Here is a 114,075-nt window from a genome sequence, read left to right as displayed (position 1 = left end):
GTGGTCGCGGGTGACCGTCCTGCCGTGGTTGAAGAAGTGCGTTTCCCACTGAACATCAGTGGTGGGAAGAAGATCACCGGACCCGGTGAATTCCAGCGCAACTACGAAAAGATCATCACCCCGGCGGTGGTCAAGGCGGTGTCCGCGCAGGAGTTCGGTAAGGTCTTCGTCAACCAGCAGGGCGTGATGATCGGCGATGGCCAGGTGTGGTTGAACGGCGAGTGCCTGGACAAGGCCTGCACGCGCACGGAAGTGAAAGTCATCACCATCCAATGAAAGCAGACGGCCCCGCATGCGGGGCCGTTGCAGTTCGGTAGTGCCGGCCGCTGGCCGGCAATCCGGCCAATCAGGCCTTCGGCGTGAGCTTCAGCAGCCGCGCCTTGCTGCCGTCTTCCAGCAGCCACAGCGCGCCATCCGGGCCCTGTTCCACTTCACGGATGCGCTCGCCCATGTTGAAGCGCTCGGCTTCGCGTGCGTTGTCGCCGTCGAAGGCAACGCGCACCAGCGAAGTGGATGACAGGCCGCCGATGAAGGCGCTGCCCTTCCACTGCGGGAACAGGTTGCCGCTGTAGAACATCAGGCCGGCCGGCGAAATCACCGGGTTCCAGGTCACCTTCGGAGCAGCGAATTCCGGGCGGGTGTCGTGGTCGGGAATCGGGCGGCCATCGTAGTGGTCGCCGTTGGACACGATCGGGTAGCCGTAGTTGGCACCGCGCACGATCAGGTTCAGCTCATCGCCGCCGGCCGGCCCCATTTCCTGTGCCCACAACTTGCCGTTGGCATCGAAGGCGATGCCCAGCACATTGCGGTGGCCCAGCGACCATACCTGCGCGGCTACGCCACCCTGCGAGGCGAACGGATTGTCGGCCGGCAAGCTGCCGTCGTCGTTGAGGCGGATGATCTTGCCCAGGTTGCCGCTCATGTCCTGCGCCGGGTCGAACTTCTGCCGTTCGCTGGAACTGATCCACAGCTTGCCGTCCGGGCCAAAGGCCAGGCGATGGCCGTAGTGGCCTTCGCCACTGACCTTCGGTGTCTGCCGCCAGATCACCTTCAGGTCTTTCAGCTGGCCGCCGCCGCTGGCGTCGAGGGCGAGGGTGGCACGGGCCACGGCCGCGCCGCGTGTATCCAGCGTGCCTTCTTCGGCATAGCTGACGTAGACCACATGGTTGCGGGCGAAATCCGGATGCAGGATCACATCACCGAAACCACCCTGACCGCCGTACGCGACCTTGGGGATACCGGTGATCTCATGTTTCTTGCCGCTGGCCAGGTCCAAGTGCTGCAGCTTGCCGCGCTTTTCGGTCACCAGCAGGCTGCCATCGGGCAGGAAGGTCATCGCCCATGGCTGGTCGAAACGGCTGACCTCGGTGGCGGTGAAGGGGCGTTGGTCGTTGGCGGTCGCGGCGGTTGCCGGTGCCTTCTGACCTGTCGCATCAGGACCGGCGGCATTGCAGGCGGTGGTGGCGAGGATCGGCAGCAGGCCGAGTGCGAGCAGCAGGGGCGTGCGGGTCATGGGTATCTCCAGCGGAAGGGGATGCGGATGGCCAGGCTCTCCTTTGTATACCACCGGCGGGGTGACGGTCGTGGCCCGAAGGTCCTGCTACCCCCTGTGCGGCATGGCGCGGATCGTCTAGGGTGTTCTCGCCCGGGCAAAGCATGCCCGCCTGTCTGCCAAGGATCTGCAATGAACGCACCCCTCATCCATCGACCCTCGCCCGCCTTCATCGCCGCCTCGTGGGTGGCCCTGCTGCTGGGCGCGGTGGCCTACCTGGTAGGCCTGTTCAATGCCGAAATGCCGCTGAACGAAAAGGGCTATTACCTGACCCTGCTGCTGTTCGGCCTGTTCGCGGCGGTATCGCTGCAGAAGAGTGTGCGCGACCGCGTCGAGAGCATTCCGGTGAGCGGCCTGTACTACGCACTGTGCTGGTTCGCGCTGCTGTCGGCACTGTTGCTGCTGCTGGTCGGTCTGTGGAACGCCACCCTGGTGCTGAGCGAAAAGGGTTTCTATGGCATGGCATTCGCGCTGTCGCTGTTTGGCGCGGTGGCGGTGCAGAAGAACACCCGCGACCTGATTGCCGCCAATGCCGCTGAGCCCAAGCGCGCCTCGCCGATTCCGCCGCTGCCGGAACAGGACTGACGGACGGTGGTAGAGCCGAGCCCACGCTCGGCTGCAGTGTATCGGCAGCCGAGCGGGCTCGACTCTGGATACCCAGCCGAGCATGGGCTCGGCTCTACAGGGCATGGTTATCCGCGGCTGTTCCGGCGCGGATCCAGATTCACTGCCTCTTCCCAGCCGCGACGCACGGCGCTGCGCGCCTGCGCCCATTCCAGCCGGCTCTTGCCGCGCTCCTTCGCCCATCGCGACTCCAGCTCGCCTTCGATCTCTTCGTAAGCGCGGATCATGTCCTGCGCGCGTGCGGTGTGGCCGATCTGGTACGCCGGCTCGTAATCGTCGAAGAACAGCTGGTTGTCGTAGTACGGTTCGCTGGTATAGCGATCGCGCCAGTAGTCCGAAACCGCCTGGCGGGGTGTGCCTTCTTCCGGTACGCGGCCGGGGATCTGGTAATCAGTGCTCATGGGCAGGAGGCTCCGTGGTGGACGAAGCCTGATCGTGCCTATCGGCCGGTTAACGCATCGGGCCGGCAGCGTGATCGGCAGGTCAATCGGCGCTGGCGTCCTTGCGCGGCAGCTTGTAGATGACCGCGCCAACAGCGAAGGCGACCAGCGCCGCGGCGATGTTCTGCCAGCTGGCACTGGCGAACAGGGCCACGCACAGCAGCAGGGCCAGCACCGGAATCAACGGGCCACCGGGCAGCTTCAACGCACCGGGGCGGTCCGCATAGCGCTTGGCCAATACCAGCACCGCTGCCGCGGTACCGATGTAGGCGAACAGGCGCGTGGTCATCGACAACAGCGCCAGCTGCACGAACGAGCCGGACAGCGCCAGGCCGAGGGCGATCAGGCCCTGGCAGAAGATCGCTGCGGCCGGGGTACGGAAGCGTGGGTGCACCTGCGCCAGCACTTTCGGGCCGTAGCCATCGCGGGCCAGGGCGAACAGGAAGCGCGGGCCCATCATCATCGTGTTGCTGTTGGTGCCGAGGATGGAGATGGTCGCGCCCACGGTGAGGATCAGCGCCAGCGCCTCGCCACCGAAGCTGGAGGCGGCATCGGCCAGCGGCGTGGCTGACGCGGCCAGGCCGGGCAGCGTACCTTGCGCCACGATCTGCACCGCCGCATAGATCACGGTGACGGTGACGATCATGGTGATCAGTGCGAACGGAATGTCGCGGCGTGGGTTGCGGTATTCGCCGGCCGCGGCCGGGATGTTCTCGAACCCGGCATAGGCATACAACAGCAACAGCGCTGCCTCGCCCATGCGCTGCAGGTCGTGCGGGTCCGGGCGCTGGCCGGAGAAAGCGAGCTGCGGGTCGATGTAGAACGCGCCGATGGCCACGAACAGCAGCAGCGGCAGCATCTTGCCGATCACCAGCACGATGCCGGTACGGGCGGCCGAACGCACGCCGATGATGTTCACCCCGGTCAGGAAAGCGAGCGAGACCACGATGATCGCGATGCGGCCCATGCCGGCGCCTGCCCATGGCCAGAACCGCGCCACGGCGTCGGCCAGCGCATTGCTGAGCGCTGCGGCAGAGCTGATGCGGGTCAGCCAGATCATCCAGCCGATCTCGAAGCCGGCAAAGCGGCCGAAGGCTTCGCGCGCGTACAGATAACTGCCACCGGGTTCATCGAAATAGCTGGCTGCCTGTGCGTAGCAGAGCACCAGCAGGGCGACGACGATACCGGCGGCCACCACGCCCCACAGGCTGAAGGGGCCGAGCAGGGCGACCGTGGCCGCCGGCAGCAGGTAGATGCCGCTGCCGACCACATCGTTGATCGACAGGCCGACGATCTGCCAGCGGCTGACCGCGCGTTGCAGTTGGGGTTCGTCGGCGGCGCTCAACGTGCGGCTCCTTCAAGCGCGGGCAGTTTCCACTGCGCCTGCAGGCGCTGGTATTCAGCCCGCGGCAGCAGCACGAAACGCGGCGTGTCCTGCGGGCGCAGCCAGTCCAGCAATGCCTGCATGCGCGCCTGTGGCATCGCGGTACAGCCAGCGGTGGCCTCGCCGGGCTGGCGCCACAGATGAGCGAAGATGCAGCTGCCCTTGCCGGGCTGGTTGTCCGGGTTGTGCGCGATCACGAAGCCTTCCTGGTAACGCACGTCGCCCTTGTTGTGCAGGTCCAGCCGCATCGGTTCGGTGGAGCCGGTGATGGCGGCACTGCCGACCTTCTTTGCATCGACGATGCGGTTGTAGAACGGCGACGCCGGTACGTCCATGCAGTAGCTGCTCTCGAACATTGGCTGGTAAATCATCGCCGTTCCGGGCCGGGTGACGGCATAACCGAACGCGCTGCCCAGCGCGAACACGCCGGCCGGACTGCGACCGTCGCCTTCCTGTTTCTGCGGGCCATCGGCCTGGGCAGGATGCAGGCCCAGGCCCCAGGCACTGCCGGTGCGACCCAGCGCCACCGGGAACGACTGGCCGTGCTTGCGCCAGTGCTTGCCGTCGCGCACGAAGGCCTGCAGCTGGCCCTGCGTACTGTCCCAGGTATCGCTGGTGACGACGATCAATTGGCGAGCGTCGTCCAGCGGAGCAGCATGGACAGTGACGGCCGCTACGAGCAGCAGCGCGGCGGATGCAAAGCGGGCCAGCAGCAGATTCATTGGGCGCTCCGGTCAGGAATCCAGCAGGTGATCGATCCGTTCCAGGTTCACCGCCAGCTGCTGCTGGCGATCCGGATTGGCGTGGCAGAGCAGCACGAACAGGAAATCGAGCAGGGCGTGCATGGCGCTACGGTACAGCAGCTGCGCCACCTGCGGCGCGCGGTCGTGGGCGCACACCACCAGCGCCGCATCGGCATGCGCGCGCAGCGGGTTGGCGGTGTGGCGGGTGATCGACACCACCTTGCCGCCCATGTCCTGGAACTGGCGCGAGAGCTGTGACAGCTGTGGCAGGTTGCCGAACTCGGAAAACATCAACAGCACATCACCCGGACGCGCCGCCGACAGGTTGGCCAGCATCAGGATCGGATCGGTATGCGGCACCACCAGCAGGCCGAGCAAAGACAGCCGCATGGCGAATTCGCGTGCGTACAGGCCGTCGTCACCGAGGCCGTGGACGAACAGCTTCGGCGCGCCGTCGAGCAGCTGCACGATGCGTTCGATCTCCTCGCGCGGGTTGGCCTGGCGGGTTTCTTCCTCGGCCTGCGCCTTGCTGCGGCGCAGGGCATCGCCCAGGCGCAGGTAGTCATCGCTGATGTCCGGTGCGGCCGGTGCCTGCTGCGGGTCGGCACCGGCGCGGGCGACGTCCTCGCCGATGGAGTACTTCAGGTCCGGGTAGCCCTTGAAGCCGAGCTTCTGGCTGAACTTGACCACGCTGGACTGGCTGATGCCCAGGGCACTGGCCAGCTGCTGCGAAGAGTAATCGCGCAGCAGGTGCGCGTTGTCGAGGATGAAGTCGGCGATGCGGCGTTCGATGGCCGACATCTGCCCGCGCTCGGTGCGGATTTTCAGCAGGGGCGGCATGCGGGGCGTCCGGACATGTGTAGGCGCGTTGCGGTTGGCTGCGTAGAGCGTTTCATGCGATGGGTCGGGCGGGTGGGATTCGCAGGGGACGCCGTGAATCCGTCCATGGAGGCTTGGCCGCGCCATCCTTGGCGCGGACACCCCTGCAAATCCCACCCGCCCGACCCCGGACAGATCGCGCGCGTGCCAGCCGCGAAAGGGATACGGTGAAGGGCAGAATCAAAAGCGAAGGCAAAAGCATCCACGCGAGGCGTGGATCTACCCGGAGCTGCTGTTGAGTCCGCCTTCAAGCGAGCTGAGCACCGCAGGTCCGGCGAGGGCGAAGAGGCGCGGGTGTCTGAGCGCAGCGAGTTCCGCGCCGTCCCTCGGCGGACCGAGGAGCGCAGGGCACTGGCGTGCGCAGCACGTCGGCTCGCGGCCGGCGGAGCGTTTCTTTTGGTTACTTTTCTTTTCGCGAAAAGAAAAGTAACGCCCGACCAAAAGTCAGTTGTACGCCAGGCCAGCGGCAAGGCAGAAATCAACCCAGCATCTCCAGCCCCCGCACTTCGGTGATGCCCAGCCCCGGCACATCGCTGATGCTGATTTCCGACTCGTTGAAACGCACGCCGCCGCTGACCGGATCGAACTGCCCCAGCGATGGGCCATCCAGGTCGACCTTGGTGATCACATCGCTCTTGGCTACCGCCAGATGTACTGCCGCGGCCACGCTGATGCTCGACTCGATCATGCAGCCGATCATGCACGGCACGCCGTAGATGCCGGCGATGTCGGCAATGCGGATCGCGTTGGACAGGCCGCCGGTCTTCATCAGCTTGATGTTGATGATGTCGGCGGCGCGCTGCTGGATCAGGTCCATGACCTGGCTGGGGCTGAACACGCTCTCGTCGGCCATCACCGGGGTGTTGACCCGGTCGGTCACGTACTTCAGGCCACTGATGTCGGCGGCCTTGACCGGTTGCTCCAGCAGCTCCAGCACCACGCCGGCTTCTTCCAGCGTACGCATCGCATGCACGGCCTGCTTGGCGGTCCAGCCCTGGTTGGCGTCCAGGCGCAGCAGTGCACGGCCTTCAACGGCGGCATGGATTGCCTTGACCCGCTCAATGTCCACGCCGATGTCCTTGCCGACCTTGATCTTCAGCGACTCGAAGCCGCGTTCGATCGCCGACAGCGAATCGGCCACCATCTTGTCGATGTAGTCCACGCTGATGGTGATGTCGGTGGTGATCACCGGGTCGCCGCCACCCAGCATCTGGTACAGCGGCGCGCCATGCAGCTGCGCCCACAGATCGTAGAGCGCGATTTCCACCGCCGCCTTGGCGCTGGTGTTGCGCTCCATCGCGGTCTGCACCAGCGTGCACAGGCGGTTGAGGTTGACCACCTCCTGGCCGATCAGGCGCGGGGCGATGAAGTGGCGGATCGCTTCGATGATCGAGCCGTGCGTGTCACCGGTGATCACCGCGGTGGCCGGCGCCTCGCCGTAGCCGGTGTGGCCAGTGTCGGTGCGGATCAGCACCACCACGTCTTCCACGGTCTCCACGGTACGCAACGCGGTCTTGAACGGTGTTTTCAGCGGCACGCGCAGCATGCCCAGTTCGATGGCAGTGATCTTCATTCAGGGATTCTTGGCACGCAGGCGTTGGATGTTGGTGATGCGGTCGATGTAGCGGACGCTGTCGCTGGCCATCATCGGCTCCAGCGGCGTGACCGATACGCCATTGAGATGGGCCTGCACACGCTTGCCGTCGGCGCCGAACCAGCTGCCGCCCGCGGTATCGTGGATCACCCAGGTGCGACCGTCGATGTGGCCGATGGCCATCATCACGTGGCCGGGGATGTAGACCAGATCGCCCACCTGCAGATCGGTGACGGCGCGGTCGCGCACGGCCTTGCTGTCCTTGCTGGTGAACGGCAGGCGGTCCAGCGCGGGGCTGATCGCCTGTGCGCTGGTATTGCGCGGCAACAGTACGCCGAAGCTGCGATAGATCTCCGACACGAATCCGCTGCAGTCGCGGGTGTCGTAGTCGTGGCCCCAGCCGTAGCGCTCGCCGAGGAACTTGAACGATTGCTGCAGCAGCAGGCGCGGAGTCAGCGGCAGGTAGTCGGCGGCGGTGTCCTGCGAGCGTGGCAGCAGCGCCGGCACCAGGCGCAGGCGGCCATCTGCCTCGCGCACCGGCAGCTGCACCACCCACGAAGCGTGTGCCTGTTGCCCGTTCACCGGTTCGGCGGCGGGCCAGTCGGCCAGCACCGGCAGGCGCATGCCCATGTCCAGCTGCAGGCGCGATACGCGCGGTTCTTCGGGGGTGTAGGCGGTGTGCGCAGTGGCAGCGGTGACGATGCGGTACGGGCCCTTCGCGCCGTAGCCGAGGACCGTGGCTTTGTCACCGCTGGCCACGGCATCGGCTTCGATCCACGCGCTGTAGCGCTCGCTGTGCACGAACAGCCAGCGGTCATCGGCACTGCGATGGACCACGGCAACCTTGTCACCAGGGAACAGTGCCGACTCCTGGAAGCGGTCGATGTCGGTGTCGCCGATCGTGCTGAAAACACGCTGGCGGGTGGGGAAGGTGCGCAGCGCGGCGCGCTTCACCACCAGCCCGTACGACGGTGCGACCTGCGCAGGAACCGCGTCGAGGCCGAGGTTGGCTTCAATTGCGGTGCGCAGGCCGGGGGCGATGGCCTGGCCCTTCTCGTCATACAGCGCCCGCTTGGGCCAGCTTGAAAGCGCGCCGATGCTGTCGCGCACCTGCGTGGCGCTGAGCTGTGCGGGCAGCGTGGCGATGTCCTGGATGTGGTTGTCCTGGGTGCGCATCCGCGCGTTCTGCGCATTGATCTGCGCGCGATCCAGGATCGGTGCGTCGGCGTTGTCCAGCCGTGCGGCCCAGTAATCCGGGGTGAGGTAGGCCTCATGCAGGCCGATCACGTACGGCAGCGGTGCGCCGGGGTCGGGTGCAGACGTGGCCGCCTGGGTGAATGGGGGTAGGGCCAGCAGGCCCAGGGCCAGCGCCAGGGTCAACCTGCGCGGCCAGTGCCGACGCGGTTCGCGGGAAGCCAGGATCATGCGCTGCACACCCTCCTCGAATGCCTGTTGGAATATTTATTCCTTTTGGCGACGAAAGCAAGAATAAATTATTGACCGGTCCCCCGGCCCGTGTTACACAGCCGTTACCACCCGCGCTTGGGAAGTGTCGCTGTGGATCCTGCCGTTCGCAAACCGTCTCTGCCTGCCGCTGCCGGCCTTGGTGCCGCGCTGCTGCTGTGGGCGTGGTCGGCACCGGCCGCGGATCAGCGCAGTGCCGTCGATCGTGAACAGGAAACGCGGTTGATCGATCTGGTCGACAGCGGTCGCTTCAGGGATGTCGATGCGACGTTCGCCGCAGACGGAGTGCCCGCACCCGCCGACTTCCAGTACGAGCGCATGCGCCGCATCAAGATGGATTTCAGCCTCGACGAAGCCGCAGCCAAGGCCGCCGTGCGTCGCTGGATTCCCAACCTGACCGACGAGGAGTTCGCGCGCTGGGACCAGCAGGGGTTGATCGAGCACTACGATATCGACGGCACGCGCTGGTACTTCAAGCGCGCACCGTCGAACTTGTTCCTGCTCAGCGACGAGGCGCGTGCGCGTCGTCGGGCAGATGCGCCTATGCCACCGCCCGGCCCGAATGAAGTGCTCAATGCGCATCATGCACGCGTGGTTGCTGTCTCCGAACAGAGCGGCACGACATCTGTGCTGCCGCAGCGCATCGAATTCACCCAGTCGCTCACGGTCAAGGCCGACACCGTGCCGGCCGGCGAAACCGTACGTGCATGGATTCCGTACCCGCGCGAGATTCCCGGCCAGCAGGAGCGCGTGCAGTGGATTGCCAGTTCGCCGGGCAAGGCGCGCATCGCCCCGGCCAGCATCCAGCAGCGCACCGCCTATCTGGAAGCCAAGGCCGTCGCTGGCAAGCCGACGCACTTTGAAATCCGCTATGCGGTGACGATCTTCGCGCGCCACACGGCAATCGACGCGACCAAGGTGCAGTCGACGCCGAATGATCCTGCATTGAAGCCCTATCTGGCCGAGCAGCTGCCGCACGTGCGCTTCACCCCGGCGTTGAAGCTGTTCTCCGACCAGGTGCTGCAGGGCGAGACACGCCCATATGAAGTGGTACGCAGGCTGTTCGCGGCGGTCGACCGCATTCCGTGGGCAGGGGCGCGTGAGTACTCGACGATCAGCAACATCAGCGACTACGCGCTGCGTGCCGGCCACGCCGATTGCGGGCAGCAGACCCTGCTGCTGATCGCCCTGCTGCGCATGAACGGCATTCCCGCGCGCTGGCAGTCGGGCATGGTGTATTCCGACGATGGCAGCGGCTACAACAACCTGCACGACTGGGGACAGGTCTACCTGGCGCCGTATGGCTGGCTGCCGATGGATGTGACCACCGGTGCGCTGGCCAGCGACACGCCCGCGCTGCGTGATTTCTACCTCGGTGGCCTCGATGGCTACCGCATCGCGTTCAACGACGATTTCGGCCAGGCCTTCGTGCCGGCCAAAAAGCACTACCGCTCGGAAACGGTCGACTCGCAGCGCGGCGAGGCCGAGTGGTCAGGCGGCAACCTGTACTTCGACCAATGGAGCTACGACTTCCAGTGGCGGGTACTGCCAGCCGGGCAACGCTAGCGCGACACACCACCCCACCACCATTCAATTCTTGCAGGAGAGAGCAGGGGATGAAGGCTTACAACATCAAGCGGGCGGCCTTGTGCGTCGCCCTCGGGACGTGTCTGGGCATCATGCTGCCCACCACGGCCATGGCCCAGAACGTGTCGGGTGCCGTTGCCGGCCGCGCGACCGCGGGCGACCAGATCACCGTCGTCAATGCCGGCACCGGTCTGACCCGGACGGTCACCGTCGGTGCCGATGGCAGCTACCGCCTCGGCCAGCTGCCGGTGGGTGACTACCGGCTGCAGCTCAGCCGCGATGGCCAGACACTGGGCGAACAGGTGGCGGTCAGCGTCGCTGTCGGCGGCACCACCACAGTCAACCTGGCCAGTGGCGGCGGTGTCACCAACCTCGATGCGCTGCAGGTGGTCGGTACCCGCGTGATCAACCGGGTGGACGTCTATTCCACCGAGACCTCATTCAACATCAACCGGCAGGAGATTTCCCGGCTGCCGGTGGCACAGGATCTGTCCGCTGTCGCGCTGATGGCACCGGGTGTGGTCGGCGGTAACTCCTCGTTCGGCGGCCTGTCCTTTGCGGGTTCCTCGGTGGCCGAGAACGCAGTCTTCATCAACGGCCTCAACGTCACCGACATGTACACGCGCCGCGGCTTCAGCACGGCACCGTTCGCGTTCTTCAATGAATTCCAGGTCAAGACCGGCGGCTACTCGGTCGAGTTCGGTCGTTCCACCGGCGGCGTGATCAATGCGGTCACACGCTCGGGCAGCAACGAGTTCAAGGGCGGCGTGGAAGTCACTGCCGAGCCCAGCGCGGGGCGCTCAAGCGGCGGCGACCATTTCCATCGCGACGGTACCCCGCATTCCTACGGCAGCCGCGACAACAATTCGTTCCTGAAGACCAACGTCTGGGGCTCTGGGCCGATCATCAAGGACAAGCTGTTCCTGTTCGCCATGTACGAGGACCGCAACGACCGCGGCCACAACACCTCGTCCGATGGCAGCACCTGGTTCAAGAACAAGTCCGGCAATGGGTTCTGGGGCACCAAGCTGGACTGGAACATCAATGACAACCACAGCCTGGCGCTGCTGGCATTTTCCGATGAAGGCGATGTCACCAATGCGTCCTACGCCTATGCCTGGGATGACAATCGTCTCGGCGACTGGGGCGGTGATTCGATCACCGAGACTGGCGGCAAGAACTGGTCAGCGACCTACACCGGTCACTTCGGACAGAACTTCACCGCCCGCGCGATGGTCGGCCAGAACAACCAGCGCGCGTTCACCAACTCGTCGCTGGACCAGGCCTGCAGCCCGGTGTTCACCGACAGCACCTATGGCACCCGCCTGTCCAAGCTGCAGGGCCTGCGCGCCGGCTGCCATCCGACCGGGACTGCCGTGGCCGAACGTGATGACACACGCGACGTGGCGCGCCTGGACTTCGAATGGCAGCTGGGAGACCACCTGCTGCGCTTCGGCGTTGACCGCGAGCTGATGACCACCGACCAGACCACCCGCTATCCCGGGCCGACCGCCTTGAGCTACACCGCCTACGTGGCGCGTCCCGGGGATGAAGTGTGGGACGGCGCCAATGGCTACGTGCCGGCCGGTGTCACCGAGATGCTGCGTGCGCGCAACCGGCAATCCGGCGGCAAGTTCGAGACCGAAGCCAATGCCTTCTACCTGGAGGACATCTGGAACATCACCCCGAACCTGATGCTGAACCTTGGCGTGCGCTGGGACCGCTTCGAAAACCGCACCGCCGCCGGCAAGGCGTTCATCAAGATGGACGATCTGATCGCGCCGCGCGTAGGCTTCTCGTGGGACATGAAGGGCGACGGCAGCACCAAGGTGTTCGGCAACGCGGGCCGTTACTACCTGCCGGTGACCAACAATATCAACGTCAACTTCGCCGGCGGCCTGACCGACGAGTACAGCTACTACGTGCTTGAGGGCTGGGAACGGAAGACCTCGCCCACCGGTTCGGCGTACATGGCGCCGGTCATCGGCCAGCAGGTCGGGCCGACCGACACCCGCATGAACACCGGTGGTGCCGACCTGCGGCAGAGCGTGGACAAGGATCTGAAGGCGGTCTACCAGGACGAGTACATCCTTGGTTTCCAGAACATGATCAACCAGGCCTGGTCGTGGGGCGTCAACGCGACCTACCGGCGCATGACCCGCGCACTGGATGACATCCGCATCAATTACACCCCGTGCGGACCGACGCCGAGCACGTTGTGGCCGATCGCAAACCCGGGCGAGAGCCTGACGATCTGGGGCGACAAGAGCATCGGCTGCGCCAACGAAGGCTGGATCACCATCGATACCGCCAACAGCGGCTATCGCAAGGGTGGCAGCGGCGAGGTGATCGGTTATTCCAAGCCGAAGCGGACCTACAAGGCGCTGGAATTCCAGATCGACCGCGCGTGGGACGAGAAGTGGATGCTCAACGCGTCCTACCTCTGGTCCAAGAGCGAGGGCAATTTCGAAGGGCCGGTGAACTCCGATACCAACTATGGCGACACCGGCATGGTCCAGTTCTGGGATCACCCGGCCACCAACGAACGTTACGGCGTGCTGTTCAACGACTTCCGTCACCAGTTCAAGCTGCGTGCTGCGTATGCACTGAACAAGCAGTGGTCGTTCGGTACCACGTTGCAGGTGCAGTCTGGCGGCCCGATCACTGCCTATGGCGTGATGTGGCCGAACGATTCGATTGCCGGCGGCAGCACGTCCAGTGAAGGCAGTGGCGGTGGCACCGGCTGGCTGTGCGTGGCCAACTGTTCCGGCCCGTATGACAAACGCCAGTTCGAATACAGCCCGCGTGGTGCTTTCGGTCGCCTGCCGTGGACCTGGACCATGGGGGCGAACGTGACCTGGCGCCTGCCGGTGGAGGGCATCGACCTGAGTGCCCGACTCTCGGTGTACAACATCTTCAACAACCAGAAGACCATCAACGTGCACCAGCGCTACGAAGCGCAGCCTGGCCAGTACCGCGAGAACACCTTCGCCACCGGTACCCGTTGGCAGGCCCCGCGCTACACCCAGCTGGTGGTGACCTGGAACTTCTGATCGACGAGGATGCGCAGTGCCGGGCGTTGCCCGGCGCTGCCGATGGAGACCGGACGTGTATCGCCTGCTGACCTTCGCCGCGCTGCTTGCCGCCGCCCCTGCACAGGCGGTGGACAGCGCACGCCTGGATGCCGACATCGCTTTCGTGGACCAGCACGAGCACCTGCCGGGGCTGGCGATGGCGGTGGTCGAGGATGGCCAGGTGGTCTATCGCCACACCGAAGGGGTGCGCGGTGACGGCGGCCGCATCGACGACGACACGCTGTTCAAGATCGCCTCCAACAGCAAGGCGATGACCGCCGCGCTGCTGGCCACGCTGGTGGAACAGGGAAAGCTGCATTGGGATGATCCGGTGCAGCGTCACCTGCCGGCGTTCCGCATGCATGACCCGTGGGTGGGCGAACACCTGCAGGTACGCGATCTGCTGATCCACAACAGTGGCCTCGGCCTGGGTGCCGGTGACCTGATGCTGTGGCCTGAGCCCAATGCCTTCACCCGCAGCGATGTCATCGCCGGGCTGGCACACCTGAAGCCGGTCACCAGCTTCCGCAGCGGTTACGCCTACGACAACCTGATGTATGTCGTTGCCGGTGAGGTGGCTGCGGCCGCCGGTGGCAAGCCCTATGACCAGCTGATGCGCGAGCGGGTGTTTGAACCGCTGGGCATGACCCGTTGCCAGGTGGGCGCATGGTCGGTGAAGCAGGTCGGCAATGTCGCCCAACCGCATGTGCGGCGCGATGGCCGCAACGTGGTGGCCGGTGGTGATGGAGCGCTCAGCCCCGACCTGACGTCGATGGCGGCTGGTGGCATCCGTTGTTCGCTGCGCGACATGACGCGCTGGATGCAGGTGCTGCTGGACCCGTCGCTGGCACCGGCGTGGTTGGGCGCCGAGCAACGCCGCATGCTGTGGACACTGCACATGCCGATGCCGTTGGGCGAACGCCAACGCGACTGGGACAACGCCCGTTTCTACGGTTATGGGCTGGGCTGGCGGGTGTCTGACATGGATGGGCACTGGAAGGTCGCGCACACCGGTACGCTGTCGGGCATGTATTCCTCGCTGGCGCTGCTGCCGGATCGCAAGTTCGGTGTGGTGATGCTGATCAACGGCGAGGCCGAAGACGCGCGTACCGCGCTGATGCAGTCGACGCTGAAACGGTTCACCGCGCCGGAAGACGCGCAACATGTGGGGTACTACCTGGCCGAGCTGGCCGCCGAACGGGCCGTGCGCGCCGCCACGGGGAGTCGTGCGCCCTCCACCCGGGCTGCGCAACCGGCTGCTGCCACCGATCTGGCGCAATGGCAGGGACGCTACCTCGATCCCTGGCTGGGCCCTGCCTCGCTGTGTCCCACCGCCAACGGCCTGCGCTTCAGCGTGGACAAGTCGCCCGCGCTGCAGGCAACGGTGCAGCAGTTAGAGGGGCGCTGGCTGCTGCGGTGGGATACGCTGGAACCCTCGGCGCAGGCGTGGCTGAATCCCGGCGCAGACACGCCGACGCTGGAGCTGCGCGCCATCGATCCGGAGATCGACTTCAGCTATGACTTCCAGGACCTGCATTTCACTCGTACTGGCGATTGCCCTGGCCCCGGCGGCCCACGCCGCTGAGTCACCACGCATCTCGCCCGCCACCGACGCCACTGCGGCGGGACTGGTGGAGATCCGCATGCTGTCGCCGCGCATCGAGATGGACATCCGCTATGCCGGTGCCAACAACTTCACCGCTGCGCCCGTGCCCGGCTATGAGGCGCCTGCATGCTATCTGCTGGCGCCAGTGGCAAAGGCGTTGGCCGATGTGGAGGGCGACCTGCGCGCGCAGGGCTTTGCGTTGCGCCTCTACGATTGCTACCGCCCGGTGCGCGCGGTGCAGGCGTTCATGGCCTGGGTGAGTGATCCGCAGGAACAGTCGCGCAAGGCGCTGCAGTATCCGGATCTGGGTAAGCCGCAGCTGCTGAGCGACGGCTACATCGCCGAGCGTTCCGGCCACAGCCGCGGTGCCACCGTGGATCTTGGCCTGCTGGATTGTCGCAGCGGGCGCTGCACGCCGATGGACATGGGCACCGACTTCGATTTCTTCGGCCCACGCGCGCATACGCAGACGCCGGGCTTGAGTGATGCACAGAACGCCAACCGCCAGCAGCTGGTGCAGGCGATGGCGCGGCGTGGTTTCGCCAACTATGCGCAGGAGTGGTGGCACTACACGATGCAACCCGAGCCGGATGCCGGTACTGCCTACGACGTGCCAGTGCGGTAGGGGTGTCGGCAGGGCTGCGCCCTGCACCTGCCGAAGCCTCAAGCCAGAGCAACGGCAACGGCAACAGCGGGCATTCCGTGGGATGGCGGGGTGGGTCCGGTTGCGGGGGACGCCGTGAATCCATCCATGGAGGCTTGGGCGCGCCATCCATGGCGCTTACACCCCCGCAACCGGACCCACCCCGCCTTCGACAGGTCTCCGCGATCTGTCGGAATGGCATGGCCTGCGCTTGGTGGGTGTCGACCACGCTGCTGTTGGTGGGTGTCGACCTTGGTCGACACGTAGATCCACGCCATGCGTGGATGCTCTTCGATCAATTGTCGAGATATTCGATTTCGATGGAGATTCATCCACGCATGGCGTGGATCTACCCGATCGCGGGAATCTGTCGAAGGTGGGGCGGTGTCGGATTGCGGGGTGTCAGCCGCATGGATGCGGCTGCCAAGCCCCCAGGGATGGGTTTACGGCGTCCCCGCACTCCGACACCGCCCCGCCACCCCACGGAATGCCTGCTGTTGCCGTTGCTTCGGCATCTGCAGGTGCAGGGCGCAGCCCTGCCGATACCCCTTACACTGGCCGCCTTCTCCTGCGTCCCCGCCCGATGAACCTTCCCCTGCATTTCGGCCTGCTCGGTACGCTTGAAGCGGGCCTCATCGCCCTGCTGGTCGGCCTGTTGGTGTACTTCCTGTGGCACCACCTGTGCCGGTTGCTGCACTGGACCGTGGGCCATGCGATCGGCTGGTCGTGCGTCATCGCGGTGATCATCTCCGCCGGCATCGACGCCTGGAAGCTGTTCTACATGGGCATCGTGCGGCTGGAGTCGCCACTGTATGCGCGCCTGTTCCTGTCCACCATCCACGATCCGAACGAACTGGGCAGCCGCGTGGTGCTGGAAATCGCCGGTGCGCTCTCCGGTGTTGCATTGGGATGGGTGTTGTTCAGTTCGCGGTCATCGGAAAAAACCGTCGACTGACGCAGGTTTTTCGTTCGTTGCCGGTTAAATCCGGTAGCGCTGAATGCTCGTCTTACTCCCTGCTCACTTCGCACTAACCACCGCGCTAAAGCATGCGTCCGGGTGAGTGGTTAACCATGCGTGTTCGCGGCGATCGCCGCGCAAAATCGATTCAGAAACGCGGTGGCAGGGTAGGTGCCGTGCGGAGACAACGACCGCGCACTACCACCCCTCAGGAGACACCCCAGATGACTATTCGCAACCGCAAGCCCCTGATCGCCCTGATCGTCGCCGCCGGCAGCGTGTTGGCCATCCCGGCGATGGCGCAGTCGGCCAAGCAGCAGGCCGCGCATGCACAGAACGAAGCGGCGCAGGCCCAGCAGGCGGCGGCACAGGCAGGCCAGGCGGCCGACCAGGCGACCGATGCGGCCGCGGCAGCATCGGCGCAGGCCAACGGCGGTGGCCAGACCTGGGCCAGCATCGATACCGATGGCAACGGCACCATCAGCAAGAGCGAAGCGCAGGTGAATGCGGGCCTTGCGCAGGTGTTCGACCAGGCTGATGCCAACAAGGACGGCCAGCTGAGTGCCGACGAGTACAAGGCCTACGTGGCCGCCCAGCAGGCGGGTGCCGGCGCAGGTGGCACGGCCGCGGGCCAGGGCCGCTGATCCACGGTTGAATTCGGGACAACCGGTGCATGGGCAACCCGGGTGGCTTCGGCCACCCGGGTTTTTTTCGTCATCTCCGCGCCTGTATCCTAGGGCGATGAACACCTCCACGCCTGCGCCTTCGCGCGCCATCGGCCTGGTCGGTTTTGACGGTGACGACACGCTGTGGAAGAGCGAGGACTACTACCGCAAGGCCGAGCAGGATTACCTGGACCTGCTGTCGCGCTACATCGACGTCCATGACACCCAGACCGCCCGCCACCTGCTGGAAGTGCAGCAGCGCCACCTCGGCGTGTTCGGCTACGGGGTGAAGAGCATGACGCTGTCGATGATCGAAGCGGCCATCGAGATCACCTCGCAGCGCATCGAGTCCAAGGACATCCAGCGCATCCTCGACATCGGCCACGACACCCTGCGCCATCCGGTCGAACTGATCGACGGCGTACGCGAGTCGGTGGCGGCCATCGCCGCGCAGTACCCGGTGGTGCTGATCACCAAGGGCGACCTGTTCCACCAGGAAGCCAAGATCAAGGTGGCGGCGCTGTCCGACCTGTTCCCGCGCATCGAGATCGTGTCCGAGAAGGACCCGGAAACCTATGCACGCGTACTGGCCGAATTCGACCTGCCGATGCAGCAGTTCGTGATGGTCGGCAATTCGCTGCGCTCGGATATCGAACCGGTGATCACCCTGGGCGGCTGGGGCATCCATACCCCGTACGCGGTGACCTGGGCGCATGAGACCCAGCACGGCGTGGCCGACGACGAACCGCGCATGGTCAACGCCGATACCGCCTGGGACTGGCCGGCCGCGCTGGCGACGATCGAGGCCAAGGCCGCCGCCGTGGCCTGACACGGCGCGCCCGCTGCGGCAGAATCGGGTCATGAAACTGCCACTGCGCGCGCTGCTGTTGTCCCTGCTGCTGGCGCCGGCCATCGTGCTGGCCCAGCACGATGGCCGAACGTTCGGCGACCTACGAGGTGGATACCGGCGACGCCTGGGTCGACACCCAGCTGGCCGACATCAACCATTACGCCGAGCGCTACCCCGATGCCTTCCTCGACGAGGTATCGCGCTACGCCGGTGTACCGCGCGGCTACATCGCCGCGTTGGCCACCACCCACCAGTGGCAGGCCGGCGACATCTACTTCGCCTGTTTCTGGGCCAAGGCCAGTGGCCAGACCTGCCGCGACAGCGTGCGCGCCTTCAGCCAGGACCCCGAGGGCGGCTGGGAGGCGGTGGTGAAGCGGATGCCGGCCAAGCCGCAGAACCTGCACTACCGCGCCGTGCGCCACGCCATCGTGGCCAGCTACGAGCACTGGGACCGGCCGATCACCCTCGATGCCACGCTGAAGCGCCAGCTGGGCAGGTAGCGCCGGGCCGTGCCCGGCGAGCGCGCAGCGCGGCCCTGGGGTCCGCCGGGCATGGCCCGGCGCTACCGATGTTCTTCATGCTGCTCTGCGTATCGCCGCGGCCGCGCACTCCGGCGACAATACGGGTTCTCGCCGTTCCCCGTTCCCGTAATCGAGTGACTGATGAGCGCCTCTTTCGTTTCGCCTGATGTGATCCGCCGCCTGTTCGCCCAGGCCATGTCCCGCATGTACCGCACCGAAGTGCCGCTGTACGGCACGCTGGTGGAACTGGTGGAGCGGATCAACTCGCAGGTCCTGGCGCAGGACCCGGCGCTGGCCGCGCAGCTGCTGCGCAACGACGAGCGTGCCCGCCTGGATGAAGAACGCCATGGCGCGATCCGCGTCGGCACCCCGCAGGAACTGGCGACCCTGCGCCGGCTGTTCGCGGTGATGGGCATGTACCCGGTGGGCTACTACGATCTGTCGGTGGCCGGCGTGCCGGTGCATTCCACGGCCTTCCGCCCGCTGACCGCCGCTGCGCTGGCGTTGAACCCGTTCCGCGTGTTCACCTCGCTGCTGCGCCTCGAACTGATCGAAGACGAGGTGCTGCGTGCGCAGTCGGCTGAGATCCTCGCCCGCCGCCGCATCTTCACCGACGACGCGCTGGCACTGATCGAGCAGGCCGAGCGCGAGGGTGGCCTGACCCAGGCCGATGCCGAGCGCTTCGTCGAACAGTCACTGGAAACCTTCCGCTGGCATGGTGACGCCACCGTGGATCTTCCGACCTACCACGCCCTGCACAAGGCGCACCGGCTGGTGGCCGACGTGGTCAGCTTCCGTGGCCCGCACATCAATCACCTGACCCCGCGCACGCTGGACATCGACGCTGCACAGGCGGCAATGATCGAGCACGGCATGGCTGCCAAGGCGGTGATCGAGGGCCCGCCGCGCCGCGCCTGCCCGATCCTGCTGCGGCAGACCAGCTTCAAGGCATTGGAAGAGGCCGTGCACTTCCCGGACAACGAGGGCGGCGACGCCGGCACCCATACCGCGCGCTTCGGCGAGATCGAGCAGCGCGGCCTGGCACTGACCGCGAAGGGCCGCGCGCTGTACGACCAGCTGCTGACGCAGGCACGCGATGCCGGCGGCGCGGGCAGCACCGGTGGTGACTACGGCCAGCGCCTGCAGGCGGTGTTCGCCAGCTTCCCGGATGACCATGACACCCTGCGCCAGGAAGGCCTGGGCTACTACCGCTACCAGCTGACCGACGCGGGCCGCGCCGCACCGGAACGCGTGGCCGACCTGCCGGCCGAAGTGCTGGTTGCAGCGGGCCTGGCCACGGCCGATCCGATCGTCTACGAGGACTTCCTGCCGGTCAGCGCCGCAGGCATCTTCCAGTCGAACCTGGGCGGTGGCGAGCAGCGCGCCTACACCGCACATGCCAATCGCGAAGCCTTCGAACAGGCGCTGGGCGCGGCGGTGAACGATGAGTTCGAGATCTACGAGCGCATCCAGGCCGAATCGCTGGCGGCGCTGCGCAGCTGATACGCCACATCCGCCGGGCATGGCCCGGCGCTACCAGGGTGTGATGCGGGGTAGCGCCGGGCCATGCCCGGCGAACCGGCAATACTCAAGCCTTCATCGTGCCCGTATCCAGCCATCGCTGGTGCCACGACAGGGCCTCCGGCAGCAGGTGCGGGGTGTGCTTGCCGTAGCTCTCGCGGCTGGCGCGGTCGAAGTAGTCCTGCAGCTGCGCGCGGAAATCCGGGTGCGCGCAGTTGTCGATCAGCACCTGCGCGCGCTTGCGCGGGGTCAGCCCACGCAGATCGGCCAGGCCCTGTTCGGTCACGATCACCGACACGTCGTGCTCGGTGTGGTCGACGTGGCTGGCCATCGGCACGATCGCCGAAATGGTGCCGTTCTTCGCCGTCGACGGGCTCAGGAACGCGGACAGGAAACCATTGCGCGCGAAGTCGCCCGAACCGCCGATGCCGTTCATGATCCGCGTGCCCATCACGTGCGTCGAATTGACGTTGCCGTAGAGGTCCACTTCGATCATGCCGTTCATGCCGATGCAGCCCAGGCGGCGCACCAGTTCCGGATGGTTGGAGATCTCCTGCGTGCGCATGATGATGCGCTCGCGGTAGAAATCGATGTTTTCCTTGAACGTCTCGTTGGCCTGCGGGCTCAGCGCGAAACCGGTGCATGAGGCATAGCTCAGCACGCCGTCGCGCAGCAGGTCGAGCATGCCGTCCTGGATCACTTCGGTGAACGCAGCCAGGTCGCGGAAACCGCTCTTGGCCAGGCCGGCCAGCACCGCGTTGGGGATGTTGCCCACGCCCGACTGCAGCGGCAGCAGGTTGGCCGGCAGGCGGCCGCGCTTCACTTCGTGCTGCAGGAACTCGATCAGGTGCGCGGCGATCTGCTCGCTGGTCGCATCGATCGGGCTGAACGGGCTGTTGCGGTCCGGGCCGTTGGTGCGCACCACTGCCACGATCTTGTCCGGGTCGCAGCGCAGCGCGGTCTCGCCGATGCGGTCGTTGGCATTGACCAGCGGAATCGGCTTGCGGTGCGGCGGCAGCGCGGTGCCGTAGTAGATGTCATGCATGCCATCGACGCCGGCCGGCTGCCACTCGTTGACCTCGATGATCACCTTCTTGGCCAGGTCCAGCCAGGTCTTGTTGTTGCCCAGCGAGGTGGACGGCACCAGCGAACCATCCTCGCGGATGGCCGAGACTTCGATCACGGCGGTATCGATCTCGCCGTAGAAGCCGAACCAGACGTGCTGGGCAACGTGGCTGAGGTGGATGTCGATGTAATCCAGCTTGCCCTCGTTGATGCGGTTGCGCGCATCCGGGTCGCTCTGGAACGGCATGCGCATGGCGATGCCATCGGCCTTGGCCAGCGCGCCATCGAGCTCCGGCGCAGTGGAGGCACCGGTCATCAGGCTGATCTGGAAGGGCAGGCCCTGGGCATGCACCGATTCGATGCGGCGGGCCAGTTCAACGGGAACGGCCTTGGGGTAACCGGAGCCGGTAAAGCCGCTCATGGCCACGGTTTCACCGGGCTGGATCAGCGCGGCTGCGGCCTCGGCGGAGACCACGCGGTCACGAAGACGCGCGTTGGCGATGCGATCAACAGTCATGACGACAGCGTTTCTGGGGGAAATCCCGATTATCGGCCATCCCCTGCCGTACGGGGGGTTCTACCTTCGTGGAATGGTGTTTCCGGCAAGGCCTCTCCCATACCCGTCAGTTTTGTTTTGCAGTGCAGCGTGCAAAGTACTTTCGTACACCGCACGATGGCCCTGCATCCCGACGTGGGGGAGGGAGCAGAGCCCGCTGGCAGTTCGCTGCAAGCGGGCTTTTTTATTGCCTGTCGCTAAAGCTGAATGCGCGGTGCCGGGGTCGGATCCTTTTGCCAAGGGCAAAAGGCTCTGACCCCACAGGCCACGGCAACGGGTCACAGCCCTTCGCCGTTGGCAAAGGGATCCGACCCCGCGAGAATCACGGTATGACCCTCGCCCCCGCCGAATTGCCCGCCCCCCTGCAGCCCCTCGTCGACCGCGCACTGGCGCGCCTGGCCCAGGCAGTGCCCGATCCCATCCCGGCCGAGCTGCAGCCGATGCTGGTGCAACTGGCGGTCAGCAGTGACTTCGCCATGGACACGCTGGTGCGCCAGCCCGGCCTGTTGGCGCAGCTGTCCGCGCCGGGCTGCCCGCCGCTGCCGGCGCCGGTGCTCGACCCACTGCAGCCCAGCGACTGGCCGGCACAACTGCGGCGCTGGCGCACGGCGATGTCGACCCGCTTGATCTGGCGCGACCTGGCCGGGCTGGATGACGTACCGCAGACCCTGGCGGGCGCCACCGCGTTGGCCGAGGACTGCCTGCGCTTGGCGCTGGACGCCCTGCAGCAGGAGTTCGCCCAGCGCCACGGGGTGATTGCCGATGACAACGGCCGACCGCAGCAGCTGGTGGTGTTCGGGCTGGGCAAGCTGGGCGGTGGCGAGCTCAACTTCAGTTCCGATGTCGATCTGGTCTACGCCTACGTGCAGGGCGGTGAATCCGACGGTCCGCGCGCGCTGGCGGCCGAGGAGTACTTTGCCCGCCTCGGTCAGCGCTTGGCCAAGCTGCTGGATGAAACCACCGTCGATGGCTTCAGCCATCGCGTCGACCTGCGCCTGCGCCCGTTCGGCAGCGCCGGCCGCGTGGCGCTGTCATTCGCGGCGATGGATCAGTACTTCCAGCGCGAAGGCCGCGACTGGGAGCGCTATGCCTGGTTGAAAGCGCGCGCGGTGGCGGGCGATATCGCCGCTGGCGAGGCGTGGCTGCAGACCCTGCGTCCGTTCGTGTACCGCCGCTACCTGGACTTCACCGCGCTCGATGGCCTGCGCGAAATGAAAGCGGCGATCACCGCCGAAGTTGCGCGCCGCGAGATGCACGACGACATCAAGCGTGGCGCCGGCGGCATCCGCGAAATCGAATTCCTGTGCCAGGCGCTGCAGCTCATTCGCGGTGGCCGCGAGCCGGTGCTGCGTGAGCGGCGGTTGCTGGTCGCGCTGGAGGCGCTGGTCGCTGCCGGGCAGATCGCCCGCGACGATGGCGCCGCGTTGCGCGAGGCCTACCTGTTCCTGCGCCGGCTGGAAAACCGCCTGCAGATGCTGCGCGATGCGCAGACCCATGTGCTGCCATCTGATGTACTGGATCGCGAACGCATTGCCGTCGGCCTCGGCTATGCCGATTGGGATGCGCTGCGCGCCGCATTGACCGTGCAGCAGCAGCGCGTCAGCACCGAGTTCGGTGCGCTGCTGGCACCACGCAAGGGCCAGGCCGCGCCGGATGCGCTGGCCAACTACTGGCGCAGCCTGCCCGAGGGCAGCAACGCACCGCTGCTGGCCGAGGCCGGTTTCCTCGATGCCAATGGCGCCGACCAGTCATTGCGTGATTTCGCCCAGGGCACGGGCGTGAAGTCGCTGTCCGATGCAGCGCGTGCGCGGCTGGACCGCGTGCTGCCTGCACTGCTGCACGCTGCCACCCGCTCACCGCAGCCCGATGCCGCACTCAAGCGCGTGCTCGGCCTGCTGCAGGCAGTGCTGCGTCGTACCAGTTACCTGGCGCTGCTGGACGAACAGCCGAGCGCGCTCGCGCGCCTGGTCGACGTGCTGGCACGCAGTGCATTGCTGGCCGAACGCCTGGCCGCGTATCCGCTGCTGCTGGACGAACTGCTGGACGTGCGCGTGTCCGGGCCGATGCCCGATGCGGCCGGCATGCTGGCCGAATGCCAGCAGGTGCTGACGGTTGAAGATCCCGAATCGGCGCTGCGTTGGCTCAACGAAACGCGCCTCGCCCTCAGTTTCCGCATGGCCATGGCCACGCTGGACGGGCGCCAGGGCGCGGTCGACAGCACCCGTCAACTGGCCGAACTGGCGCAGGCGGTGGTGGTCACCGTGCTGGCGATGGCCGAGGCCGATATGCAGGCCGCGCATGGTGTGATTGCCGGTGGTCGCTTCGCGATCATCGGGTACGGCAGTCTGGGCGGCCTGGAGCTGGGCTTCGGTTCGGATCTGGACCTGGTGTTCCTGCACGACCATCCCGCCGGCGTGGAGGCCAGCGATGGCGCGCGCCCGCTGGAGCCGGGCCGCTGGTATGCGCGCCTCGCCCAGAAGGTGATGGCGCTGCTGGCTGCGGTCACCGCCGCCGGGCGGTTGTACGACATCGACGTGCGCCTGCGCCCGGACGGTGGCAAGGGCTCGTTGGTGTCTTCCCTGGCCAGCTACACCGAGTACCAGCGTGATCGCGCATGGACCTGGGAGCACCAGGCGCTGGTACGCGCACGCGGCGTGGCCGGCGATGCCAGCCTGCTGCAGGATTTCGAACAGGTACGTGCGCAGACGCTGGGCCGCGAACGTGATCGTGCAACGCTGTATGCCGATGTGGTGAAGATGCGCGGGCGCATGCGCACCGAACTGGACCGCAGCGATGCCGCACGGCTCGACCTGAAGCAGGGCTCGGGCGGTGTGGTCGACCTGGAGTTCCTGCTGCAGAGCGGCGTGCTGGCACGTAGTGCGCAGACACCTGCGTTGCTGCAGCCGCGTGCCACGCCGGCATTGATCGACGCGTTGGCAGCGGCGGGATTCCTGCCCGAAGCCACCGCACAGACGCTGCATGGCGCGCACGCCACGCTGCTGGAGGTAGGGCTGGCCTGCACGCTGGATCGCAGGCCGCGGTTGGCGCCGACGACGCCGGCCATCGAAGAGGCGTGTGCGGCGATCAGCGCCGCATGCATCGCCGCGGACCTGCCGTTCGCCTGAGTGCCTGAAATGGCTGTAGCGGCTTTGGGTGGGTGCCGACCGTTGGTCGGCACAATCTCTCAGCTGCGATGAACCCTGAAGAAGCGTGCCGACCAACGGTCGGCACCCACCGGGTTCTGGGAATGTGCCAAACAAGGATGGCAGCCACCGGGGTCTGGGAGTGTGCCAACCAAGGTTGGCAACTACCCGGGCAACGGCGGTCAGCCCGCTGTGCGCAGCGGCGCCATCTTCCACAACAACGCGCGGAACGGGGCCAGCAGGCATACGCCGATCGCCAGCTTCACCGCCAGGTCGCCCGCGGCCCAGCTCACCCACGGCAGGGTGGAACCGGCGAAGGCGATCGACCAGAAGATGGTGGTATCCACCGTCGCGCTGCAGGTGGTGGCCACCATCGGCGCGCGCCACCAGCTGCCACGGCGCAGGCGGTCGAACACGGTGATGTCCAGCAGCTGGGCGACGATGAAGGCCGAGCACGAGGCGATCGCAATGCGCGGCGTCGCCACCCACACCGACAGCAGTACCGCCACCGCGAAACCAATCCACGCCACGCGGCGGGCCGGGCCCGGGCCGAAGCGGCGGTTGATCAGGTTGCTGACCAGAAACGCCACCGGGTAGCTGAAAGCACCCCAGGTCAGCCAGTCATTGATCGGGTACTGCACCAGCACGTTGGACAGCAGCACCACCGCGCCCATGGCCAGTACCGCCAGCACCAGGGCGCGGGCGGTCAACGGGGCAAAAACAGGCGCAGGACGCACGGACATGGCGAGCCAGGGGAAAAAGGGGATCGCCCATTATCCGCCCGGCCCGCCGCAAAGCCAAAAACGGCCGTTCAGCTTTACAGCTGTTCGCTCAGCGCGTCGCCGGCGGCATAGGCCGTGGGCACATAGGCCAGAGCCTTGCCGTCGCTGTTCTTCACCGTCCAGCCGGCACCGGCATCGGTCGGGTCGAAGCGCACCTGCTGGCCGACCACGAAGCCGGCCACCGGGTCTTCGCCCTCAATCGCCGGCCACTGCAGGGTAGCGGTCTGGTCGGCCTTGTCCGGTACCTGCAGATGCACCTGGCGCTCGCCAGCGGCGGTGGTCGCCACCTGCTTCACTTCCATCGGCGGCAGCGGCACCGCCGGGGTGCGCTCGGCGACCTTGCCATTGCGCTCGCTGGCCTTGAACGGCGCCTTGGACAGCGCGGCCAGGCCCATCGAGGTGGCCAGCGGAACCGACACCACGATCAACGAAGTGACCAGCACGCTGGCCTGGCCACTGTTGAGGTGCGGGGCGGCACCGGCGTGCACGGTCGGCACCGTCAGGGCAGACAACAGCAGGGCGGCGGCGGGGGCGCGCAGGGAACGAAGCATGGTGACCTCCTGGTCGGGAAGAGAAGCAGCGGCTCAGCGCTGCGTATCGAAAAGATCGCGTGGGCCGGTGGCCTCGGGCAGGTATTCCAGCGGCCGGCCCTGGTTGTCTCGCACCTGCCAGCCGTCGCCCGATCCGGTGGGTTGGAAGTTCACCGTCTGCCCGACGTTGAACTGCACGGCCGGGTCGCCGGGGCGCTTGGGCCACTGCATCGAAGCAGTGTTCTGTGGATTGTTGGCATCGCGCAGCAGTACTTCGCGGCGACCATCGACGGTGGTGGAAATGGCGCTGACCTGCATCTGCGGCAGCTTCACCGCGCCCTGGCCCGCAGGCACGCCGGTATCTTCGGCTTCTTTGGCCGCCGCCGCTTGCGCAGCTGCCACCATCGGTGCGGACATCTCCAGGCTCGGCCCTTCGGGCACGCTGTTCTGGATGATCACGATGCGGCGCTCGGCGTGTGCCGGCGCTGCGGACAACAGGCTGCCGCACAGAAGCACGGCCAACGCGGAAAACTGCAGGTTGCGCATCATCTTCTCCTTGCCAGGTCAGGGCGCAGCGGCGGCGGTGCCGTCGACCGTCGCATGCGCAATGGTCAGTTCCTGCTGCAGCTGGCTGCGCTGGTGCAGGAAGTCGAATACCGATTCCACCGTCACCACCGAGTAGTTGCCGGAAATGCGTTCGCTGGCCGGATGGTCGGTGGTGGTGGCGTTGGCCACGAACAAGCGCGCACCCACGCGCTTGCCCAGGCCGATATGCAACACGCTGGGCTGGAACTTCTGCGCGCGCAGCCATTGCTGCGCCTGTTCGCGCTTGACGATGACCGGGCCACCTTCAGCCTGCGCCATTGCCGCGGCCAGCACTTCCAGGATCCACTGGTTGGAATTCTGGAAGTCGGTGGCGAACGGATAGGCCACGACGTTGTACTTCGATTCGTGCAGCGCCTTGGGCTGGATCGCCGGTGCTGCCAGCATCCGCTTCAGTGCCAGCTGCAACGCCGGCGGCGGCACGCCGATGCGCAGATCGGTATGGGTGCCGCTCTCGCCGACGAAATTGCCCAGGCCCTCGCGGTACAGCTGCGAGCTGTCGGTCTTGCAGCGGTTGAGCAGGTGCATCGCACGCCAGCGGCCGTCGTCTTCGCGCAGCAGGAAGGCCAGGTGGCTGTGGCGCAGGCCGTAGCGGCTCAGGTCCTGGCCACCACGCGCGGCGATCACCACGTCAACGTCGGGCAGCGCATCCAGGCGCTCGGCCGTGGTCCACGCCACATCGAACATCGCCGCCTGTGCGGCCACGCTGGGGTAGCGCTCCAGGCAGGTGCCGCTGTCGGCCCATGCCGGCGCGGTGGCCAGCAGGCCCATCAACAGCAGCAGGCCGCAGCGCAGGCGATGCAGACGTTCCATGTATACCGCTCCAGACGCGGGCAGGCCCGCGCGCCGATCATACCCGCATCGCTGGAATCAGCGCTCCACGCCCTTGCGACGCAATTCCTTGTCGCAGGTATCGCTGATCGGCGCGATCGGCAACGGCGGGCGCTCGTTGCGCGGATTGCGCAGGGCCGGCTGCTCGCGGTAGGCATCCAGCTGCTGCTGGCAGGCGTGCGACAGCGGGTCCAGTTCGGTGGGGGTGGTAGAGCAGGCCGCCAGCAGGGCCAGCGGCAGCAGAAGCAGGGTACGCATGGGGACATCCAGTCCGAGGGGGGAGGCTGGACTCTAACTGCGCTGACGGATCGAAATGTTCAAAAAGCGCTGGACGGCATCACCCCAACGCCAGCCGCGCTTTGACCTCGGCGGCAATCCGCGCGGTCTCGCGCAGCGGTTCGATGCGGTCGTACTGCCAATCCAACCAGCGCGGCTGCAAGCGCCCGCGTTCGCGCAACTGCTGCTGGAAGCGCGCCAACCGTCCCTGCGCCGTATCTGCCAGGGCCACCATCACCGGCATGCGCGTGGCGCTGGCCTCGGACAGCAGGTTCACCGAATCGGGCGACACCACCACCCGGTTGGCCCAGCCAAGCAGACCGGCGTACGGGTTCACACCATCGCCGCCATCACCCCAGATCACATGCGGCAGGTCGGCGAACTTCGCGCGCAGGATCTCGGCCAGCGCCGGCGGCGTGCGCCGCGAAGTGGTCGCCAGCAGGCTGCCACCCTCGCTGCGGATCTGTTCGGCCAGCGCCTGGAACACGTGCACCATCGCCGTCTCATCCCAGGGTGCCAGCGGCGTCGGGCCGCCCACCAGCAGCGCGGTGCGCGGGCCGGGCAGGGTGCTGAAGCTGGCGAACGCGGCGCGGCCCAAGGCCAGCCAATCATCGTCCACCGGGTTCAGGCTGCCGACCAGGGTCAGCACGTTGCTGCCGCGCAGGGCGTCATGCTCGGGCACCACCACCACGTCCCAGTGGCGGGAACCGATACGCGGGTCGAGGATCTGCACCACCTGGCTGCCGCGCGCACGCAGCACGCGCAGCGCTCCGGCGGCCTGGCGGCCACAGCCGATCGCCAGCGCAGGCGCCTCGGCAGCGAGGGACGCGAGCGCCTCGCCGTAGCCATTCACATCACCAGGCAAGCGCCGCGGCGACAGCCAGCGCCAAGGGGCGCGGGGTTGCAGTACCAGGGGACGGTGGCTGCCCAGGCGCAGCGCCGTCGCCAGCGCGACCGCCTGGCGGACATTACCGGCACGGCCATCGGTGACCGTCCATGGCGTGCTCGATCGTTTCACCATTGGCATTAATTCGTTTCAATCCTGCTGGGTGTTGCAACAGTCGCGACACTCTACACTGCGGATCGACGTTTCGCCCCGCGCCGCCCGCGGGCACTGACCTTAGCCGCCCTGGAGATCCACCGATGTCCCACGCGCTCGACGCTGCTGCACTGGACCAGTTGTTCCGCACCGCCCGTACCCAGAACGCGTTCCTCGACAAGCCTGTCGAAGACGCGCAGCTGCACGCCCTGTACGACCTGCTGAAGTGGGCGCCCACCGCCGCCAACGGCAGCCCGGCCCGCTTCGTGTTCGTGAAGTCGGCCGAAGCCAAGGCCAAGCTGGCACCGGCGCTGTCCGAAGGCAACCACAACAAGACCGTGGCCGCCCCGGTCACCGTCATCGTCGCCTTCGACCAGGACTTCCACGAGAAGCTGCCGTACCTGTTCCCGCACACCGATGCCAAGGCCTGGTTCGACGGCCCGCGCGAAGGCCGCCACGAAGGCGCGTTCCGCAACGGCAGCCTGCAGGGCGGTTACCTGATCCTGGCCGCGCGCGCGCTGGGCCTGGATGCCGGCCCGATGTCCGGCTTCGACAACGCCAAGGTCGATGAAGCCTTCTTCGCCGGCACCAGCATCAAGTCGAATTTCCTGGTCAACCTGGGGTACGGTGACGATTCGGGCCTGTTCCCCCGTCTGCCGCGTCTGTCGTTCGACGAAGCGGCGCGCATCGCGTAAGTCGCTGTATCGGTTTCGGGCCCGCCCGCCGTGGCGGGCCATTGCTGCACTGTGTTCCCACCCTACGATCCGGAGAGTTCCTGAGATGAGCGCCACCCGTAAACTGCTGCTGCCGCTGGCCCTGACCTTGGCCATCGCCGCCTGCTCCAAGCCGGCCGACACCGCCGCCCCGGCCGCTGATGCTGCTGCCCCGGCCGCCACCGAACAGGCTGCCACCACCCCGGCCGCCGATGCCGCTGCTGCTGCCCCGGCAGCTGCCGCCATCACCATCGCCTCGGGCACCTACAAGCTCGACCCGACCCACACCGACGTGCTGGCGCAGTGGAGCCACTTCGGCTTCTCCAACCCGAGCGCGCACTTCGGCAACGCCGAAGGCACCCTGGTGTACGACGCCACCGACGTCACCAAGTCCACCGTGGAAGTGAAGCTGCCGCTGAGCGGCCTGAACAGCTTCACCGCCAAGTTCGACGAGCACCTGAAGAGCGCCGACTTCTTCGACGCTGGCAAGTTCCCGGCCGCCAGCTTCAAGAGCACCAAGGTCGAATCGGCCGGCACCAACAAGCTGACCGTCACCGGCGACCTGACCATCAAGGACATCACCAAGCCGGTGACCCTGGATGTGACCGTCAACGGCGGCGGCGAGCACCCGATGGCCAAGGTTCCGGCCGCCGGCTTCGATGCCACCACCACGATCAAGCGCAGCGATTTCGGCGTCGGCGCCTACGCCCCGAACGTCAGCGATGAAGTGAAGATCCGCATCACCACCGAAGCCACCGGCGAGAAGCCGGCTGCTTGATGCAACATCCCGCTCACTCGTCGTGAGAAGGCAGAAGGCCCGCTGAAAAGCGGGCCTTCTTTTTTGGGCGCTGGTAGAGCCGGCCGCTGGCCGGCTGCGGACCTGGATTCGGTGGGTGCGGACCGTTGGTCCGCACAATCTCTCCGAAGCAGGATTTCTCAGCGCAGCGTACCCAGCCACGCGGTCGACGCTTCGCTCGGGCTCTGCTTGGCCTTCACCGTCAACCCGCTCGCGCGCACGAACGTCTGCGCGGCCTGTGCCACCACCTGGCGGGCGATCAGCGCCGCCTGCCTGGTAGACGCCTGCTGCTTGCGCAGCTGCACGATATGCACCGACGGGCGACCGACCGGCGCGTACTTCTGGTCGCGGCGCAGGATGTCGGCTACCTGTGCCACTTCGTGTTCGGCCTGCAGGTAGCGGTGCTGTGCCTCGACCAGCTCACGCAGCGGTACGCGCGCCGCAGCCGGGTCGGCGAAGGCGGACAGCGCTGCGTCGCAGGCGCTGTCGTCGGCCAGGCGGGTACGCAGCGTGTCCACGCCGCTCAGGGTCAGTTTGCCCACGTGGGGCCTCGTTGGTGCAGGAAAGGAGCGCGATTGTCGCATGGGGTCGCGGTTACCATGGCGGCCGCACTGAACCACGGAAGGCAACACCATGCAGGAAGCGCAGTACTGGCTTGGCGAATTCTGGACCGGCCTGAGCGTGCTCGATCTGATCGGCGGCAGCGTGCTGGGCACCCTGTTGGGGCTGGCGCTGGGCATCTTCGCCTGGCGCTGGCTGCATCGACGCGATTGGCTGCGGCGGCAGCGGCGTTGGCACCACGGGCTGCTGGCCTCGTATGTGGTGCTGCTGCCGTTGCTGGTCGCGTTCTTCGGCCTGCAGCTGGGCTTTACTGCCGGCGCACACCGCGCGCTGTTCAAGCAGCTCGACCACTTCCAGCCGCACCTGCAGACAATGGTGGAAGGCTGGAGCAGTGGCTTCACCGCCTCGCTGGAAGACGAGCGCATGCGTGCCGCGCTGCAGAGCCAGGGCACGGTGGGCGATGTGGCAGATTCGCTGGCTGCGATCTACCTGAGCGAGCATCCATTGCCCGGTGTGGATCGCCTGGGTGACGGGCCGATGGCACGTGGCGTGGGCTGGGTGATCGGCAAGGTACGCGCCGGGCTGCTGCGCGCGATGGTGGAAGACACGCTGATCGACAAGGCCGGCACAGTTGGCCTGGAGCCGAAGATGGTGCGCGAGGCGCTGACCATGCGTATCGACGAGCTGCTGCATACGCGCGGCGTGCTGCGGCTGGTGAAGGCGCAGATCAACGGCATGATGCCGGGCGTGTACCTGGGGTTGCTGCTGCCGCTGGCGATCATCGCGCTGCTGCTGGCGCTGGAGATCTGGGCCGCGCATCGGTTCGGGTGGGTGCGGCAGGTGGCGCCCAGCGCTCCTGTAGAGCCGAGCCCATGCTCGGCTCATCGCGCGTAGCGCGAGGGCGGATAGAACAGCAGCCGAGCATGGGCTCGGCTCTACATAGTCAAAGACGTGCGGACCAACGGTCCGCACCTACCGTTCTGCGGTCAATCGCCGTCCTGTTCGTCCGGGTGCGCCTTCCAGTAACCGGTCGAGCGGATCCAGTCGCGCGGCACGCCCAGGTGCCCTTCAATGAACTTGCGCATCATCCGCGCGCGGCGCGATTCGGTGGCGATCCAGTAGAACGCATCGCCGTCCGGGGCCTCGAAATCGGTCAGCATGTCTTCCAGCAGCGTGCTGCTGGCCGCCGGGAAGCCATTGCGCTCCAGCCAGTGGATGCGCACGTTCTCGTACTGCGGCAGGTCCTGGCGCTCGTCCTCGTCGGCCACTTCGATATACGCCTGCACCTGCGCACCTTCGGGCAGCACGTCCAGCCAGCGGGCGATGGCCGGCAGCGCGGTCTCATCGCCAATCAGCACATAAGCGTCGTAGCTGTCGGCCACCACGAACGAACCGCGCGGGCCGCCGATCACCAGCGTGTCGCCGGCCTGTGCGCGCTCGGCCCACGGCCCGGCAATGCCCTGGTCGTGCAGCACGAAGTCGATGGCCAGCTCGCCGGTTTCGTGGTCCCACCAGCGCGGGGTGTAGTCCCGTGCCGGCGAAGGATGCTTGCCGTCCGGGTAGCTGCGGCCCTCGGCGGTCAGCACCGGCAGCACCATCTCGCCGCTGGCGTTGGGGAAGAACAGCTTGATGTGGTCGTCGGCGCCGGGCGAATCGAAGCCGGCCAGGTCGTCGCCGCCCAGCACGATGCGGCGCATGTGCGGGGTGACAGTCTCGGTGCGCAGCACCGTCAGTTCACGGAAGCGCACATCCAGGCGCAGGCGCGAGTTGTGATGTTCGGTCATGGGGGTACCTGTCGGAAGGTCGCGCGGGGGCGCGCGGCATGGGGGAAGACCTGGCTGGATTCAGTCTGGCTGGGTCGTAGAAAAGGGAGAGGACACGTTGCCGCCCTGGCCATTGATCAGCGCCGACGCGCGCGACAGCAGCGCCGCCACCTGCTCGGCTTCGCCGTCGGCCCAGCGCCCGTGGTGGTGCACCAGTGCCAGCTTGAATTCGCGCAGCGCAGCGGCCAGCGGCGCCGGCAGCGAAGCCTTGGTGATCTCCCGGGCGCGGTCGAACGCGCGGCGCTGCGCCAATCGCACCTGGGTGCGCTGCACCTTCAGCTCGAACTCGCCAGCGGTGGTGATGCGGAACACACGGCGGCCGTCCACCTCTTCCGATGCCACCCAGCCGGCCTGCTCGAAGCTGGCCAGCAGCGGGTACATGGTGCCGGCACTGGGGGTGTAGGCCTGCATGAACATGGTGCTGATGTGCTGCATCAACTCGTAGCCATGGCGCGGCTGCTCGCCGATCAGCGCCAGCACCAGCAGGCGCAGGTCGCCACGGCTGAGCACGCGCGGCTGGCCGTTGCGGCGGGGTACCGCGGTATCGTCGGTGCGGCTTTTGGGGGAGGGGGAGCGACCCATTTCGATATATCGGTAACGTGTGCCCCAAACGATATATCGATAAGCTGGACCCGACAAGTACGGTTTCGGCCACAACGCTTGCCAGATCGGGCCATGCAGCCAGCTACTGCAAGGGCTGAAGGGGAGGGTTGCGTGCGGCGCAAGCCACCGTTGCGCGGCCTGACATCCGTATCGGGCCACGCAACGGCGCTGCGGGTTTCCGCCCCGGGCGGGGCGCAGCAGACGAGCGGCGAACCGCGGGAAGGGGCCTGCTCGCCGCCAACCGTGCGCAGCGGCCACTTCCGCGTCGAGAGGCGCGCGCGACACGTTGTCGCGGGTTCAGCGGCAGCCCGTCAGACAACGCCGACACGGCGCCGGGCTTGCCCCACAACGGTCATCCGCAGCAGTAACACTGCGTCCTGCGCATGGGCGAAGCAGGCCGCAGGCGACAGCTGGCGCAGCCCTTGCAGGCAGCCACAGCGGCCTGCAGCAGTGCTTTGTCCCGCCGGTGGACGTCCCGGGACATGCCATGCAGACAGGGGTGGCCTGCCTCCATACGCCGGCGTAGCCAAGTGACGAAAGCCCTTGGTGCGCTACACTTTGCGGTCTAGAAATCTATCAACAGTCGCGCGCGTGCGTGCGGTAATGGGAGCGCTAATGAACTGGTTGAACGAGGTGCTGAACAACGACCCGAATCCTGTGGAAACCCAGGAGTGGATCGAGTCGTTGAAGGCCGTTATTGATGTCGAGGGCCCGGAGCGCGCGCATCAGCTGCTGGAAGGCATGGTGGAACTGACCCGTCGTTCGGGTGCCTATCTGCCGTTCTCTCCCACTACCGAATACGTCAACACCATCGAGCCGCAGCTGGAGGCCAAGAGCCCGGGCAACGCCGAACTGGAATGGCGCATCCGTTCGATCATCCGCTGGAACGCGATGGCCACCGTGGTGCGCGCCAACCGCAAGCCGGGTGACCTGGGCGGCCACATCGCTTCGTTCGCTTCCGGCGCAACGCTGTACGACGTGGGCTTCAACCACTTCTGGCGCGCTCCCAGCGAGAACCACCCGGGCGACCTGCTGTTCATCCAGGGCCACAGCGCCCCGGGCATCTACGCGCGTTCCTTCCTGGAAGGCCGCATCAGCGAAGAGCAGCTGGACAAGTTCCGCATGGAAGTGGACGGCGGCGGCCTGTCGTCGTACCCGCACCCGTGGCTGATGCCGGAATACTGGCAGACCCCGACCGTGTCGATGGGCCTGGGCCCGCTGGCCGCCATCTACCAGGCGCAGTTCATGCGCTACCTGGAAAACCGTGGCCTGATCGAGAAGTCCGACCGCAAGGTGTGGTGCTTCATCGGCGACGGCGAGAGCGACGAGCCGGAAACCCTCGGTGCCATCGCGCTGGCCGGCCGTGAAGGCCTGGACAACCTGATCTTCGTGGTGAACTGCAACCTGCAGCGCCTGGACGGCCCGGTACGCGGTAACGGCAAGATCATCCAGGAGCTGGAAGGCGTGTTCCGTGGCGGCGGCTGGAATGTCATCAAGCTGCTGTGGGGCGGTTACTGGGATGCCCTGCTGGCCAAGGACACCAATGGCGTCCTGAAGAAGCTGATGATGGAAACCGTCGACGGCGAATACCAGAACTGCAAGGCCTTCGGCGGCGCGTATACCCGCGAGCATTTCTTCGGCAAGTACCCGGAAACCGCTGCGATGGTGGCCGGTCTGTCCGACGACGACATCTGGCGCCTGAACCGTGGTGGCCACGACCCGCACAAGGTGTACGCCGCCTACCACCAGGCCGTGAACACCAAGGGCATGCCGACCGTGATCCTGGCCAAGACGGTCAAGGGTTACGGCATGGGCAGCGCCGGTGAGGCACTGAACCCGACCCACCAGACCAAGAAGCTGGACGACGAAGCGGTGCGCCACTTCCGCGACCGCTTCAACATTCCGGTGACCGACGCGCAGCTGGCCGACGGCCAGGTGCCGTTCTACCACCCGGGCCCGGATTCGCCGGAAGTGCAGTACCTGCAGGAACGCCGTGCGTCGCTGGGTGGTTACCTGCCGCAGCGCCGCCGCAAGGCCGAAAAGAGCTTCAACGCACCGAAGCTGGAAAGCTACGAGCGCCTGCTGAAGAGCAGCGGCGAGCGCAGCTACTCCACCACCATGGCCTTCGTGCAGAGCCTGAACATCACCCTGCGTGACAAGGAACTGGGCCCGCACATCGTGCCGATCGTGGCCGACGAAGCCCGTACCTTCGGCATGGAAGGCCTGTTCCGCCAGATCGGCATCTACGCGCCGTTCGGCCAGAAGTACAAGCCGGTCGACGCCGACCAGCTGATGTTCTACCGCGAAGACCAGAGTGGCCAGGTGCTGCAGCAGGGCATCAGCGAGCCGGGTGCGATCAGCTCGTGGATGGCCGCCGGTACCAGCTACTCGGTCAGCAACGTGCCGATGCTGCCGTTCTACATCTACTACTCGATGTTCGGCTTCCAGCGCGTGGGCGACATCGCCTGGCAGGCCGCCGACATGCGTACCCGCGGCTTCCTGCTGGGTGGTACCGCCGGCCGCACCACGCTGAACGGTGAAGGCCTGCAGCACGAAGATGGCTTCAGCCATCTGGTGGCCGGTGGCATTCCGAACGTGCGCAGCTACGACCCGACCTTCGGCTTCGAAGTGACGGTGATCCTGCAGCACGGCACCAAGGCGATGATGGAAGATCAGATTGACGAGTACTACTACGTCACCCTGATGAATGAGAACTACACCCACCCGGAAATGCCGGAAGGTGCGGCCGAAGGCATCGTCAAGGGCATGTACCTGCTGACCGACGCCGGCAAGCCGAAGAAGGGCGAGCTGCGCGTGCAGCTGCTGGGCTCGGGCACCATCCTGCGCGAAGCCATTGCCGCGGCCGAACTGCTGGACAAGGACTTCGGCGTGACCGCCGACATCTGGAGCTGCCCGAGCTTCAACGAACTGCGTCGCGATGGTTTCGACGTGGAACGTGCCAACCGCCTGCATCCGGAAGGTGAGCAGCGCAAGGCCTACGTGACCGAGCTGCTGGAAGGCCGCCAGGGCCCGGCGATTGCCGCCACCGACTATGTGCGTGCGTATGCGGACCAGATCCGTGCGTTCGTGCCGATGTCGTACACGGTGCTGGGTACGGATGGTTTCGGCCGCTCGGATACGCGTGCGAACCTGCGTAGGTTCTTCGAAGTTGACCGGTACTACATCGCGCATGCCGCGATTGCGGCGCTGGCGAAGGACGGGAAGATGACCGCGAAGGATGTGGCCCGGGCGATCAAGCAGTACAAGATTGATCCGGAGAAGAGTAATCCGGTTGGGGTTTGATTTGGTCAATTAATTGACTAGAAGGGGCGAGCCAATAGGCTCGCCCTTTTTCTTTGTCCCGATTATGCGTGGGGCGGCTTCAGTAGCGTGACTCCATCAAAACAACCAGCTGACGTGTCGACTTTTTGACTTGGCTAAGTCGTACAAGAATGGTCGGAATAAGGAGGGGAGCTCTTCTAAGTGTCGCCATCAGCACTAGTTGCATCGAGGAGTTGTCCACCATCATCACCGGTTCCCCGTCAGCCCACACCTCAAAGTACCCCTCGCCCTCATCCCTCGGACTCACCACCAGCCCTTGGCTATCGCGTGCCTCGGCAAACGCCTTGCCCTCCTTCTGAATAAGCCTGAACTCAGCATCCGACAATCTGCGGTAGACCTTCACCTCCAGCGTCGCCTGGGGAAGGCAGTGGTCCGAGATCGCCGGGGCCATCAACATGAGCGCGGTGGTGACAACAAAGGGCGGCGCCCTAATGTGGCGCGCTACGGCAGCACCGCCGCATCACGCCAGGCTCTCCGCGTAGGTACTATCCCCGCACCTGCAACCGCTCAGCCACCTGCGCAGTCAACGCCACACACGCCATCTTCAACCCTTCCATCACCCGATCCCCCAGGTACTCCTCAGGCGCGCCGTTCTGCCGGGTCCGCTCCGCAGCCAGCATCAGCTCCGCCACCACGCGCAGCCCGGCCAGCGCGCAATCCGCATCCGCCAACTCAAGGCAGCGTCCAGGCAGTTGATGCCGCTCCGGCCAAGGCTGGCCGTCTGCAGCCGCACCGGTTCCGATGCGGCGCAGGGTGGCAACGAAGGTGTTGGGATCGACGGACGGTTCGCGCTCGACTTCGGTGTTGGCCGGGTCGTGCTGCGCGTGCAGGGAACGGAATTCCGATGCGTTCATGGCAATGCTCCGTACAGGACAGATAGCAGCGCCACCGATAAAGGCGGCGGACGATGCGTGGCTCGAAAACCGGTGAATACCCAAGCCGGCGGGTCCGAAGACCCCCACGCACCGCCCGCCATGGAACGCGAACGGATTGCCAGCCGGCGCCATCCGAAGATGACGCCGACTGGCAAGCGCAAAGCACTGGGTATTCAGACGGGTTTTCGAGTCCCGCGCCACCCTTTTCCGGTGGCATGCCAAGAGATACCCGCGCAGCTGCCAAATGCCAAGAAACTGCAGAACTGACGATTGCCAGTCCTGACGCTTTCGGGATTGTCGCACACGGTGTTAAGCCGGCAAGCGATTGCGCCGCAACGGTCTTGAAGGGCTTGGCGCTATTGACCCCAAGCGCAGGATGCCCACAGCCAAGCCCACGGCGTAGGACCAATTACGACAGATTGGACCAGCGGTTCAGCCGCGCGGCGCCTCGGCCGTGGGTACGAAGGTCATACGGACCCGAACCCGCGCATGCCACGCGACACCCTCAACCACAACCGGATCGAAGCGCCACTGGTCCACTGCGGTAAAGGCCGCACGATCAATCTCCCGCAGTCCGCTGGAGCGCGCCACCATCACGTTGGAAACGTGGCCCAACTCATCCAGTTGAGCAACCAACAGCACCTCCATGGGAACCTGCAGCAAGGTATCGGGCGGCGCGGCCGGGGCCGTTGAGTACACAACGGCAGGCGCCTGCTGCAGCTCGAAGGTGGGGTTGTCACCGCGCTCTACGAACACCTCGGTGGAAACCTGCGGGTCTGCCGCCATGGCCATGGCAGGTGTGGCGCCCAGCAGCATCAGAACGAGGTTCAGTGCCAGGGCGGTGTTCAAACGGGGCATACGTGGTTTCCATTCCGGTGCGCTGCCAGCATAGCGGCCATGCCCTGGCATCGCTTGCCTTGAATGCCGGCGTGCGGGACTGCTGCGTGGTTCACACAGGCACGCCCGGCCGTGGCCACAGCGCATCGTCGCGCTTCAGGTCGTAGTCGCTGCCGAAGGCGAGTGCTGCTTCGCGTGGTGGGAGGTCTGCGTAGCAGTGCAGCAGGTACTCATCCATGCCGGCATCGCTATGGTCGATGGCGAACAGGTGGAGGAGCTCTTTGTCGAAGGCTTCCAGCCACGTGCGGTCGATCCTGGTCATGGTCATCCTCCAGTGGGGGGGAGTGTGGCTGCGATGGGTCTCACACGGCGGGACGCGCCGTCGGCGCTCCGCAGAATTTCATTGTGGTCCGATTGCGCACCAATGCATGCCAGAGTACAAGAGGTCGAAAGTTGCCCATCGCAACATCCATAGGAAAGGAGATCCATGGCTGCCATCGAAAACAATGACGCGCTGTTCGATTCTCAGTTGATCATCGGTCCAAGCATTCTTGCGGGCAGCACGCTGTTGCGTCATCTGCAGGCTGCGGGCGAGTTCGATATCAACTCTCCACCCAACTGGCTGTACCTGCCCATCGAGCAGGAATTCGCAGACAAGCTGGGATGCTCGCGCTATGTCTCGGAGCCGGTTGACGCCTACACACAGGGCATGCTGAAGCAGCTTTCTGCAATCGAGACCTCGCCGGACGGGCAGGGTGCGCTTGGAGGTGACCTGGGTTCCACCGTTCGGGCAGTGGAGGCCATCAGGACGCTGCAGGACACGGTGAGGGTGGCGTTGGTCAATGGGGATCTGATGCTGGCCTAGCGGAGCCGAGGCTGGCTGGCGTCAGGTCTTGGAACTGCGGTGCGTCGGGAATGTGCGACAGCCAGGTCAAGCTGGGGCAAAGGTACGGCGGGCGTGGTGCCAGTTTTCACGTAAATGAAAGTCACTCCCTTCCCTCTAATTCAGGTTAGTTCTAGGCTAGCAATCAGGACTTTGGAAGGAATTCAGATCATGGAGTCAATTGAGCCAATGGAGCCAAACCAGCCCAGGCGTGGAGAGTTCTTTCTCTTGATGCCAGATACCACGCGAGGGGGAAAGGGACACGGGGTAGTGTTCGACAATGTGAAAAAGCTCCGCACGCCGCCACGCCTGATCCTGCGTCCTGAAGGTGGAGGATTTCCACCTTTGGCAGAGAAGCCGCTGCTGGTTCATTCGCCTAAGAAGGGAGGGCTACCCGAAGATCTTGAAGGAGGGATGAGCGGTTACTGGCTCGTCTCGGAGCGCTTGCGCAACGCGTTCGTCTCTGTCGATCCGAACGGATTCGAGTTTGCGGAGAGCGAATACCGCCTCGCCAATGGATCTGAAGGGCCGCGCTACTTCCTCTGCGATGTGACTCGAGTGATCGATGCGGTCGATGAAGCTGCGTCAAAGCTCCGCGTCGTTCGCGACTACGGCTATCCCGGAGGCAAGTTTTACGACCTCAGGGGTGGGAGTTCCCTGGCGTTCCGAAAGGATGCCGTCAACCACGCGCACATATTCCGAACGCCGTACTCGGGGAACCTGGTTTTCTGTGACAGCGCTTTGCGTAATGCGGTTCTGGCCGCCGGCATCGGCGGGAGGGGCGAGTCGCGAGGATTATCGTTTACGGACGCAGCTGATATCTGAGTCCGCTGATTGAACTCAAGGAAGAGGTCGCTCTATGCCGCGCAACAGTCCGATTCTCCAGAAGCACCATGTGCTTGAGCAACAAACCTTCAATAACAACGATTTTCTGCAGGCATTGGTGGACGCAGAGCTCGTTGAGAAGGACGTGTTCGAGAACCTGCTCTACATGCCGGCAGACAAGAGGCTCGCTGCTGCCATGGGTGTTTCCCCTCATGGCGGGGGGCCGATCAAGGACTATCAAAACGGAATCACCTTTTCTCTGGAGCTGATCGAGGCATCACCAGACGGCCAAGCTGCGCTTCGCGGTGACGTGGCTGCGATGCAGCGCGTGGCAGCTCAGGTCAACGGCCTTCGCGACACAATGACGATTGGCCTAGTCAATGGTGATCTTTACACGAACGCCCCTCTTGGCATGGATTCGGATGCCATCAGGCCACGAACGCAGGCATTCTTCGGGAGTGTCGATCACTACGCGCAGGTCCACTCCGTGCAGTACGGTGCGTTGACTGGCATGAGTCCAGACGAGCGAATGCATCTTCTAGTGACCAGAACTGAATCACGCATTGTGGCCTTGCTGGAAGTCCACGATCAGTTCGGCACCAAGCTGACTAAAGGAGGTGATCTTGAGCTTCAGAAGAACAGCTTGTCTGCGGCGATCTCCGATGCGCAACAATCTGGTCGGATTGCCATGTCGGAGCCCGGCATCCTGAAAGTGGAGCGTGTGCTAGGTGAAGAGGCTGCCTATCGCATTCGTGCGCCTCGCTTGCAGCAAGGCGGTATCACCATGGACCTCCTCCTCGGGGAAGCCTCCTCCAGCCAACTGATCCGCTCCGGCGGCCTGCTCGCCTCTGGCGCCGACGCCGTCATCACCGCCCGCCGCACCTCGCAGCTGCTGGAAGAAGGCAACGGCACCGCCGCCCAGTCCGAGCTCACCCACGCCCTGGCGCGCAACGGCGGTGGCTGGATCGGCGGCATGGCCACCGCATCGGTGATCGGCACCTCCAGTTTCGTCCCTGCGGCCATCGTCGCGGGCGATGCGCTGCTGATGAGCAAGGCGTTTGACAAGGGCGCCGATCTGCTCGACAACCGCGCCATCTATCGGCAGACCGACAGGGCCGACGTTCCGTGGCAGTTCAATGGCCTCAACTGGCAGCGCCAGGCGTTCATGGACAGCACGGGCGATGGCGTGGGTAATCCCGCTGAGCGCAGCGTGGGCGCCAGCTACGAGAAGGCCCGCGAACTGGGCGCGTATGCCAATGTAAAAGCGGTGGAGCTGGCGCTGGGTAAGGCACCGCCGCCGCAGGACCCCTTCAGCATTCCGGCACGGGAGGGCGAGGGCCGTCTGGACAATCCCAACTGGCATCGTGATGCGCAGACCGAGCAGTGGACGCGACAGGTCAAGGTGGGCGTATCCGGCGTAAACGACCGGGGTGTCTACGAGACGCAGACCGCCAGCCCCGAGCGCGCCAACGAGTTGAATCGCGAGGCGGTGCAACGTATCGAGAACAACATCGCCAACGGCAAGGCCGCCATCGCCGCCAGCTACCTGGAGACGCGCGCCGCCACCCGCGCCAGCGACTTCGTACCGCTGGTGCCCGAAGTGGTGGAACAGGCCCGCGCCAGGAGCGACGCCGTTCTTGGCTCGGACAACCAGCGCTACCAACGCGATGAGGCGGGGCAATGGACACGCGCCGGGCAAACAGCGCAAGGCAATATGGCGCTGGAGCTGGAACTGACCCGCACGATCCAGCAACCATCGCTCGAGCGGTTCAACGAGACCATCGCTGCGTTGGAGGCGCGGCCGCTGCCTTCTGCTGCGGAGATGAACCAGAACGAGCTGCGGCACAGCTACTACTCTGCGGGCATCGCGCTTACCCCCGTGTGGGAGCAGGCGATCGAACTGGCCACCACGCGCACTCGCGAGCAGCACGGCATCACTGGCCCGACGATGCAGGAGCTTGGGCCGTCCGTTGCAGGTAACGCAGGCGAATCAAGGCCGATCACCCATTACCAGGTGGGGCAGGATGGGGTGGCGCGGGCGGTGGCGACCACCACGACAGTAGAACTGCAGGCGGCGTGGAGCGAGGTTCGTGCACGCGCTGCCGAACAGGCGCCCGTGCCGGAATCGCCTGAGTTGCGTATCGCGGCGCTATCCCCCCGCGAGCGGGAGGCTTACCAGCAGGCCCTGCAGGAGGCCAATCGTCAAGGCGCGGCGACGGTGGATGCCGGGCAGGTAGCACGCACGGCCGCACAGCATGTTCAGAGCGACGCACCTGCGCCCTCCGATGCCCGCGATGCTGTGGCCGATGCGCAACGCGAGGAGGCCCTGCATCGCCCGCCCATAGCGACGGAGCCGGTGGCTGCAACGCCATCGACGGTGGTAGTGCCGGCATCAATCCCTGAACCTGAAACACCTGAGCGCACGCAGCACGCCGAGCAGCGTGAACAGCCGCCGCGACGCGAGCCAGAGGTACAGACGCCGCCGCCCGAGCCGGAGCCCCGCGTGGCGGACGTTCCACTGCCGGCGCAGACCGCCACTTCCGCGGTGACGCCAGCGGTGGCCGCTGAGCCCGTCAAGCAGGAAATGCCAGGGCAGGGGGCTTCGCACGAGGCAGTAGTGGACGCCACCCCGACCCGTGCGGCAGAGCCGCTCACCGCTACGCACGTTTCCGAACAGGCTGTCGAAATCCCAGACGTTTCGTCGCTCAACAGCGCAGTACAGCCATTGGAGCCGAGGCCCGAGCCAGTGCCGGAACAGGCGCCACTGGTCGCGGAGCACTCATCGCCCGCCCAGCCGGTCGAACTGAGGACGCCGGAGCCTGAAGCGCAAATACAGTCGCCTGCCGCTGCGCACGCCACCCCTCAGGCGGAGTCCGAGCGGCCGGACCTGGTGCTGCAGGAGAGCAAACTCGAATCATCCATCGAGCCGGTGGCAGAACCCGCGCGGTACCAGGCCGACGTCTCGGTGCCGGATGTCGATGACGCGCTGCCCCCGCGTGACCCGCGGAGCGACCCGACCCTGCCGGGCCATCCGGATCACGCGCTTTACCAGCAGATACGCGAGGGCGTGGAAGCGCTGGATGCCCGCCACGGGCGTAGCTTCGACGAAGTGAGCGAACGGGTGACCGCCAGCCTGTTGGTGCTGGCCAAGGACAACGACCTGGAGCGTGTGGATCATGTGCTGGTGAGCAACGCCACCAGGGAGCATCCGGCTGGGCACACGCTGTTCGTGGTGCAGGGAGAGCCAAGTGATCCGGCGCATCATCGCGCTGCCATGCCTACCGAACTGGCGGCGCAGACATCGGTGGAAGACTCGATGCAGCAGTTCGATGCGGTCAGTCGCGAGGCGCAGCAGCGTGCTATTGCCAACCAGATGGAGCAGCAGTTGGAGGATCAGCGCGTACAACATGAGATCCAGATTCGTGCGGCCAGCGGAGGGGGATGATCACTGATCATCTTCCTGCGGGCAGGAAAGGTTGAGCCTGGGGCATCTCATGTGCTGGGAATCAACGTCCGTGCATCCTGAGTATCACACTCACACTCACCCTCACCCGCACCGCCACGGCTGAACATTCGCGCTCGGTGGGCGCCAAGCGCCACTGTCCGAGTGCATCCAGCGCCACGCAATCCAGTTCCCACACACGCGTTGACGTCGCAACCATCGCGTGCCTGCTATCTCCAGAGCTTGCCCGCGCAATGTTCTTCGGAAGGTCATCCGCATCCCCCCCCGGGTTGTGTGAAGCCAGTTCAGGTCCTGCCGGTCAGTGCGGTGTATAAACTGCCGACAAGTGAGTGCCCGAATGTGAGGAATGGATGCGACACCTACTGAGGCCATGGATGGTGCTGCTGCCACTGCTGATGGGTGGCTGTGGCACCCAAGCCCCCCAGATGTACGGCGATGGTTTCCCCGTCGCCAAGCCGATGGATCTGGTCCACGCGGGTGCGACGGTAGAGGCGCGTTTTGAGCTGCCGCCGCCCTGGGAGAAAGACCCCAAACCTCGCACCTTCCTCATCGGCTTCCGTACCGGCGGGCCGCCCAAGCGCCCGGACATGAAACCGGGGGATGTCGACTTCCTTGAACACGCCCGGATTCCCCTGAAGGTGCAGTTGTGGAAGTTGGATGGCGGCACCGAGACGCCCATCACGCTGCAGGAGTTGAATCGTGATCTGCCCGCCGTCGGGCAGGGCAGCCGATATCAGCCGGCCAAGGGCGATGTGTTCGAATACAGGAATGCCGTCGGTGCGGATTCGAACAGTCTGGTCAATGTAGGAAAGTACGACATGTCACTGGCCTACCGGGAATACGAGGTGGCCCGTGCCGATTCAGGGGATCTGACGGCGGGGAAGTACCGGCTGAAGGTGACCAACCTTCAGGACAACCCGGAAGTTGCACATCTCAACATCGAGCTTCTCGTCGCCAACTACAACGTGAAATAGAGCCGGTGCCAGCCAAGGCCTCGCGCGTGGCGATCACCCCATACTCGCCGCCCGTCCCCTCACTTCCTGCTGCATGCGCTCTTCCTGTGACTGCTGCTCAAGCTCACGGCTCATGGCGCGCTGCTGGGCATCCTGGCTCACGCTCTCGTACTGCTGCAGAGATTGCTCGACTGGAGTCTGAGCGGCCTGCGCCGTCGGCATCGAGGCCCGTGCATGCGAGGGATCATTCAACTCACCCTGCACCAGAAATACCGTGTGTCCGGCAGGGTTCTGCATGGTCGCGTTGCTCAGCAGCACGTGGTCTACGCGCGACAGATCGTTGTCTTTGGCCAGCACCAACAGGCTGGCGCTCATCCGCTCGCTGATCGCGTCGAAGCTGCGCCCGTGTTTGGCATCCAGTGCCGCAACACCGTCACGTATCTGCTCGTAGAGTGGGTGGTCAGGGTGACCCGGCGACAGCGGGCCGCCTGCGGTCTGGGAACCCTCCACGGCCTTGCGGGCGTGGTCGTGCACCGCATGGGCGGGGTGTTCCTGCTCTTGCACCACGGCGGGGATAGTCGGTTGTTCGCGTTGCTGTCCCTCTGCCTGCGGCAGGGGAGGGGATGGCGACCGATGGACCGATTGCATCCTCGCCATGTCCTCCACGGTGGTGGTGGAGGTCAGCACCATGCGGTTCCCCGCTGCAGTGCCGAAGGAGGCGATGGCGCTGTCCGGGCTGGGCGAGTGCGTGCGTGGGTCGGGCATCAGCTCCAGCGTGATGTCGGCCTGTTTTCCAACGGCGGCAAGATTCTGTTCAACTGCGGCGGTGGTGGTGGCAAGCTGCTCCTCGGTGCGCGGAATGCCATGTTTCGCGTACAGCGATTCCACCTGCCCGCGCACACCCTCAGGCGCGATGTGCACGGTGGCCTTGATCTGCTCGGCCATCCTGCCTATGTCCGCAATGCCGGCGTTCTGGCTCTGCCAGGTGATCTCCAGCTCGTCGCTGAGGTTGCGGTTGGCCTGGCTGCTGTAGACCACGCCTTCGTGCAGCCATTGGCCATCCGCCTGGCGACTGTAGCTACGACCGTCACTTGCGCGCAGGGTATTGGCGCTATCCTGCGCATCGCGGATTGCCTGCGGAACGGATGGGTTCTGGGCGTCGCCGAAATCGCTCCAGCGGCCCTGCTCGTGGGCCACCATGTAGCGCGCGGCCACCGCCGCCTTGGTGTTGGCCGCGTTCTGCGCGATGACTGTGCGCGACTGCTCATCCAAGACGGGTTCGCGTTCCGGCGGAACAGGCTCGCGTCGCGTGATAGGCGTGCGCCCATCTACGACCTCCTTTATCTCCAGCTCCCATTGCCGCGATACGGTGTCGCGTACGAACTCCCTTCCGGTCTCGAAGGCGCTGGGTGGCGGCTCTTTCAAGCCGCTGGCACTCAGTCGATAGGGATCCCGTGGCGGCGGCAGGTTGGCCAGGCCCAGTTCGTAGGAGGCGCGGGCGGCCTGCCTGTTCAATTGGCGCTCCAGCGTGCCAGTGGCCACATAGTCGGCGCTGAAGGTGACATCGGCGCCCTGCGCCGTTTGTACTGGCCGTACTTCCACGCCAGTCCCCAGATCAGCGCTCTGAACTTGCTGTTGCTTGGCGCTGCGCAGCCAGCGGCCATCCGGGTCTGCCGGGTTGCGCGCCCAGGTGCGCTGCAATGGATCCTGCTGGATATAGACCCGCTCGATGTCCTTCTGTTCGGCCCACTTCTCACCCAGATGGGCGCCCAGCACACCGCCACCGATGCCAGCGACGACAGCGCCCGGGCCCGTCCACGAGCCGGATACGAGGCCAATGCCTGCACCTGCTGCGAAGCCGCCCAGCGCGCCACCCAGGTTGCGGCCGACGAAATGCGCCGAGGTGGAATCTGCACCTGCGGTGTTGCCTTGCGAGTTCAGCTCCACCCATTTATGGCCGGAGGTGGCGAAGTCGTGCGCCATCAAGGCGACGCCGGCAACGCCCAAGGCCTTCATGCCGGGGTTTACGCCGTGGGGTACAGCTTCGGCTGCTGTTGCCGCACCCGGAGGCCCGCGTGGCGCGCCCGGTTGCAGCGTTGAATGCGGAGTTGGCTCAGGCAGATCGGCGAACAGACGAGGCCCGGTAGACAGCGCCGAGCGAGCAGCGACCCAATCCGCGCGGGTGGTCGACATCTCGCTGAGATTGAGTGAACTGAAGTCGTGCAGCGGTTTTTCGAAAAGCGTCTTGCTGACGGCGTCATAGCCGTCGATGGGCTTGAGGTGCAGGCGCACCTGGGCCACATCGACCGCATGACCGGTGTTCGTGGTGGCGTGCTGTGCGAGGGTGCGCTCGAGGGTTTGGTACTCGGCGGCAGATTGGCTCACGAAGGTGAGTGGGTCGGCACCGAAGGCGCTTACGGGATAGCCATTGATGCGAACGTGGGGGTGTTCCAAGGCAGTGGTGAGTTCGAAGTTGCTGAACCCTCGTTCTGGGGGCGCGCCGTCCACGAAGGCGACAAGCGGCTTGCCCGTAGAGATGGCGTTCTCGAAGAACCGGGGACTGCCGGCGTTCCACATCATGTCCTGTAACGCACCAATGCCGGTGCCCATCGGCTTGAAGCCTCGTGCATCCATGAATGCCTGAAACTTGCCCGCAATCGCGTGGAAATCGGGATGGTCTGCGGGTTTATTGACCACCTCTTCAATGTACTTTCCCCACGGACTATCCCCGATGATGCCGGTGCGTCCTTGCAAACTCTTTCCGTAGTCCGTCGCGTTGAAATAGTTGCCCTTGTTCAACCTGTCCGTTCCAGAGAACGCCACATAGTCAACGCCGGGCGGCAGTGCGGCAGGAAAGTTGCGCATCCTAGAGTTTACGAATTCTTCGTAGCTCGTTAGTCGATCGGGGCCTGATCCCGGGGACTTCAGGTACTCGACCACCTCTGCCTTCTGCTGGTCTGTGAGTCGTGCACCACTGCTCCCATCTGTGGCGGGCTTCAGCGTCGTCAGCACGAATTTTTCAAAAGGGAACTGTGGCATATCACCCGGCCTCAGCCCGCTTCTGCGGAACAAGCAGGCTGGCCAAGAGTACTACTCCATCGCGCAGCTTCAGGCTGTCATCAAGTGTCGCGATGCCGAGTTGGTTCAATGAATCAATCCGAGCTACGGCGATGTAGCGAATGCTCTCAAAGATGCTGGGTTGATTGGAAAAAACATTAACCAGCCCCTGTGCAACAGCGCGGATGAATGCCGACACATCCTCCTTGTTTCCTATTTCTTCCTTGAAATCGATGATCGAATTCAGTATTTCACTGGCACTAAGATCTAAGGTGTAAATTCGCTCGCGGCTGTTTCCGTGAACCGCTAGCGCTTCAGTGCCGAAGATGCCAAGCGAAGCAATCCGCTCTCCGTCATGACGGAACGTATATTGGTACTCAATGACTTCGCTCCCGTCGGACAGGGTGGCAGGCAGGACTCTTGGGAAGGAAATTCTTACTGCGCTAGATGCGTCGAATGCTGAGTTGGAATCCGGCCTGAACTCAATGGGCATTTTCTTTTCCTGAAGCTGGCATTGATGATGGATGTGCCGTGCCTTCACTCTGCTGGCTTCCGCCTATAGGCGTAAGACGGCAGAGTAGGAGATCACGTCGTTCGCCGTAACCCGATTCCGGCCAGAACAGCGCAGGGTCTGGAACTGGCGTCGCGTCTGTGGCGGAGATCAGTACCCGTAAGGATCTTTCTTGGCCAATCGCGACAGATCGGCTTCTGCTGGCGGTCCCGTCCGGTGGGTAAATCCTTCGCCAGTTGCGGCGCGGAGATTGACAAGGATGTGTTCATCAGCAATTCCATTGCTCTGTATTTCATGACTATACGACCCACTACCGCCACACTCCACATTCCAGCTCCCATGGGCTAGCGGAATGTTCGCTGGTTCACACATTCAGCGAGCCAATCCCGTCACCCAGGCCGCCTCCACCTGCCCGCGAACCCACCTATGCCATCATCCAGCCAGGACCGCAGTACCCAACAAGGCTGAGCAGGCATGGAGCAAGCAACTCGCTACACGGTAACCCTCTTTCTGGCCGCGCCCGGCACCCCGCTGAACAGCGGCGGCAGCTCACCGCGCGGCCACATGTATTTCCAGACCACCGCAGGCGAGGAAGCGCACAGCTACGGCTTCGCACCGCCGCACCTGCCGCCCGGTGAGAACCCTGCCGGTGTGCAGTACGCCGAGGTCGTGCACGACGACGCCGACGAGCACCGCGACCCGTACTACAGCCGCACCCTGGAAATCAGCGAGGAGCACTACGGGTGCCTGCGCGATTTCGCCGAGGAACCGGCCGAGTTCGAGTTCGATGTCGATCGACCCGCCACCATCAACCGCTGCAGCGATTTCGTCTGGGCCGCACTGCACTACGCCGGCTTGCATTCACAGCCGGCGCCGCTGGACGGAGGCAGTGACCTGGGCGAGTTCGCGGTGCTGTTCAACCTGCCGGAAATCCAGTGCATCGCTGCGCCGTACCCGACCAGTGAGTTGAATGGCGAACAGCACCACCCGATGCCCGAGCGCGAGGCCGAGCTGCACCGCGAAGGCGGTCGCCCGAGCCACGAGCCGCCGCCCAGCCCGATGGAAGTGGCGGGCACGCTGCTGGATCCCTCGCACCCGGACCACCGGCTGTTCGCGCAATTGATCCAGAAGGTGGCCGAACTGGACGCCAGCCACGGCCGTACCTTCGACGACACCAGCCAGCGCATCAGCGCCAGCCTGCTTGTGCTGGCCAAGCAGAACAACCTGTCCCGCGTGGACCACGTGCTGCTCAGCCGGCCGACGAAGAGCAGCCATGAGGCCGAGAGCATCTTCATCGTGCAGGGTGACCGCGATGACCCTGGGCATCGACGCGCGAGCATCGCTACCGAGGTTGCGGCACAGACCGATGTGGCCGATTCGCTGCGGTTGAAGGAGCAGTAATCCGCGCGTCCGCCATGCATCCGCAGGCGGACGCCACGGGCCCCACCTGCTACCATTCCCCCGCTACCCAGCCAGCCCCACCCCGCGCAGACAGATGCAGGGCCGGGCCGTCGAAGAACGGCCCCGCGAGCCAGGACACCCTCCGTGCCCATTGAAGGACGCTCGCATGATCCGCAATTCCCTTTTCCGTTCGGCCGCGCTGGCCGTTGCCGTGTCGCTGAGCCTTGGCGCTCCGACCGCCTTCGCCGCTGACGCCGCCACCGCCACCAGCCCCGCCACTGCCGTGCAGCGCCAGGCCGTCGCCCAGGGCCTGTACGAGCTAGCCTACAGCCCCAAGCAGAACGCGGTGTTCGTTGCCTCGTCCGGCGGCTTCGGCGATGACGCCGGCCCGGCCCAGGTGCTGCGCCTGAACCCCACTACGCTCGCCGTGGAAACCCGCATCCCGCTGGAGCGCAAGGCGTTCGGCGTGGTGCTGGATGACGCCCACAACCGCCTGTACGTGGGCAACACCGTGGACCTGTCGGTGACCGTGGTCGATACTGCGCAGAACAAGGCCGTCGGCACCGTGCAGCTGATGGAGAAGAAGATCGGCAAGGACGGCAAGGCCGCCTACACCCACGACCTGCGCGAGCTGGTGGTCGACAGCGCCGCCAACCGCCTGTACGTGACCGGCCACAGCAGCCAGCCCGATGTGAGCAGCGTGCTGTTCGTGATCGATACCACCACGCTGAAGGTGATCAACACCATTCCGGGCCTGGGCAATGCCAAGGCGCCGGGCCTGGCGTTGGATGCCGCCAACAAGCGCGTGTACACCAGCAACCTGCTGGCCGATCTGGTGGTGGTCGGCACCGACTCCAACAAGGTGGAGGCCCAGCACAAGATCGCCGCCGAGCAGCCGATGAACATCGCGCTGGATCCGGCAGGCAAGCGACTGTTCGTGACCGACCAGGGCTCGGAAATGCTGCGTGGTTACCAGGCCAAGAGCAGCGGGCTGGTCAGCAAGCATCCTGGCCAGCGCGTGCTGGTGCTCGACCGCAGCAACGGCAAGGAACTGGCCAGCATCCCGACCGACGCCGGCCCGCTGGGCATCCTGTTGGATGCACCGCGCAAGCGTCTGTACGTGACCAACCGCGAAGCCGGTACGGTGACCGCGTACAACAGCGACAGTTACCAGAAGGTGGCCACCTACGCCGTGCCGACGCACCCGAACAGCCTGGCGCTGGATGCGAAGAACAACGTGCTGTACGTCAGCATCAAGAACGGTGAAAAGGATGCCAAGGGCTCGGAAGAGAGCGTGGCGCGGATTCAGCTGTGATGCGATGACGCTGGGCCACGCCCGGCGTCCTGGCGCGTGAAGAAGGCAGGGTGCAGACCCTGCCTTTTTCTTTGCCCGGTTGCAGTGCCCACCGCCAACCCGCTAGGGTTGAAGCCCATGGCAGGGAGCCAAAGGGTCTGAATCATGCTGGGTATCCACCGCTGGCTGCGCGTCGGCCTGTTGATCATCTTGAGCTCCGTGCTCGGCGCCTGTCCCAGCCGCATCCCGGAGCCGCCGGAACCGCTGGAACTGACGCAACCGATTACGGTGGATCAGCCGGGCCAAGAGGTGCGGTTCGAGTTCGAAGCGAATGCGCGCAATTTCGATCCAGGCCGCACCTATGCGCTGGAGTTGGAGTTGCAACGGTACGGACCGGTCACGAACGAAGAGCCTGACGTAGGCAGATTGAAGGTCCCATTCGAGGTAACCCTGCAGCAATGGGGCGCCGATGTCTGGAAAGATGTTCCCACCTACGACAGCTACCAGGCCGGCGTGCTGAATGCAGGCAAGTCACTTCCCGAGTGGCATGCATCCAGCGAATGGCGCTACACATCCCCCCACATGGGTAGCGCGGGCCACTACCTGCTGAGCGTGGTCGCTCTGCCGCTGCAGTCCAACAACCGCTATCGCGTACAGGTTCGTACCGTACAGACCACGCCGGAATTGCAGCACTACTCGGCTCGGGTGCGGGTACATGCAGCGCGACCTGTAGGCAAATAGCTATCCTCAAGTTGTAGAGCCGACCCCTTGTCCGAATTGCGCTGCCCGTAGACGTTCATGCGCGCTACCGCCTACAGGGTTCGTACCGTGCAGGTGAAGCCGGAGGTTCAGCAGTACACAGCGCGTGTGCGTGTGCATGTTGCTCGTCTGCCTGGTAATTAACCAACAGCAGACGCAGCAGTCCCAGCCGCGAGCGGGCTGATATCGGCCGATGCCACAGAGGCGTCGAAGACTTCGACGCCTGGCGGTTCTCACCCCAGACGATGCGCAGGATTCTGCTGCTGATCCTGTACCTGTGCATCCAGCGTCTGCTGCTCAGCCTGCACCGGCGGCTGCCCACCCAACCCCAGTTTCTGAAGCGACTCCTCGGCCGGCGTCTGCGCGGCCACGGCAGTCGGCAGCATCGCCCGCAGATGCGCCGGGTTGGCCGGGTCGCCCTGCACCACGAAGATGTTGTGGCCGGCCGGGTGATTGGCCGTGGCGTTGCTCACCACCACGTGGTCGGCGCGTTCCAGGCCCTGTTCACGGGCCTTGACGGCCAGGCTGGCCGCCACGTTCTCGCTGGTGGCATCGAACTCGCGGCCGTGCTTCTCGTCCAGTGCGGCCACGTTCTGGCGGATCTGCTGGTGAAGGGAATCGTCAGGGGTCATTGGGGGCTCCATGTGGCCGCTACCGTGTGGCCGGATGTGGCCAGTGTAAATCGGTCGCAGGCTGCGCCGGTAACCGCTTTGTTGCTAGCCTGTGGCCCGGCGACGCAGGGGATGGCGTCCGGTGCAATGGCAGCGGGGGAGAGCATGGTGCACGGGGAGACAATCCGGATACGGGGACAGGCGGCCGCGCGGTTGCTGCTGGGCGTGGGGCTGTGGGCCTGCGCCGGTAGTGCGGTGGCTGACACGCCGGTAGCAGCGGACGATCCCGCCTGTCCATCGCAGGACTTCACGCGTTTCCTGCAACGCTTTGCCGATCCGGCCGATGACCGGGTGCGCCTGCGCTACACCTCGGACCCGCTTGAGTACGAGGTGCCCATGCACACCGTGCGCGACGACCACGAGGGGCTGGCGCCCACGCACGTCGTGCTGGAACAGGGCGCCGCGCGATTGAAACGTTTCAGTTACCGCTACCTCGCTGCGTTCGATCTGTTCGTGCCTTCGCCGGTCAGCCGTGATCCGGTTGCGCTGGAGCGCATGCGCGCGGGCACCTACAACGCGCCCACGCAGATCGAGCCGATCGATGACAACGGGCAGCGCGTGACCTTCGGTAGCGACACCGAGCGAGACACCTACACCTTTGCGCGACGTTACGGCTGCTGGATGCTGACGCGCGCCATCAACCTGCGTGACTGAGCGGACGCTGCGCGGCTGACGATCATTTGTCCGCTGGGCGGTGGTCGTAGCTGATCACGCGCTCGGCCTGCCATTGACCGTTCACCCGTCGCCAGATCTGGATGAAACGGGCCTGGCCGGTCCAGCGTTCAACGCCATCGGTGCCACGCTCATGGAAGCGGTGGTCGCCGATTTCCAGGGCGCGATCATCCTGCAGCGGAAAGACCTGCAGCGAGCTCTCCACCAGCTCGCGCCGCAGGTGCCAGCCGCCCTTGCGCGCGTTGTCGCACAGGTTGGCCACGCTGCGGCGGAAGTCGGCGCGACTGCTGGCGGACTTGCCATCCTTGTCATGGAAGAACTCCATGTCCTCGGTGGTCATCGCGGCGGCTTTGTCGGCGTCGCAGCTGTCGAACGCTGCGGCGAACAGTTGCGTGTCGGCTGCGCGGATCTGCTCGCGCAGGGTGTCGCTGGCGGGGGAGGTGCCGGCGACTGCGGCGGCGAGCAGGGGCAGGGCGAGCAGCATGGCATGGCTCCGTTGAGGACCGGCGCAGACTGGCACGGGGGCCGTCTCACCGTAAGCGGGCGCTGACGAAACGGGGCCAGGGCCCGACCAATGCCGCACTGGCGGGTGTGAACCTGTGCGGCCCGGCACCCGTGTACGCGATGTCATGGCCTGAGCCAATTCCATCACGGGCGTCTCCGTCGCGAGTGCCTAGGCTGGGTTCCTCATTCCCCCCGGAGCTCCCATGCCTACCTCCTCCGTCCGCCTGCACATTGAAGACACCGGCGGCACCGGCCGGCCGGTGATCCTGATCCACGGCTGGCCGTTGTCGGCCGAAGCATGGAAAGCCCAGGTGCCCTTGCTGCGTGATGCGGGTTACCGCGTGATCAGCTACGACCGCCGCGGCTTCGGTCGCTCCGAAAAGCCTGCCGATGGCTACGAGTACGACACCTTGGCCGCTGATCTGGCCGGCCTGATCGACGAGCGTGACCTGCGCGACGTGACCCTGGTCGGCTTCTCGATGGGCGGTGGCGAGGTGGCGCGCTACATCGCCAACCATGGTGAGGATCGCCTGCACAGCGTGGTGTTCGCTTCGGCTGTGCCGCCGTACCTGCTGAAGGGCGCGGACAACCCGGACGGGCCGCTGACCCAGGAAAAGGCCGATGAGATGCGCCAGGGACTGGAGAAAGACCGCGAAGCGTTCTTCGATGGCTTCACGCGTGACTTCTTCAGTGCCGACCGCAAGCTGATGGTCACCGAGGACGAGCGCCAGGCCGCCATCGCACTCGCCCATCAGTCCGACCAGAACGCCGCGCTGGGGTGCATGAAGGCGTTCGCCACCACCGATTTCCGTGCGGACCTGAAGAAGGTGACGGTACCGACGCTGGTGCTGCACGGTGACAGCGATGCCACGGTGCCGTTCGAAGGTTCGGGCAAGCGCACACACGCGGCCATCGCCGGCAGCGAGGTGGTGGTGCTGAAGCATGCGCCGCATGGCTGCAACACCAGCCACGCTGATGATTTCAATCTGGCCCTGCTGGAATTCCTGAAGAAGTAACACCGACTACGGCATCATCCGCACATGCCTACTGCCCGCACGCCGCCCTGGAAGAAGCCCAACCCGAAGGGCCAGAAGACGCAGCCTCTGACGGAGGCGCAGAAGGCGGCGGCGCGGCAGCGGGCAGAGGAGAACGGGCGTCGTTACCCGAACCTGGTGGACAACATGTGGGCGGCGAAACTGCCGCGTGGTTGACGCGCCACCTGACGCGCCGCAGTAACAGATACAGCCCCACCATCGGCAACACTCCCGCGTGCACCGCATATGCAGCGGACATGATCGCGCGTCATCCGCGATGGTGTCGCATCTGCCAGCCGACAGCGGCCGTTGGCTTGGCTAGCATGCGCGTCACTCGCTGGGGATACACCGATGACTGCCTTCACTGCCCGCCTCGGGCGCTTCTTCGGCGCTGGCCTGATGTTGTTGCTGCTGCAGGTGGTGGCGCTGCTGTCGGTCGGCTTGGCCGCAGGTTACTTCCATCACCGCGTGGACCTGCTGCTGGAGCCACTGTCGCTGGCTTGCGGTGGCACCGATCCGGGCGCGCGCCTGCACGTGGCCGAGCATCTGCTGGCGCGTGCCGGTGCGCTGGATGATTGGCAGCCACTGTGCTGGTTGCCGATGGCAGCGCTGGTGCTTGCTCTGCTGGGTACGCTCCTGGTCTGCGTGCACTGGCTGCGCCACGTTGATGCGCCGCTACGCCGCAGTGCATGGGGCCTGCTTGCCCTGCACGCGGCGGCGCTGCTGCTGGCCAGCGCGATGCTGCGGCTGTATGAGCATGTGTGGGAAGGCATCACCACAGCACTGCCGGCTGCGTGCATGACAGATCTGGCACCGGATGGACATGAGCTGCCGTCCTCGATGCGGCAATGGTTGCTGCAGCTCTTCGCCAGGGCAGACCTTGTGCCGCCGCACGCGCCTGACGCGCTGGCCATCATCCTGTGTGGGTTGTTGCTGGCAGCGATGGTGGTTGGTCTGTGGCTATGGCGCATTACTTCGCAAGCGAACCGGTTTTAACGCCTGCGCGGACCGCTGACTGGCACCAACCTCGGCATTTACGGCACTCTATGCGGATGAACATGGAAACTTCATCCAAGCACACCAGCAAGTTCCTCAGCCTGGTGCTGCGCCATGAACCCGAAAAAATCGGGTTGATCCTGGACGGCCAAGGCTGGGCCAACGTCGATGAGCTCCTGCAGAAGCTGGCTGCACATGGGCAGACGCTCGATCATGCCGGACTGCAGCACATCGTGGCGACCTGCAACAAGCAACGCTTTGCACTGAGCGATGATGGCCAGCGCATCCGCGCGAACCAGGGGCATTCGGTCACGGTCGATCTTGGACTGGTGCCGGTTGAGCCGCCGCAGTGGCTGTACCACGGCACGGTGCCGCGCTTCGTGGGCTCGATCCGCGAGCAGGGCCTGCGTGCGGGCGAGCGCCAGCACGTGCATCTGTCACTGGACCGGGAGACGGCCCACCAGGTTGGCGCTCGCCGCGGTGCACCGGTCATTCTCAGCGTGCACGCCGGGCGCATGCATGCTGAAGGGCATGTCTTCTACCGCTCCGCCAATGGCGTGTGGTTGACCGGCCACGTGCCGCCGAAGTACATCGCCGACTGACTCGGCCCGGCGCCGCAACGCCGCGCCCACACTCGGCTGCAAGGCGCAATCGCGCTACAGTCGCTGCATCCTCATCCCATGGATGTACCGATGCGTCTGTTCCTGCGTGCGTTGCCGTTGCTGTTGTTGTCTCTCACCGTCCACGCTGCCGAGGTCGATCGGCGCATTGCGGTGACCATTGACGATCTGCCGTGGGCGCGCCTGGATGAGATCGTGCCGGCCGATCTGCAGGCGCGTCATGCCGCACTGATGGCGCAGCTGCGCCAGGCTGACGTGCCAGTGATCGGCTTCGTCAACGAAAACAAGCTGGAAGTGGATGGCAAGGTTCAGCCGGCGCGCGTGCAGATGCTGCGCGACTGGCTGGATGCCGGCTACGAGCTGGGCAACCACACCTGGTCGCACATGGACCTCAATGCCAAGGGCGTGCCGGCATTCCAGCAGGATTTCCTGCGCGGCGAGCAGGTGTTGCGACCGCTGCTGGCCGAGCGCGGGCAGGCGCCACAGTGGATGCGTCATCCGTATCTGCGTGCGGGGCGTACGGCGGAAGATCGCGCGGCGATGGACGTGTTCTTCAAGCAGCACGGCTACCGCGTGGCGCCGGTGACGGTCGACAACGGTGAGTGGGTGTGGGCCTTCGCTTACGCCAACGTGATGAACGAGCAGCCCGACTCACCTGAGCGCGAGGCAACGCTGGCGAGCCTGCGCAAGGGCTATGTGCCGTACATGCTGAACAAGGTGGATTACTACGAGAAGCAGTCGCTGGCGCTGCTGGGGTATGCGGTGCCACAGGTGTGGCTGATGCATGCCAACGAACTCAACGCGGCGACCTTTGCCGAGCTGGTGGCGGCCACCAAGCGTCGTGGCTATCGCTTCGTGTCGCTGCAGGAGGCCGTGCGCGATCCCGCCTATGCGCGCGGTGCCGAGGGCTACAGCGGCCGCTATGGGCCTAGCTGGCTGCACCGCTGGGCGATGGCCGAGAACAAGCCCAAGGAGTTCTACGCCGGCGAGCCGGAAGTGCCGAAGTGGGTGATGAAGCTGGCCAAGGTGGATGGCGAGTGAGGCTCAGCGCTTGATGGCCAGCACGCCGTCCAGCGCCAGCTCGGCCTTGAACCCTGCCTTTTCCAGGCGCTTGGCCACTTCGCGGGGCACGTCGCGGCCGCTGGTCAGTTTGTTCGGCGCGCCGGTGTAATGGAACAAGCGACCGCCCTTGCGGATGACGCGGGCGAGGTGGTCGTAGAACACCTGCGAGTACAGTTCGCCGGCGATGCCGAAGCGCGGCGGGTCATGCAGGATCGCATCGACGCTGTTGCTGGTCACCTGTTCGATCTGCTGCGACACGTCGCCGTGGCTGAAGTGCAGGCGACCGCTAGCGGCAGCTGAATCCGGATCGGGCGACCACGGGTTGAGCGTGCGCAGCCACATCACATCGGCGTTCTTTTCGAACGAGCGGATCTGGCCGACGCCGGCCTCCAATGCACAGGCGGCGAAGTAGCCCAGGCCACCGCAGGTATCGAGGATGATCTTGCCTGCGGGGGCGACCAGCTCGACCTTGCGGCGCGCGTCCTCGAACGGCGACAGCTTGGAGGTCGGCAGCATCTTGATGCCGTCGATCTCGAAAGTCGGTGCGCCCCACTCGGTCGGCACCAGCTTGATCAGCGAGCCGCTGAAGCGGGAGATGGCGGAGAACTCCTCGCCATCCCAGTAGTACAGCGTGCGGTCCTTCAGCTTGCCCGGCCACGGGTAGTGCTGGCCACGGAAGGTGAAACCCTCGGCACCCAGCTGCGCTGCCTCTTCGTTGCGCCCCAGGTCGAGCGAGCCCTGCCATTCGGTGGTGCCCTTGTCATGGGCACGGCGCAGGGTGTCAGCGCTGTCGCGGGTCAGCAGGGGGCCGGAGTAATGGGGCACGGTGGGTAGCGCAGGGTGGCTCGGGGGAGGGCATGGTACCGCAGCTGTTGCAGAGCGGAAGGCGGCGGCAGGAACCGCTGCCACATCGCCTGCGACGGCCCGGAGCGCGCCCTTCCATACGCCCGCCATGGCAGGAACTGCACGCTATCCGCACTTCACCGCATACACCGGCCCCGCCCCGATCAACAGCAGCGCCATGTAGTCGCTGTCGCGTGCCCGGGCCTTCAACGTGGCGCCGTCCTTGACATGGAAGATGCCGAAGCCGCCGGCCATGCGGATCAGCGCGCTGTCGATCTGGTCGGCGTCGTCGCGGAAGTACTGCTGGATGTCGCTGCGGCTGGCCTTGTACAGCGCGTTGGGTTCGCGCTGCCATTGGCCGTCACGCTCGAAGGACACGAAGTACTGGCTTCCTTCCTTTTCGATGCGGAACTCGGCGGACTTGCGCGGACTGGTGGCGAAGCAGCCGAGCATCGGGTCGGAGGAGAACGGCAGCTGTGTGTCGCCGGAACAGGCCACCAGCAGCAGGAGGGCACCGGGCAGCAGCAGGCGGAGCGCGCGCATGGGATGTCCCGACGGGGCAGGTGCGGCCAGTGTAGGCAGTACGCGGTGGCGCCCGGTACAGATTTTCGGCAAGAACCGCGACCCGCTGGCGTCACGCGCTGCGATGGATCTCCACTGTCACGTGCACCAGCTCTTCATGGATCGCCAAGGCCTGGCGCACGGTGTCAGGGTCGAGCGCGGCATCACTGGTGACCACGCTGGCGGCGACGGCGTACTTGCCGCGCCCTACCTGCCACACGTGCAGGTCGGCCAGGCGTGCCGGCCACGGGCCCTGCTCGATCACCTCGCGCACCTCGGCCACCACCGGCGCGTCCATCTGCGCGTCGAGCAGGATGCGACCGCTGTCGCGCAGCAGACCGATCGCCCACACGGTGACCAGCACCGCACCGACCAGGCCCATCACCGGGTCCAGCCAGGTCAGGCCGAGCAGTTTGCCGCCCAGCAGGGCGACGATGGCCAGCACCGAGGTGGCTGCGTCGGCCAGCACGTGCACGTAGGCCGAACGCAGGTTGAGGTCGTGACCGTGCGAATGGTCGTGATCGTGGTCATGCCCATGATGATCGCCATGGTCGTGCCCGTGTCCGTGGCCATGATGGTGATGCGCATGACCGGGGCTGTCGTGCAGCCACCACGCGCACAGCAGGTTCACGCCCAGGCCGACCGCGGCGATGGCGATGGCCTCGTTGTAATGGATGGGCGCAGGCACCCACAGCTGTTGCAGCGATTGCACGGCCATCAGCGCGGCAACACCAAGCAGGGCGATGGCGCTGGTGTAGCCGGCCAGGATCTCGATCTTCCAGGTGCCGAAGGCAAAGCGCGGATCGTGCGCGTAGCGGCGTGCACAGCGGTAGGCGAACACCGAGAGGCCCAGCGCCAGTGCGTGCGAGCTCATGTGCCAGCCATCGGCGAGCACGGCCATGGAATTGAACCACCAGCCTCCGACGATCTCGACCAGCATCATGCTGACGGTGAGCCACATCGCGCGACGGGTATTGCGTTCGGCCAGCGGGTTGCCGTCGTCGAAGCGGTGTTCGTGGCGGCGGGCAGCGGCGAGGGCGTCCAGGTGCATGGCGGCAGTGATGGATGGATACCCCCATAGGGTATATGATCCGCTCATGGCGCATGTACACCGGAATCGAAAGCAGCTGCTGACCCGGATCCGTCGCATCGGCGGCCAGGTGGCGGCGTTGGAGCAGGCGTTGAACACGCCCGAGAGCGAGGCAGGCGACTGCGCCGACGTGCTGGTGCAGGTGGCCGCCGTGCGTGGCGCTGCCCACAGCCTGTTGATGGAACTGCTGCACGAGCACCTGCAGGAACACGTGGTGGGCGCGGAAGACCCGGCCCAGCGGGCGGCCGAAGCCGAGGTGCTGGTGGAGCTGCTGCGCCGCTACGGCAAATAGCCGGGCAATGCCGGCCGTTGGCCGGCAACCTCATGAACTGCGGACGTAGCCTGCAGTTGCCGGCCAGCGGCCGGCACTACCCCTGCGGTGTCATCGGTGCCGGTGCCGCGCGTTCCAGATGTGGGTGGCGGCCAGCAGCAGGCTGCCGGTGACCGTCAGCGGGGTCTCCCACGCGTGCGAGGGCAGCGCCAGGGCGCCCGCCATCAACAGGGCCAGGCCGATACCGGCGCTCAGCCACGCCAGCGCAGGCAGGGGATGTCGGCGTTCGGCCCGCCACAGGGCGAAGCCGGTCATCGGCAGCGCGATGGCCACGAAGACCAGGTGCACCCATTCCGCTTCGGCCCAGACGCCGAACAGCGGCAGCGCGGCCGCCAGCAGGGGCAGTGCCAGGCAGTGCAGCAGGCACAGGCTGGACAGGGCGACGGCACCGGCATCAAGCAGGGCGGCGGAGGGCGACTTCATGTGGGGAGGTTCCTTGCGCGACAATTGTTATACAGTAACATTTCCTTTCTGCAGCCAACCCAGCCCCAGATGAACGCTATTTCCCGCGCCGACCGTCGCCTTCCGGTCACCGTGCTCTCCGGCTTCCTCGGTGCCGGCAAGACCACCCTGCTCAACCAGATCCTGCGCAACCGCGATGGCCTGCGGGTGGCGGTGATCGTCAACGACATGAGCGAGGTCAACATCGATGCGCAGCTGGTGCGCGATGGCGGCGCGGAGCTGCGTCGCACCGAAGAGACGCTGGTGGAGTTCAGCAACGGCTGCATCTGCTGCACGCTGCGCGATGATCTGCTGCAGGAGGTCCGGCGCCTGGCTGACAGCGGCCGCTACGACTACCTGCTGATCGAATCGACCGGGATCGGCGAGCCGATGCCGGTGGCGGCCACCTTCGCGGTGCGCGATGAGCATGGCTTCAGCCTGAGCGATATCGCGCGGCTGGACACGATGGTGACGGTGGTGGACGGCAGTGCCTTCCTGGCCGATTTCGGTTCGACGCTGCGCTTGGCCGAGCGTGGCCAGCAGGCGGGGCCGGACGATGATCGCGGCGTGGTCGACCTGCTGTGCGAGCAGGTGGAGTTCGCCGACGTGATCGTGGTCAGCAAGGTGGACCAGGTGGAAGAGGAGCTGCTGCAGGACACGCTGGCGGTGCTGCGCGGCTTGAACCGCGACGCGAAGCTGCTGCTGTCCAGCTTCGGCGACGTACCGCTTGCGGAGCTGCTGGATACCGGCCGCTTCGATTTCGAGCGCGCGCAGCAGGCTCCGGGCTGGGTGAAGGAGCTGCGCGGCGAGCACACGCCGGAAACCGAAGAGTACGGCATTGCCAGCTTCGTCTACCGCTCGCGACGGCCGTTCCACCCGGCACGCTTCGCACGCACGTTGCAGCACGGCATGCCCGGGGTGATCCGCAGCAAAGGCTGGTTCTGGCTGGCCAACCGCATGGACTGGGTGGGTGAGTTGAACAGTGTGGGCGCGGCCACGCGCACCCAGGCGGCGGGCTTCTGGTATGCGGCGCGCGAGCGTGTGCGCGCTGGCCAGGAGGACACCACGCCGCTGCTGCCGCCGACGCCACTGCCCTACAGCGATCTGGGCTGGGCCCGGCAGCAGGCCGACTGCTGGAGCGCGCCGTTGCCCGATGCACAGGAATTCCCGGACGCGGCAGCGCACTCGGCGATGGCACGCCTGTGGCACCCGCTGTGGGGTGACCGCCGGCAGGAGCTGGTGGTGATCGGCGTGCACATGGACGAGCGCGCGGTGCGCTCGGCACTGGATGCATGCCTGCTCAACGACGACGAACTGCAGGCCGGCCCCTTGCTGTGGCAGCAGATGCCGCAGACGTTCCCGGTGTGGAAGCGCGGATGAGTAGATCCACGCCATGCGTGGATGAACGCTCGGCTGGCAGTAGATCCACGCCATGCGTGGATGCCAGCCGGCGGGAGCCGAGCATGGGCTCCGCTCTACAACGCATCGCTTCCAATGGACGTGGACGCATTGCCAGCCAGTAGATCCACGCCATGCGTGGATGCCAGCCGGCAGGAGCCGAGCATGGGCTCGGCTCTACAACGCATCGCGCCACTGCCAACCTGCATCACCGACCTGCACCACCTGCGTTGGCCGCAACGCCTGCAGCAGGTGGGTGTCATGGCTGACCATCAACAATGCCCCCGGCCATGCCGCCAGCAGCTCTTCCAGCGCCTGCAGCGCGGCCAGGTCCAGCGCGTTGCCCGGCTCGTCCAGCAACAGCAGCTGCGGGGCATGATCGGCATACAGCACGCTGGCCAGCGCACCTTTCACCCGCTCGCCATCGCTGAGGCTGCTGGCCGGGCGCTGGATGCGCTGTGCATCCAGGCCCAGCAACGCCAACCGCGTGCGCAGCTCAGCCGGATCGGCCGTGGGATGGGCGGCCTGCACCGCGTCGAGAATGCTCTCTTGGCTGCGCAGATTCAGCAGCTGCTGGTCGAGCAGGGCCAAGGGCGCGTGCCGATGTACCTGTCCACTGTCTGCGGGCAGCTCGCCGGCCAGCACGCGCAACAGCGTCGACTTGCCGCTGCCGTTGTCGCCGACTACGGCAATGCGCTGGCCCCGACGGATCTCCAGCTGCAGTGGCGCACGACAGCCGTGCGGCAATACCAGGTCGTGCGCCTGCAGCAAGCGGGCGTGGCCACGCTCGCCCTCGCTACTGAACAACGCCAGTTCCGGCGCGACGTGCACCGCTGCGGCGGCAGCGCGCACCTGCGCAGCGCTGGCCTGCAGGCGATCGTTCTGGATCTGCTGCGCACGCCCGTGGCTGGCTTCGGCGCGCTGCTTCTGCCGACCGAGCAGGATCGGTGCCTGGTTGGCCTCGCGCGCCTCGCGGTTGCTGCGTGCCTGGCGCTGCTGCTGGCGCTCATGCTGCTCGCGCGCGCTGCGTTGCTGCTGCCGGTGCTGGGCGCGGACGTGGTCAAGCTGGGCGGCGGCGGCCTCGCGTTCGGCGGCACGCGTGTCGGCATAGTGCTGCCATGGCCCGCCATAACGATGCAGGCCGTGCGCATCCAGTTCGACGATCTGTGTCATCTGCGAGAGAAGGGCGCGGTCGTGGCTGATCGCCAGCAGGCCGCCCTGCCATTGCTGCAGTTGTGCATACAGCTGGCGGCGATGACGGGCGTCGAGGTGATTGCTCGGCTCGTCGAGGATCAGCCAGTCCGCGCCGCTGGCCCACGCGCCGGACAGCGCGACCTGCATCGCCTGGCCACCACTGAGTCGCGCGGCGGGCTGCGCGGGATCAAGGTCGGCCGGCAGCTGCATTGCCTGCCACTGCTGCTGCAGGCGTCCGCGCAGGTTCCAGCGCTCGCCGATGCGGGTGAAGTCGGCTGCATCGACGCTGCCCGCTTCGATGCGCGCCAGTGCCGCCAGTTCGGCGCCTACACCGGCCAGTTCGCCGACCGTGCCACGTGGCGGATAGCCGGGTGTGGGCAACAGGAATACCTGGCCACTGCGGTGCACGTGGCCCTCGTCGGGCGACAGCTGACCGGCGAGCAGGCGCGCGAGCACGCTCTTGCCGACGCCGTTGGCGCCGACCAGACCGGTGGCCACCGGCTCGAAGGAAAAGGACAGATTGGAAAACAGCGGTCGGCCATTGGCCAACCGATACGACACGCGATCGAGCGTGAGGGAATGCGAAGTCATGCGACCTCCATGGATGCCTGGTTCTCCCCTGCGCGCAGGGGCGGGAAGAGTCGGGCCGTCTAGTGCGAAGACGGCGGCATCACTGGCGCATTGGTCGCGAGCCTCTATGAGGAATGAGCGGGCAGTATAGCGCCGTCAGCTGAATGGCCGCGGCCGCTGCGCCGCCTTACGGCACCGTATCCAGCCGCGCGCCGACGAATTCGATGAACACCCGCAGCTTCGGCAGTACGTGGCGGCCCGACGGCCACAGCAGGTGGAACGTGCCGCAGGAATGCACGTGCTCATCAAGCACGGTGACCAGCCGGCCGTCAGCAAGTGCATCGCGTACCGAATGCACCGGCACGAACGCCAGGCCACCGTCGCGCAGTGCCAGTGCCACCCGCGCCTCGATGGTGTTGGCGACCAGGTGCACCGGCAGTTCCTGTGCCGTGTCGCCCTCGGGCCAGAGGATCGGCCACGGTTCGAGTTTGCCGCTGCTGGGGAAGCGGTAGTGCAGCAGGCGGTGCTGCAGCAGGTCCGCCGGCATCTGCGGCGTGCCATGCCGTTGCAGGTAGGCCGGCGATGCGACGACGCGGCGTGGGAACACACCGAGGCGGCGCGCGGTGAGACGTGAGTCGCTGGGCTCGCCGACACGCAGCACGGCATCGAATCCCTCTTCGATGACGTCGACCAGGCGATCGGAGAAATCCAGCTCCAGGCGGATGTCGGGATAGGCGGCCATGAACTCCGCCATCAACGGCAGGGTGAGGTCGCCTACCAGCGGCAGGCTGATGCGCAGGGTGCCGCTGGGGGTTGCATGCTGCTGGGCCAGTTCGGTGCGTGCGGCGTCGCGCTCGTCGAGGATGCGCCGGCAGCGCGCCAGGAACAGCTGGCCCTCGGCGGTGAGGGTGATGCTGCGCGTGCTGCGGTGGAACAGGCGTACACCGAGCGCCTGTTCCAGCCGGGCCACGCACTTGCCGGCGGCCGAGGCGGAGATGCCTTGTACGCGGCCGGTTTCGACGAAGCTGCGGGTGTCCGCGGCGTGGACGAAGGTCTGCAGGTTGGCCAGGTTGTCGAGGACGGACATGGGGAAGATCGCTGCGAAAGAGGGCAGGGTAGGCGGCGGTCGGCATGCGCGGTGACGCAGCCGGTGCAACAGCGCGGTGCGGGTGCTTGGCGGGTCGGTGCGGCCCAGTGGTTCCGGGCATGATGCCAATTGCGGACCTTGCGGTCCATGATGCGCGGAGCCCGGCCCCGCTTTTTGCGGTCGCCGAAGCTGCCTACCGTGGCGGGCCTCTCCCCACGGATCACCCCGATGACACTCGCCCTTCCTGTTGATACTGCACCGGCACTGCCCGCGGTGAGCGCGCTGCTGCAGGCCGTGCATCCGCAGCGCCTGGTCGGTGCGGTGGTGCTGGTGCGCGAGCACGGCGTGCTTCGCCATGCCAGCGCCAGTGGCTTGGCCGATCGTGAATCGAATACACCGATGCGCCGCGACCAGCTGTTCCGGCTGGCTTCTGTGAGCAAGCCGCTGCTGACCACGGTGATCCTGCGCCTGGTGGCCGAGGGCGTGCTCGACCTGGACGCGCCGGTGCAGCGCTGGTTGCCGGCGTTCCGCCCGGCACTGGCCGATGGCAGCCAGCCATCGATAAGCCTGCGCCAGTTGCTCAGCCACAGCAGCGGGCTGGGCTACCGCTTTCTGGAAGCCGATGCCGAGGGCCCTTACGCGCAGGCGGGCGTAAGCGATGGCATGGACGCGAGCGCGGTGACGCTGCAGCAGAACGTGCAGCGCATTGCGCAGGTGCCGTTGCTGTTCGCGCCGGGCAGCCAGTGGCTGTACTCGTTGGGCGTGGATGTGGCGGGCGCAGTGGCTGAAGCAGCCAGCGGTGAGACCTTGCAGATGTTGTTCGACCGGCTGTTGGCGCAGCCGCTGGGCCTGCGCGACACCGCGTTCGCCACCGGCGAGGGCAGCCGTCTGGCGACGCCGTATGTCAGTGACGTACCGCAGCCGCATCGCTTGCAGGAGGGCGAGGTGGTGGCGGCGTTCGAGGGCTCGGTAGGCATCGAATACAGCCTGGCACGGGCGACCGATCCACACCGTTATCCGTCGGCCGGTGCAGGGCTGGTGGGTACCGCTGACGAGGTGATGGCCGTGCTGGAGGCGCTGCGCGATTCGTGTGTTTCACAGCTGCTGCCGGACAGCTTGATGGCACAGATGGGAACGCCTCAGCTGGGCGAACTGGGACCTGTCGATCCACCCGGTTGGGGCTTCGGCCTGGGCTTTGCCGTGCTGCGTGATGCAACGGCCAGCGGCACACCACAGACCGTGGGCACATGGCGCTGGGGCGGTGCCTACGGCCATAGCTGGTTCGTCGATCCGGCGCGCGGCCTGAGCGTGGTCGCGCTGACCAATACACTGTACGAAGGCATGCATGGCGCGTTCGTGGATGAACTGCGCGATGCGGTGTACGCCGATCTGGAGACGGCGCGATGAGCGGCCACGCGATCGATGCCGGGGCACCGGCCGGTGAGGCAACGCGTCTGCCGTGGCGTGGTCTGCTGGCCTTGGCCGGTGGTGGTTTCATCACCCTGCTGACCGAAACGCTGCCGGCCGGTGTGCTGCGGCCGATGGGCGAGAGCCTCGGTGTCAGCGATGCGGCAGCAGGACAGCTGGTGAGCGTGTACGCACTGGGCTCGCTGCTGGCTGCGTTGCCGATGACCGCGCTGACACAGCGGCTGCCGCGTCGTCCGCTGCTGCTGGCGGCGATTGCCGGCTTCATGGTGGTCAACACCGTGACCGCGCTCAGCCACGACTACGTGCTGACCCTGGTGGCGCGCTTCCTGGCTGGTGTGGGCGCGGGCCTGCTGTGGTCGCTGGTGGCCGGCTACGCCGCGCGCATGGTGGTGCCGGAACTGCAGGGCAGGGCGATCGCGGTGGCGATGATCGGCTCGCCGCTGGCGTTGTCGCTGGGGGTGCCGGCCGGCACGTTGCTGGGCCAGCAGATCGGCTGGCGCTGGGCGTTCGCGTTGATGAGCGTGCTGGCGGTGCTGCTGCTCGGCTACGCGCGATGGGCGCTGCCCGCATTGCCGGCGGCCGGCGCAGGCCGGCGCATGTCGCTGGGTTCGGTCTGGCGCATGCCCGGCATCCGCAGCACGCTGCTGGTGATGGTGCTGTACGTGCTGGCGCACAACGTGCTGTACACCTACATCGAGCCGTTGGCGGTGCAGGCCGGCGCGGGCGGTTGGCTGGACCGGCTGCTGCTGGCGTTCGGCATCGCCGCGATCGTGGGTATCGCCATTGCCGGCTGGGGCGTGGACCGCCATCTGCGCGCGCTGGTATGGGCCAGCGTGATCGGCTTCGTGATGGCGGTGGTTTCGCTGCTGCTGTGGCCGGGCGTGCCGGGTGTGCTGCTGCTGGTGACGATCCTGTGGGGCGTCGCATTCGGTGCCGTGCCAACCCTGTTCCAGACCGCACTGGCCCGCCGCGCCGGCGCCGCGGCCGACCTCGCGCAATCGATGCTGGTGACCGGCTGGAACCTTGCCATCGCCGCCGGTGGCGTCGGCGGCGGCCTGATGCTGCAGGCCAGCGGCGCACAGCACCTGGCCTGGTTGCCGTTGCTGCTGCTGGCGGTGTGTGCAGCCTGGCTGTGGGCTCGTCCGAAGGCCTGGGCATAGGCGTTGATCATCGGTGACGGAGTTGCCGGGGTTGCCGGCCAGCGGCCGGCACTACAGAGAGCAGAACGTGCGAGCGCAGCGACCCGCTGTTGTTTTCGCTTTTTTTCTCTTGCGTGGTGAGGCGCTGACGAAATGTGTCCGTGGCCGGGTGGGGTGGGTACGCGGGGGTGTCCGCGGCATGGATGCCGCGGCCAAGCCTCCATGGACGGATTCACGGCGTCCCCCGCGTATCCACCCCGCCCGACCAACCCACGAACCGCTCTTAGCGACCCACCACGAGGGGCTGCGCCGTTCGCCGACTACTCCTCCCCCGCCTGCTCGCGCTCGAACGGCACGCTACGCGGATTCTGCATGTGCTCCCGCGCCGCGCCGTACTGCTGCTGGCGCTTGCGGTGGAAGGCGATGAACTCATCGCGCGGCAACGGCCGCGAGAACAACCACCCTTGGCCGAACTGCACGTGCTGGCTGTGCAGGTAGGCCAGCTGCGCTTCGGTTTCCACGCCTTCAGCCACCACCCACAGGCCCAGCTCGCGGGCCATGCCGATGATGTGCGGCGTGACCGGGCTGGTCGCGCTTTCGGTGCCGATCGCATCGATGAAGGACTTGTCGATCTTCAGTGCATCCAACGGCAGCTGCTGCAGGTACTGCAGGCTGGAATAGCCGACACCGAAATCATCGATGGCCACGCTGTGACCCGCGCGTCGCGCCGCCGCCAGCATGGTGCGCGCACGGTCGATGTCGAGGAAGCCATGTTCGGTGGCCTCCAGCCAGATCTGCTGCGGCAGGATGCCGCTGCCGGCCATGCGCTGCGAGATCACCTTCAGCGCCCGCCCGCTGCTGATGTCCTCGGCCGCCAGGTTGATCGCGATGTGTGCACTGCGATCCTCGGCCAACAGTTCACGCATGTCGGCAACCACGTTCTCGATCACCAGATCGGTGATGGCGGCGATCATCCCGGCCTCTTCGGCCAAGGGAATGAACAGGTCCGGACGCACCTGCGTGCCGTCGGGTCGCTGCCAGCGCACCAGTGCCTCGGCGCCGACGCAGATGCCGGTATCCAGTTCGATGATCGGCTGGTAGTGCAGGTAGAGTTCGCGGCGGCGGATGGCGATGCGCAGTTCGCCGCGCATCGACAGCCGTCGTCGCGACAGCCAGATCACCAGGCCGGCACCGGCGGCGGCCATCAGCAGTCCCAATGGCACGAACAACCACGCCTGCTGCCGGAACGTGGCCGCCAGCGCGGTGCGCGGGGCGGTGGCGATCGCCAGCCATTCACCGCTGCGCGCGCTGGCATACAGGGTGCTGCGGTCCAGGCCCTCGCCGGGCTCGCGCAGCAACTGCTGCAACAGGGTCGGGTCCATGCCGTCCTGCTGGGTCAGCAGCCGTCCATCCGGGCTTGCCAGGGCCAGCCGCACGTCTGGATCGACAATGACATCGACGAAGCGACGGGGGTCGACCAGCACGTCGTACGACCCGTACATGATGGACAGCATCGGCCGCCGGCCCGCCGCCTCGGGGCGCACGTCCACGGTGATGCCGACGCCATCGCTGGTGACGTGGTCCGGCGTGGGCTGGTCCACATCCCGCAGGAATGAGCCCCACGACGTGCAGCGCAGCTTGCCGCCCTCGAAGTAGCCCATCTGGTCGGACGACGGCGTGGTCATCACCAGGGTCTGCATGCGCTGGATGTGTTCGGCCCCGCAGGGCGGCAGCACCGTGGCCTCGGCCGACTTCAATGCCGCCAGCGCTTCCTGGTAGGACACTTCGGTACGGCGCAGGCTGCGCTCGGCGATGGCATGCAGACGCTGTTGCTCGACGCTGACGGCGCGATCCCAGGTGGCATAGACCATGACCGCGATCGGCACTGCAGCGGCCAGCACGGCCAGTACGGTGCCGCCGATGATGACCCGCAGTCGGCTCATGACCGGGGCTCCAGAGAGGTGTGCAGGGCTGGGCACATGGGCGGGGCCGGTCCTTGGGCGATGGCGGTATATGAACACGGCGCCGGGCTGGGCGGAATGGGACAAATGCGGTAACGGGTCACATTGTGGTGAAGGCGACACTTGTTGACGGTCCTGGTCCGTCCGGCGCTGGCGTTGTGGAAGCCGGAGGACTACCGTCGGACGCTTCACCCGCCTCTTCCCGCGCCCATGACCGAGCCCGCCACGCCCCCCGAGAACCTGCGCCGCAGCCTGTCCAACCGTCACCTGCAACTGATCGCCATCGGCGGTGCCATCGGCACCGGCCTGTTCATGGGCTCGGGCAAGACCATCAGCCTGGCCGGCCCGTCCATCGTGTTCGTCTACCTGATCATCGGCGCGATGCTGTTCTTCGTGATGCGGGCGATGGGCGAGCTGCTGCTCTCGAACCTGCAGTACAAATCCTTTATCGATTTCTCCACCGATCTGCTCGGGCCGTGGGCCGGGTTCTTCTGCGGATGGACGTACTGGTTCTGCTGGATCGTCACCGCCATCGCCGATGTGATTGCCATCGCCGCCTATGCGCAGTTCTGGTTCCCCGGGCTGGACGCGTGGATACCCGCTCTGGCCTGCGTGATGCTGTTGCTGGCGCTGAACCTGGTGACAGTGAAGCTGTTCGGCGAAATGGAATTCTGGTTCGCGCTGATCAAGATCGTGGCCATCTGCGCGCTGATCATCACCGGCGCCGGGCTGGTGGCGTGGGGCTTCACCTCGCCCAGCGGGCACACTGCAGCGCTGTCGAACCTGTGGAATGACGGTGGCATGTTCCCGATGGGCCTGGTCGGTTTCTTCGCCGGTTTCCAGATCGCGGTGTTCGCCTTCGTCGGCATCGAACTGGTGGGCACCACCGCTGCGGAAACGGCCGATCCGGAGCGCAACCTGCCCAAGGCGATCAACTCGATCCCGGTGCGCATCATCATCTTCTACGTGCTGGCGCTGATCGCGATCATGGCGGTCACCCCATGGCGCCAGGTGGTGCCGGACAAGAGCCCGTTCGTGCAGCTGTTCGTGCTGGCCGGCATTCCCGCCGCGGCCAGCCTGATCAACTTCGTGGTGCTGACTTCGGCAACATCGTCGGCCAACAGCGGCATCTTCTCCACCAGCCGCATGCTGTTCGGCCTGGCCGAGGAAGGCCATGCACCGCGCGGCCTGTCCAAGCTCTCGCGCGCAGCCGTGCCGGCACGGGGCCTGCTGTTCTCCTGCCTGTGCCTGCTGGGCGGCACCCTGCTGATCTACCTGATCCCCAACCTGGTGACCGCCTTCACCCTGGTGACGACCCTGGCGACGGTGCTGTTCATCTTCGTCTGGTCGCTGATCCTGGTGGCCTACATGGTCTACCGCCGTCGCTACCCCGAACGCCACGCGGCCTCGATCTTCAAGATGCCCGGTGGCGTGGCGATGTGCTGGGCCTGTCTGGTCTTCTTCGCCGCCGTACTGGTACTGCTGAGCCTGCAGGCCGACACCCGCCAGGCCCTGGTGGCTAGCCCCGCATGGTTCGTGCTGCTGGGCGCAGGTTACTGGCTGCGGCGGAAGATGGCGCGGTAATCAGGAAGACCCTCGCCAACAGATCTCACAGCCTCGGTGAGTCCCATCCACGCATGGCGTGGATCCATGTGTCGACCAAGGTCGACACCCACCAACAGCCGCGGGGTCGACACCCACCAAGAGCAGCACAGAACACCGTTCCCAGGTCGCGGGGAATTGTCGAAGGCGGGGTGGGTCCGGTTGCGGGGGTGTCCGCGGCATGGATGCCGCGGCCAAGCCCCCACGGATGGGTTCACGGCGTCCCCCGCAACCGGACCCACCCCGCCATCCCACGGATAGCCCGCCGTTGCTGTTGAGGTTGCCGTTGCCGTTGCATCTGCGGGTGCCGGGCGCCGCCCGGCCGAAAACCCCCATTCACTCATTGTTAGCGGCCGCCGCCGGATCATCCGGCCGCCATGTCCCTCCGTCCCGCCCTCGTCGCGCTGTTGCTGCTGTCTGGCCTGTGGCCAGGGCTGGCCGCTGCGCGCACGGTCTACCGCTGCGTCCAGGGCAACACGGTCAGCCTGGCCACCGCACCGGAGCCCGGCTCGCGCTGCACGCCGAAGGAGATCGACGACAGCGCCGTGCAGACCCCCAACCTGTGGGGCAACATGGGCGTGTTCAGTGGCGTGCTGTACGAGCGCGAGCAGGACGGCAAGCTTGTCTATTCCACCCGCAACCTGCCCGGCTCGCGGGTGTTCCTGAAGTTCACCGTGGCCACGCCACCGGGCGAACCGGCGCATGAAGGCCTCGGCAAGGTCGGCAAGCCCCAGCTGGCCCAGCACGCAAAACAGTTCAAGGCGGCGGCCAAGGCTACCGGTGTCGACGATGCCTGGTTGCGGGCGATCGCCCATGCCGAAAGCAACTTCGACGCGCTGGCGGTGTCCAGCAAGGGCGCGCAGGGCGTGATGCAGCTGATGCCCGATACCGCGCTGGAATACGGCGTGCACGATCCATTCTCGCCGCAGCAGTCCATCGACGGCGGCGCCCGCTACATGCGCGTGCTGCTGCGCCGCTACAACGGCGACCGTCCACTGGCAGCGGCGGCCTACAACGCCGGCATCGGAGCGGTGGCACGCTACAAGGGCGTGCCACCGTATGCCGAAACCCTGGCCTACGTGGACAAGGTGATGGCCCTGTACACCCGCTATCGCGAGGCGATGGGCATCCGCATCGAAGTACCGGCGAAGTAGCCGGCGCTCAGCGCGACGTGGCGCTGCCCACCAGGTCGTAACGCTCGATGCGGCCGACGCGCGAGACTTCGGCCTGCACGTCGGCACGCTGCTTGAGTTCGCGCCAGGCGGCATCAATGCGCACATCGCCCGGCAACGAGGGATACACGCGCATGTCCTGCAGGCTGGCCAGCGCGTCGCTGCGTTCCAACGGCGAGCGCAGCTGCTCGATCAGCACGGCTGCGGCCCCATCCAGATCACCTTCTTCCAGCAGCATCTCGCGATAGAAGAGCCGAGCGTCCTGGCGCTGGGCGACGATGACCGCACGTGCTGCGGCGGCAGCGGCGGCATCACCACGCTCGCGCGCGGCGGCGAAACGGATCAAGGCCTGTGCGGCCTGGCCATAGCCGCTTAGACCGGTCAGTGTCTCCATCGCGGCCTCTGCTTCCTGCGTCTGGCCGAGTGAGTTGAGCACGAAGGCCACGTTCATCTGGTGCTCCAGACCATCCGGCCCGAGCGCGCCGATGCGGGCGGCGAGTTTCGCCGTCGCCAGCGCTTCATCGGTGCGTTGCAGGCGCCGCAGTGCCGCGATGCGGCTGTTGAGCAGCCAGGCAATCCATTCCGCCTCGGCGGCAGGCGGCGATTGTCCTTCTGCGGCGGCCTCGGCCAGCGTATCGGTCAGCGCCAGGACTTCCTCGTTGCGATCCAGCATCAGCAGCGTGCTGCTGAAATCCACCATGCGTGCATCCAGGACGCGGTCCAGCAGGCCCGATACACGCAGGGTGTCCAGATGGGCCTGCGCGGCCTTGAGCGGATCGAAGCGTGCATCGGCACGGTCCACGTAGCGATCAAAGCGCTTGTCGCTGCGCAATCGGATCAGTTCGGCGGGGGTGTCGATGCGGACCAGTGTGGTCGGGATGGCATCGCCGCGCCCGTTGTCGGCCTGCAGCGTTGCCAACGCCAGCCACAGCCCGGTGGGTTCGCTGCCGCCGCTCTTCCAGCCGTTGTCGAACAGCGCCTGCAGCAGCGCCATGCGCTGCGCGGGCTGCTCGCGCAGGTGGTACTGCAGGTAGCTGATGGTGTGGTGGTCGATCGCCAGCGGGCTGTCGGCACGCGCCAGCGCCTGTGTCAGATGCTCGACCGCTGCTGCTGGTTGGTCATCGTTGAGGTCCAGCGACACCAGCGTGGTCAGGATGCTTGCATCGCCCGGCAACGCCAGCAGCGCCTGCTGCAGATAGCGCCGTGCCAGCGCGGGCTGCTTCTGCATGGCCGCCGTCCAGCCGGCAAACTGCGCGGCGCGGCCGCGGCGCTCGGCATCGAAGTCGGCCAGCAGCGGGCTCTCCATCAACCGTTGCATGGCGATCAACGCGGCCAGCGTGTTGCCGCTGCGCGACTGTTCGATGGCCGTATCCCACTGCTGCGCGTACGCGGCGTGCGCAGCATCCATCGCCGCATCGGACGGAGGCTGAGAGGTAGACGCGGGCGTCCGGGGCACGTTCGCCGAGGCGGTCGCGCTGGTCAGCGCGGCCAACAGCAGCGCGAGGAGTGGGGTGCAGCGGGGCATGGTGGGCCTCCGTCCATGGAACGGACATTGAACCTGCTGTGGCAGCGCAGGACAAGCGCTGTGAAACAGACCTGACCATCGGCCATGGCGCTGCACGTGCGCAGCGATTATCGTTCGTGCCTCTTCATGCAAGTACAGGCAAACGGGACGATGGCGCGGTGGCAAGGGATGGCGGTGGGTGCGGTGGTGGTGGCAACAGCGGTGGCCCTGGCGGCAACCTGGTGGGAGTTCCCCGCCTCCGGCCCGCAGGTGCCGGCTGGCCCTGTACCGACGCCGCTGGCGTGGACCGCACAGATCGAGCTGCTGGCCGGCGACGGCCATCCGGGTGATCGCGATGGCGCCTCGGCGCAGGCGCGCTTCGCCGACCCCTACGCGCTGCTGGGCAGTGCCGATGGCAGCGTCTATTTCACCGATGCCGGTGACAACAACCGCATCCGCCGCCGCCTGCCCGATGGCCGTATCGAAACGGTAGCGGGGCAGGGCGAGGGTCGTGTTGATGGGCCTGCCCTGCAGGCAAGTTTCAACACCCCTTCGGGCATTGCTGCCGATGCGCAGGGCAATCTGTATGTGGCCGACACCGGCAATCATGCGATCCGGCGCATCAGCACCGATGGACAGGTGACGACGCTGGCCGGTGGCCAGCAGGGCTTCGCCGATGGTCCCGCTGCACAGGCGCGTTTCGATGGACCGATGGGCATCGCCGTGGATGCGCAGGGACAGGTCTATGTGGCCGATACCTGGAACGACCGCATCCGGGTGATCGGTACCGATGGCAACGTGCGTACGCTGGCCGGCGGCGACCGCCCGGGCTTCGCCGACGCGCCCGATACCGACGCCCGCTTCGATACGCCGGTGGCGCTGGCCTTCGATGCGCACGGCGCACTGCTGGTGGCCGACCTGTTCAACAACGCGATCCGCCGCGTCGGCGCCGATGGCACGGTCAGTACCGCAGTCGGCAAGGGTGAGGTCATCAACGGCCCGCTGTCACTGGCCACCACGCACGACGGTGTGCTGTATGTGGGTGACCTGGACGGGCGCATCGTGCAGGTGACCCCGCAGGGCCATCAACTGGCGCTGCTGGGCAATGACCGCCTGCCACGCCTGGCGCGGCCCAGTGGCCTGGCCGTGGAGGCCGACGGTGCTCTGCTGGTGGCCGACTCCGCAGGCTATCGCCTGCATCGCCTGCGCCCGCTGCCGGTGGGTGAACTGCCTGCACCGGCGCTGGTGGGCCCGGCCTCAGACGCGGCGCTGCCGGACAGCGGTGGGCGCTGGCCGCTGGCACCACAGGACGGCTGGCATGAAGTGGTCGGCACGCTCGGCGAGGTGCGCGGCACCTTCCAGGGCGAGAGCCGCCACCACCTGCACGGCGGCTTCGACGTACGCGGCGATGTCGGCCAGACCGTGCTGGCGATAGCCGAGGGCAAGATCAGCAGCCCGATTGCCGCCTGGAGCCTGGGTGGGCAGGCTGAAGGCCTGGCCGTGGACCGGTTGAAGTACATCCACATGCGCGTCGGTCGTACGCCACGCGGCGAACCGTTCGACGCGCGCTGGCAGCCGCTGTACGCCGAAGACGGCACGCTGGAGCGCATCCGCGTACGGCGTGGCACGCGCATCCACGTGGGCGACCGTCTGGGCAGCATCAACAGTCAGGCGCACGTGCACCTGGCCGTGGGCAATGGTGGTTTCGAGACCAATGCAGTGGCGCTGGGATTCAAGGATTACGCGGACCACTTCGCACCGCGCATCACCGACGTGGCGCTGCTGGATGACAACGATCAGCCGCTGGCCGCCGGCACCGATGGCGTGGTGATGCTGGCCCGGCAGGGACGCGGCGTGCAGATCGTGGTGGAAGCCTGGGACCAGGTGGACAACAACCTGCCACGTCGCCGGCTGGGGCCGTACCAGGTGGGCTACCAGATCCTGGATGCCGCCGGGCAGCCGCTGCAGGGCTACGAGCAACCGCGCTGGAACATCGTCTTCAACCGCATGCCGCCGCAGAAGCAGGCGGTGAAAGTGGCCTATGCCCCGGACAGCGGCATCACCGTGCATGGCAGCGCAGTTACCCGTTTCCGCTATCTGGTGACCAACACCGTGCGCGATGGCCTGATGGAAACCGGTCGCTGGCAGCCGGCGGCGTTGCCGCCGGGCGAGTACATCGTGCGTGCCAGTGCGCGCGACTACAGCGGCAACGAAGGCGTAGGCCCGCGCGAGATCAGGGTACGGCTGCTGCCATAGCCGCAGCGGGGGCGCCGCAGCGTTCGCGCTCGGCGTCCATGTCTTCCAGCGGCCGCACCTCGATGCTGCCGAAGCGGGCCCACGGGAAGCCCTGCGCGATACGCATGGCCTCATCGCGGTCGTGGGCGACGATGAGGTTGAAGCCGGCCAGCAGTTCGCGGGTTTCGGCGAAGGGGCCATCGAGTACCCGGCTGTGTCCATCGCGCACGCGCAGCGTCTGCGCCGATTCGATCGGCTGCAGTTTCTGCGCGGCCAGCAACGTGCCCTCGGCCTGCAGTTTGTCGGCGTGGGTGAGGCAGTCGCGCATCAACGTATTGAAGTCGTCGATGGGCAGGGTGCGCAGCAGTGACGGGTCGATGTAGATCAGAAGCAGGTACTGCTGCATGGCGGAGTCCTGGCGGGGCGGGGGCCCATGATCGCGCAGGTTTGCGCGGGGGCATGCTGCACTGCGAAAGGCAGAGCGGGAAGCGCGCCTTCGGCGGGGATCGGCGAACGGCGGGGCCCCTCCGTGGTGGGGTGGGTTGGTCGCTGAAAGCTGGCTTCATGAGGGTGGGCCGGGCGGGTGGGATTGGCGGGGACGCCGTGAATCCGTCCCTGGAGGCTTAGCCGCGCCATCCATGGCGCGGATACCCCGCCAACCCCACCCGCCCGGCCCTAGACAGATTCCGGTGGCCGCACCACCACGGGAAATCACAAGCAAGAGCAAAAGCGGGTCGCTTCGCTCGCAAAGCCAAGGCAGCCCGCCAACTGCTGTTGCTGTTGATCTTGCTCTTGCTTCTGCCTTTTTCTTGATCTTCCCGTGGTGGATCGGAGGCAGGAACCTGTCCGTGGCCGGGCGGGTGGGTTGCGCAGGGGCGTAAGCGCCATGGATGGCGCGCCCGAGCCTACAGGGACGTATTCACGGCGTCCCCTGCGCAGCCCACCCTCACGGCCAACCCTCAGCAGCCCAGGGCTTCGAGCGACCACCCCGAGGGGCTTCGCCGTTGGCTGGATAGTCAGATACTCCGGAAACAAAAACGCCCCGGCGCAGGGCCAGGGCGTCTTCGTACGTCAGGTCAGGCAGGCATCAGAACTCCTGCCAGTCTCCATCGGCCAGTTCGGTGGCCATCGGGCGGCCGCCAGCGGTGCGACGGGCCGGCGGCGCGACCGGTGCCGGGGCGGCCGGTGCAGCAGCACGATGAGCCGGTGCGGCAGCACGCGGTGCCGGCGTGCGCGTGGCGACCACGACTTCGGCTTCGTCGACCACGAAGATCGATACCGCCTCGCTGAGATGACCTGCCTGTTCTTCCATCGCCCGTGCGGCGGCGGTGGCTTCTTCCACCAGCGCGGCGTTCTGCTGGGTGGTTTCGTCCATCTGCACCACGGTCTGATTGACCTGCTCGATGCCGGCGCTCTGCTCCTGCGAAGCAGCGGAGATCTCGGACATGATGTCGGTCACGCGCTGCACCGAGGCGACGATCTCGCCCATGGTGGCGCCGGCCTTGTGCACCAGCGCCGAGCCGTCGTTGACCTTGCCGACCGAGTCGTCGATCAAGCCCTTGATCTCCTTGGCGGCGGCTGCCGAGCGTTGGGCGAGGGTGCGCACTTCGCTGGCGACCACGGCGAAGCCACGGCCCTGTTCGCCGGCACGGGCGGCTTCCACCGCGGCGTTCAGCGCCAGGATGTTGGTCTGGAAGGCGATACCGTCGATGACCGAAATGATCTCCGCAATCTTCTTCGACGAGGCCTGGATGGCCGACATGGTGGTGACCACCTGGCCGACCACTTCACCGCCCTGCGAAGCCACGCCGTGCGCGCCGATGGCGAGCTGGTTGGCCTGGCGTGCGTGTTCGGCGTTCTGGCGCACGGTGGAGGTCAGTTCTTCCATCGAGGCGGCAGTTTCTTCCAGGTTGGCCGCCTGCTGCTCGGTACGGCGCGACAGGTCGCTGTTGCCCGAGGCGATTTCACCGGCGGCCGAGCTGATCGCGCGGCTGGACTGCTTGATGCGGGTGACGATCTCGCTCAGCTGTGCGGCGGTAGCGTTGGCATCGTCGCGCATGCGGGCGAACACGCCCTGGTAGTCACCGTGCATGCGCACGGTCAGGTCACCCTGCGACAGCGCGGCGAGCAGGCCGGAAATCTGTTCGATGCTGCCCGAGTTGGCGTCCAGCAGGCCATTGATCTGCTGGGCCAGCTGCAGGAAGAAGCCTTCCTTGTCGTTGGCATCGATGCGGCCGGACAGGTCACCGGCGGCGGCCTGGGCGATCACCCGTGCCACTTCGGCCTCGACCTGTGCTTCCTGGGTACGGTCGCGCCATTCCACCACGTAGCCGACGGTGTCGCCGTCTTCGTTGCGGATGGTCGACACGACCTGGGCGAACTGGGCATCGCCGTACTGCATCGGGCGGCGGGCAACGCCATGCTGCTTGAGGTTGGCCAGCAGCGTGTTGTCCATCTCGCCACGGTGCTCGAGCACCGTGACCGGCTTGCCGACCAGCGAGGCGTGGGCGTCGAAGTCGGGCAGGTCGCGGCGCAGCTCGTCCTGGTACTGGACCAGGGTCTGCTGCAGGGCGCGGTTGCTGTAGACGATGGTGTTGCTGGGATCGGTCAGGTAGACGCCGGTCGAGCTGTAATCCAGCGCGGTGCGGATACGCAGGTTCTCGCGGGCGATGGCCTGGTCGGTTTCGGTGCGCTCGCGCAGGTCGCGCTGCATGCGCTGCATGGCCTGCATCAGTTCGCCCACTTCGTCCTGGCGGCTGACGTCGATATGGCCATCGAGCTTGCCACCGGCGACGTCGTTGGCAACCGAAACGGCGCCACGCACGCTGCCGACCAGGGCGCGGGCGAACAGCCACACCAGCACCAGGCCGAGTGCGGCGCCGCCGAGCAGGGCGATGACGGTCAGCACGGCCGAGGCGGAGTAGGTGGAGGCGGCTTCGTCGCGCGAGGCGCGGGCGAGGCGGTTGTCTTCGGCGATCAGTGCTTCAAGCGCGGCGCCCGCCTTGCGGTGCTTGGTACGGGTCTCGCCGACGAAGGTATCGATCGCGTCGTCGGGCAGGTCCAGCTCCAGCATCTCGGTGACGCTGTCATAGGAGGCCAGCGCGTCCTTCCAGTCCTTGGCGAAGGTATCGAACAGCTTCTTCTGCTGTGCGTTGTCGACCAGCTTCGGATAGTCCTTGATCGACGTGTCCATGCTGGTCCGCAGTTCGGCGGCCTGCTTGCGGGCGTCTGCCTTGACGTCGTCGCTGGCGCGGATCAGCTGCTGGTAGGCGCTGTTGCGATACTCGCCGAGCATGCCGCGCATCTCGCCGGCCATGCGGATGCTTTCCATGCGTGAACCGGCCAGCTCGGTGGTCACGTTGTTCAGCGAATGCAGGCCACGATAGGCGACGATGCCCTGCAGCAGCATCACCAGCAAGAGGACACCGAAGGTCAGCATGAGCTTCGGCATCAGTTTCAGGTTGTTGATCCACGGCATGGGCGTTGCGATCTCCTAAGGCAGACGCGGCCGGGCACCGGGCCCGGTTGCAACAGCCACGCCGGCACGCTGGCCGGCGCGGTCTGACGGACAGCGGATTACTTGATGTTGGCCAGCTTCAGGCTGGACGGCGAGCTGACTTCGATTTCCGCACGCGACGCATCGCGCTGGATCTTGCCGATCACGCACACGGTCTTGCCTTCCAGGGTTTCCAGCGGGAAGGAGAACTTGCCGCGGTTCTCGCCGGCGATACGGGCCGAGAAGGTGTGGCGCGGGAAGGCGCCGCCCATGTACAGGAAGGTCGGCTGGCCTTCGGAACCTTCTGCGAAGCGGGCCTTTTCGACCTTGCCGCAGACCATGCCGTCCTTGCCGACGGCGCGCGGTGCCATCTCCGGCGGAATCATCTCGGCCGACTGCGCGAAGGCGGAGGAAGCGGTGGTGGCCAGGACGGCAGCCGAAACGAACGCAAGCAGGGACTTCATCGGGGTGATTCTCCGGGGATGGTGATGGTGGATCCGGCCTTGGCGCGTTCCTGCGCGACCGGCTTCTGTCCCCCTATCGGCGTGGATGGGGGGAACTGAAGGGCTGCGTAACAGAAACGTGAAGAAGGTCCGTTTGATCAGGCGGCAGCGTCTTCGACGACGTGGGTCTGGCCCATGTCGGCGCTGTCCAGCAGGGTTTCGATATCCAGCAGGATCAGCATGCGGTCATCGTGGGTGCCGATGCCGGAGATGAAGCGGGTATCCACGGCTGCACCGAATTCCGGGGTCGGGCGGATCTGCTCGGCCGACAGCGGGATCACGTCGGAGACGCTGTCGACCACGATGCCGACCACGCGGTCTTCCACGTTGAGCACGATCATCACGGTGAAGGCGTCGTAGCGGGCATCTTCCAGGCGCAGCTTCAGGCGCAGGTCGATCACCGGCACGATGGTGCCGCGCAGGTTGATGACACCCTTGATGTAATCCGGGGCATCGGGGACGCGGGTGACGGCGTCGTAGCCACGGATTTCCTGCACCTTGAGGATGTCCACGCCGTAGTGCTCGGCACCGAGGGTGAAGCTGAGGAATTCGCCATCGGCGCCGGCGGCGGAGCTGTTCTTGTCGTTCATCGAGGGGTCCTGGTTCTGCCGGAAGTGCCGGTGTCAGGCTCGATATCGGCCCCGTAATGGGGGACTTTAGGCATCCATCCACGCATGGCGTGGATCTACTGGGGAAGGGTAGTGCCGGCCGCTGGCCGGCAGATGCCGTTGTGGGTGTGTCAGAGCTCGCCGTTGCGGCGCGCCTTGCGCTGGCGGTCGATGCGGAAGATGTAGCGCTGGATGGCGCTGTCGCCGCCGCGGGGCAGTTCGTCGAAGCGCATGCCGACGCGCTTGACCTCGGTGCCGTTGGGCAGGCGTTGCGGCAGCAGGTTGCAGACCACAAGGTCGATCTGCAGGTCCGGGCCATCGGGCATCGACAGCTGTGCCCGGTAGCGCTGCTGCAGGCTGAAGATCGCGCAATCGACGGGCACGGTCACCGCCAGGCCGCCGCCACTGATGTCCACCACCCGCATCGACAAGGCTTCGGCGCGGGCCTCGCCAGGGGGCAGCAGCAACTGCGGTGAATCGGTGATGGGGGTCTCCAGCCGGTACATTTCACGCCGCTGCAGGTGCACCAGCTCCTCGGGGAACGGTGCCCGGAAGGCGACATGGCCTTCATTGTCCACGCGCTGCAGGTCGTGCAGGCGGAAACGCACCATTACCCGTTCCAGCTGGGCGAAGCAGAGCAGGTGGTCGGCCTGTTCGGCGGCGCGGTTGGAGGCTTCCTGCGGGCTGCCATCGAGCAGCAGGATGTCCTCGTCGTCGTCCAGTTCGAGCAGGGCAGTCGGGAAGGAGCGATCGCGCCCGTCGATATGGGCGTTGATCAGTGATCGCTGCTCGATCAGGGAACGCAGCAGCTGCCGCACCTGGCGCGGATTGCGGACCAGAAAGCGATCGTCGGCGGCGTCGGCCGCATGGACTTCGGGCGGTGCAGTGTCGTGGCCGTCGGACATGGAATCTGTGGTCAGGGGCGGGCGCCGACGCGTGTGGGCGCCTGGCTCGAAAGAAGTATCGGCTGCGGTGCGGATTTATGTAGCACCGGACGCGTTCGACGGCTTCGTTGTGCCATGCCGGAGGCCGAAGGGCAAGCTGGACGCTGGGGCCGGGCATGGCCCGGCGCCACCTGTCCGCTGTCGGGGTGGCGCAGGGCCACCCGGTGCTGCGATCAGAACTCCTGCCAGTCACCGTCGCCGGCCAGCGCCGGCTGTGCAACGGGCTTGCGCACGCGCGATGGCGTCGCGATGGGGGCGGGTGCCGCTTTGCGCGGAGTACCGCCGGCTGCGGCCATCGCTGCGCGCGGCATCGCAGTGCCTGTGCTCGGTGCGGCCAGGCGGAAGCGTGCGACGGCCTCGCCCAGCTGCGCGGCCTGGTCTTCCATCGCCCGCGCTGCAGCAGTGGCTTCTTCCACCAGCGCGGCGTTCTGCTGGGTGGTTTCGTCCATCTGCACCACGGTCTGGTTGACCTGTTCGATGCCGGCCGACTGTTCCTGCGAGGCGGCGGAAATCTCGGCCATGATGTCGGTCACGCGCTGCACCGAGGCGACGATCTCGCCCATGGTGCTGCCGGCCTGGTGGACCAGGCTGGAGCCCTCGGCGACCTTGCCGACCGATTCGTCGATCAGGCCCTTGATCTCCTTGGCGGCGGCGGCCGAGCGCTGGGCGAGAGTACGTACTTCGCTGGCGACCACGGCGAAACCGCGACCCTGTTCACCGGCACGGGCGGCTTCGACCGCAGCGTTCAGCGCCAGAATGTTGGTCTGGAAGGCGATGCCATCGATGACCGAAATGATCTCGGCGATCTTCTTCGAGGACGCTTCGATGGCCGACATGGTGGTGACCACCTGGCCGACCACTTCGCCGCCCTGCGAGGCCACGCCATGTGCGCCGATGGCGAGCTGGTTGGCCTGGCGCGCGTGCTCGGCATTCTGGCGCACGGTGGAGGTCAGTTCCTCCATCGACGCGGCGGTTTCTTCCAGGTTGGCCGCCTGCTGCTCGGTGCGGCGCGACAGGTCGCTGTTGCCCGAGGCGATTTCGCCTGCGGCCAGGGTGATGCTGGAGGTGCTGGCCTGGATCTGGCTGACGATCTGGGTCAGCTGGGCGACCGTGGTGTTGGCATCATCGCGCATACGGGCGAACACGCCATGGAACTGGCCGTCCATGCGTGCGGTCAGGTCGCCAGCGGCGATCGCCTGCAGCAGCTGCGACAGCTGGCCAAGGTTGCCGTCGGCGACCTGCATCATGCTGTTCAGCTGCTCGATCATCACGCGGAAATCGTGATCGAAGCGCTGTGCATCGCCACGCTGGCTGAAATCGCCGGCGGCAGCAGCCGACGCCAACTGCTGGATCTGCGTGTTGATCGCCAGCAGGCTGGCCTTGGCCGCATCCATCGATTCGTGCAGGATCGCGCGGCTGCCCGGCAGGCGGCGTGCATCGGGGGCGAGGTTGCCGGTGGCGTACTGGTTGAGCACGTCGATGGCATCGCGGATCGCATCGAGGTGTTCGAAGATCACCGTGTTGATGCCGCCGGCAAGCTGCCCGTAGACGCCCGGGAAGTCTTCCGGAATGCGGTGGCTGATATCGGGGCCGGCATGCATCTGTGCCATCAGCTGGGTCTGCTCGGAGAAGCGACGCAGCATCGCGGTCATCTCCGCGGTGGCCGCCAGCATGCGGCCCGCTTCATCCTTGCCGGTGGCCTGGGTGGTGAGGCTGAGGTCGCCGCGGGCGACGGCCTGGATGGCATGCACGGCCTTGCCCAGCGGACCGACCACGGCGCGCGAGATGATCACGGCCAGGGTGGTGGCGACCACGACCAGCAGCACGATGGCAGCGATGATGGCCAGCATGCTGTTGCGGTGAGTGGCATTGGCGGCGTCGATCTTGCCCTGCATCAGCGAGCTGCTGTAAGCGCCCAGTGCCTTGAGGTCTTCGAAGGCCTTGCGGCGCAGCGGACGCGACTGTTCGTCGGAGATCTGCCGGGCCACCTCACCATCGCCTGCGGTGGCAGCTTCGCGCAGCTTGGTGTTGGCGGCGAAGTAGCCATCGACGTCGGCCTGCACGGCCTGGTACAGCGCGCGCTCCTTGGCCCCGGCCGGCAGCGCGGCGTAGGCCGCCAGCTGTTCGCGCACCACCTTGGCGGTGTCGCTCATGCGCTTGTTGTAGTCGGCCACTTTCTCCGGCTGGTCCAGCATGCTCAGCTGGGCCAGTTCGTAAGTGCGGAATTCACCCAGCTGCGAACGCACTTCGCCGAGGTACTGCACCGACGGAATATCGTTGGAGGCCATCGCGCTGAGCTGCGCATTGGCTTCGGACAGGCGGAGCAGGGCGAACGCACCCAGCACGACGGTCATCAGGGTGGTCAGGGTGAATCCCACAGCCAGCTTGCGGGCGATGGGCAGATCGTGGAACCACTTCATGCAGGGTGCTCCAAGGTGGGCAGAATGCCGGCGGCGGAGCCGCTGGCAAAAGGTGGTTGCAGGAGGGAACGGTCGTGCCGGGTGGGGGTTCGGTGACTGCCGTCATGTCGAGATAGCGGCGCTTGTGCGGCGGACTTTATGGACCTGTGTCACATTCGCTGGCGTAGGGAGATACAACGCAAAGCACGCCATGGCGGGGCTTTCGCATCGATATCGTGGTTTCAGGGGAAACCATGCGGACGATGGAGTTCACAGTGCGCGTTGACGGAGTTCACAGTGGATCGCGCGCACCCCTGTCAGGTCCAAGCGGGAACGCCGTTGTGCACGCGCGCAAACAAAAACCGCCGCCCCGGAGGGCGGCGGTCAGGCACAGCGCGTGGGGCGGCTCAGGCGGCCTGCGGCACCCGCAGCGAACGCACCAGGCCACCGATGTCGACGATCAAGGCGACGCGGCCGTCGCCGAGGATGGTGGCGCCGGACACACCGCCGATGCGGCGATAGTTGTTCTCGATGTTCTTCACCACGACCTGCTGCTGGCCGACCAGTTCGTCCACTTCCAGCGCGATCTTCTGGCCATCGCCTTCCACCACCACCACCAGCGATTCGCTGCCGGGGGCGCGCTGGCCATAGCCGTAGTATTCGCTCAGCGACAGGATCGGCAGGTATTCGCCACGCACGCGCAGCACGCGGCCTTCGCCGGCCATGCTGCGGATGTCGTCGGGCTGCGGCTGCAGTGCTTCAAGCACGTAGGCCAGCGGCAGGATCAGGGTTTCGCCGGCCACCGCCACGGTCATGCCGTCGAGGATGGCCAGGGTCAGTGGCAGCCGGATCAGCGTACGGGTGCCGGTGCCGAGGCCACTTTCAATCTGCACTTCGCCACCCAGCGCCTGGATGTTGCGGCGGACCACGTCCATGCCCACGCCGCGGCCGGACAGGTCGGTGACCGCGTCGGCGGTGGAGAAGCCGGGCTGGAAGATCAGGTCCCAGACCTGCGAATCGGTGGGGTTGTCCGGCACGGGCAGGCCGCGTTCGTGCGCCTTGGCCAGGATCTTCTCGCGGTTCAGGCCGCGGCCGTCGTCGCTGACTTCGATGACGATGTGGCCGCCCTGGTGCGAGGCCGCCAGGGTGATCGTGCCGGTCTCGTCCTTGCCGGCATCGCGACGCACGTCCGGCATTTCCAGGCCGTGGTCGATCGAGTTGCGGACCAGATGCACCAGCGGATCGGCGATCTTCTCGATCAGGCCCTTGTCCAGCTCGGTGCCTTCGCCGATCGTGCGCAGGCGCACGTGCTTGCCGAGGCGGCCGGACAGGTCGCGGACCAGGCGCGGGAAGCGGCGGAACACCGCATCGACCGGCAGCATGCGCACGCCGATCACCGCTTCCTGCAGGTCGCGGGTATTGCGTTCAAGCAGGTCCAGGCCAGCGAACAGGCTCTCGGCATGGACCGGGTCCAGCGCGTGCGAGACCTGCTTGAGCATGGCCTGGGTGATGACCAGTTCGCCGACCAGGTTGATCAGTGCATCGACCTTGTCGACGCTGACGCGGATGGAGGTTTCCGCTTCCTGGCTGGCGCCGGTGCTGGCCGTCGGTGCGGCAGCGGCGGGTGCGGCGGCGGCCACCGGCGCGGCAGCCGGTGCCTGCGTGGCCAGGCTTGGCGGTGCGGCCGGACGGATGTCCAGTTCGCAGTCGTCCAGCACCCAGGCGAAGGTATCTTCGATCTTGCTGCGCGGCACTTTGCCGACCAGGCCCAGATCCCACGCAAGGTGGGCTTCGAGCGGGTCGAGCTGGGCAAAGCCAGGCAGGCGATCCATGCGCGCGGCCACCTGCAGCGAACCCAGGTGTTCCAGTTCGCGGATGATGCGCAGCGGGTCGTTGCCGCTCATGAACAGCGACGGCGCCGGGGCGAAGCCGATCTGCCAGGCTTCCGGCGTGTCGTCGACCTGGCTGGCGGCAGCAGGTGCAGCAGCGGCGGGCGCCTGGCCGGACAGCACCGATTCCAGCCGCGCCTTCACCGCAGCAACCGCTGCGGGATCGGCGGGCTGGCCGTGCTCGGCCTCGCGCAACAGGGCGCGCAGCACGTCCACCGACGACAGCATCGCATCGACGGCGTTGCCTTCCAGTGCGCGCTTGCCGGCACGCAGCTCATCCAGCAGCGTCTCCAATACGTGGGTCAACCCGGCGATGGCATCGAAGCCGAACGTGCCTGCGCCACCCTTGATGGAGTGGGCGGCACGGAACACCGAGTTGATGATCTCCGCGTCCTGTTGTCCCGATTCCAGGGCCAGCAGGCCAGCCTCCATGGCGTCGAGGCCTTCGCGGCTCTCCTCGAAGAAAGTGGCGTGGAAGCGTTGCAGGTCCATGCTCATGGCAGTGGCGATCCGGAAGCGGAGAGGGGGAGCAGTGCGGGGCGATCAGCCCAGCACTTTCTGCACGGTGGCGACCAGCTGTTCGGGATTGAACGGCTTGACCAGCCAGCCGGTGGCACCGGCGGCCTTGCCTTCGGACTTCTTGTCCGCGGCCGACTCGGTGGTCAGCATCAGCATCGGCGTGAACTTGTAGTCGGGCAGCTGGCGCAGTTCGCGGATCAGCGCGATGCCGTCCATGTTCGGCATGTTGACGTCGGTGACCACCGCATTGAAGCGCTGGCCCTTGGCACGTCCGAGCGCGACCGCGCCGTCTTCAGCTTCTTCGACGGCAAAACCGGCCGAGGTGAGGGCGAAGGAAACCATCTGGCGCATCGACGCCGAATCGTCCACCACCAAGATACGTGCGCTCATGCAGCGTTCTCCACAGATTTCAGGTTGTCATGGGTTACGTCCAGGCCCAGGGCCTGGGTGACGCCCAACAGGCGTGCAGCGTCACGGAAGGTTGCAGTGCAACCGTGGAAGCCAGTGCCCAGGCCTGCCTCGCGGCGGGCCTGTACGAAGGCACACAGCACCTGCACGCTGGCGGTGTGGATGCGACCGACCTGGCTTGCATCCAGGGTCAGCTCGCCTGCTTCCGCCACCAAGGGCGAAAGGCGGTTCTTGAGCTCGGTGCTGCTCTCGATGCCGAGATCCTCACCCAGTTCGACAGTGCTCATCGTTGCTCCGGACAAACGGTTCCAGCATTCATAACGGCACCGCGGGGCGGTTCTTTAGGGTGGGTATCGGCGCTGAGCACCGATTCACCCCAGCAGCTGCGTGGCGTCGAGCAGGATCATCGGCCGCTGGCTGATACGGGCCACGCCGCGGAACAGGTCATTGGAGATCTGGCAGATGCGTGCGGTATCGGGCGGTTCGATCTGCGAGTCGGTCAGGTTGGCGACGTCCTCCACGGCCGACACACGCAGGCCCAGGGTTTCGCCGTTCTCTTCGAGCACGACAATGCGGGTCTGCGCGTCATCCTCGGCGGACGCCGCGCCCAGGTGCAGGCCGAGATCCATCACCGGCACCACCTGGCCGCGCAGGTTCATGATGCCGAGCATTTCCGGTGCAGTGCCGCGCAATGGCAGCAACGGCACCGGCAGTACCACTTCCTGCACCTTCAGCAGCTCCAGCGCATAGGCCTGGGTGCCGCAGCGCAGGCGCAGCCAACGCGACGTGCGTTCGCCGGCGCGGCGGTTCTGCGGGTGCGGGCTGCTGGCGGGCTGATGCGCCTGGGCCTGCAGCTCCTGCCAGGTGCCGGGGCGGTTGCTGGATGGGGTGTCCACCGCGACCCGCGGCGGTGGTGCGACGGCGGCGCGCGCCATCGACGGCATCGGCGCAGGCGCGGGGCGCGCTGCGGCCTTGGCAGCTGCCGGCGCGGCGATGGCAGGCACCGCCTCGCCCTCGGCGGCGGCTTCGAAAGCCGCCTGCAGTCCGGGGCTGTCGGTGTGCGCGAGGCTGTCGGCGGCGTCGGTTTCGTAGATCACTTCGTCCGGCAGGTCATCCCAGGTGGGTTCCGGCGCGGGCGGTGCGACAGGGGCAACGGCCACGGGCGCGGTTTCATGGACGACTTCGGCCGGCAGATCGTCCCAGGTCGGCTCGCGGTCGGCGTCGACCGCAGGCGCGGTAGCGGCGTCGAAAGCGGCCTCGAGGGAGGCGTCGTCACTGGCAGGGGTGCCCGCGACGGTGTCGGTTTCGTAGATCACTTCAGCCGGCAGATCGTCCCAGGTCGGCTCGCGCTCGGAGTCGACCGCAGGCGCAGCAGCGGCGTCGAAGGCGGCCTCCAGGGCCGCATCATCATTGGCCGGTGCGACCGCAACGGTGTCGGTTTCGTAGATCACTTCAGCAGGAAGGTCGTCCCAGGTGGGCTCGCGCTGTGCATCGGCCGCTGCACTCGTCGGGCGTGGCGTGGCATCTGCGGCGACCGGTGCGACCGGTGCCACGGCAATGTCGCCGAGCAGCTCGTCCAGATAGTCATCCAGCATGCCGGTGGTGTTCATGCCGCCTGCTCCAGGGCACGTGCGTCCTCGCCAAGGATCCAGTTCAACGCGCGCCGATAGGCCGCCAGGCCACGGCCCGGGTAGTCCTCGCCGATGCTCGGCAGGGTCAGGCCGGCCGCATTGCTGATGCGGGTGTCGATCGGAATCGCATCTTCCCAGACGCGGCTTGCGTGGCGGTCCTGCATGGCGCGCAGCGATTCATTGCCGGTGCGGGTGCGGCGGTCGAACAGTGTCGGCAGGATCGAGATCGGCAGCGGGCGGCGTCGTGAACGCTCCACCATCTCGCCGGTGCGGACCATGCCATCCAGACCGTGTAGGGCCAGCGGCTCGGCCTGGGTGGGGATGATCAGGCGATCAGCCGCGGCCAGCGCGTTGATCATCAGCAGGCCCAGGGTCGGTGCGCAGTCCAGCAGGATGTAATCGTGCTGGCCCTGGTGGCGGGCGAGGGCATTCTGCAGTGCCAGGCCGAGGCCGGGCTGGTTGGCGCTGCGCCGTTCCAGCGTGGCCAGCGAGGCCTGCGCGCACACGTAATCGAGTCCGCCGATGTTGCTGGCGTGGCTGAGCGTGGACAGGTCGGCTGGTGGTGCGCCGAACAGTTCCAGCACGCCGGCCGGTGCCGGTTCGATCGGTACACCGAAGGCGCGGGTCAGCGACGCATGCGGATCGAGATCGATCAGCAGCACGCGGTGGCCGAGCGCGGCCAGGCCGCGACCGAGGGCGAGGGTGGTGGTGGTCTTGCCGACTCCGCCCTTCTGGTTGGCGACTGCCCAGATGCGCATCGGATTACTCCTTCATTGCCGGGGGAACGGCGGCGCCGACACGGCTGCCAGCCGGCACCGGTGGCAACTGCACCGGTGCGATGGGGGAAGTGGGGGTGGTGGCCGGCGCTGCGGCGGCCTGTTCGCTCGCGTTGCGGGTGGCCCCGGTGGCGGCATTCAGGCGTTCGCCGAGCGGGTCCACCGAATGACTGGTGTCGGCCAGGATGATGACCATCACCCGCCGGTTGCGGTTGCGGCCCTGCGCGCTGTCGTTCTCTTCGCGTGGGCGGAACTGGCCGTAGCCCACCATCGCCAGCCGCGACGGCTGCACGCCCTGGTCGGCAAACAGATGCACAACACTGGCCGCGCGACCGGCCGACAGTTCCCAGTTGGACGGGAAGGTGGCGGTGGCAATCGGCACGTTGTCGGTGTGGCCTTCCACGCGCACGCTGTTGGGCACGTCGCGCAGCACGCCGGCCAGGCTGGCCAGGGTGTCGCGCGCATGCACGTCCAGCGCTGCCGAGCCGGTCGGGAACAGGATGTCGCTGTTGATCTCGACTTCGATCCACAGCTCGGTGCGGCGCACGCTGATCATGCCGCGGTCGATCAGGGGTGCCAGCGCAGCGGTCAGGCGGTCGGCGATGCTGTTGAGCTGGCGCTCGGCACGCGCGATCTGCTCCTGGTTGTGCACCGACACCGGCATGCGCATCTGCGAGGCCATCGCCGGCAGCAGGGTGGGGTCGTGCGACGGCGCGGGAGCGGACGGCCCGATCTTGGTGCCCGATTTGATCACCGACGGGCTGTCCCAGCCGCCGCCCTGCACCTGCTTGTTGCCGACCTGCACGGGATTGATGGTGCGCGGCGCACCACCGAAGGCATCGGTAAGGGCGTCGGCCATGATCCGGTACTTGCCCTCGTTGACCGAGGAGATCGCGTACATGACCACGAAGAAGGCGAGCAGCAGCGTCATCAGGTCGGCATAGGGAATGGCCCATGCTTCGTGGTTGGCGTGCTCTTCGTGGTGCTTGCGGCGGGCCATGTCAGTGCAGGAAGCCGGAGAGGTTGGTTTCGATGTTGCGCGGGTTCTCGCCCTGGGCGATCGAGATCAGGCCTTCGATGACCATTTCGCGGTCGCGCGAGTTGTGGGCGATCACGCCCTTCAGCTTGGCGGCGATGGGCAGGAACAGCAGGTTGGCCGAGGCGATGCCGTAGATGGTGGCGGTGAACGCCGCGGCGATGCCGTGGCCCAGCTTGCTCGGGTCGGCGAGGTTCTTCATCACCGCGATCAGGCCGAGCACGGCGCCGATGATGCCCAGCGTAGGCGCATAGATGCCCATCGCCTCAAATACCTTGGCGCCGGCCTGATCCTGGTGTTCCTGGCTGCCGAGTTCGATTTCCAGCATGTGCCGGATCGATTCGGGTTCCACACCGTCCACCAGCAGTTGCAGGCCCTTGCGCAGGAACGGATCACGCTGCGCTTCCACCTGCGATTCCAGGCCCAGCAGGCCCTGGCGGCGGGCGATGTTGCTCCATTCCACGATCTGCTGGATCAGTTCACGACGGTCGCTGTGCGGCGGGCGCACGACCCAGCGCACGATCTTGAACGCATGCTTGAACACCGCCGGCGCGGTATGCAGCAGGATGGCGGCGATGGTGCCGACGATGACGATCACAAACGCCGCAGGCGACCACAACGACGCCAGGCCGGCGCCCTTGAGGATGCTGCCACCGACCAGCGAGGCCAGGGCGAGGAAAAGTCCAATGAGGCTGAGTCTATCCATGGGTCCGGTATCGGCTTGTATGAATGGGACTTGAGACACCGGGAGAATCTGGTGTAACGGAGTTCATAGTTTCCTGTGTCGCCGGGCTGGCCCGGCGCTATTGCGTGTCGCGTTCAGGAATCGGCTCAGTCGTGTGGGCTGCGCAGTCCGTCCACGTCCAGGATCAGGGCCATGCGACCATCGCCGATCAAGGTTGCACCGGCGTAACCGCGCAGGCCGCGCAGGGCCTTGGGCAGTGGCTTGATGACCACTTCCTCGCGCCCGCGCACCTGGTCCACCACCAGCCCGAAGCGTGCTTCACCGGCCTGCAGCACGACGATGGTCAGCAGCGGCGAGGCGGCCGGCGTCACATCCAGCCATTGCCGCAGGTCAACCAGCGCCAGCGTGTGCGAGCGGCGGTCAAGCACGGCGCGGCCGTCGAACCAGCCCAGCGAGGTGCGCGGTGCATGCAGCACTTCCATCACGCGGGCCAGCGGCAGCGCGTAGACGTCTTCGCCGGCCTGCACCAGCAGGGTCGGCAGGATCGCCAGGGTCAGTGGTACGCGGATCATGAAGCGGCTGCCGCGGCCCAGTTCCGACTGGATCTGGATCTGCCCGCTCAGCTCGCGGATGCGCGACTGCACCACGTCCATGCCGACGCCGCGGCCGGAAATGTCGGTGACCTGCTGCTTGGTCGAGAAGCCGGGCAGGAACACCAGGTGCAGGCATTCCTCGCTGCTCAGGCGGGCGGCGGCTTCCGGATCGATCAGGCCCTTCTCGCGTGCCTTGGCGCGCAGCTTTTCCGGATCGATGCCGGCACCGTCGTCCTGCACTTCGATGCTGACGTAGTCGCCTTCCTGCTGTGCCGACAGGCGCACATGGCCCATCCGTGGCTTGCCCTGTGCTTCGCGCAGTTCCGGCGTTTCCACGCCATGGTCGATGGCGTTGCGGACCAGGTGCACCAGCGGGTCGGCCAGCGCTTCGACCAGGTTGCGGTCAAGCTCGGTCTCGGCGCCGATCAGTTCCAGGTCCACTTCCTTCTTCAGCGAACGCGCAACGTCGCGCGCCACCTTCGGGAAGCGCGAGAACACCTTGCCGACCGGCTGCATGCGGGTGCGCATCACCGCCGACTGCAGGCGCGCAGTGGCGATGTCCAGCGTCGACACGGCGCGGTCCAGCTCTTCATCGCGCAGGCGTGCGCGCAGCGTCTTCAACCGGTTTCGTGACAGCACCAGTTCGCCGATCAGGTTGACGATGGCATCCAGGCGCTTGGTATCCACGCGCACGGTGTGTTCGGCTTCGGCGACGGGCTTGTTGGGCGCCGGCTTGCTGGCAGTTGGCGGGGCAGGCGAGGGCGCCGGTCGCGGTGCCGGTGCGGCGACAACCGCTGCGGTGGCGTTGCTGCCCGGGGCGGCGCCACCATGCAGCTGGTCGAGCAGCGCCTCGAACTCGTCTTCGCTGATCATGTCGTCGGCTTTCTTCGCCGCCGGTGCTACGGTCGTCGGCGCCTTGCCGCCGTGCAGCTGGTCGAGCAGGGCCTCGAATTCGTCGTCGGTGATCAGGTCTCCGCCGCCCGCATTCGGCGTCGCGGCCGAAGGCGCGGCTGTGCCACCGCCGTGTACATCGAACTGGGCGACCAGTTCGGGCGGGGCAAAGCCGGGCTCGGTACCCGATGACACCGCGTCAAGCATCGACTGCAGGTAGTCCAGTGACTGCTGGGCGGCATCGAAGTGATGTGCCTGCAATACGGCCTGGCCGGCACGCACGGCGCCCAGCGCTTCTTCGGCGGCGTGGCACAGTTCGACCATCGCGGTGATGCCGAGGAAACCTGCGCCGCCTTTCAGCGTGTGGTAGCCACGGAACACCGCGTTGAGCTGTTCATTGTCCTGCGGTGCCTGTTCCAGCGACACCAGCTGTTCGCCGAGGCGATCCAGGATTTCCTGGGCCTCGATGATGAAATCGGCAGTGATGTCGTCGGCTACCGCGCCCATGGTTACAGTCCCAGATCCGACAACAGGTCGTCGGCGTCGTTCTGCGAGACCGCATGGCGGTCCAGTCCCTTCAGTGCCGGCCCGGCCAGTTCCGGGTCGGTGCGATGCTGTTCCGGCGGCAGGCCGAGCGCGCCGAAGCCTTCGTGCACGCGGCGGACGATGCCGACCACGCGACGGATGATCTGCCCGGTAAGGTCCTGGTAGCTCTGGGTCAGGGCGATCTCGGTGAGGTTGTGGCGGATGCGGTCGAGCTGCACGTCCTGGCCCGGCTGCAGGCCATCGGCGCGCAGCTGTTCGGTCAGGCTGCGGCACTCTTCGGCCAGGTCCAGGGTGCGATGGGTGGCCTGTTCGGTCATCGCCACCACGTGATCCAGGCGTGCGCAGGCGTCGTCAAGCTCGCCGGCTTCATCGGGCACGGTCGGCAGTTCGCCCAGCGCCTGGCCCAGTTCGCGGGCCAGCCGCGAAAGGCCGCTCATCATCGGCTGGGTGCGGAGTGCGACCAAGCCGTCGATGCGCTGGCGCCACGCCGCTTCGTCGCCGGATTCCAGCGCGTCCAGGGCTTCCTGCAGGCGCAGGGCGAGGGCACTCTTGTCGACCGTGGTATCCATCAAGCGCTGGCCGCCAGGCGTTCGAAGATCTTGCCGAGCTTCTCTTCCAGCGTCTGTGCGGTGAACGGCTTGATGATGTAGCCGTTCACGCCGCTCTGCGCTGCCTCGATGATCTGCTCGCGCTTGGCTTCGGCGGTCACCATCAGCACCGGCAGGGTCTTCAGCTTGGCATCGGCACGGATCGCCTTGAGCAGTTCGATGCCGGTCATCACCGGCATGTTCCAGTCGGTGACCACGAAGTCGAACGGCTGGCTCTGCAGCAACGACAGCGCGGCATGCCCGTCCTCGGCTTCGGCGGTGTTGGTGAAGCCCAGATCGCCCAGCAGGTTCTTGACGATACGACGCATGGTCGAAAAATCGTCGACGATCAGGATGCGCATGTTCTTGTTCAAAGCAGAGTTCCTTTGTTGATCAGCTCTCGAGGCCGGCGTCGGCCGCCTCGAAAATCTTCAGTCGGCCACGCAGGCGCAGGACCGCCTGGCCGTGGATCTGGCAGACCCGCGACTCGCTCACGCCGAGCACTGCGCCGATCTCCTTCAAATTCAGTTCCTGCTCGTAGTAGAGCGACAGCACCAGCTGTTCGCGCTCGGGCAGGTGGCCGATGGCATTGCCCAGCTCGCGGCCGAACTCGCCGCGTTCCAGTACCTGCTGCGGGGTCGGGCCGCCCTGGGCGACGGTGTCCAGCTCGCCCTGGTCTTCAATGCGTGATTCCAGGCTCAGCACCTGCCCGCGCGAGGCGTCCTCCATCAGGCGCAGGTACTCGGGCAGCGGCATCTCCATCGCAGCGGCCACTTCGGTGGCGCTGGCGGCGCGGCCGGTGCTCTGCTCCAGGCGGCGGATGGTGGCAGCAGCATCGCGGGCACGGCGGTGCACCGAACGCGGCACCCAGTCGCCACGACGGATCTCATCGATCATCGAGCCGCGGATGCGGATCGAGGCGTAGGTCTCGAACGAGGCGCCCTGGTCGGCGTCGTAGCTGCGCGACGCTTCGATCAGGCCCATCATGCCGGCCTGGATCAGGTCGTCCACTTCAACGCTGGCCGGCAGGCGCGCGGCCAGATGGTGGGCGATGCGCCGCACCAGGTCCGAGTGCTGGGCGATGACCTCATTGGCCGCCGTGCGCTGGACCTCTCTGTACTGGGCGGCGCCTTTCATGCGGCCACCCCACGCTGCTTGATGATGCGCTCGAGGAAGAACTCGACGCCACCGCGCGGCTCGGTCGGTGCCTGCCAGCGGGCGGTGCGGCGGGCGATCTCGGTGATCGCCAGCGCCGACGGGCTGGACGGATAGGCCTTCACCACCGGCTGCTGGCGCTGCACCGACAGGCGCAGCCAATCGTCCTGCGGCACGCAGCCGAGGTAGTTCAGCGAGACATCGGCGAGGAATTTCTCGCAGACGCGGGTCAGCTTCTCGTACAGCACGCGGCCTTCGTTGGGGTCGCGCACCATGTTGGCCACCACCTGGATGCGGTCCACGCCACGTTCGCGCGACAGCACCTTGATCAGTGCGTACGCGTCGGTGATCGAGGCCGGTTCATCGCAGACCACCACCACGGTGTCCTGCGCGGCCTGGCAGAAGGTCAGCACGCCATCGGTGATGCCGGCGGCGGTGTCCACCACCATGATGTCCAGCTCGCGCTCCAGTTCGGAGAACACGTTGACCAGGCCCACATGCTCGGCCGGGGCCAGCTCGGCCATGTGCCGGCGGCCGGACGCGGCCGGGACCACCAGCACGCCGTTCGGGCCTTCGATGATCACGTCATCCAGGCTGCAACGGCCAGCGACCAGGTCGGCCAGGGTATTGGTGGGGCTCAGGCCGAGGATCACGTCGATGTTGGCCAGGCCGAGGTCGGCGTCCAGCAGCAGGGTGCGTTTACCCATGCCGGCAAGCGCTACGGCCAGGTTGGCCGACACGTTGGTCTTGCCGACGCCGCCCTTGCCGCCGGTCACGGCAATTGTGCGCACAGGGCCAAGCGGCTCGCTGCGGGTCGCCGTCAGCGGGAAGGTGGTGGTCAGCTTGGCGTACTCACGCGACGGCATGGTTCAACTCCGGGTTGCAGGGCATATCGGCCGCGCGGCGCAAATCTTCAAGGCGAAGTACAAGATTGGCTGCACTGGCCCGGTGCAGGTCGTCCGGGACGTCCTGGCCGTCGGTCACCCAGGTGATCGGCAGCTTGTGGTCCACCGCCACCGACAGGGCGTTGCCGAAGCGACCGGTCTCGTCCAGCTTGCTCAGCACCAGGCCCTGCAGGTTGGCCGCGCCGAAGCGGCGCACCACCTCGTCCATGTCACCGAAGCTGGTGTTGGCCGGCAGCACCAGCAGGGTGCGGACCTGGCGGGCAGCGCGCAGCCACTGCAGCTGGGCGGCCAGCGCACGGTCGCGCGGGCCGAGGCCGGCGGTGTCGATCAGCACCAGCTTGTAGTCCTTCAATCGCTCCAGCAGCTGGTCCAGGTCGGTGCCGCTGTTGGCCTCGTGCACCGCGATGCCGAGCTGGCGGCCGTAGCCGTACAGCTGTTCACGGGCGCCGATGCGCATCGTATCGGTGGTGACCAGGGCGACATCGCGGGCGGCATGGGCTTCGGCGAAGCGCGAGGCCAGCTTGGCGATGGTGGTGGTCTTGCCGGCGCCGGTCGGGCCGACCAGGGCGATCACACCGCCTTCCTCCATCGGATCGACCGGGGCGATCGGCAGCTTGCGCGAGATCAGCCCCAGCATCAGGCCGCGGCCACGATGCGCTTCGGTTTCCAGCGGAATCTGCATGGCCACGTCGCGGGCGATGCCGGCGTCGAAGCCGTACTCGTCCATCAGGTCCAGCGCGGTTGCGCGCACCGGGCAGCCGCGCAGGCGCTCATCGGTGAAGCGGTTCATTTCGCGCTCGATCACCTGGCGCATGCCGGCCACTTCCTGGCGCAGGTGGCGGATCTCGGCGTCGTCGGCAACCAGAGTGAGAGCAGGTGCCGGGGCCAGGGTCGGCAGCGGTGCCGGCGCAACTTCCGTCGGCTGCACGGCAACCGGCGCATGGGGTGCTTCGTCTTCGGGCGCTGCGGCGGCCTGGCTGGCAACCGGCAGCGGCGGCGGCGAGACTGCCGGCAGCTGCGCGCTGTCTTCCAGCGGTGGATCGATCTGGAAGCGGGCGCGGTTCACCGCGGCAGCTGCGGCCGGCAAGGGCGCAACGATGGCGTCGGCAAACGGGGCGAAGATCTGTTCCGGCAGCGTCGATTCATTGACGGCGGCACGCGCCAGCGTAGCGGCGAAACCGGTGCTGCCACGGGTCGGCACGATTTCGTCGGCGCTGTCGAGGGTGCGGCCGGTCGCGCCGACGGCAGCGCGGGCGAGGGCGGCGACGGCGGAAGTGGTGGCTGCCACCGGCTCCGGTGCCGGGGTGCTGCTGCGACGGCGGGTGACCGCGGCGATCACCGCGTCGGCGGCGGTACGCGGCTTCGGTGCGGGCGGCGGCGCCACGTCGCGACGCGACGCTTCCAGGGCGCGCTGCACGGCGCTCTCATCGTAGTTGGCGGCGGCCACGATCTCGATGCCTTCCTCGATCCGGCGGTTGGACAGGATCACGGCGTCAGGACCATGTTCCTTGCGCACCAGGTTCATGGCCGAGCGCATGTCGGCGGCGACGAATCGTTTGATTTTCATGCTGTGGTCACGGGACGAAGTCGGCGGAGTGGCGGTCGGAGAACGCGGGTGGTCGGTGGTCTGCACGGTTCGGGTTCCCCTTGGAATCTGTCTGTTGCGGGTGTTTGAAAGTGGTGTCTGTTTTCTGGCGCTTTGCAGGGCGGCGTCAGCTGATCGTTCCGACCAGCTTCAGGCGCTTGTCCTCCGGCACCTCGCTGTAAGCCAGGACCGACAGCGACGGAACGCTGTGGCGGACCAGGCGGGCCAGCGCGGCGCGCACCGGGCCTGGTACCAGCACCACCGCGGGCTCGTTGCGGGCTTCCTGCTTGCTGACACATTCGGCCAGGCTCTGGTGCAGTCGCTCAGCGAGTCCGGGTTCCAGCGCGGCGCCGTTGCCCTGCGTGGACTCCTGCAAGACACGTTCCAATTGCGGGTTGAGGGTGAACACCGGCAGCTCCGCCGACATTCCGGCGATCTCCTGCACGATGAAGCGGCCCAGCGCGGTGCGCACAGCGGCGGTCAGCGTGGCCGGGTCCTGGCTGTGCGGGGCATGTTCGACCAGGGCTTCGGCGATCTTGCGCAGCTGGCGGATCGGAATGCGCTCGACCAGCAGGTTCTGCAGCACGCGCACCACCGCCGACAGCGGCAGCGCCTTCGGCGTCAGATCTTCGACGAGCTTGGGCGCGCTCTTGGCGAGGTTGGCCAGCAGGTGCTGCACTTCCTCGTGGCCAAGCAGTTCCGGCGCGTGCTCGCGGATCAGGTGCGAAAGATGGGTGGCCACCACCGTGGCCGGGTCGACCACGGTGTAGCCCAGAGTTTCTGCCTGGGCGCGCTGGTGCGGCTGGATCCAGGTCGCATCCAGGCCGAAGGCGGGGTCCTTGCCGGCGATGCCTTCCAGCGGACCGAGCGCACTGCCGGGGTCCAGTGCCAGTTCGCGGTCGGGATGGATTTCTGCGGTGGCCACCGGCACGCCATGCACCAGGACCCGGTAGCCGTTGGCCGGCAGTTCCAGGTTGTCGCGGATGTGTACCGACGGAATCAGGAAGCCGACGTCCTGGGTGAGCTTGCGGCGCACGCCCTTGATACGCGGCATCAGTTCGCCGCCCTGGTTGCTGTCCACCAGTGAGATCAATCGATAGCCGACTTCCAGGCCCAGCGGATCGACCGGGCGCAGTTCATCCCAGCTCAGTTCCGCCGTGGGCGCGGGGGCGGCGGGGCGGCCCAGCGCGTTCAGTGCGTTGGTTTCGCCTGCCGCGGTGTCGGCCTGCGCCGGCGCCAGGCCCTTGCGGTACACCTTCCAGGCGATGAAGCCGAGGATCGCGGCCAGCGTCAGGAAAGCGACGTTGGGCATGCCCGGCACCAGGCCGACCACGCCGAGGATGCCGGCGGTGATCGCCAGCGCACGGTACTGGCCGAACACCTGGCCGGTCATTGCCTGTGCCATGTCCTGCGAACGCGAGGCACGGGTAACCAGCATCGCCACCGCACTGGAGACCAGCAGCGCCGGCAGCTGCGCCACCAGGCCGTCACCGATCGACAGCAGGGTATAGGTGGCCGCGGCCTCGCCGAACGGCATGCCATGCTGCAGCACGCCCACGGCCAGGCCGCCCAGCATGTTGATGAACAGGATCAGGATGCCGGCGATCGCATCGCCGCGGATGAACTTGCTGGCACCGTCCATTGCGCCGTAGAAGTCGGCTTCCTCGCGGACCTCTTCGCGGCGCAGCTTGGCTTCCTCGCGCGTCAGCAAACCGGCGTTGAGATCGGCGTCGATCGCCATCTGCTTGCCGGGCATGGCATCGAGGATGAAGCGCGCGGTCACTTCCGAGACGCGGCCGGCGCCCTTGGTGATGACCACGAAATTGATGATGGTCAGGATCGCGAACACCACGATGCCGACGGCGTAGTTGCCGCCGATCACGAATTCACCGAACGCGGCGATCACCTTGCCGGCCGCTTCGTGGCCGTTCTGGCCGTTGAGCAGGATCACGCGGGTCGAGGCCACGTTCAGCGCCAGCCGCAGCATGGTGGTGATCAGCAGCACGATCGGGAAGATGGTGAAGTCCAGCGGGCGCTTCACGTAGACCACCGCCAGCAGCACCATCAACGAGATGGCGATGTTGAAAGTGAACAACGCATCGAGCACCGGCGCGGCCAGCGGCACCACGACCATGGCCAGCAGGGCCAGCACGATCAGCGGCGCGCCCAGACCCTGGCGGATCATCTCAAGCGCGCGGCGGGTATTGAAGCTGGAGGCCTGGGCGCTCATGGACGGCCCCCGTTGCCGAACTCATCAACCTGGATGTGTGGCGTGGACGGCATCGGGCCGGTCCGCCAGCTGCGCAGCTGGTAGACATAAGAGAGGACCTGGGCGACGGCTGAATACAGTCTCACGGGGATTTCCTTGCCGAGTTGGCCTTCCCGATACAAGGCGCGTGCCAAAGGCGGGGCAGAGACGATGGCGACCTTGTTGCCGTCGGCCACTTCACGGATGCGCAGGGCGGTTTCATCCACGCCCAGGGCGACCACGGTGGGCGCATTCATGGCCCCACCTTCGTACTTCAAGGCCACCGCATAGTGGGTCGGGTTGACCACCACCACGTCGGCGGTGGGGACCGCCTCCATCATCCGGCGGTTGGCCATCTGCTGCTGCAGCTGGCGGATGCGGCCCTTCACCTCCGGGCTGCCTTCGCTTTCCTTCATTTCCCGGCGCAGCTCTTCGCGGGTCATCTTCAGCTTGCGCATCCAGTTCCAGCGCTGGTACGGCGCGTCGATGGCGGCCAGTACCAGCATCGCTCCGGCGGTGGCCAGCAGCAGCCGCAGGGTGAAGCCCAGGCCGTCGCCGATGGCGGTTTCCAGTGGCTGGTGGATCAGCCCGCGCAGGGTGTTGAAACTGGTCCACACGACCATGCCGGCGGCGACGCCGACGAAGGCTACGCGCAGCAACGACTTGATGAACTCGGCCACGGCTTCGGGGCCGTACAGGCGCTTGAGCCCGCTCATCGGGTTCATGCGGTTGATGTCGGGCATCATCGCTTTGGCCGACCAGCGCAGGCCGCCCATCACCACCGGCGCCAGGAAACTGGCCAGCAGGCAGACCAGCACCAGCGGGGCGATCACCCACATCAGCTGCAGCAGCAGGTCGCCGAAGTGGCCGAACAGGGCCTTGGGGTGCTGGCGCAGGCTCTGTTCGGGGCTGAGCGCATGGCGCATCCAGGCGCTGGCGCCGCTGGCCATCGAGCCACTCATGGCCATCACCGCGATCACCCCGGCGCCGAATACGGCGGCCGTGCCCAGTTCACGCGAGCGCGGCAGGTTGCCCTGTTCGCGGGCGTCGCGCAGGCGTTTTTCTGTCGGTTGTTCGGTTTTTTCGCCGGCGGATTCGTTCTCGGACATCACAGGCACTGCAGCAGGGGATGCCGGGGTGCGTGCAAGAATCGTTCCGTGACGGGTGCATGTGCCAACCGAAGTTGGCGCCTGCCGGAGCAGGTACCGGTAGCGCCGGGCCATGCCCGGCGAGCGGGCAGCCTGGATCATTGCATCCGCCGGGCATGGCCCGGCGCTACCCCGGGGGCTGGTCCTGCGGGCTCTGCGCCAGTTCCACCCGTGGCCGCGGCAGGTCGTGCAGCTGCATGAAGCGGGCGGGGTCCACCGGCCGGCCCAGCAGGAAGCCCTGCAGGTAGTCGCAACCCAGGCGCTCCAGGTAGGCGCGCTGCGCTGCGGTCTCTACACCTTCGGCGACGATATCCATGTCCAGCGCGTGGCCCAGCGCAACAATGGCCGACACGATCACCACGTCCTCGGCGCTGTGTTCCAGGTCGCGCACGAATGCATGGTCGATCTTGATCTCGGTGGCCGGCAGGCGTTTCAGGTACAGCAGGCTGGAGTAACCGGTGCCGAAATCATCGATCGAGATGCCCACGCCCAGGGCGGAGAAGCTCTGCAGCAGGCGTAGGCTGGTATCGGTATCGCGCATCACCGTGCTTTCGGTGATCTCCAGCACCAGGTTGCGCGGGGCGATCGCGTAGCGCTCGATCACCTCGCGTACGTCCTGCAGCAGGTGTGGCGAACTGAACTGCACCGGTGACAGGTTCACCGACATCGTCCAGCTGTCGTGGCCGGCATCGTGCCAGTGCCGCAGCTGCTGGCAGGCCTGGTCCAGCGCCCAGCGGCCGATCTCGTTGATCGCACCGCTGCGCTCGGCCAGGCGGATGAAGCGGTCCGGCGGAATCAGGCCCTGTTCCGGGTGGCGCCAGCGGATCAGCGCTTCGGCGCCAGCCACCTTCTGCGTGGCCACGCGGATCTTCGGCTGGTAATGCAGGAACAGTTGCTCGCTGCCGATCGCCCGACGCAGGTCGGCCAGCAGGCGGAACTGCTGCTCGGCGCTGTCGTTCATCCAGTCGGCGAACAGCACGAACGCATTGCGGCCCGACTCCTTGGCCTGGTACATGGCTGCGTCGGCGAAGGCCATCAGCTGGCGTTCGCTGGCGGCGTGGTCGGGGCAGATCGCGATGCCGATGCTGGCGGTCACCTGCAGTTCGTTGTCCGGCAGCAGCGGGCCGCTGCCCACCGCCTGCAGGATGCGCCGGGCCAGGGTCGGCAGGTCCTCGTCGTGCTCGATGCGCACCACCAGCACGAATTCGTCGCCGCCCAGCCGTGCCAGCAGATCGTGTGGGCGCAGCAGCTGGCGGGTGCGTTCGGCCACCGCCACCAGCAGCGCGTCGCCGGCCTGGTGGCCATAGGCATCATTGACCTGCTTGAAGCCATCCAGGTCCATGAACATCACCGCGAAGCGGCTGCCGCCCTGTTCGGCCTCGGCCAGTGCCTGCACGATGCGCCGCTGCAGCAGCAGCCGGTTCGGCAGGCGGGTGAGCGGGTCGTGCAGCGCGGCCTGGGTCAGTTCCTGCTGGGCGTCGGTCAACGAGGTGCTGAGCAGCGAATTGCGCAGGCGCAACAGCTGTGCCTCCACCCGCTGGTCCAGCCAGGACACCACCAGCACCACCGCCAGGATCGCCACGGTCAGCACCACCACCAGCATCGCCAGCCAGTTGTTCTGCAGGCCATCGCCCACTGCGGCGCCGCAGATGCTGCCTTCGGGGAAACGGGCGGCGGCCATGCCGGTGTAGTGCATGCCGACGATGGCCAGGCCGAGCAGGCCGGCGGCAGCCAGGCGGTCGCCGATGCGGGTGTGCTGCGCGCGCAGGCGGAAGGCCACATACAGCGCGGTCCACGACGCGGCCACCGCAACCAGCAGCGACAGCAGCAGCCACACCGGCTGATAATCGATGCCAGGTTGCATGCGCATCGCGGCCATGCCCACGTAATGCATGCTGGCGATGCCGCTGCCCATCAGCAACGCGCCACCGGCCAGGCGTGGATGGGGCAGGGTACGCAGCGACACCAGCCAGAGCGCGAACACCGACGAGCCGATCGCCAGTGCCAGCGACAGCAGGGTGATGGGCAGGTCGTAGCCCAGCGGAATGGGCAGGTCGAAGGCGAGCATGCCGATGAAGTGCATCGACCAGATGCCCAGCCCCATCGCAAAGCCGCCGCCGAGGCGCCACCACCAGGTCGCGCCCTTGCCAGGCGCGGTGACGGTGCGCCCGGCCATCGCCAGCGCGGTATAGGACGCCATCACTGCAACCAGCAATGAGGTCGCCACCAGCCACGGGTTGTACGTGCCTTCCAGCATTCGTCAGTCTCCCGGACCTGCCTGTCAACGGAAAAACTACGGTGGGGCATGCGTAAGGCGGGCGACCAGAGGCCGCCGGTTGCAGCGTCCCCCCGGTCGCTGCCCATTCACTCTAACGCGGGCACCGGGGGGGACGGCAAGCAGCAAAACGTGATGACCGCGTCAGCGGGTCACGGCACCCGCAGCCTCGAAGGCGGCATCGAACAGGCGCTGCACCGGCGGGCCCATTTCACCGACCAGCAGGGTCAGCAGGAACAGGCCCAGCAGCAGCGAGACCGGCAGGCCCAGCTGGATCGGATTCAGCGCCGGCGCCGCGCGGGCCAGTACGCCGAAGGCCAGGTTCACCGCCAGCATCGCCACGGTCAGCGGGATGGCCAGGGTCAGCGCCCCTCGCAGCACGGTCAGCAGGAAGGTCGGGGCGATGCTGAAGAAGGCGTGCGGGTCGGGCAGGGGCGCCCCGATCGGCAGGGCGCGGTAGCTGTCCACCACCAGCGAGATCAGCGCCAGATGGCCGTTGGCGGTGAAGAACAGCAGGCCGAACAGCAGATAGAACCATTGGCCGATGACACCGGAGGTGCCGCCGCGCAGCGGGTCGCTCATCTGCGCAAACGCCAGGCCGGTGCCCTGGGCGACCAGTTCGCCGGCCATCGCGCCCGCCTCGAACACCAGCCGCAGCATGAAACCGATGGCCACGCCGATCGCCAGCTCGCGCGCGATGGTCAGCACGGTGGCGGCGTCGAAGCCGGTCCAGTCCGGTACCGGCGGCAGCAGGGGCGCCAACGCAATGGCCAGGGTACCGGCCAGCATCACTCGCACCCGGCCGGGCACGGCGCGGGTACCGATCATCGGCATCGCCATGGCCACCGCGCCGATGCGCAGCATGGTCCACAGCACGGTGCCGATCATGCCGAAGGCATTCAGGCCGTCGGCAGCCATCTGGGTGGCGGCGTCCATCTGCGTGCGGGTCCGTCTAGCCGATCAGGTGCGGAATGCGCTGGAACAGCAGCGTAGTGAATTCGACCAGATGGCCGATCAGCAGGCTGCCCAGTGCGAACAACACCGCAGTGAGCGCTGCGGCCTTGGCAACGAAGGCGATGGTGGGTTCGTTGAGCTGGGTCGCGGCCTGCACCACGCCCACCACAACGCCGACCACCAGGACGGTCAGCAGCAGCGGGCCAGCCACCCACAGCACGGTGATCAGGCCGCCACGCAGTTCGGTCAAGGCAAGTTCGGGAGACATCAGGGTTCCATCGGTAGCGCCGGGCCATGCCCGGCGGTGGTCAATGCGGCGGCCGGCACTGCCCGGCGTCGCGTCTGTCAGGCCGGATTGAAGCTTGCCGCCAGCGTGCCGACGGTCAGTACCCAGCCATCGACCAGCACGAACAGCAGGATCTTGAACGGTGCCGACACAAGCATCGGCGACAGCATCATCATGCCCATCGACATCAGCACGCTGGCCACGACCAGGTCGATGATCACGAACGGGATGAAGATCAGGAAGCCGATTTCGAAGGCGGTCTTCAGCTCACTGGTGACGAACGAAGCGACCAGCACCGGGAACGGAATCGCATCGGGGTTGGCGTAGGTGCCGTGCCCGGCGATGCCGGCGAAGGTCATCAGGTCGGTCTCGCGGATCTGCGCCAGCATGAAGGCGCGCAGCGGCGTGGTGGTCAGCGTCCAGGCGGTCTGGAAGTCGATCTCGCCATTGAGATACGGCGCCATGCCGGTGCTCCAGGCCTTGTCCCAGGTCGGCAGCATGATCATCGCAGTGAGGAACAGGGCCAGCCCCAGCAGTACCTGGTTGGACGGCGTCTGGCCGGTGCCCAGCGCCTGCCGCAGCAGGCCCAGCACGATGATGATGCGGGTGAAGGAGGTCAGCACCAGCAGCATCGACGGGATCAGGGTGATCGCCGTCATCAGCAGCAGCGTCTGCAGCGGCAGGCTGACCGGCGCACCGCCGACCTTGCCGACGTTGATGTCCGGCAGCGGTGTGGTCGGTGCGCCCGGGGCGGCGAACGCCAGCGCAGGCAGCAGGCACAGGGCGATCAGGCTCAGCCACGGCAGCAGGGCGGCAAGACGGGAACGGGTCACACGCATGTCAGGGGTCCTTGCGCAGCCGCTGTTGCAGCAGCTGGGCGAAATTCGGCAGGTTCTTCAGATCGGGTACGCGCAGCGGCGCAGGCGGCGGCAGTGGTTCGGGCAAGGTGTGCAGGGCGTTGATGCCGCCGGCGGTCACGCCCAGCAGCAGCTGCTGGCCATTGACCTCGACCACCACCACGCGCTCCTTGGCGCCAACATTCAGGCTCGCCACCAGCTTCATGCCCTCGGCCGGGCGGAAGCCGCTGCCGGGCAGGCGCTTGAGCAGCCAGCCCAGGCCGATGACCAGGGCCAGCACTGCCAGCAGGGCCAGCACCGCACCGAACAGGCTCGGTGCGGCCGGCGCATGCTGGCCGACCTGCGGGGCCGTCTTGGCGACGGCCAGCGCGGTGGCGGCGAGCAGGCTCAACGCAGTCTCCGGATCCGCTCGCTGGGGCTGACCACATCGGTCAGGCGCACGCCGAAGCGGTCGTTGATCACCACCACTTCGCCATGGGCGATCAGCGTGCCGTTGACGAACACGTCCAGCGATTCGCCGGCACCACGCTCCAGCTCCACCACCGAACCCTGGTTGAGCTGCAGCAGGTTGCGGATCGGCAGGCGGGCGCGACCGACTTCCAGCGACAACGTCACCGGCACGTCGAGGATCACGTCCAGGTTCAAATCCGGGCCGGTCGCCTCATCGGCCTGCAGGCTGCTGAACTGGGCCGGGGTCGGTTCGAGGGCGTCGATATCGTTCATTGCGGGTCTTCCTGGATGACGGGTACGCGCGGACGGGTGCCCGGCGGATGGGTAGCGGTGATCTTTACGGCGTTCATGCCGTTGGCGACGCCGAACTCACCGGTGAACACCGGGATGTTCTCCACGCACAGCGGCACCTGCGGGCTGAGGTCGATCGGCAGGATGTCGCCGACCTTCAGCCGGGTCAGGTCGCGCAGGGTCATGCGCTTGCTGGCCAGCACGCTGGACAGGGTGACTTCGGCCACGTTGAGCTGCTCGCGCAGGGTGCGGCCCCAGCTCTCGTCGCGGTCGTTGCGGTCGCTCTGGATGCCGGCGTCGAGCAGTTCGCGGATCGGCTCCAGCATCGAGTACGGCAGGGTCACGTGGATGTCGCCGCCACCGCCGTCGAGTTCGACATGCAGGCGGCACACCACCACGTATTCGCGCGGCGTCACGATGTTGGCGAAGTGCGGGTTGATTTCCGAGTTGATGTACTCGAATTCCACGTCCATCACCGGCGCCCACGCTTCACGCAGGTCGGCGAAGGTCTGCTTCAGCAGCAGGTGGATCACCCGCATTTCGGTGGCGGTGAACTCGCGGCCTTCGATGCGCGTCGGGTAACGCCCGTCGCCACCGAAGAAGTTGTCGACGATGGCGAACACCAGGGTCGGTTCGAACACGATCAGGCCGGTACCACGCAGTGGCTTGAAGCGGATCAGGTTCAGGTTGGTCGGCACATACAGCGAGTGCATGTAATCGTTGAACTTGATCAGCTCGATGCCGCGCACGGACAGTTCGGCCGAACGCCGGATCAGGTTGAACAGGCCGATCCGCCACAGGCGCGCGAAGCGCTCGTGGACCATTTCCAGGGTCGGCATGCGACCGCGGATGATGCGGTCCTGGCTGGCGAAATCGTAGGAGCGTGCTTCGCCACTGGGGGCGTCCGGCTCGGTTTCGACCGCGCCACTGTCCACGCCATGCAACAGGGCATCGATCTCATCCTGGGACAGCAGGTCATTCATCGGGGAGCCCTTACTGGGTCACGAAGCTGGTGAACAGCAGGTCGTCGGCACCGTTGCTGCCGGTCTCTGCCTTCAGCACCTTCTGCACTTCGGCCAGCGAATCGGCCTGCAGTTTCTGCTTGCCGGCGATGTCGGCGATCTGCTGCGGGCTGACCTGCGAGAACAGCATCAGCAGGCGTGCGCGGATGGCCGGGGCATGGGTCTTGATCGCTTCCAGCGCGGCCGGATCGCGGGTCATCAGCTGCACTTCCACCTGCAGGTAGCGCGGGCCGTCGATCGAACCGTTGAGGTTGACCACGAACGCCGGTTCCAGTGCGAAGTACTGCGCCGGGGCCGGGGTGGCAGTCTTCTTCGGCGCCTGCGCGGTCTTGTCTTCGTGCTTGGACTGGGTGAAGAACCACACCCCGCCACCGGCGGCGCCGGCGGCCAGTACGGCGACCAGGGCGGTGATCAGGATCGGACTGCGCGGCTTGGCGGTCTTGTCCTTCTCGGCGGTCTTCTTGGTTTTGTCAGCGGCTGCGGCCACGGGGTGAAGCTCCTGAGGGTTGCTTCACCGGGATATGCAAGGGGTGTGCCGGAGTGACCGGCGAGGGGTGCGACGGAATTCTGTCGGGTGTTCATATCGGTAGCGCCGGGCCATGCCCGGCGGGATGTCGGGAATCCGCCGGGCATGGCCCGGCGCTACCGATTGGCGGTTGCCAACCGTCCCGCTCTTGGTAGGTGCCAACCTTGGTTGGCACGCCTGTCAGGCGTACGCGTCCAACAACCCGCGCTGGCGGATCAGCTGCGATGCCGACACTGTGGTGTCGCCCAGTGACGGTTCTCCGTCACCACCGCGACCGCCGCCGGCCTGGCTGCCCGGATTGCCGTCGCCGCTGTGCTGCTGGCCGACATCGGCATGGGCCAACTGGAAGCCCTGCTCGCCGAGCAGTTCACGCAGGCGCGGCAGGCTGCTTTCCAGCGCCTGGCGTACGTCGACGTGCGGGCTGCTGAAGCTGGCATGCACCTTGTCACCGTTCATCTGCAGGCGCACGTCCACCGGCCCCAGGTCTTCCGGATTGAGGCGGATGTGGGCATGACCGATCTTCTGGTCAGCCAGCCAGCCGATGCGCGCACCGATGGCCTGGTCGAAACCATCGTCGCCCAGTACCGGCTTCGGTGTGGGTTCGCCGTTGAAGACAGCATTGCTGGCCAGTGCGGCCTTAAGGTCCTGCAGGGCGGCGGGCAGCGGGGGCTGCAGCGGCGCCGGCGGCGCGCGGTCGCCGATCTGCAGGCTGTCGCCATCCTCGGCCCGATCCAGCGCCTTGCCACCCAGCACCAGTTCGGGCAACGGCAGGCCGCTGGCCTCAGCGTCGCCGGCAGCGGATGCCGATGCGCTGACCGCGGCTGGTGCCGCTGCGGCGGGAAGTGCCGGCGCAGCCAAGGGCAGTGCACCGCCGTCGGCATCGCTGGCCGTCGGCGGCGGCACAACAGGCACCGGATCGACGCCGGTGGGCACGGCCAGCACCAGACCGGCCAACCCCAGCGGCGGCCAAGGCGCGTCGTCCGTGCTGGCCGGGGAGTCCTTGTCATCGGCAGCTGCCGACGTTGCCGGTGCAGCGGGTGTCGAAGTCGCAGGGTCAGTGGCGGCGGTTTCGCCGTCGCCCGGCCGTGGCGTCGTCTTGCCCGGATTACCATCGGAAGTCGATGGAGCGGTGGTAGGTTTCGCCGGGCTGCTGGCGGTGGCCGCAGCACCGGTAGTGCTGCTCGACGCGCTGCCACCCTGCAGCATCTGGCCGAAATCCTTGCCCGAATCACTGCTCGAGGTGCGTGCACCGCTGGCATTGCCGCTGCCGCCGGGCGTCGGTGCGCTGGCGTTGCTGCTCAGGGGGGAGGGCATCACGATCGGCCTCCCTGCTCGCCATCATCCTGGTCTTCGGTCTGTGCCAGGCGCGCGCGACGTGCGCCGATGTCATCCATCTCGCGCTGGTCGCGGCGGTCGGTTACCACCTTTTCCTGCGCGCGGTAGCTGGCGGCCAGCTGTTCCAGCACCGCCTTGTCACGGCTGGCCAGGATCAGGCGTGCGCGCTCGGCTTCGACCTTCTCGCGGTTGCCGTTGACGGTCTGCTGCTGCTGTTCCACCGCGCTGTCCAGCCGGTCCAGGAAAGCGCGCCGGTTCAACAGCTGCGCCGGGCTGGTCGCGGCCATCTGCGCGTCGGCCATCTGCTGCGAGGCATATTCCTCGGCGTAGCGACGCAGTTCGTCCAGGCGCGACAGATGGGTGTCGAGCACGGTCTGGCGCTCGGCCAGGTCGCGGGCGACCGCGTCCTCGTGTTCCTGGGCCCGCTTCAGCAGCGGATCGATGCGCTTGGACTGGATCATGTCAGCCTCTCATTCTCTTGTTCCACCAGGCGCTGCAACGCCGCCTGGCTGTGCGGTAGATCTGCGGCCTTGGCAACATCCTGGCCGAGGAATTCCATGATTTCCGGCCAGCGCTCAAGGGCTTCATCGGTCGCGGCGTCGTTGCCGCGCTGATAGGCGCCGATGGCGATCAGGTCGCGGTTGGCCGAGTAGGCCGAGACCAGCCGTTTCAGCTTGCGGATGCGCAGGCGCCACGGTTCGTCGGCGATTTCCGTGACCACGCGGCTGACCGACGATTCCACGTCGATCGCCGGGTACAGGCCGCTGTCGGCCACGCGGCGCGAGAGCAGGATGTGGCCGTCGAGAATCGCGCGCGCTGCATCGGCGATCGGATCCTGCGGATCGTCGCCTTCGGTCAGCACGGTGTAGAAGGCGGTGATCGAGCCGCGGCCCTTGGCACCATTGCCTGCACGTTCGACCAGTGCCGGCAGCTTGGCGAACACCGATGGCGGGTAGCCGCGTGTAGTGGGGGGCTCGCCCACCGACAGACCGATCTCGCGCTGTGCCTGGGCGAAGCGGGTCAGCGAATCCATCAGCAGCAGGACGTTCAGGCCCTGGTCGCGGAACCACTCGGCGATGGCGGTGGCGCGGTAGGCGCCATGCAGGCGGGCCAGCGGCGGACGGTCGGCCGGGCTGGCCACCACCACGGCGCGGCGCAGGCCTTCCTCGCCGAGGGTGCTTTCAACGAAATCGCGCACTTCGCGGCCACGCTCACCGATCAGGCCGACCACGATCACGTCGGCGGCGGTGTAGCGGGTCATCATGCCCAGCAGCGTCGACTTGCCGACGCCGGAGCCGGCGAACAGGCCGACACGCTGGCCGCGACCAATCGGCAGCAGCGCATTGATCGCGCGCACGCCCACATCCAGGGGCTGGGTGATCGGTTCGCGTGCCAGCGGATTGATCGAGACGCCGGCCATGCCAACGTGGCCTTCCGCACGGATCGGGCCCTTGCCGTCCAACGGCACGCCATCGCTGTCGATGACGCGGCCAAGCAGGCCTTCGCCCACTTCCACGCCGCCACGGCGGGCCGATGGCACCACCCGTGCATTCGGCAACAGGCCATGCAGTTCGGCACTGGGCATCAGGTAGGTGCGTTCGCCGGCGAAGCCGACCACTTCGGCATCGACCCAGCCGCCGTCGACCACTTCCACCTTGCAGCTGGCGCCCAGCGGTGCTTCGCAGCCGACCGCCTCAAGTGTCAGGCCGACCGCCCGGCGCAACACGCCCTCGCGGATCAGCCCGCGGCCGTGCGCGGTGTCGACCTTCAGGCCGTCGAGACGGTTGGCCAGGCGCAGGTTGCGGGGAATGGTCCAGTCGGCCGGCGGAGACGACGGCGACGCGGTGTCGGTGTTCATGCGATGGCTCCGGTCTGGCGGATCACGGCATCCAGGGCGCCGCGCAGGCGCGCTTCCAGCGTGCCGTCGATGCGCACCGCTTCGGCATGCACGCGCAGATCGCCACGGCTCAGGCTGGTGTCGGGCACAAGGCGCTGCTGCGGCGACAGGGTCAACAACGGGGCGAGGGCGGTGATGTCATCCGGATGCAGGCGCACTTCCACCTCACGGTTGCTGCCGCCTACGGCGTCAATCGCCTCGCCGACCAGTTGCCCCAGCAGCGCCGGGTCGGCCTCGTAGGCACGGCCGACCAGCGCACCGGCGATGCGTACCGCCAGTTCGCCGAGCGCGCCGACCACTTCATTTTCCAGACGCGCCAGCGGCCGCCCGAAGTTGTCGAGGATGCCCTCGATCTGTGCGACCAGTCGGCGCACCTCGGCCTGGCCCTGGCTGAAACCATCGGCGTGGCCGTGGTCGAAACCTTCCTTCTCGGCGCTGTCCTGGATCGCCTGGATTTCTTCCAGGGTAGGCAGCTGCAGCGGCGGCTCCGGCTCATGCTCCGGGTCCGGCTCGGTGAGTTCGAAGGCATCGTCGTGGTCCAGCACCGGTTCGGGCTGGGCCAGCAGGTCCGGGGCAAGCCAGCGCACGACGTTGCTCACAGCATCGCCTCCGCGCTGCCACCGATGGTGACGGTGCCCTCATCGGCCATGCGCTTGACGATGGCCAGGATCTCGCGCTGCGCCACTTCCACGTCGGACAGGCGCACCGGGCCGCGCGCTTCCATGTCTTCCAGCAGGATCTCGGCCGCGCGCTGGGACATGTTGCGGGTGATCTTGTCGCGCACCTTGATGTCGGCACCGCGCAGGGCCAGGCCCAGCCGCTCGCCGCTGACTTCGCGCAGCACCAGCTGCATCTCGCGGTCGTCCAGGTCCACCAGGTCGTCGAACACGAACATCAGGTCCTGGATGCGGCCACTCAGCGGCGCATCGATACGTGCGATTTCGCCCAGGATGGCCTGGTCCTGGCCGCTGTCCATGAAGTTGAGGATGTTGGCCGCGCACTGCACGCCGCCGATGTTGGACGACTTCAGGTTCTGGTTGCCGGCGAACTGGCGTTCCATGATCTCGTTGAGTTCGTTCAGCGCATTGGGCGGAATGCCGTCGAGGGTGGCGATGCGCAGCAACACGTCCACACGGGTGCGGTCGGGCAGCAGCTTCAGCGCGTCGGCAGCCTGGTCGGTTTCCAGGTGTGCCATCACGATCGCGATGATCTGCGGGTGCTCGTTGCGCACCAGGTCGGCCACCGCACGCGGGTCCATCCACTTCAGCGCGTCCAGACCAGTGGTGTTGCGGCCCAGCAGGATGCGGTCGATCAGGTTGCCGGCCTTTTCGCTGCCCAGCGCCTGCACCAGCATGTTGCGGATGTAGTCGTCCGAGCCCACGCCCAGCGAGGTCTTCGAGCCCAGCTCACTGCTGAACTGGTCCATCACCCGTTCCACCTGTTCGCGGGTGATGTCGGACATGGTGGCCATGGCGATGCCGATCTTCTGCACCTCCTTCGGTTCCATGTGGCGCAGCACTTCGGCCGCGTCCAGTTCACCCAGCGACAGCAGCAGGACGGCGGCGCGCTGCACGCCGGTCAGGGGGGCGACCTCAGTCATTGGCTACCCAGCCCTTGACCACCTGGGCCACGCGCTTGGAGTCGGTCTTCACGGCTTCACGCGCCATCCGCAGTCGTTCCTCATAAGAATCCACCGGCAGGGCCAATGCTTCCGGCCCGCCCAGGCTTGCCCGATCGGCGCCGAGCGCCGGCAGCGGGGTGCCATCGTCATCGACCAGCTGCACGTCCGCGGTATGCGGTTCCAGCGCCAGTTCTTCGTTCCTGCGGTTCTGCCCGGTGATGCCGCGCAGTGCCGGGCGCAGTACGCCGAACAGCAGCGCCATCACCACCAGCGCACCCAGCAGCATGCGGCCGGCATCGTGCACCCACGGCAGTTCCCACCAGTTCGGGCCTTCCACCGGCGTGGTATCACGCACGAACGGGGCATTCATCACCGACACGGTGTCGCCACGCTCGGCACTGAAACCAACAGCCTGCTTGACCAGCGCTTCGACCCGGGTCAGTTCTGCCGCCGACAGCGGCTGCGGTGCAACCTTGCCGTTGGCACCGGCGCGCGGCACGTTGTCCACCAGCACCGCCACCGACACGCGCTTGATGCGGCCCGCTGGCTGGCGGGTGTGCTGCAGGGTACGGTCCAGCTCGTAGTTGCGGGTCGCGTTCTTGCTGCTTTCGGTTGGCGCCTGCGCGGTGGCTGGTGCGGCGGCCTGGCCCGGCGGGCTGTTGCTGGTGGCACCCGGTACGCCCTGCGGGCCCGGCGTGCTGCTGCTGTTCTCGCTCATCTGCTCGCTGCGCAGTTTCTGCGGCTCGCCGTTGTAGAGCTCGCGCGCTTCTTCGGTCACCGAGAAGTCCATGTCCACGCTGACTTCCGGGTTGACCCGGCCGGGACCGGTCATCGGTTCCAGCAGTTCGCGGATGCGCTGGTTGAACGAGGTTTCCTGGCGGCGCACCTGTTCGAACTGGGCAGCGTTGACCGCCGCTTCGCTGTTCGGGTCGCTGACGCTGAGCATGCGACCGCTCTGGTCGACCACGGTGACGCGTTCCGGCGCCAGATCGGGGATGGCGGCAGCCACCATGTGCACGATCGCATCGACCTGGCTGCGTTCCAGCTGCTGGCCGCCGCGCAGTTCCAGGGTGACCGAGGCACTGGCCACGTCACGCTGGCGGGTGAACGCGCTGGGCTTGGGAATGGCCAGATGCACGCGCGAATCGCGCACCGGGCGCAGCGTGTTGATGGTGCGCGACAGCTCGGTTTCCAGTGCGTGCTGGTAGCGCGCGCTTTCCACGAACTGGCTGACACCGAAACCCGGGTCGCGCTCCATCAGTTCGAAGCCGAGTTTGCCGCTGTCGGTCAGGCCCGAGCCCGCCAGTTTCAGGCGGGCGTCGTGCAGGTTCTTTTCCGGCACGGTGATGCCACCGGTGGCCGGGTCCAGCTGGAACGGAATCTGTGCGGCACGCAGCAGGTCGGTCGCTTCAGCGGTGGCCTTCTGGTCCAGGCCGGTGTACAGCGGCACCATGCCCGGCTTCTGCGACCAGAAGAACACGAACAGGCCTGCCGCCACGGCCACGGCGATCATCGCCATCAGTCCGAGCCGACGGGTGATCTGCAGGCTTTGCAGCCGGTCGAACCACTGGCCCGCCTTTTCGGCGTTCAGGGATTCCTTGGAGAGCGACAGGGCCATGCGTTTCTATCCTTACAGCGGCATGTTCATCACGTCCTGATAAGCCTGGACGAGACGGTTACGGACTTCCACGGTGGCGCGGAAGGCGATCTGGGACTGCTGCGAGGCGACCATCACCTTGGCCAGGTCGGCACCGGGTTCACCCAGTTCGAAGGCCTTGGCCAGCGCGCCGGATTTCTGTTGCGCATCGTTGACGCCGGCGATGGCGCCGCGCAGGGTTTCGGTGAAGCTGGCAGGCTGGACCTGCGGCGCATCCAGCACCGTGCCCGGCAGGGCATTGCTACGCGGCGCTTCGGCCAGCGGGTTGAGCGCGGGCTGTCCCACCTGGGTCTGGTAGGAGCGGATCTGGGAAAGGATCGAAGTGACGGAGTGGGACATCTGCAACGGTTCCAGAAACAGGGATGGGGGTGTCTGCTGGAGCTAGTGCAAGTGCCGTGCCGAAATCGCTGATCGGTTCAGTGACGTGAGGGTTGGGGGGTGTTCGGCAGGGCTGCGCCCTGCACCTGCCGAAGCAACGGCAAAGGCCGGAGCAACAGCAGAAGCTGGCTATCCGTGGGATGGCGGGGTGGGTCCGGTTGCGGGGGACGCCGTGAATACGTCCCTGTAGGCTCGGTCGCGCCATCCATGGCGCTCACGCCCCCGCAACCGGA

General features: G+C 66.5%; 103 protein-coding genes and 2 pseudogenes (1 of these 105 only partly in view). 36 read left to right on the top strand and 69 right to left on the bottom strand.

All coding sequences use genetic code 11. The features are described 5' to 3' along the window. On the top strand, positions 1-276 hold the end of the coding sequence (locus H3005_RS17845; RefSeq protein WP_100554548.1) for a hypothetical protein. It extends 315 nt beyond the left edge of the window; the window shows 276 of its 591 coding nt (coding positions 316-591); its start codon lies off the left edge, out of view; the stop codon is at positions 274-276. A 70-nt stretch (positions 277-346) separates the two neighbouring features. Here the strand turns inward: H3005_RS17845 and H3005_RS17840 are convergent, their stop codons facing one another. Further along, positions 347-1,513 carry a PQQ-dependent sugar dehydrogenase gene (locus H3005_RS17840; RefSeq protein WP_100554549.1) on the bottom strand — a complete coding sequence of 389 codons (1,167 nt, stop codon included), beginning with the start codon at positions 1,511-1,513 and terminating at the stop codon, positions 347-349. 171 nt (positions 1,514-1,684) lie between these two features. Between H3005_RS17840 and yiaA the strand changes: the two genes are divergently transcribed. Further along, positions 1,685-2,137, top strand: coding sequence for an inner membrane protein YiaA (gene yiaA / locus H3005_RS17835; RefSeq protein WP_100554550.1), 453 nt, complete (start codon positions 1,685-1,687; stop codon positions 2,135-2,137). Between the two features lie 107 nt (positions 2,138-2,244). On the opposite strand, the gene H3005_RS17830 is transcribed toward yiaA, so the two are convergent. The 6 genes from H3005_RS17830 to H3005_RS17805 all read right to left on the bottom strand — a co-directional run bounded on the left by H3005_RS17830 (position 2,245) and on the right by H3005_RS17805 (position 8,641). Next, positions 2,245-2,577 (bottom strand): hypothetical protein, encoded by a 333-nt coding sequence (locus tag H3005_RS17830; protein WP_100554551.1) that lies wholly within the window; start codon positions 2,575-2,577, stop codon positions 2,245-2,247. Positions 2,578-2,659: 82 nt separating this feature from the next. After that, positions 2,660-3,961 (bottom strand): amino acid permease, encoded by a 1,302-nt coding sequence (locus H3005_RS17825; RefSeq protein ID WP_100554552.1) that lies wholly within the window; start codon positions 3,959-3,961, stop codon positions 2,660-2,662. Further along, complete coding sequence (locus H3005_RS17820; protein ID WP_100554553.1) at positions 3,958-4,722, bottom strand: L,D-transpeptidase family protein; 765 nt, start codon at positions 4,720-4,722, stop codon at positions 3,958-3,960. The genes H3005_RS17825 and H3005_RS17820 overlap by 4 nt, the downstream gene beginning before the upstream one ends. 12 nt (positions 4,723-4,734) lie before the next feature. Continuing rightward, positions 4,735-5,583 carry a MurR/RpiR family transcriptional regulator gene (locus tag H3005_RS17815; protein ID WP_100461502.1) on the bottom strand — a complete coding sequence of 283 codons (849 nt, stop codon included), beginning with the start codon at positions 5,581-5,583 and terminating at the stop codon, positions 4,735-4,737. A 517-nt stretch (positions 5,584-6,100) separates the two neighbouring features. Then, complete coding sequence (locus H3005_RS17810; protein ID WP_089238266.1) at positions 6,101-7,195, bottom strand: dipeptide epimerase; 1,095 nt, start codon at positions 7,193-7,195, stop codon at positions 6,101-6,103. Further along, the gene (locus tag H3005_RS17805; RefSeq protein WP_191078698.1) at positions 7,196-8,641 is read right to left on the bottom strand and encodes an SH3 domain-containing protein; all 1,446 of its coding nucleotides are present in this window, start codon (positions 8,639-8,641) and stop codon (positions 7,196-7,198) included. It abuts the gene before it with no gap. A 132-nt stretch (positions 8,642-8,773) separates the two neighbouring features. Between H3005_RS17805 and H3005_RS17800 the strand changes: the two genes are divergently transcribed. From H3005_RS17800 to H3005_RS17760, 9 genes and pseudogenes are all read left to right on the top strand, one after another. Continuing rightward, a complete protein-coding gene (locus H3005_RS17800; protein WP_191078697.1) occupies positions 8,774-10,246 on the top strand; it encodes a transglutaminase domain-containing protein in 1,473 nt (490 codons plus the stop codon). A gap of 50 nt (positions 10,247-10,296) precedes the next feature. Beyond that, the gene (locus H3005_RS17795; RefSeq protein WP_191078696.1) at positions 10,297-13,320 is read left to right on the top strand and encodes a TonB-dependent receptor; all 3,024 of its coding nucleotides are present in this window, start codon (positions 10,297-10,299) and stop codon (positions 13,318-13,320) included. Positions 13,321-13,375: 55 nt separating this feature from the next. Beyond that, positions 13,376-14,926 carry a serine hydrolase gene (locus H3005_RS17790; protein ID WP_191078695.1) on the top strand — a complete coding sequence of 517 codons (1,551 nt, stop codon included), beginning with the start codon at positions 13,376-13,378 and terminating at the stop codon, positions 14,924-14,926. Continuing rightward, on the top strand, positions 14,859-15,572 hold the full coding sequence (locus H3005_RS17785; RefSeq protein WP_100554558.1) for a M15 family metallopeptidase: 714 nt from the start codon (positions 14,859-14,861) through the stop codon (positions 15,570-15,572). Before H3005_RS17790 ends, H3005_RS17785 begins: the two co-directional genes overlap by 68 nt. 601 nt (positions 15,573-16,173) lie before the next feature. Continuing rightward, positions 16,174-16,545 (top strand): hypothetical protein, encoded by a 372-nt coding sequence (locus tag H3005_RS17780; RefSeq protein WP_025878234.1) that lies wholly within the window; start codon positions 16,174-16,176, stop codon positions 16,543-16,545. Positions 16,546-16,772: 227 nt separating this feature from the next. Further along, positions 16,773-17,192 carry an EF-hand domain-containing protein gene (locus H3005_RS17775; RefSeq protein WP_100554560.1) on the top strand — a complete coding sequence of 140 codons (420 nt, stop codon included), beginning with the start codon at positions 16,773-16,775 and terminating at the stop codon, positions 17,190-17,192. A 97-nt stretch (positions 17,193-17,289) separates the two neighbouring features. Further along, the gene (locus tag H3005_RS17770) at positions 17,290-18,042 is read left to right on the top strand and encodes an HAD family hydrolase (RefSeq protein ID WP_100554561.1); all 753 of its coding nucleotides are present in this window, start codon (positions 17,290-17,292) and stop codon (positions 18,040-18,042) included. Positions 18,043-18,073: 31 nt separating this feature from the next. Further along, a pseudogene (locus tag H3005_RS17765) lies at positions 18,074-18,563 on the top strand (hypothetical protein). Between the two features lie 162 nt (positions 18,564-18,725). Continuing rightward, on the top strand, positions 18,726-20,087 hold the full coding sequence (locus H3005_RS17760; protein ID WP_191078694.1) for a VOC family protein: 1,362 nt from the start codon (positions 18,726-18,728) through the stop codon (positions 20,085-20,087). 85 nt (positions 20,088-20,172) lie between these two features. On the opposite strand, the gene H3005_RS17755 is transcribed toward H3005_RS17760, so the two are convergent. Continuing rightward, positions 20,173-21,687 (bottom strand): acetyl-CoA hydrolase/transferase family protein, encoded by a 1,515-nt coding sequence (locus H3005_RS17755; protein ID WP_100554564.1) that lies wholly within the window; start codon positions 21,685-21,687, stop codon positions 20,173-20,175. A 368-nt stretch (positions 21,688-22,055) separates the two neighbouring features. On the opposite strand from H3005_RS17755, the gene glnE reads away from it, so the two are divergent. Continuing rightward, positions 22,056-24,851, top strand: a complete 2,796-nt coding sequence (gene glnE, locus H3005_RS17750) for a bifunctional [glutamate--ammonia ligase]-adenylyl-L-tyrosine phosphorylase/[glutamate--ammonia-ligase] adenylyltransferase (protein ID WP_191078693.1) — start codon at positions 22,056-22,058, stop codon at positions 24,849-24,851. Between the two features lie 200 nt (positions 24,852-25,051). On the opposite strand, the gene H3005_RS17745 is transcribed toward glnE, so the two are convergent. The 6 genes from H3005_RS17745 to H3005_RS17720 form a co-directional block, all read right to left on the bottom strand. Further along, positions 25,052-25,612: a queuosine precursor transporter gene (locus H3005_RS17745; protein WP_025878224.1), complete on the bottom strand. Its 561-nt coding sequence runs from the start codon at positions 25,610-25,612 to the stop codon at positions 25,052-25,054. 74 nt (positions 25,613-25,686) lie between these two features. After that, the gene (locus H3005_RS17740; protein ID WP_089238290.1) at positions 25,687-26,202 is read right to left on the bottom strand and encodes a hypothetical protein; all 516 of its coding nucleotides are present in this window, start codon (positions 26,200-26,202) and stop codon (positions 25,687-25,689) included. Positions 26,203-26,235: 33 nt separating this feature from the next. Then, positions 26,236-26,727: a hypothetical protein gene (locus tag H3005_RS17735; RefSeq protein ID WP_100554566.1), complete on the bottom strand. Its 492-nt coding sequence runs from the start codon at positions 26,725-26,727 to the stop codon at positions 26,236-26,238. A gap of 18 nt (positions 26,728-26,745) precedes the next feature. Then, entirely contained in the window at positions 26,746-27,597 is an 852-nt protein-coding gene (locus tag H3005_RS17730; RefSeq protein WP_100554567.1) for a DUF2145 domain-containing protein, read from the bottom strand. 57 nt (positions 27,598-27,654) lie between these two features. Next, complete coding sequence (locus tag H3005_RS17725; protein ID WP_100460003.1) at positions 27,655-27,873, bottom strand: hypothetical protein; 219 nt, start codon at positions 27,871-27,873, stop codon at positions 27,655-27,657. Between the two features lie 79 nt (positions 27,874-27,952). Then, a complete protein-coding gene (locus H3005_RS17720) occupies positions 27,953-28,912 on the bottom strand; it encodes a mitochondrial fission ELM1 family protein (RefSeq protein ID WP_100554568.1) in 960 nt (319 codons plus the stop codon). Between the two features lie 122 nt (positions 28,913-29,034). On the opposite strand from H3005_RS17720, the gene H3005_RS17715 reads away from it, so the two are divergent. Next, the gene (locus H3005_RS17715; protein ID WP_191078692.1) at positions 29,035-29,625 is read left to right on the top strand and encodes a malonic semialdehyde reductase; all 591 of its coding nucleotides are present in this window, start codon (positions 29,035-29,037) and stop codon (positions 29,623-29,625) included. A gap of 85 nt (positions 29,626-29,710) precedes the next feature. Continuing rightward, a complete protein-coding gene (locus H3005_RS17710; protein ID WP_191078691.1) occupies positions 29,711-30,421 on the top strand; it encodes a YceI family protein in 711 nt (236 codons plus the stop codon). Positions 30,422-30,579: 158 nt separating this feature from the next. Here H3005_RS17710 and H3005_RS17705 read toward each other — a convergent pair whose 3' ends face one another. Then, positions 30,580-30,981 carry a hypothetical protein gene (locus tag H3005_RS17705; RefSeq protein ID WP_100554571.1) on the bottom strand — a complete coding sequence of 134 codons (402 nt, stop codon included), beginning with the start codon at positions 30,979-30,981 and terminating at the stop codon, positions 30,580-30,582. Positions 30,982-31,072: 91 nt separating this feature from the next. On the opposite strand from H3005_RS17705, the gene H3005_RS17700 reads away from it, so the two are divergent. Beyond that, entirely contained in the window at positions 31,073-31,894 is an 822-nt protein-coding gene (locus H3005_RS17700) for a hypothetical protein (protein ID WP_191078690.1), read from the top strand. A 92-nt stretch (positions 31,895-31,986) separates the two neighbouring features. Here H3005_RS17700 and H3005_RS17695 read toward each other — a convergent pair whose 3' ends face one another. Both H3005_RS17695 and H3005_RS17690 read right to left on the bottom strand, forming a co-directional pair. Then, positions 31,987-32,784, bottom strand: a complete 798-nt coding sequence (locus H3005_RS17695) for a siderophore-interacting protein (RefSeq protein ID WP_191078689.1) — start codon at positions 32,782-32,784, stop codon at positions 31,987-31,989. 60 nt (positions 32,785-32,844) lie between these two features. Continuing rightward, entirely contained in the window at positions 32,845-33,405 is a 561-nt protein-coding gene (locus tag H3005_RS17690; RefSeq protein ID WP_191078688.1) for a PadR family transcriptional regulator, read from the bottom strand. Between the two features lie 636 nt (positions 33,406-34,041). On the opposite strand from H3005_RS17690, the gene aceE reads away from it, so the two are divergent. Further along, the gene (gene aceE / locus H3005_RS17685) at positions 34,042-36,729 is read left to right on the top strand and encodes a pyruvate dehydrogenase (acetyl-transferring), homodimeric type (protein ID WP_191078687.1); all 2,688 of its coding nucleotides are present in this window, start codon (positions 34,042-34,044) and stop codon (positions 36,727-36,729) included. Between the two features lie 79 nt (positions 36,730-36,808). Here the strand turns inward: aceE and H3005_RS17680 are convergent, their stop codons facing one another. The 4 genes from H3005_RS17680 to H3005_RS17665 form a co-directional block, all read right to left on the bottom strand. Then, positions 36,809-37,165: a hypothetical protein gene (locus H3005_RS17680; protein ID WP_191078686.1), complete on the bottom strand. Its 357-nt coding sequence runs from the start codon at positions 37,163-37,165 to the stop codon at positions 36,809-36,811. Positions 37,166-37,253: 88 nt separating this feature from the next. Then, positions 37,254-37,622 (bottom strand): hypothetical protein, encoded by a 369-nt coding sequence (locus tag H3005_RS17675; RefSeq protein WP_191078685.1) that lies wholly within the window; start codon positions 37,620-37,622, stop codon positions 37,254-37,256. A gap of 453 nt (positions 37,623-38,075) precedes the next feature. Next, positions 38,076-38,501: an energy transducer TonB gene (locus H3005_RS17670; protein WP_191078684.1), complete on the bottom strand. Its 426-nt coding sequence runs from the start codon at positions 38,499-38,501 to the stop codon at positions 38,076-38,078. Positions 38,502-38,592: 91 nt separating this feature from the next. Beyond that, positions 38,593-38,802 (bottom strand): hypothetical protein, encoded by a 210-nt coding sequence (locus H3005_RS17665; protein WP_191078683.1) that lies wholly within the window; start codon positions 38,800-38,802, stop codon positions 38,593-38,595. Between the two features lie 165 nt (positions 38,803-38,967). Between H3005_RS17665 and H3005_RS17660 the strand changes: the two genes are divergently transcribed. The 4 genes from H3005_RS17660 to H3005_RS17645 all read left to right on the top strand — a co-directional run bounded on the left by H3005_RS17660 (position 38,968) and on the right by H3005_RS17645 (position 44,625). Beyond that, on the top strand, positions 38,968-39,345 hold the full coding sequence (locus H3005_RS17660) for a hypothetical protein (RefSeq protein WP_100554582.1): 378 nt from the start codon (positions 38,968-38,970) through the stop codon (positions 39,343-39,345). Positions 39,346-39,534: 189 nt separating this feature from the next. Then, a complete protein-coding gene (locus tag H3005_RS17655; protein ID WP_223880316.1) occupies positions 39,535-40,188 on the top strand; it encodes a DUF1629 domain-containing protein in 654 nt (217 codons plus the stop codon). A gap of 34 nt (positions 40,189-40,222) precedes the next feature. Beyond that, positions 40,223-43,633 carry an XVIPCD domain-containing protein gene (locus H3005_RS17650; RefSeq protein WP_191078682.1) on the top strand — a complete coding sequence of 1,137 codons (3,411 nt, stop codon included), beginning with the start codon at positions 40,223-40,225 and terminating at the stop codon, positions 43,631-43,633. A gap of 392 nt (positions 43,634-44,025) precedes the next feature. Next, positions 44,026-44,625 carry a hypothetical protein gene (locus H3005_RS17645; RefSeq protein WP_191078681.1) on the top strand — a complete coding sequence of 200 codons (600 nt, stop codon included), beginning with the start codon at positions 44,026-44,028 and terminating at the stop codon, positions 44,623-44,625. Positions 44,626-44,658: 33 nt separating this feature from the next. Here the strand turns inward: H3005_RS17645 and H3005_RS17640 are convergent, their stop codons facing one another. Both H3005_RS17640 and H3005_RS17635 read right to left on the bottom strand, forming a co-directional pair. Next, positions 44,659-47,403 carry an XVIPCD domain-containing protein gene (locus H3005_RS17640; protein WP_191078680.1) on the bottom strand — a complete coding sequence of 915 codons (2,745 nt, stop codon included), beginning with the start codon at positions 47,401-47,403 and terminating at the stop codon, positions 44,659-44,661. Positions 47,404-47,644: 241 nt separating this feature from the next. Further along, the gene (locus tag H3005_RS17635; RefSeq protein WP_191078679.1) at positions 47,645-48,154 is read right to left on the bottom strand and encodes a hypothetical protein; all 510 of its coding nucleotides are present in this window, start codon (positions 48,152-48,154) and stop codon (positions 47,645-47,647) included. A 492-nt stretch (positions 48,155-48,646) separates the two neighbouring features. Between H3005_RS17635 and H3005_RS17630 the strand changes: the two genes are divergently transcribed. The 3 genes from H3005_RS17630 to H3005_RS17620 all read left to right on the top strand — a co-directional run bounded on the left by H3005_RS17630 (position 48,647) and on the right by H3005_RS17620 (position 51,608). Then, positions 48,647-49,573 (top strand): XVIPCD domain-containing protein, encoded by a 927-nt coding sequence (locus H3005_RS17630; protein WP_191078678.1) that lies wholly within the window; start codon positions 48,647-48,649, stop codon positions 49,571-49,573. Between the two features lie 166 nt (positions 49,574-49,739). Continuing rightward, complete coding sequence (locus tag H3005_RS17625; protein ID WP_191078677.1) at positions 49,740-50,888, top strand: YncE family protein; 1,149 nt, start codon at positions 49,740-49,742, stop codon at positions 50,886-50,888. A gap of 144 nt (positions 50,889-51,032) precedes the next feature. Beyond that, positions 51,033-51,608: a hypothetical protein gene (locus H3005_RS17620; RefSeq protein WP_191078676.1), complete on the top strand. Its 576-nt coding sequence runs from the start codon at positions 51,033-51,035 to the stop codon at positions 51,606-51,608. Between the two features lie 251 nt (positions 51,609-51,859). On the opposite strand, the gene H3005_RS17615 is transcribed toward H3005_RS17620, so the two are convergent. Next, on the bottom strand, positions 51,860-52,258 hold the full coding sequence (locus H3005_RS17615; protein WP_223880315.1) for an XVIPCD domain-containing protein: 399 nt from the start codon (positions 52,256-52,258) through the stop codon (positions 51,860-51,862). A 234-nt stretch (positions 52,259-52,492) separates the two neighbouring features. Between H3005_RS17615 and H3005_RS17610 the strand changes: the two genes are divergently transcribed. Next, a complete protein-coding gene (locus tag H3005_RS17610) occupies positions 52,493-52,951 on the top strand; it encodes a hypothetical protein (RefSeq protein WP_223880314.1) in 459 nt (152 codons plus the stop codon). A gap of 22 nt (positions 52,952-52,973) precedes the next feature. On the opposite strand, the gene H3005_RS17605 is transcribed toward H3005_RS17610, so the two are convergent. Further along, the gene (locus H3005_RS17605; protein ID WP_191078673.1) at positions 52,974-53,453 is read right to left on the bottom strand and encodes a nuclear transport factor 2 family protein; all 480 of its coding nucleotides are present in this window, start codon (positions 53,451-53,453) and stop codon (positions 52,974-52,976) included. 223 nt (positions 53,454-53,676) lie between these two features. Between H3005_RS17605 and H3005_RS17600 the strand changes: the two genes are divergently transcribed. From H3005_RS17600 to H3005_RS17580, 5 genes are all read left to right on the top strand, one after another. Then, on the top strand, positions 53,677-54,489 hold the full coding sequence (locus H3005_RS17600; protein ID WP_191078672.1) for an alpha/beta hydrolase: 813 nt from the start codon (positions 53,677-53,679) through the stop codon (positions 54,487-54,489). A gap of 24 nt (positions 54,490-54,513) precedes the next feature. Then, positions 54,514-54,684: a hypothetical protein gene (locus H3005_RS17595; protein WP_099782623.1), complete on the top strand. Its 171-nt coding sequence runs from the start codon at positions 54,514-54,516 to the stop codon at positions 54,682-54,684. A 174-nt stretch (positions 54,685-54,858) separates the two neighbouring features. After that, the gene (locus H3005_RS17590) at positions 54,859-55,503 is read left to right on the top strand and encodes a hypothetical protein (protein ID WP_191078671.1); all 645 of its coding nucleotides are present in this window, start codon (positions 54,859-54,861) and stop codon (positions 55,501-55,503) included. Between the two features lie 62 nt (positions 55,504-55,565). Next, on the top strand, positions 55,566-56,105 hold the full coding sequence (locus H3005_RS17585; RefSeq protein ID WP_223880313.1) for an RNA 2'-phosphotransferase: 540 nt from the start codon (positions 55,566-55,568) through the stop codon (positions 56,103-56,105). Between the two features lie 90 nt (positions 56,106-56,195). After that, complete coding sequence (locus H3005_RS17580) at positions 56,196-57,164, top strand: polysaccharide deacetylase family protein (protein ID WP_191078669.1); 969 nt, start codon at positions 56,196-56,198, stop codon at positions 57,162-57,164. A gap of 3 nt (positions 57,165-57,167) precedes the next feature. On the opposite strand, the gene H3005_RS17575 is transcribed toward H3005_RS17580, so the two are convergent. The 3 genes from H3005_RS17575 to dmeF form a co-directional block, all read right to left on the bottom strand. Beyond that, positions 57,168-58,010 carry an MnmC family methyltransferase gene (locus H3005_RS17575; RefSeq protein ID WP_100554597.1) on the bottom strand — a complete coding sequence of 281 codons (843 nt, stop codon included), beginning with the start codon at positions 58,008-58,010 and terminating at the stop codon, positions 57,168-57,170. A gap of 144 nt (positions 58,011-58,154) precedes the next feature. After that, positions 58,155-58,571, bottom strand: a complete 417-nt coding sequence (locus tag H3005_RS17570; RefSeq protein WP_191078668.1) for a hypothetical protein — start codon at positions 58,569-58,571, stop codon at positions 58,155-58,157. 91 nt (positions 58,572-58,662) lie between these two features. Next, complete coding sequence (gene dmeF / locus H3005_RS17565) at positions 58,663-59,640, bottom strand: CDF family Co(II)/Ni(II) efflux transporter DmeF (RefSeq protein ID WP_191078667.1); 978 nt, start codon at positions 59,638-59,640, stop codon at positions 58,663-58,665. 46 nt (positions 59,641-59,686) lie between these two features. On the opposite strand from dmeF, the gene H3005_RS17560 reads away from it, so the two are divergent. Then, positions 59,687-59,971, top strand: a complete 285-nt coding sequence (locus H3005_RS17560) for a metal-sensing transcriptional repressor (RefSeq protein WP_191078666.1) — start codon at positions 59,687-59,689, stop codon at positions 59,969-59,971. A gap of 90 nt (positions 59,972-60,061) precedes the next feature. On the opposite strand, the gene H3005_RS17555 is transcribed toward H3005_RS17560, so the two are convergent. Beyond that, positions 60,062-60,433 carry a MerC domain-containing protein gene (locus H3005_RS17555; RefSeq protein ID WP_089238366.1) on the bottom strand — a complete coding sequence of 124 codons (372 nt, stop codon included), beginning with the start codon at positions 60,431-60,433 and terminating at the stop codon, positions 60,062-60,064. A 69-nt stretch (positions 60,434-60,502) separates the two neighbouring features. Here H3005_RS17555 and H3005_RS17550 point away from each other — a divergent pair, with 69 nt between their 5' ends. Beyond that, the gene (locus H3005_RS17550) at positions 60,503-61,831 is read left to right on the top strand and encodes a GTP-binding protein (protein ID WP_100554601.1); all 1,329 of its coding nucleotides are present in this window, start codon (positions 60,503-60,505) and stop codon (positions 61,829-61,831) included. A gap of 195 nt (positions 61,832-62,026) precedes the next feature. Here H3005_RS17550 and H3005_RS17545 read toward each other — a convergent pair whose 3' ends face one another. Continuing rightward, a complete protein-coding gene (locus tag H3005_RS17545) occupies positions 62,027-63,634 on the bottom strand; it encodes an ATP-binding cassette domain-containing protein (RefSeq protein WP_191078665.1) in 1,608 nt (535 codons plus the stop codon). Positions 63,635-63,800: 166 nt separating this feature from the next. Then, positions 63,801-64,700, bottom strand: coding sequence for a LysR family transcriptional regulator (locus tag H3005_RS17540; RefSeq protein ID WP_108266838.1), 900 nt, complete (start codon positions 64,698-64,700; stop codon positions 63,801-63,803). Between the two features lie 228 nt (positions 64,701-64,928). Here H3005_RS17540 and H3005_RS17535 point away from each other — a divergent pair, with 228 nt between their 5' ends. Next, positions 64,929-66,107, top strand: coding sequence for a serine hydrolase domain-containing protein (locus tag H3005_RS17535; RefSeq protein ID WP_191078664.1), 1,179 nt, complete (start codon positions 64,929-64,931; stop codon positions 66,105-66,107). Next, positions 66,104-67,288 (top strand): MFS transporter, encoded by a 1,185-nt coding sequence (locus H3005_RS17530; RefSeq protein ID WP_191078663.1) that lies wholly within the window; start codon positions 66,104-66,106, stop codon positions 67,286-67,288. Before H3005_RS17535 ends, H3005_RS17530 begins: the two co-directional genes overlap by 4 nt. Before the next feature lie 299 nt (positions 67,289-67,587). Here H3005_RS17530 and H3005_RS17525 read toward each other — a convergent pair whose 3' ends face one another. Next, positions 67,588-69,210 (bottom strand): EAL domain-containing protein, encoded by a 1,623-nt coding sequence (locus H3005_RS17525; protein WP_100554606.1) that lies wholly within the window; start codon positions 69,208-69,210, stop codon positions 67,588-67,590. 228 nt (positions 69,211-69,438) lie between these two features. Between H3005_RS17525 and cycA the strand changes: the two genes are divergently transcribed. Then, positions 69,439-70,812 carry a D-serine/D-alanine/glycine transporter gene (gene cycA, locus H3005_RS17520; protein ID WP_100554607.1) on the top strand — a complete coding sequence of 458 codons (1,374 nt, stop codon included), beginning with the start codon at positions 69,439-69,441 and terminating at the stop codon, positions 70,810-70,812. Between the two features lie 395 nt (positions 70,813-71,207). Then, positions 71,208-71,984 (top strand): lytic transglycosylase domain-containing protein, encoded by a 777-nt coding sequence (locus H3005_RS17515; RefSeq protein WP_191078662.1) that lies wholly within the window; start codon positions 71,208-71,210, stop codon positions 71,982-71,984. A gap of 7 nt (positions 71,985-71,991) precedes the next feature. Here the strand turns inward: H3005_RS17515 and H3005_RS17510 are convergent, their stop codons facing one another. Beyond that, positions 71,992-73,527 (bottom strand): hypothetical protein, encoded by a 1,536-nt coding sequence (locus H3005_RS17510; RefSeq protein ID WP_191078661.1) that lies wholly within the window; start codon positions 73,525-73,527, stop codon positions 71,992-71,994. Positions 73,528-73,677: 150 nt separating this feature from the next. Here H3005_RS17510 and H3005_RS17505 point away from each other — a divergent pair, with 150 nt between their 5' ends. After that, the gene (locus tag H3005_RS17505) at positions 73,678-75,762 is read left to right on the top strand and encodes an SMP-30/gluconolactonase/LRE family protein (RefSeq protein WP_191078660.1); all 2,085 of its coding nucleotides are present in this window, start codon (positions 73,678-73,680) and stop codon (positions 75,760-75,762) included. Here H3005_RS17505 and H3005_RS17500 read toward each other — a convergent pair. The 36 genes and pseudogenes from H3005_RS17500 to fliE all read right to left on the bottom strand — a co-directional run bounded on the left by H3005_RS17500 (position 75,740) and on the right by fliE (position 113,803). Further along, the gene (locus H3005_RS17500) at positions 75,740-76,147 is read right to left on the bottom strand and encodes a YciI family protein (protein WP_191078659.1); all 408 of its coding nucleotides are present in this window, start codon (positions 76,145-76,147) and stop codon (positions 75,740-75,742) included. The two genes, H3005_RS17505 and H3005_RS17500, sit on opposite strands and share 23 nt — an antisense overlap. A 681-nt stretch (positions 76,148-76,828) precedes the next feature. Further along, the gene (locus H3005_RS17495; protein ID WP_191078658.1) at positions 76,829-79,219 is read right to left on the bottom strand and encodes a methyl-accepting chemotaxis protein; all 2,391 of its coding nucleotides are present in this window, start codon (positions 79,217-79,219) and stop codon (positions 76,829-76,831) included. A 98-nt stretch (positions 79,220-79,317) separates the two neighbouring features. Further along, positions 79,318-79,701, bottom strand: coding sequence for a hypothetical protein (locus H3005_RS17490; protein ID WP_025878966.1), 384 nt, complete (start codon positions 79,699-79,701; stop codon positions 79,318-79,320). 137 nt (positions 79,702-79,838) lie between these two features. After that, a complete protein-coding gene (locus H3005_RS17485) occupies positions 79,839-80,330 on the bottom strand; it encodes a chemotaxis protein CheW (RefSeq protein ID WP_099818377.1) in 492 nt (163 codons plus the stop codon). Positions 80,331-80,479: 149 nt separating this feature from the next. Further along, a complete protein-coding gene (locus H3005_RS17480) occupies positions 80,480-81,253 on the bottom strand; it encodes a flagellar brake protein (protein WP_100552461.1) in 774 nt (257 codons plus the stop codon). Between the two features lie 212 nt (positions 81,254-81,465). Continuing rightward, complete coding sequence (locus H3005_RS17475) at positions 81,466-83,712, bottom strand: methyl-accepting chemotaxis protein (RefSeq protein ID WP_191078657.1); 2,247 nt, start codon at positions 83,710-83,712, stop codon at positions 81,466-81,468. A gap of 386 nt (positions 83,713-84,098) precedes the next feature. Beyond that, entirely contained in the window at positions 84,099-86,078 is a 1,980-nt protein-coding gene (locus H3005_RS17470; protein WP_100552463.1) for a chemotaxis protein CheA, read from the bottom strand. Between the two features lie 45 nt (positions 86,079-86,123). Then, a complete protein-coding gene (locus H3005_RS17465; RefSeq protein ID WP_025878971.1) occupies positions 86,124-86,489 on the bottom strand; it encodes a response regulator in 366 nt (121 codons plus the stop codon). Beyond that, entirely contained in the window at positions 86,486-86,794 is a 309-nt protein-coding gene (locus H3005_RS17460) for an STAS domain-containing protein (protein ID WP_100465280.1), read from the bottom strand. The genes H3005_RS17465 and H3005_RS17460 overlap by 4 nt, the downstream gene beginning before the upstream one ends. An 84-nt stretch (positions 86,795-86,878) precedes the next feature. Then, positions 86,879-88,117, bottom strand: a complete 1,239-nt coding sequence (locus H3005_RS17455) for a chemotaxis protein CheW (protein WP_191078656.1) — start codon at positions 88,115-88,117, stop codon at positions 86,879-86,881. Then, on the bottom strand, positions 88,114-88,896 hold the full coding sequence (locus H3005_RS17450) for a ParA family protein (RefSeq protein WP_025878974.1): 783 nt from the start codon (positions 88,894-88,896) through the stop codon (positions 88,114-88,116). The genes H3005_RS17455 and H3005_RS17450 overlap by 4 nt, the downstream gene beginning before the upstream one ends. A gap of 172 nt (positions 88,897-89,068) precedes the next feature. Next, positions 89,069-89,914: pseudogene (gene motD, locus H3005_RS17445) on the bottom strand (flagellar motor protein MotD); the annotation flags it as partial. 1 nt (position 89,915) lies between these two features. Further along, positions 89,916-90,656: a flagellar motor protein gene (locus H3005_RS17440; RefSeq protein WP_089240989.1), complete on the bottom strand. Its 741-nt coding sequence runs from the start codon at positions 90,654-90,656 to the stop codon at positions 89,916-89,918. A gap of 125 nt (positions 90,657-90,781) precedes the next feature. Then, positions 90,782-92,626, bottom strand: coding sequence for a chemotaxis protein CheA (locus H3005_RS17435; RefSeq protein WP_191078655.1), 1,845 nt, complete (start codon positions 92,624-92,626; stop codon positions 90,782-90,784). Between the two features lie 2 nt (positions 92,627-92,628). Beyond that, the gene (locus tag H3005_RS17430) at positions 92,629-93,234 is read right to left on the bottom strand and encodes a protein phosphatase CheZ (protein ID WP_025878978.1); all 606 of its coding nucleotides are present in this window, start codon (positions 93,232-93,234) and stop codon (positions 92,629-92,631) included. After that, positions 93,234-93,626, bottom strand: coding sequence for a chemotaxis response regulator CheY (cheY, locus tag H3005_RS17425; RefSeq protein ID WP_006365466.1), 393 nt, complete (start codon positions 93,624-93,626; stop codon positions 93,234-93,236). The genes H3005_RS17430 and cheY overlap by 1 nt, the downstream gene beginning before the upstream one ends. Positions 93,627-93,645: 19 nt before the next feature. Then, positions 93,646-94,389: an RNA polymerase sigma factor FliA gene (locus tag H3005_RS17420; protein WP_025878979.1), complete on the bottom strand. Its 744-nt coding sequence runs from the start codon at positions 94,387-94,389 to the stop codon at positions 93,646-93,648. Then, a complete protein-coding gene (locus H3005_RS17415) occupies positions 94,386-95,273 on the bottom strand; it encodes a P-loop NTPase (RefSeq protein ID WP_025878980.1) in 888 nt (295 codons plus the stop codon). The genes H3005_RS17420 and H3005_RS17415 overlap by 4 nt, the downstream gene beginning before the upstream one ends. Next, positions 95,260-96,879 (bottom strand): flagellar biosynthesis protein FlhF, encoded by a 1,620-nt coding sequence (flhF, locus tag H3005_RS17410; RefSeq protein ID WP_100552468.1) that lies wholly within the window; start codon positions 96,877-96,879, stop codon positions 95,260-95,262. The genes H3005_RS17415 and flhF overlap by 14 nt, the downstream gene beginning before the upstream one ends. Positions 96,880-97,024: 145 nt before the next feature. Continuing rightward, entirely contained in the window at positions 97,025-99,127 is a 2,103-nt protein-coding gene (flhA, locus tag H3005_RS17405) for a flagellar biosynthesis protein FlhA (RefSeq protein ID WP_100465286.1), read from the bottom strand. Next, positions 99,124-100,254 carry a flagellar biosynthesis protein FlhB gene (gene flhB / locus H3005_RS17400; protein ID WP_089240997.1) on the bottom strand — a complete coding sequence of 377 codons (1,131 nt, stop codon included), beginning with the start codon at positions 100,252-100,254 and terminating at the stop codon, positions 99,124-99,126. Before flhB ends, flhA begins: the two co-directional genes overlap by 4 nt. A 166-nt stretch (positions 100,255-100,420) precedes the next feature. Then, positions 100,421-102,550 (bottom strand): bifunctional diguanylate cyclase/phosphodiesterase, encoded by a 2,130-nt coding sequence (locus H3005_RS17395; RefSeq protein WP_191078654.1) that lies wholly within the window; start codon positions 102,548-102,550, stop codon positions 100,421-100,423. A 162-nt stretch (positions 102,551-102,712) separates the two neighbouring features. Further along, positions 102,713-103,504 (bottom strand): flagellar biosynthetic protein FliR, encoded by a 792-nt coding sequence (fliR, locus tag H3005_RS17390; protein ID WP_089241001.1) that lies wholly within the window; start codon positions 103,502-103,504, stop codon positions 102,713-102,715. A 16-nt stretch (positions 103,505-103,520) separates the two neighbouring features. Then, on the bottom strand, positions 103,521-103,790 hold the full coding sequence (locus H3005_RS17385; protein WP_005413254.1) for a flagellar biosynthetic protein FliQ: 270 nt from the start codon (positions 103,788-103,790) through the stop codon (positions 103,521-103,523). Positions 103,791-103,867: 77 nt separating this feature from the next. Then, positions 103,868-104,647: a flagellar type III secretion system pore protein FliP gene (fliP, locus tag H3005_RS17380; protein ID WP_191078653.1), complete on the bottom strand. Its 780-nt coding sequence runs from the start codon at positions 104,645-104,647 to the stop codon at positions 103,868-103,870. A gap of 1 nt (position 104,648) precedes the next feature. After that, positions 104,649-105,056 (bottom strand): flagellar biosynthetic protein FliO, encoded by a 408-nt coding sequence (fliO, locus tag H3005_RS17375; RefSeq protein WP_191078652.1) that lies wholly within the window; start codon positions 105,054-105,056, stop codon positions 104,649-104,651. Then, positions 105,053-105,388: a flagellar motor switch protein FliN gene (fliN, locus tag H3005_RS17370; RefSeq protein ID WP_089241007.1), complete on the bottom strand. Its 336-nt coding sequence runs from the start codon at positions 105,386-105,388 to the stop codon at positions 105,053-105,055. Before fliN ends, fliO begins: the two co-directional genes overlap by 4 nt. Continuing rightward, positions 105,385-106,389 carry a flagellar motor switch protein FliM gene (gene fliM / locus H3005_RS17365; RefSeq protein ID WP_025878989.1) on the bottom strand — a complete coding sequence of 335 codons (1,005 nt, stop codon included), beginning with the start codon at positions 106,387-106,389 and terminating at the stop codon, positions 105,385-105,387. The genes fliN and fliM overlap by 4 nt, the downstream gene beginning before the upstream one ends. Positions 106,390-106,399: 10 nt before the next feature. Then, on the bottom strand, positions 106,400-106,915 hold the full coding sequence (locus H3005_RS17360) for a flagellar basal body-associated FliL family protein (protein WP_191078651.1): 516 nt from the start codon (positions 106,913-106,915) through the stop codon (positions 106,400-106,402). Positions 106,916-107,134: 219 nt separating this feature from the next. After that, a complete protein-coding gene (locus H3005_RS17355) occupies positions 107,135-108,268 on the bottom strand; it encodes a flagellar hook-length control protein FliK (RefSeq protein ID WP_191078650.1) in 1,134 nt (377 codons plus the stop codon). Continuing rightward, positions 108,268-108,750 (bottom strand): flagellar export protein FliJ, encoded by a 483-nt coding sequence (gene fliJ / locus H3005_RS17350; protein ID WP_089241011.1) that lies wholly within the window; start codon positions 108,748-108,750, stop codon positions 108,268-108,270. Before fliJ ends, H3005_RS17355 begins: the two co-directional genes overlap by 1 nt. Further along, a complete protein-coding gene (locus H3005_RS17345; protein WP_089241013.1) occupies positions 108,747-110,147 on the bottom strand; it encodes a FliI/YscN family ATPase in 1,401 nt (466 codons plus the stop codon). Before H3005_RS17345 ends, fliJ begins: the two co-directional genes overlap by 4 nt. Next, entirely contained in the window at positions 110,144-110,752 is a 609-nt protein-coding gene (locus H3005_RS17340; protein WP_180167444.1) for a FliH/SctL family protein, read from the bottom strand. The genes H3005_RS17345 and H3005_RS17340 overlap by 4 nt, the downstream gene beginning before the upstream one ends. Before the next feature lie 29 nt (positions 110,753-110,781). Then, positions 110,782-111,768, bottom strand: coding sequence for a flagellar motor switch protein FliG (gene fliG / locus H3005_RS17335; protein WP_089241304.1), 987 nt, complete (start codon positions 111,766-111,768; stop codon positions 110,782-110,784). Between the two features lie 10 nt (positions 111,769-111,778). Then, positions 111,779-113,425, bottom strand: coding sequence for a flagellar basal-body MS-ring/collar protein FliF (fliF, locus tag H3005_RS17330; RefSeq protein WP_191078649.1), 1,647 nt, complete (start codon positions 113,423-113,425; stop codon positions 111,779-111,781). A gap of 12 nt (positions 113,426-113,437) precedes the next feature. Further along, a complete protein-coding gene (gene fliE / locus H3005_RS17325) occupies positions 113,438-113,803 on the bottom strand; it encodes a flagellar hook-basal body complex protein FliE (protein ID WP_025878997.1) in 366 nt (121 codons plus the stop codon). Positions 113,804-114,075: the final 272 nt, after the last annotated feature.

This window comes from Stenotrophomonas sp. Br8 (assembly GCF_014763005.1).
GTDB lineage: Bacteria > Pseudomonadota > Gammaproteobacteria > Xanthomonadales > Xanthomonadaceae > Stenotrophomonas > Stenotrophomonas lactitubi.
The sequence above is the reverse complement of the archived record's forward strand: the minus strand, read 5'-3'. Positions and strand labels throughout refer to the sequence as shown.

Coding starts and splice junctions, on each gene's coding strand:
- H3005_RS17840 (WP_100554549.1), bottom strand. CDS start 1,513: ATGACCCGCACGCCCCTGCTGCTCGCACTCGGCCTGCTGCCGATCCTC.
- yiaA (WP_100554550.1), top strand. CDS start 1,685: ATGAACGCACCCCTCATCCATCGACCCTCGCCCGCCTTCATCGCCGCC.
- H3005_RS17830 (WP_100554551.1), bottom strand. CDS start 2,577: ATGAGCACTGATTACCAGATCCCCGGCCGCGTACCGGAAGAAGGCACA.
- H3005_RS17820 (WP_100554553.1), bottom strand. CDS start 4,722: ATGAATCTGCTGCTGGCCCGCTTTGCATCCGCCGCGCTGCTGCTCGTA.
- H3005_RS17815 (WP_100461502.1), bottom strand. CDS start 5,583: ATGCCGCCCCTGCTGAAAATCCGCACCGAGCGCGGGCAGATGTCGGCC.
- H3005_RS17810 (WP_089238266.1), bottom strand. CDS start 7,195: ATGAAGATCACTGCCATCGAACTGGGCATGCTGCGCGTGCCGCTGAAA.
- H3005_RS17805 (WP_191078698.1), bottom strand. CDS start 8,641: ATGATCCTGGCTTCCCGCGAACCGCGTCGGCACTGGCCGCGCAGGTTG.
- H3005_RS17795 (WP_191078696.1), top strand. CDS start 10,297: ATGAAGGCTTACAACATCAAGCGGGCGGCCTTGTGCGTCGCCCTCGGG.
- H3005_RS17785 (WP_100554558.1), top strand. CDS start 14,859: ATGACTTCCAGGACCTGCATTTCACTCGTACTGGCGATTGCCCTGGCC.
- H3005_RS17780 (WP_025878234.1), top strand. CDS start 16,174: ATGAACCTTCCCCTGCATTTCGGCCTGCTCGGTACGCTTGAAGCGGGC.
- H3005_RS17775 (WP_100554560.1), top strand. CDS start 16,773: ATGACTATTCGCAACCGCAAGCCCCTGATCGCCCTGATCGTCGCCGCC.
- H3005_RS17770 (WP_100554561.1), top strand. CDS start 17,290: ATGAACACCTCCACGCCTGCGCCTTCGCGCGCCATCGGCCTGGTCGGT.
- H3005_RS17760 (WP_191078694.1), top strand. CDS start 18,726: ATGAGCGCCTCTTTCGTTTCGCCTGATGTGATCCGCCGCCTGTTCGCC.
- H3005_RS17755 (WP_100554564.1), bottom strand. CDS start 21,687: ATGACTGTTGATCGCATCGCCAACGCGCGTCTTCGTGACCGCGTGGTC.
- glnE (WP_191078693.1), top strand. CDS start 22,056: ATGACCCTCGCCCCCGCCGAATTGCCCGCCCCCCTGCAGCCCCTCGTC.
- H3005_RS17745 (WP_025878224.1), bottom strand. CDS start 25,612: ATGTCCGTGCGTCCTGCGCCTGTTTTTGCCCCGTTGACCGCCCGCGCC.
- H3005_RS17740 (WP_089238290.1), bottom strand. CDS start 26,202: ATGCTTCGTTCCCTGCGCGCCCCCGCCGCCGCCCTGCTGTTGTCTGCC.
- H3005_RS17735 (WP_100554566.1), bottom strand. CDS start 26,727: ATGCGCAACCTGCAGTTTTCCGCGTTGGCCGTGCTTCTGTGCGGCAGC.
- H3005_RS17730 (WP_100554567.1), bottom strand. CDS start 27,597: ATGGAACGTCTGCATCGCCTGCGCTGCGGCCTGCTGCTGTTGATGGGC.
- H3005_RS17725 (WP_100460003.1), bottom strand. CDS start 27,873: ATGCGTACCCTGCTTCTGCTGCCGCTGGCCCTGCTGGCGGCCTGCTCT.
- H3005_RS17720 (WP_100554568.1), bottom strand. CDS start 28,912: ATGGTGAAACGATCGAGCACGCCATGGACGGTCACCGATGGCCGTGCC.
- H3005_RS17715 (WP_191078692.1), top strand. CDS start 29,035: ATGTCCCACGCGCTCGACGCTGCTGCACTGGACCAGTTGTTCCGCACC.
- H3005_RS17710 (WP_191078691.1), top strand. CDS start 29,711: ATGAGCGCCACCCGTAAACTGCTGCTGCCGCTGGCCCTGACCTTGGCC.
- H3005_RS17700 (WP_191078690.1), top strand. CDS start 31,073: ATGCAGGAAGCGCAGTACTGGCTTGGCGAATTCTGGACCGGCCTGAGC.
- H3005_RS17695 (WP_191078689.1), bottom strand. CDS start 32,784: ATGACCGAACATCACAACTCGCGCCTGCGCCTGGATGTGCGCTTCCGT.
- H3005_RS17690 (WP_191078688.1), bottom strand. CDS start 33,405: ATGGGTCGCTCCCCCTCCCCCAAAAGCCGCACCGACGATACCGCGGTA.
- aceE (WP_191078687.1), top strand. CDS start 34,042: ATGAACTGGTTGAACGAGGTGCTGAACAACGACCCGAATCCTGTGGAA.
- H3005_RS17680 (WP_191078686.1), bottom strand. CDS start 37,165: ATGTTGATGGCCCCGGCGATCTCGGACCACTGCCTTCCCCAGGCGACG.
- H3005_RS17675 (WP_191078685.1), bottom strand. CDS start 37,622: ATGAACGCATCGGAATTCCGTTCCCTGCACGCGCAGCACGACCCGGCC.
- H3005_RS17670 (WP_191078684.1), bottom strand. CDS start 38,501: ATGCCCCGTTTGAACACCGCCCTGGCACTGAACCTCGTTCTGATGCTG.
- H3005_RS17665 (WP_191078683.1), bottom strand. CDS start 38,802: ATGACCAGGATCGACCGCACGTGGCTGGAAGCCTTCGACAAAGAGCTC.
- H3005_RS17660 (WP_100554582.1), top strand. CDS start 38,968: ATGGCTGCCATCGAAAACAATGACGCGCTGTTCGATTCTCAGTTGATC.
- H3005_RS17655 (WP_223880316.1), top strand. CDS start 39,535: ATGGAGTCAATTGAGCCAATGGAGCCAAACCAGCCCAGGCGTGGAGAG.
- H3005_RS17650 (WP_191078682.1), top strand. CDS start 40,223: ATGCCGCGCAACAGTCCGATTCTCCAGAAGCACCATGTGCTTGAGCAA.
- H3005_RS17645 (WP_191078681.1), top strand. CDS start 44,026: ATGGTGCTGCTGCCACTGCTGATGGGTGGCTGTGGCACCCAAGCCCCC.
- H3005_RS17635 (WP_191078679.1), bottom strand. CDS start 48,154: ATGCCCATTGAGTTCAGGCCGGATTCCAACTCAGCATTCGACGCATCT.
- H3005_RS17630 (WP_191078678.1), top strand. CDS start 48,647: ATGGAGCAAGCAACTCGCTACACGGTAACCCTCTTTCTGGCCGCGCCC.
- H3005_RS17625 (WP_191078677.1), top strand. CDS start 49,740: ATGATCCGCAATTCCCTTTTCCGTTCGGCCGCGCTGGCCGTTGCCGTG.
- H3005_RS17620 (WP_191078676.1), top strand. CDS start 51,033: ATGCTGGGTATCCACCGCTGGCTGCGCGTCGGCCTGTTGATCATCTTG.
- H3005_RS17615 (WP_223880315.1), bottom strand. CDS start 52,258: ATGACCCCTGACGATTCCCTTCACCAGCAGATCCGCCAGAACGTGGCC.
- H3005_RS17605 (WP_191078673.1), bottom strand. CDS start 53,453: ATGCTGCTCGCCCTGCCCCTGCTCGCCGCCGCAGTCGCCGGCACCTCC.
- H3005_RS17600 (WP_191078672.1), top strand. CDS start 53,677: ATGCCTACCTCCTCCGTCCGCCTGCACATTGAAGACACCGGCGGCACC.
- H3005_RS17595 (WP_099782623.1), top strand. CDS start 54,514: ATGCCTACTGCCCGCACGCCGCCCTGGAAGAAGCCCAACCCGAAGGGC.
- H3005_RS17590 (WP_191078671.1), top strand. CDS start 54,859: ATGACTGCCTTCACTGCCCGCCTCGGGCGCTTCTTCGGCGCTGGCCTG.
- H3005_RS17585 (WP_223880313.1), top strand. CDS start 55,566: ATGGAAACTTCATCCAAGCACACCAGCAAGTTCCTCAGCCTGGTGCTG.
- H3005_RS17580 (WP_191078669.1), top strand. CDS start 56,196: ATGCGTCTGTTCCTGCGTGCGTTGCCGTTGCTGTTGTTGTCTCTCACC.
- H3005_RS17570 (WP_191078668.1), bottom strand. CDS start 58,571: ATGCGCGCGCTCCGCCTGCTGCTGCCCGGTGCCCTCCTGCTGCTGGTG.
- dmeF (WP_191078667.1), bottom strand. CDS start 59,640: ATGCACCTGGACGCCCTCGCCGCTGCCCGCCGCCACGAACACCGCTTC.
- H3005_RS17560 (WP_191078666.1), top strand. CDS start 59,687: ATGGCGCATGTACACCGGAATCGAAAGCAGCTGCTGACCCGGATCCGT.
- H3005_RS17555 (WP_089238366.1), bottom strand. CDS start 60,433: ATGAAGTCGCCCTCCGCCGCCCTGCTTGATGCCGGTGCCGTCGCCCTG.
- H3005_RS17550 (WP_100554601.1), top strand. CDS start 60,503: ATGAACGCTATTTCCCGCGCCGACCGTCGCCTTCCGGTCACCGTGCTC.
- H3005_RS17545 (WP_191078665.1), bottom strand. CDS start 63,634: ATGACTTCGCATTCCCTCACGCTCGATCGCGTGTCGTATCGGTTGGCC.
- H3005_RS17540 (WP_108266838.1), bottom strand. CDS start 64,700: ATGTCCGTCCTCGACAACCTGGCCAACCTGCAGACCTTCGTCCACGCC.
- H3005_RS17535 (WP_191078664.1), top strand. CDS start 64,929: ATGACACTCGCCCTTCCTGTTGATACTGCACCGGCACTGCCCGCGGTG.
- H3005_RS17530 (WP_191078663.1), top strand. CDS start 66,104: ATGAGCGGCCACGCGATCGATGCCGGGGCACCGGCCGGTGAGGCAACG.
- H3005_RS17525 (WP_100554606.1), bottom strand. CDS start 69,210: ATGAGCCGACTGCGGGTCATCATCGGCGGCACCGTACTGGCCGTGCTG.
- cycA (WP_100554607.1), top strand. CDS start 69,439: ATGACCGAGCCCGCCACGCCCCCCGAGAACCTGCGCCGCAGCCTGTCC.
- H3005_RS17515 (WP_191078662.1), top strand. CDS start 71,208: ATGTCCCTCCGTCCCGCCCTCGTCGCGCTGTTGCTGCTGTCTGGCCTG.
- H3005_RS17510 (WP_191078661.1), bottom strand. CDS start 73,527: ATGCCCCGCTGCACCCCACTCCTCGCGCTGCTGTTGGCCGCGCTGACC.
- H3005_RS17505 (WP_191078660.1), top strand. CDS start 73,678: ATGGCGCGGTGGCAAGGGATGGCGGTGGGTGCGGTGGTGGTGGCAACA.
- H3005_RS17500 (WP_191078659.1), bottom strand. CDS start 76,147: ATGCAGCAGTACCTGCTTCTGATCTACATCGACCCGTCACTGCTGCGC.
- H3005_RS17495 (WP_191078658.1), bottom strand. CDS start 79,219: ATGCCGTGGATCAACAACCTGAAACTGATGCCGAAGCTCATGCTGACC.
- H3005_RS17490 (WP_025878966.1), bottom strand. CDS start 79,701: ATGAAGTCCCTGCTTGCGTTCGTTTCGGCTGCCGTCCTGGCCACCACC.
- H3005_RS17485 (WP_099818377.1), bottom strand. CDS start 80,330: ATGAACGACAAGAACAGCTCCGCCGCCGGCGCCGATGGCGAATTCCTC.
- H3005_RS17480 (WP_100552461.1), bottom strand. CDS start 81,253: ATGTCCGACGGCCACGACACTGCACCGCCCGAAGTCCATGCGGCCGAC.
- H3005_RS17475 (WP_191078657.1), bottom strand. CDS start 83,712: ATGAAGTGGTTCCACGATCTGCCCATCGCCCGCAAGCTGGCTGTGGGA.
- H3005_RS17470 (WP_100552463.1), bottom strand. CDS start 86,078: ATGAGCATGGACCTGCAACGCTTCCACGCCACTTTCTTCGAGGAGAGC.
- H3005_RS17465 (WP_025878971.1), bottom strand. CDS start 86,489: ATGAGCGCACGTATCTTGGTGGTGGACGATTCGGCGTCGATGCGCCAG.
- H3005_RS17460 (WP_100465280.1), bottom strand. CDS start 86,794: ATGAGCACTGTCGAACTGGGTGAGGATCTCGGCATCGAGAGCAGCACC.
- H3005_RS17455 (WP_191078656.1), bottom strand. CDS start 88,117: ATGAACACCACCGGCATGCTGGATGACTATCTGGACGAGCTGCTCGGC.
- H3005_RS17450 (WP_025878974.1), bottom strand. CDS start 88,896: ATGCGCATCTGGGCAGTCGCCAACCAGAAGGGCGGAGTCGGCAAGACC.
- H3005_RS17440 (WP_089240989.1), bottom strand. CDS start 90,656: ATGGATAGACTCAGCCTCATTGGACTTTTCCTCGCCCTGGCCTCGCTG.
- H3005_RS17435 (WP_191078655.1), bottom strand. CDS start 92,626: ATGGGCGCGGTAGCCGACGACATCACTGCCGATTTCATCATCGAGGCC.
- H3005_RS17430 (WP_025878978.1), bottom strand. CDS start 93,234: ATGGATACCACGGTCGACAAGAGTGCCCTCGCCCTGCGCCTGCAGGAA.
- H3005_RS17420 (WP_025878979.1), bottom strand. CDS start 94,389: ATGAAAGGCGCCGCCCAGTACAGAGAGGTCCAGCGCACGGCGGCCAAT.
- H3005_RS17415 (WP_025878980.1), bottom strand. CDS start 95,273: ATGCCGTCGCGTGAGTACGCCAAGCTGACCACCACCTTCCCGCTGACG.
- flhF (WP_100552468.1), bottom strand. CDS start 96,879: ATGAAAATCAAACGATTCGTCGCCGCCGACATGCGCTCGGCCATGAAC.
- flhA (WP_100465286.1), bottom strand. CDS start 99,127: ATGAGCGCCCAGGCCTCCAGCTTCAATACCCGCCGCGCGCTTGAGATG.
- flhB (WP_089240997.1), bottom strand. CDS start 100,254: ATGTCCGAGAACGAATCCGCCGGCGAAAAAACCGAACAACCGACAGAA.
- H3005_RS17395 (WP_191078654.1), bottom strand. CDS start 102,550: ATGCTGGAAGGCACGTACAACCCGTGGCTGGTGGCGACCTCATTGCTG.
- fliR (WP_089241001.1), bottom strand. CDS start 103,504: ATGGACGCCGCCACCCAGATGGCTGCCGACGGCCTGAATGCCTTCGGC.
- H3005_RS17385 (WP_005413254.1), bottom strand. CDS start 103,790: ATGTCTCCCGAACTTGCCTTGACCGAACTGCGTGGCGGCCTGATCACC.
- fliP (WP_191078653.1), bottom strand. CDS start 104,647: ATGCGTGTGACCCGTTCCCGTCTTGCCGCCCTGCTGCCGTGGCTGAGC.
- fliN (WP_089241007.1), bottom strand. CDS start 105,388: ATGAACGATATCGACGCCCTCGAACCGACCCCGGCCCAGTTCAGCAGC.
- fliM (WP_025878989.1), bottom strand. CDS start 106,389: ATGAATGACCTGCTGTCCCAGGATGAGATCGATGCCCTGTTGCATGGC.
- H3005_RS17355 (WP_191078650.1), bottom strand. CDS start 108,268: ATGCCCTCCCCCCTGAGCAGCAACGCCAGCGCACCGACGCCCGGCGGC.
- fliJ (WP_089241011.1), bottom strand. CDS start 108,750: ATGATCCAGTCCAAGCGCATCGATCCGCTGCTGAAGCGGGCCCAGGAA.
- H3005_RS17345 (WP_089241013.1), bottom strand. CDS start 110,147: ATGAACACCGACACCGCGTCGCCGTCGTCTCCGCCGGCCGACTGGACC.
- fliF (WP_191078649.1), bottom strand. CDS start 113,425: ATGGCCCTGTCGCTCTCCAAGGAATCCCTGAACGCCGAAAAGGCGGGC.
- fliE (WP_025878997.1), bottom strand. CDS start 113,803: ATGTCCCACTCCGTCACTTCGATCCTTTCCCAGATCCGCTCCTACCAG.